Annotated in this window: 95 protein-coding genes; 46 read left to right on the top strand and 49 right to left on the bottom strand. The window is 48.2% G+C overall.

The annotated features are described in order from the left end of the window. Both DEU30_RS12170 and metJ read right to left on the bottom strand, forming a co-directional pair. Positions 1-392, bottom strand: a 392-nt coding sequence (locus DEU30_RS12170) for a transposase (RefSeq protein ID WP_166649038.1), incomplete at its 3' end; no start/stop codon positions are given. A 110-nt stretch (positions 393-502) separates the two neighbouring features. After that, positions 503-826, bottom strand: coding sequence for a met regulon transcriptional regulator MetJ (gene metJ, locus DEU30_RS12165; RefSeq protein WP_011235689.1), 324 nt, complete (start codon positions 824-826; stop codon positions 503-505). 174 nt (positions 827-1,000) lie between these two features. Here metJ and DEU30_RS12160 point away from each other — a divergent pair, with 174 nt between their 5' ends. After that, entirely contained in the window at positions 1,001-3,442 is a 2,442-nt protein-coding gene (locus tag DEU30_RS12160) for a bifunctional aspartate kinase/homoserine dehydrogenase II (protein ID WP_114982342.1), read from the top strand. Positions 3,443-3,480: 38 nt separating this feature from the next. On the opposite strand, the gene DEU30_RS12155 is transcribed toward DEU30_RS12160, so the two are convergent. Then, positions 3,481-5,943 carry a penicillin-binding protein 1A gene (locus tag DEU30_RS12155; RefSeq protein WP_114982341.1) on the bottom strand — a complete coding sequence of 821 codons (2,463 nt, stop codon included), beginning with the start codon at positions 5,941-5,943 and terminating at the stop codon, positions 3,481-3,483. A 178-nt stretch (positions 5,944-6,121) separates the two neighbouring features. Here DEU30_RS12155 and DEU30_RS12150 point away from each other — a divergent pair, with 178 nt between their 5' ends. The 12 genes from DEU30_RS12150 to DEU30_RS12095 all read left to right on the top strand — a co-directional run bounded on the left by DEU30_RS12150 (position 6,122) and on the right by DEU30_RS12095 (position 16,815). After that, the gene (locus tag DEU30_RS12150) at positions 6,122-6,943 is read left to right on the top strand and encodes a hypothetical protein (RefSeq protein WP_114982340.1); all 822 of its coding nucleotides are present in this window, start codon (positions 6,122-6,124) and stop codon (positions 6,941-6,943) included. Next, a complete protein-coding gene (locus DEU30_RS12145; RefSeq protein WP_114982339.1) occupies positions 6,931-7,467 on the top strand; it encodes a hypothetical protein in 537 nt (178 codons plus the stop codon). The genes DEU30_RS12150 and DEU30_RS12145 overlap by 13 nt, the downstream gene beginning before the upstream one ends. Beyond that, complete coding sequence (locus tag DEU30_RS12140; protein ID WP_114982338.1) at positions 7,460-8,287, top strand: hypothetical protein; 828 nt, start codon at positions 7,460-7,462, stop codon at positions 8,285-8,287. The genes DEU30_RS12145 and DEU30_RS12140 overlap by 8 nt, the downstream gene beginning before the upstream one ends. Next, positions 8,284-9,567 carry a type IV pilus secretin PilQ gene (gene pilQ, locus DEU30_RS12135; RefSeq protein WP_114982337.1) on the top strand — a complete coding sequence of 428 codons (1,284 nt, stop codon included), beginning with the start codon at positions 8,284-8,286 and terminating at the stop codon, positions 9,565-9,567. The genes DEU30_RS12140 and pilQ overlap by 4 nt, the downstream gene beginning before the upstream one ends. Before the next feature lie 137 nt (positions 9,568-9,704). Then, positions 9,705-10,238 (top strand): shikimate kinase AroK, encoded by a 534-nt coding sequence (aroK, locus tag DEU30_RS12130; RefSeq protein WP_011235696.1) that lies wholly within the window; start codon positions 9,705-9,707, stop codon positions 10,236-10,238. 18 nt (positions 10,239-10,256) lie between these two features. Further along, positions 10,257-11,330 (top strand): 3-dehydroquinate synthase, encoded by a 1,074-nt coding sequence (gene aroB / locus DEU30_RS12125; RefSeq protein ID WP_114982336.1) that lies wholly within the window; start codon positions 10,257-10,259, stop codon positions 11,328-11,330. A gap of 45 nt (positions 11,331-11,375) precedes the next feature. Continuing rightward, positions 11,376-12,968 (top strand): AAA family ATPase, encoded by a 1,593-nt coding sequence (locus DEU30_RS12120; RefSeq protein ID WP_114982335.1) that lies wholly within the window; start codon positions 11,376-11,378, stop codon positions 12,966-12,968. A gap of 81 nt (positions 12,969-13,049) precedes the next feature. Next, positions 13,050-13,922, top strand: coding sequence for a Dam family site-specific DNA-(adenine-N6)-methyltransferase (locus tag DEU30_RS12115; RefSeq protein WP_114982334.1), 873 nt, complete (start codon positions 13,050-13,052; stop codon positions 13,920-13,922). Beyond that, positions 13,919-14,371: a GNAT family N-acetyltransferase gene (locus DEU30_RS12110; RefSeq protein WP_114982333.1), complete on the top strand. Its 453-nt coding sequence runs from the start codon at positions 13,919-13,921 to the stop codon at positions 14,369-14,371. Before DEU30_RS12115 ends, DEU30_RS12110 begins: the two co-directional genes overlap by 4 nt. Then, entirely contained in the window at positions 14,368-15,159 is a 792-nt protein-coding gene (locus tag DEU30_RS12105) for a class I SAM-dependent methyltransferase (protein ID WP_114982332.1), read from the top strand. Before DEU30_RS12110 ends, DEU30_RS12105 begins: the two co-directional genes overlap by 4 nt. After that, positions 15,143-15,634, top strand: coding sequence for a peroxiredoxin (locus DEU30_RS12100; protein ID WP_114982331.1), 492 nt, complete (start codon positions 15,143-15,145; stop codon positions 15,632-15,634). The genes DEU30_RS12105 and DEU30_RS12100 overlap by 17 nt, the downstream gene beginning before the upstream one ends. Next, the gene (locus DEU30_RS12095; RefSeq protein WP_114982330.1) at positions 15,634-16,815 is read left to right on the top strand and encodes an NAD(P)/FAD-dependent oxidoreductase; all 1,182 of its coding nucleotides are present in this window, start codon (positions 15,634-15,636) and stop codon (positions 16,813-16,815) included. Before DEU30_RS12100 ends, DEU30_RS12095 begins: the two co-directional genes overlap by 1 nt. Before the next feature lie 90 nt (positions 16,816-16,905). On the opposite strand, the gene DEU30_RS12090 is transcribed toward DEU30_RS12095, so the two are convergent. Together DEU30_RS12090 and DEU30_RS12085 are read right to left on the bottom strand one after the other, a co-directional pair. Further along, complete coding sequence (locus DEU30_RS12090; protein ID WP_114982329.1) at positions 16,906-17,772, bottom strand: AraC family transcriptional regulator; 867 nt, start codon at positions 17,770-17,772, stop codon at positions 16,906-16,908. A gap of 300 nt (positions 17,773-18,072) precedes the next feature. Further along, complete coding sequence (locus DEU30_RS12085) at positions 18,073-19,197, bottom strand: hypothetical protein (protein WP_114982328.1); 1,125 nt, start codon at positions 19,195-19,197, stop codon at positions 18,073-18,075. Positions 19,198-19,299: 102 nt separating this feature from the next. On the opposite strand from DEU30_RS12085, the gene DEU30_RS12080 reads away from it, so the two are divergent. The 5 genes from DEU30_RS12080 to DEU30_RS12060 all read left to right on the top strand — a co-directional run bounded on the left by DEU30_RS12080 (position 19,300) and on the right by DEU30_RS12060 (position 24,729). Further along, positions 19,300-20,112, top strand: coding sequence for a helix-turn-helix transcriptional regulator (locus DEU30_RS12080; RefSeq protein WP_114982327.1), 813 nt, complete (start codon positions 19,300-19,302; stop codon positions 20,110-20,112). Between the two features lie 47 nt (positions 20,113-20,159). After that, positions 20,160-20,612 (top strand): carboxymuconolactone decarboxylase family protein, encoded by a 453-nt coding sequence (locus DEU30_RS12075; RefSeq protein WP_114982326.1) that lies wholly within the window; start codon positions 20,160-20,162, stop codon positions 20,610-20,612. 11 nt (positions 20,613-20,623) lie between these two features. Beyond that, complete coding sequence (locus DEU30_RS13740; protein WP_114982325.1) at positions 20,624-20,809, top strand: YrhK family protein; 186 nt, start codon at positions 20,624-20,626, stop codon at positions 20,807-20,809. A gap of 159 nt (positions 20,810-20,968) precedes the next feature. Next, positions 20,969-23,581 carry a TonB-dependent receptor gene (locus tag DEU30_RS12065; RefSeq protein ID WP_114982324.1) on the top strand — a complete coding sequence of 871 codons (2,613 nt, stop codon included), beginning with the start codon at positions 20,969-20,971 and terminating at the stop codon, positions 23,579-23,581. 116 nt (positions 23,582-23,697) lie between these two features. Further along, entirely contained in the window at positions 23,698-24,729 is a 1,032-nt protein-coding gene (locus DEU30_RS12060; protein ID WP_011235713.1) for a phospholipase A, read from the top strand. A gap of 4 nt (positions 24,730-24,733) precedes the next feature. On the opposite strand, the gene DEU30_RS12055 is transcribed toward DEU30_RS12060, so the two are convergent. After that, positions 24,734-26,749, bottom strand: coding sequence for a ligand-gated channel protein (locus DEU30_RS12055; protein WP_181813914.1), 2,016 nt, complete (start codon positions 26,747-26,749; stop codon positions 24,734-24,736). A 107-nt stretch (positions 26,750-26,856) separates the two neighbouring features. Here DEU30_RS12055 and DEU30_RS12050 point away from each other — a divergent pair, with 107 nt between their 5' ends. Then, complete coding sequence (locus tag DEU30_RS12050) at positions 26,857-27,714, top strand: LysR family transcriptional regulator (protein ID WP_114982322.1); 858 nt, start codon at positions 26,857-26,859, stop codon at positions 27,712-27,714. Here the strand turns inward: DEU30_RS12050 and DEU30_RS12045 are convergent. The 4 genes from DEU30_RS12045 to DEU30_RS12030 all read right to left on the bottom strand — a co-directional run bounded on the left by DEU30_RS12045 (position 27,688) and on the right by DEU30_RS12030 (position 30,916). After that, positions 27,688-28,347 (bottom strand): SDR family oxidoreductase, encoded by a 660-nt coding sequence (locus DEU30_RS12045; RefSeq protein WP_227016385.1) that lies wholly within the window; start codon positions 28,345-28,347, stop codon positions 27,688-27,690. The genes DEU30_RS12050 and DEU30_RS12045 overlap by 27 nt on opposite strands. Before the next feature lie 130 nt (positions 28,348-28,477). Continuing rightward, positions 28,478-28,687, bottom strand: coding sequence for a cold-shock protein (locus DEU30_RS12040; RefSeq protein ID WP_011235717.1), 210 nt, complete (start codon positions 28,685-28,687; stop codon positions 28,478-28,480). 215 nt (positions 28,688-28,902) lie between these two features. After that, positions 28,903-30,291: a diguanylate cyclase gene (locus tag DEU30_RS12035; protein WP_114982321.1), complete on the bottom strand. Its 1,389-nt coding sequence runs from the start codon at positions 30,289-30,291 to the stop codon at positions 28,903-28,905. A gap of 85 nt (positions 30,292-30,376) precedes the next feature. Continuing rightward, positions 30,377-30,916, bottom strand: coding sequence for a DUF1415 domain-containing protein (locus tag DEU30_RS12030; RefSeq protein WP_114982320.1), 540 nt, complete (start codon positions 30,914-30,916; stop codon positions 30,377-30,379). 36 nt (positions 30,917-30,952) lie between these two features. Between DEU30_RS12030 and DEU30_RS12025 the strand changes: the two genes are divergently transcribed. Continuing rightward, positions 30,953-31,414, top strand: coding sequence for an isoprenylcysteine carboxylmethyltransferase family protein (locus DEU30_RS12025; protein WP_114982319.1), 462 nt, complete (start codon positions 30,953-30,955; stop codon positions 31,412-31,414). 12 nt (positions 31,415-31,426) lie between these two features. On the opposite strand, the gene DEU30_RS12020 is transcribed toward DEU30_RS12025, so the two are convergent. The 5 genes from DEU30_RS12020 to DEU30_RS12000 form a co-directional block, all read right to left on the bottom strand. After that, positions 31,427-32,095: a PepSY domain-containing protein gene (locus tag DEU30_RS12020; protein WP_227016384.1), complete on the bottom strand. Its 669-nt coding sequence runs from the start codon at positions 32,093-32,095 to the stop codon at positions 31,427-31,429. Positions 32,096-32,100: 5 nt separating this feature from the next. Beyond that, complete coding sequence (locus DEU30_RS12015; RefSeq protein ID WP_114982317.1) at positions 32,101-32,817, bottom strand: PepSY domain-containing protein; 717 nt, start codon at positions 32,815-32,817, stop codon at positions 32,101-32,103. Positions 32,818-32,882: 65 nt separating this feature from the next. Then, a complete protein-coding gene (locus DEU30_RS12010; protein WP_034822851.1) occupies positions 32,883-33,473 on the bottom strand; it encodes a uracil-DNA glycosylase family protein in 591 nt (196 codons plus the stop codon). Next, complete coding sequence (locus DEU30_RS12005) at positions 33,430-34,269, bottom strand: patatin family protein (RefSeq protein ID WP_114982316.1); 840 nt, start codon at positions 34,267-34,269, stop codon at positions 33,430-33,432. Before DEU30_RS12005 ends, DEU30_RS12010 begins: the two co-directional genes overlap by 44 nt. Before the next feature lie 59 nt (positions 34,270-34,328). Then, complete coding sequence (locus DEU30_RS12000; RefSeq protein ID WP_011235725.1) at positions 34,329-35,111, bottom strand: ferredoxin--NADP reductase; 783 nt, start codon at positions 35,109-35,111, stop codon at positions 34,329-34,331. 143 nt (positions 35,112-35,254) lie between these two features. Between DEU30_RS12000 and DEU30_RS11995 the strand changes: the two genes are divergently transcribed. Together DEU30_RS11995 and DEU30_RS11990 are read left to right on the top strand one after the other, a co-directional pair. Beyond that, positions 35,255-36,322 (top strand): PepSY-associated TM helix domain-containing protein, encoded by a 1,068-nt coding sequence (locus DEU30_RS11995; RefSeq protein ID WP_114982315.1) that lies wholly within the window; start codon positions 35,255-35,257, stop codon positions 36,320-36,322. A gap of 2 nt (positions 36,323-36,324) precedes the next feature. After that, positions 36,325-37,155 carry a DUF4198 domain-containing protein gene (locus DEU30_RS11990; protein WP_114982314.1) on the top strand — a complete coding sequence of 277 codons (831 nt, stop codon included), beginning with the start codon at positions 36,325-36,327 and terminating at the stop codon, positions 37,153-37,155. 5 nt (positions 37,156-37,160) lie between these two features. On the opposite strand, the gene DEU30_RS11985 is transcribed toward DEU30_RS11990, so the two are convergent. Then, positions 37,161-38,162, bottom strand: coding sequence for a lyase (locus DEU30_RS11985; protein WP_114982313.1), 1,002 nt, complete (start codon positions 38,160-38,162; stop codon positions 37,161-37,163). A gap of 196 nt (positions 38,163-38,358) precedes the next feature. On the opposite strand from DEU30_RS11985, the gene DEU30_RS11980 reads away from it, so the two are divergent. Beyond that, positions 38,359-40,134, top strand: a complete 1,776-nt coding sequence (locus DEU30_RS11980) for an SLC13 family permease (protein WP_114982312.1) — start codon at positions 38,359-38,361, stop codon at positions 40,132-40,134. Here DEU30_RS11980 and DEU30_RS11975 read toward each other — a convergent pair. The 5 genes from DEU30_RS11975 to DEU30_RS11955 form a co-directional block, all read right to left on the bottom strand. Beyond that, positions 40,131-41,264 carry a GNAT family N-acetyltransferase gene (locus DEU30_RS11975; RefSeq protein ID WP_114982311.1) on the bottom strand — a complete coding sequence of 378 codons (1,134 nt, stop codon included), beginning with the start codon at positions 41,262-41,264 and terminating at the stop codon, positions 40,131-40,133. The two genes, DEU30_RS11980 and DEU30_RS11975, sit on opposite strands and share 4 nt — an antisense overlap. 3 nt (positions 41,265-41,267) lie before the next feature. After that, positions 41,268-41,507 carry a DUF2442 domain-containing protein gene (locus tag DEU30_RS11970; protein WP_114982310.1) on the bottom strand — a complete coding sequence of 80 codons (240 nt, stop codon included), beginning with the start codon at positions 41,505-41,507 and terminating at the stop codon, positions 41,268-41,270. Further along, positions 41,504-42,385 carry a putative RNA methyltransferase gene (locus tag DEU30_RS11965; protein ID WP_114982309.1) on the bottom strand — a complete coding sequence of 294 codons (882 nt, stop codon included), beginning with the start codon at positions 42,383-42,385 and terminating at the stop codon, positions 41,504-41,506. Before DEU30_RS11965 ends, DEU30_RS11970 begins: the two co-directional genes overlap by 4 nt. Before the next feature lie 134 nt (positions 42,386-42,519). Next, complete coding sequence (locus tag DEU30_RS11960) at positions 42,520-44,685, bottom strand: S46 family peptidase (RefSeq protein ID WP_114982308.1); 2,166 nt, start codon at positions 44,683-44,685, stop codon at positions 42,520-42,522. A 180-nt stretch (positions 44,686-44,865) separates the two neighbouring features. Beyond that, a complete protein-coding gene (locus DEU30_RS11955) occupies positions 44,866-47,013 on the bottom strand; it encodes a TonB-dependent siderophore receptor (protein ID WP_114982307.1) in 2,148 nt (715 codons plus the stop codon). A gap of 110 nt (positions 47,014-47,123) precedes the next feature. Here DEU30_RS11955 and DEU30_RS11950 point away from each other — a divergent pair, with 110 nt between their 5' ends. The 3 genes from DEU30_RS11950 to DEU30_RS11940 all read left to right on the top strand — a co-directional run bounded on the left by DEU30_RS11950 (position 47,124) and on the right by DEU30_RS11940 (position 50,950). Beyond that, on the top strand, positions 47,124-48,269 hold the full coding sequence (locus DEU30_RS11950; protein WP_114982306.1) for a PepSY-associated TM helix domain-containing protein: 1,146 nt from the start codon (positions 47,124-47,126) through the stop codon (positions 48,267-48,269). Next, positions 48,269-48,739, top strand: a complete 471-nt coding sequence (locus DEU30_RS11945) for a hypothetical protein (protein ID WP_114982305.1) — start codon at positions 48,269-48,271, stop codon at positions 48,737-48,739. The genes DEU30_RS11950 and DEU30_RS11945 overlap by 1 nt, the downstream gene beginning before the upstream one ends. 72 nt (positions 48,740-48,811) lie before the next feature. Next, positions 48,812-50,950, top strand: a complete 2,139-nt coding sequence (locus tag DEU30_RS11940; RefSeq protein WP_114982304.1) for a TonB-dependent siderophore receptor — start codon at positions 48,812-48,814, stop codon at positions 50,948-50,950. Between the two features lie 77 nt (positions 50,951-51,027). On the opposite strand, the gene DEU30_RS11935 is transcribed toward DEU30_RS11940, so the two are convergent. From DEU30_RS11935 to DEU30_RS11925, 3 genes are all read right to left on the bottom strand, one after another. Then, entirely contained in the window at positions 51,028-51,684 is a 657-nt protein-coding gene (locus DEU30_RS11935; RefSeq protein ID WP_110013507.1) for an epoxyqueuosine reductase QueH, read from the bottom strand. A 112-nt stretch (positions 51,685-51,796) separates the two neighbouring features. Continuing rightward, positions 51,797-52,138 carry a type II toxin-antitoxin system RelE/ParE family toxin gene (locus DEU30_RS11930; protein ID WP_114982303.1) on the bottom strand — a complete coding sequence of 114 codons (342 nt, stop codon included), beginning with the start codon at positions 52,136-52,138 and terminating at the stop codon, positions 51,797-51,799. Next, on the bottom strand, positions 52,125-52,397 hold the full coding sequence (locus DEU30_RS11925; protein WP_114982302.1) for a type II toxin-antitoxin system prevent-host-death family antitoxin: 273 nt from the start codon (positions 52,395-52,397) through the stop codon (positions 52,125-52,127). The genes DEU30_RS11930 and DEU30_RS11925 overlap by 14 nt, the downstream gene beginning before the upstream one ends. 100 nt (positions 52,398-52,497) lie before the next feature. On the opposite strand from DEU30_RS11925, the gene DEU30_RS11920 reads away from it, so the two are divergent. Further along, positions 52,498-52,989 carry a hypothetical protein gene (locus tag DEU30_RS11920; RefSeq protein WP_114982301.1) on the top strand — a complete coding sequence of 164 codons (492 nt, stop codon included), beginning with the start codon at positions 52,498-52,500 and terminating at the stop codon, positions 52,987-52,989. Here the strand turns inward: DEU30_RS11920 and DEU30_RS11915 are convergent. Next, the gene (locus DEU30_RS11915) at positions 52,986-53,693 is read right to left on the bottom strand and encodes a ZIP family metal transporter (RefSeq protein WP_114982300.1); all 708 of its coding nucleotides are present in this window, start codon (positions 53,691-53,693) and stop codon (positions 52,986-52,988) included. The two genes, DEU30_RS11920 and DEU30_RS11915, sit on opposite strands and share 4 nt — an antisense overlap. Positions 53,694-53,695: 2 nt before the next feature. Then, on the bottom strand, positions 53,696-54,976 hold the full coding sequence (locus DEU30_RS11910; RefSeq protein WP_114982299.1) for an anti-phage deoxyguanosine triphosphatase: 1,281 nt from the start codon (positions 54,974-54,976) through the stop codon (positions 53,696-53,698). Between the two features lie 202 nt (positions 54,977-55,178). On the opposite strand from DEU30_RS11910, the gene DEU30_RS11905 reads away from it, so the two are divergent. From DEU30_RS11905 to DEU30_RS11895, 3 genes are all read left to right on the top strand, one after another. Further along, positions 55,179-55,472, top strand: a complete 294-nt coding sequence (locus DEU30_RS11905; RefSeq protein ID WP_114982298.1) for a type II toxin-antitoxin system RelE/ParE family toxin — start codon at positions 55,179-55,181, stop codon at positions 55,470-55,472. Between the two features lie 11 nt (positions 55,473-55,483). Continuing rightward, a complete protein-coding gene (locus DEU30_RS11900) occupies positions 55,484-55,807 on the top strand; it encodes a HigA family addiction module antitoxin (protein WP_011235745.1) in 324 nt (107 codons plus the stop codon). Between the two features lie 126 nt (positions 55,808-55,933). Continuing rightward, positions 55,934-56,581: a hypothetical protein gene (locus tag DEU30_RS11895; RefSeq protein ID WP_114982297.1), complete on the top strand. Its 648-nt coding sequence runs from the start codon at positions 55,934-55,936 to the stop codon at positions 56,579-56,581. A 22-nt stretch (positions 56,582-56,603) separates the two neighbouring features. Here DEU30_RS11895 and DEU30_RS11890 read toward each other — a convergent pair whose 3' ends face one another. Further along, positions 56,604-57,662 (bottom strand): alpha/beta hydrolase-fold protein, encoded by a 1,059-nt coding sequence (locus tag DEU30_RS11890; protein ID WP_227016383.1) that lies wholly within the window; start codon positions 57,660-57,662, stop codon positions 56,604-56,606. Between the two features lie 293 nt (positions 57,663-57,955). Here DEU30_RS11890 and DEU30_RS11885 point away from each other — a divergent pair, with 293 nt between their 5' ends. The 4 genes from DEU30_RS11885 (at position 57,956) to DEU30_RS11870 (ending at position 62,630) form a co-directional block, all read left to right on the top strand. Then, on the top strand, positions 57,956-58,594 hold the full coding sequence (locus DEU30_RS11885; protein WP_114982296.1) for a hypothetical protein: 639 nt from the start codon (positions 57,956-57,958) through the stop codon (positions 58,592-58,594). 125 nt (positions 58,595-58,719) lie between these two features. Beyond that, on the top strand, positions 58,720-59,301 hold the full coding sequence (locus tag DEU30_RS11880) for a GIY-YIG nuclease family protein (RefSeq protein ID WP_114982295.1): 582 nt from the start codon (positions 58,720-58,722) through the stop codon (positions 59,299-59,301). Between the two features lie 3 nt (positions 59,302-59,304). After that, entirely contained in the window at positions 59,305-61,506 is a 2,202-nt protein-coding gene (locus DEU30_RS11875) for a sensor histidine kinase (protein ID WP_114982294.1), read from the top strand. A gap of 8 nt (positions 61,507-61,514) precedes the next feature. Next, complete coding sequence (locus DEU30_RS11870; protein WP_114982293.1) at positions 61,515-62,630, top strand: hypothetical protein; 1,116 nt, start codon at positions 61,515-61,517, stop codon at positions 62,628-62,630. Positions 62,631-62,637: 7 nt separating this feature from the next. Here the strand turns inward: DEU30_RS11870 and DEU30_RS11865 are convergent, their stop codons facing one another. From DEU30_RS11865 to recC, 4 genes are all read right to left on the bottom strand, one after another. After that, on the bottom strand, positions 62,638-64,182 hold the full coding sequence (locus DEU30_RS11865; RefSeq protein WP_114982292.1) for a DNA cytosine methyltransferase: 1,545 nt from the start codon (positions 64,180-64,182) through the stop codon (positions 62,638-62,640). 114 nt (positions 64,183-64,296) lie between these two features. Then, the gene (gene recD, locus DEU30_RS11860; protein ID WP_114982291.1) at positions 64,297-66,237 is read right to left on the bottom strand and encodes an exodeoxyribonuclease V subunit alpha; all 1,941 of its coding nucleotides are present in this window, start codon (positions 66,235-66,237) and stop codon (positions 64,297-64,299) included. Further along, positions 66,234-69,959, bottom strand: a complete 3,726-nt coding sequence (gene recB / locus DEU30_RS11855) for an exodeoxyribonuclease V subunit beta (protein ID WP_114982290.1) — start codon at positions 69,957-69,959, stop codon at positions 66,234-66,236. The genes recD and recB overlap by 4 nt, the downstream gene beginning before the upstream one ends. Beyond that, positions 69,956-73,423: an exodeoxyribonuclease V subunit gamma gene (gene recC, locus DEU30_RS11850; protein ID WP_114982289.1), complete on the bottom strand. Its 3,468-nt coding sequence runs from the start codon at positions 73,421-73,423 to the stop codon at positions 69,956-69,958. Before recC ends, recB begins: the two co-directional genes overlap by 4 nt. 98 nt (positions 73,424-73,521) lie before the next feature. On the opposite strand from recC, the gene DEU30_RS11845 reads away from it, so the two are divergent. Both DEU30_RS11845 and DEU30_RS11840 read left to right on the top strand, forming a co-directional pair. Beyond that, complete coding sequence (locus DEU30_RS11845; RefSeq protein WP_011235758.1) at positions 73,522-74,136, top strand: LysE family translocator; 615 nt, start codon at positions 73,522-73,524, stop codon at positions 74,134-74,136. An 86-nt stretch (positions 74,137-74,222) separates the two neighbouring features. Beyond that, the gene (locus DEU30_RS11840; RefSeq protein ID WP_114982288.1) at positions 74,223-75,332 is read left to right on the top strand and encodes a sensor domain-containing diguanylate cyclase; all 1,110 of its coding nucleotides are present in this window, start codon (positions 74,223-74,225) and stop codon (positions 75,330-75,332) included. Here the strand turns inward: DEU30_RS11840 and DEU30_RS11835 are convergent. Next, positions 75,329-76,195: a hypothetical protein gene (locus DEU30_RS11835; RefSeq protein WP_114982287.1), complete on the bottom strand. Its 867-nt coding sequence runs from the start codon at positions 76,193-76,195 to the stop codon at positions 75,329-75,331. The two genes, DEU30_RS11840 and DEU30_RS11835, sit on opposite strands and share 4 nt — an antisense overlap. 15 nt (positions 76,196-76,210) lie before the next feature. Further along, positions 76,211-78,091, bottom strand: coding sequence for a DUF885 domain-containing protein (locus DEU30_RS11830; protein WP_114982286.1), 1,881 nt, complete (start codon positions 78,089-78,091; stop codon positions 76,211-76,213). A 94-nt stretch (positions 78,092-78,185) separates the two neighbouring features. Here DEU30_RS11830 and DEU30_RS11825 point away from each other — a divergent pair, with 94 nt between their 5' ends. Next, entirely contained in the window at positions 78,186-78,437 is a 252-nt protein-coding gene (locus tag DEU30_RS11825; RefSeq protein WP_011235762.1) for a hypothetical protein, read from the top strand. Positions 78,438-78,444: 7 nt separating this feature from the next. Beyond that, entirely contained in the window at positions 78,445-79,551 is a 1,107-nt protein-coding gene (locus tag DEU30_RS11820; protein WP_114982285.1) for a beta-eliminating lyase-related protein, read from the top strand. A 4-nt stretch (positions 79,552-79,555) separates the two neighbouring features. On the opposite strand, the gene DEU30_RS11815 is transcribed toward DEU30_RS11820, so the two are convergent. Next, the gene (locus DEU30_RS11815) at positions 79,556-79,975 is read right to left on the bottom strand and encodes a DUF6746 family protein (protein WP_034822904.1); all 420 of its coding nucleotides are present in this window, start codon (positions 79,973-79,975) and stop codon (positions 79,556-79,558) included. 115 nt (positions 79,976-80,090) lie between these two features. Here DEU30_RS11815 and DEU30_RS11810 point away from each other — a divergent pair, with 115 nt between their 5' ends. Beyond that, entirely contained in the window at positions 80,091-81,923 is a 1,833-nt protein-coding gene (locus tag DEU30_RS11810) for an ABC transporter ATP-binding protein (RefSeq protein ID WP_114982284.1), read from the top strand. On the opposite strand, the gene DEU30_RS11805 is transcribed toward DEU30_RS11810, so the two are convergent. Together DEU30_RS11805 and DEU30_RS11800 are read right to left on the bottom strand one after the other, a co-directional pair. Then, the gene (locus DEU30_RS11805; protein WP_114982283.1) at positions 81,920-82,744 is read right to left on the bottom strand and encodes a mechanosensitive ion channel domain-containing protein; all 825 of its coding nucleotides are present in this window, start codon (positions 82,742-82,744) and stop codon (positions 81,920-81,922) included. The genes DEU30_RS11810 and DEU30_RS11805 overlap by 4 nt on opposite strands. Before the next feature lie 23 nt (positions 82,745-82,767). Further along, positions 82,768-83,772 (bottom strand): hypothetical protein, encoded by a 1,005-nt coding sequence (locus tag DEU30_RS11800; RefSeq protein ID WP_114982282.1) that lies wholly within the window; start codon positions 83,770-83,772, stop codon positions 82,768-82,770. A 224-nt stretch (positions 83,773-83,996) separates the two neighbouring features. On the opposite strand from DEU30_RS11800, the gene DEU30_RS11795 reads away from it, so the two are divergent. Then, complete coding sequence (locus DEU30_RS11795) at positions 83,997-84,470, top strand: Hsp20 family protein (protein WP_011235768.1); 474 nt, start codon at positions 83,997-83,999, stop codon at positions 84,468-84,470. 42 nt (positions 84,471-84,512) lie between these two features. Here DEU30_RS11795 and DEU30_RS11790 read toward each other — a convergent pair whose 3' ends face one another. From DEU30_RS11790 to recQ, 3 genes are read right to left on the bottom strand one after another with little or no spacing between them, the layout of a single operon-like run. Then, complete coding sequence (locus tag DEU30_RS11790) at positions 84,513-87,290, bottom strand: EAL domain-containing protein (RefSeq protein WP_114982281.1); 2,778 nt, start codon at positions 87,288-87,290, stop codon at positions 84,513-84,515. Then, positions 87,283-87,543: a DUF3630 family protein gene (locus tag DEU30_RS11785; protein WP_114982280.1), complete on the bottom strand. Its 261-nt coding sequence runs from the start codon at positions 87,541-87,543 to the stop codon at positions 87,283-87,285. Before DEU30_RS11785 ends, DEU30_RS11790 begins: the two co-directional genes overlap by 8 nt. A 9-nt stretch (positions 87,544-87,552) precedes the next feature. Beyond that, positions 87,553-89,397 (bottom strand): DNA helicase RecQ, encoded by a 1,845-nt coding sequence (gene recQ, locus DEU30_RS11780; RefSeq protein ID WP_114982279.1) that lies wholly within the window; start codon positions 89,395-89,397, stop codon positions 87,553-87,555. A gap of 69 nt (positions 89,398-89,466) precedes the next feature. On the opposite strand from recQ, the gene DEU30_RS11775 reads away from it, so the two are divergent. Beyond that, positions 89,467-89,922, top strand: coding sequence for a thioesterase family protein (locus DEU30_RS11775; protein ID WP_196803384.1), 456 nt, complete (start codon positions 89,467-89,469; stop codon positions 89,920-89,922). Positions 89,923-89,948: 26 nt separating this feature from the next. Next, on the top strand, positions 89,949-90,884 hold the full coding sequence (gene rarD, locus DEU30_RS11770) for an EamA family transporter RarD (protein WP_011235773.1): 936 nt from the start codon (positions 89,949-89,951) through the stop codon (positions 90,882-90,884). On the opposite strand, the gene DEU30_RS11765 is transcribed toward rarD, so the two are convergent. The 8 genes from DEU30_RS11765 to DEU30_RS11730 form a co-directional block, all read right to left on the bottom strand. Further along, positions 90,861-91,283, bottom strand: coding sequence for an OsmC family protein (locus tag DEU30_RS11765; protein ID WP_011235774.1), 423 nt, complete (start codon positions 91,281-91,283; stop codon positions 90,861-90,863). The two genes, rarD and DEU30_RS11765, sit on opposite strands and share 24 nt — an antisense overlap. Before the next feature lie 75 nt (positions 91,284-91,358). Continuing rightward, positions 91,359-93,530 (bottom strand): DNA helicase II, encoded by a 2,172-nt coding sequence (gene uvrD, locus DEU30_RS11760; protein WP_034822914.1) that lies wholly within the window; start codon positions 93,528-93,530, stop codon positions 91,359-91,361. Between the two features lie 97 nt (positions 93,531-93,627). Further along, complete coding sequence (locus DEU30_RS11755; protein WP_114982278.1) at positions 93,628-94,338, bottom strand: HAD-IA family hydrolase; 711 nt, start codon at positions 94,336-94,338, stop codon at positions 93,628-93,630. 26 nt (positions 94,339-94,364) lie between these two features. Then, entirely contained in the window at positions 94,365-95,267 is a 903-nt protein-coding gene (locus DEU30_RS11750; protein ID WP_011235777.1) for a tyrosine recombinase XerC, read from the bottom strand. Continuing rightward, entirely contained in the window at positions 95,254-95,949 is a 696-nt protein-coding gene (locus tag DEU30_RS11745; RefSeq protein ID WP_114982277.1) for a DUF484 family protein, read from the bottom strand. The genes DEU30_RS11750 and DEU30_RS11745 overlap by 14 nt, the downstream gene beginning before the upstream one ends. Further along, positions 95,946-96,773 (bottom strand): diaminopimelate epimerase, encoded by an 828-nt coding sequence (gene dapF, locus DEU30_RS11740; protein WP_114982276.1) that lies wholly within the window; start codon positions 96,771-96,773, stop codon positions 95,946-95,948. Before dapF ends, DEU30_RS11745 begins: the two co-directional genes overlap by 4 nt. Before the next feature lie 2 nt (positions 96,774-96,775). After that, complete coding sequence (gene lysA, locus DEU30_RS11735) at positions 96,776-98,038, bottom strand: diaminopimelate decarboxylase (protein ID WP_011235780.1); 1,263 nt, start codon at positions 98,036-98,038, stop codon at positions 96,776-96,778. Continuing rightward, the gene (locus DEU30_RS11730; RefSeq protein ID WP_011235781.1) at positions 98,035-98,181 is read right to left on the bottom strand and encodes a lipoprotein; all 147 of its coding nucleotides are present in this window, start codon (positions 98,179-98,181) and stop codon (positions 98,035-98,037) included. Before DEU30_RS11730 ends, lysA begins: the two co-directional genes overlap by 4 nt. 92 nt (positions 98,182-98,273) lie before the next feature. Between DEU30_RS11730 and hemC the strand changes: the two genes are divergently transcribed. The 4 genes from hemC to DEU30_RS11710 are packed head-to-tail and all read left to right on the top strand — an operon-like array spanning position 98,274 to position 102,231. Beyond that, complete coding sequence (gene hemC, locus DEU30_RS11725; RefSeq protein ID WP_114982275.1) at positions 98,274-99,215, top strand: hydroxymethylbilane synthase; 942 nt, start codon at positions 98,274-98,276, stop codon at positions 99,213-99,215. Beyond that, complete coding sequence (locus tag DEU30_RS11720) at positions 99,190-99,951, top strand: uroporphyrinogen-III synthase (RefSeq protein ID WP_114982274.1); 762 nt, start codon at positions 99,190-99,192, stop codon at positions 99,949-99,951. Before hemC ends, DEU30_RS11720 begins: the two co-directional genes overlap by 26 nt. Further along, positions 99,944-101,071 carry a uroporphyrinogen-III C-methyltransferase gene (locus tag DEU30_RS11715; RefSeq protein ID WP_114982273.1) on the top strand — a complete coding sequence of 376 codons (1,128 nt, stop codon included), beginning with the start codon at positions 99,944-99,946 and terminating at the stop codon, positions 101,069-101,071. The genes DEU30_RS11720 and DEU30_RS11715 overlap by 8 nt, the downstream gene beginning before the upstream one ends. Continuing rightward, positions 101,068-102,231, top strand: coding sequence for a heme biosynthesis HemY N-terminal domain-containing protein (locus DEU30_RS11710; protein ID WP_110013538.1), 1,164 nt, complete (start codon positions 101,068-101,070; stop codon positions 102,229-102,231). The genes DEU30_RS11715 and DEU30_RS11710 overlap by 4 nt, the downstream gene beginning before the upstream one ends. Positions 102,232-102,250: 19 nt before the next feature. Here DEU30_RS11710 and DEU30_RS11705 read toward each other — a convergent pair whose 3' ends face one another. Together DEU30_RS11705 and DEU30_RS11700 are read right to left on the bottom strand one after the other, a co-directional pair. Beyond that, positions 102,251-102,832 carry a YceI family protein gene (locus tag DEU30_RS11705; RefSeq protein WP_110013539.1) on the bottom strand — a complete coding sequence of 194 codons (582 nt, stop codon included), beginning with the start codon at positions 102,830-102,832 and terminating at the stop codon, positions 102,251-102,253. After that, positions 102,832-103,383 carry a cytochrome b gene (locus tag DEU30_RS11700; protein ID WP_011235787.1) on the bottom strand — a complete coding sequence of 184 codons (552 nt, stop codon included), beginning with the start codon at positions 103,381-103,383 and terminating at the stop codon, positions 102,832-102,834. The genes DEU30_RS11705 and DEU30_RS11700 overlap by 1 nt, the downstream gene beginning before the upstream one ends. Between the last annotated feature and the right edge of the window lie 376 nt (positions 103,384-103,759).

Raw genomic sequence — 103,759 nt, 5'->3', positions numbered from 1 at the left:
CCTTCCCGCTGATTGACCATCAATGCTAAGTCCTGCTGCTCAATGCTTTTCAGCCTGACCGTCTGACGGTTGGGTCGTGATGCCGCCTCGGCTATTGCCCGGGCGTCATTCGCATCGTTCTTCTCACCCTGCAGGTACGCTTTGACGAAACGCGGTGGCAACGCCACCGTTTTATAACCCAGCTTTTCACATTCGCGGCGCCAGTAATGACTCATGCCGCAGGACTCAACCGCTACTTCACAGTCATCCGTACGGCTCAGCGTCGCCAGCTTCGCTAACACTTTATTGCTGCGCAGTTTTTTATTAAAAACTTCCTGCTCATTTTCATCCAGCGCCAAAACCTGAATAAAATCCTTTGCCAAATCCAGGGCAATTCTGTTTACAATAGCCATTGGTCCTCTCCACTCCGTTCTATAGAATCTTCGAAACTCTATATTGGCACATTGCGATGCCGCTTAGGAGGGAGGGGACCATCTCATCAGGCTACGGCCACACGCACTGTTTAATCGTCCAACTCTTCGTCGGTTGGAATAGGTAATCCCCGGGCTTCCAGCTCTTCACGCACAGCTTTGGGGATTTTATTCGGGTTGGATTTTTGCAAATCTTCATCTTCCGGCAGCGGCTGACCGGTAAAAGCGTGTAAAAACGCCTCACACAGCAGTTCGCTGTTGGTAGCATGGCGCAGATTATTAATTTGGCGACGGGTTCGTTCATCGGTCAATACTTTTAACACGCGCGTGGGTATTGAGACCGTAACTTTTTTCACCTGCTGACTCTTACGACCGTGTTCAGCATAAGGGTAAATATATTCGCCGTTCCATTTCATTGTTATTGTCCCGCTATATAACAAAACCACATAAGTTATAATGAATTGTACCCGAATGAACGACCCCGTCAAATTTTATCCGTCTAGATGGCTAAAAGTTGCTGACATTTGCCTGACAATATTTTAGCCTTAGTAGCAGTAATCTAATTCAAGCGAGTAGTTAAGGAAGGCGGAATGACCACAACTCAGCTCACAGAAGAGCAAAAGCAAGCCGTTGCCGACAGCGTTCAGGTGCATAAGTTTGGCGGCAGCAGTCTTGCCGATGCGTTCTGCTATCGCCGCGTTGCCAGAATTGTAACCGAGTACGCGGGTGCCAGCGACTTAGTCGTTGTTTCCGCAGCCGGAGATACAACCAACCGCATTCTTGCCATTATTAATGCCAAAGCGCAGCCGGGCGACACCGCCAGCATTCTGCTCGATCAATTAGAGAGTTTTCAGCAAGGACTGATCACCGAATTATTAAGCGGCGACTTACAAAAACAGTTGCTACTGCAATCGCAAAAAGACTTCACCCGCTGGCGTCGTTGGTTAGTCGGCGACGAAGCCATTAGCCATAACGCCGAGTTACTGTCGTACGGCGAACTCTGGTCTGCCCGCTTGTTATCAGCTTTACTGCAAAAACAGGGTACCCGCGCCGACCACATTGATGCCCGGGACTTTTTACTCGCGGCAGACGCTCCTGAACCCGTTATTCAGGTAGAACACTCGCGTGAAAAACTATTACAAAGAGTGGCTCCTCACTCGGGCACCCGCTTTATTGTTACCGGCTTTATTGCCCGCGGTTTAAACGGCGAGAGTTTAACTCTGGGGCGTAACGGCAGCGACTATTCAGCAACCTTAGTCGGCAGCCTGCTGGATACACGTCAGGTTACTATCTGGAAAGATGTTGCCGGCGTTTACTCGGCAGACCCGCGCAAAGTTGAGCGCGTGGTGAGCTTACCGACATTAGACTGGACCGAAGCCGAAGAACTGGCGCGTCTTGGCAGTCCGGTTCTGCACCCAAGAACCTTTCAGCCGGTTGACCGTCAACGCATGGTCATTTCCGTTCGCTCCAGTTTAAAAGTAGAAAATCAGCAAACTCGCATTGGTCAGTTCCAGAATACCCAGCCCCGCGGAAAAGTCTTCACTTCTCTGTCTGAGGTGGTGCTGTTTAAGGTTGAGCTGCACGATAAAGCCTTAGTAAAACGTCTGGATGAACTGGAATTAGAGCCGCTGGTCAGCTGGACCGAGCCGGAAAATCATCAGCAGTATCTGGTGTTTCACCAAAACCACTTAGACTACCTGACCGGCTGGTTAGACAGTCTGGGCGCGGGTGATGCCATTACTCAAATTCGCGGCTATTCCATGCTGGCCATTGTCGGTAACCGCATTCAGGAAACCGACCAGTTCTCGACCTTTAAACTGCAACTTTCCGAACAAAAAGTGCGGCGCTTTGCGCTGACGCAAAACGGTGACTCTGCTGTTGCTATTCTGGAGCAAAAGCTTGATAACCGCTTACTTAATCGCTTGCACAGCCAATTATTCAATTACCGTCGCAGCCTGGGCGTTTTAGTCATTGGCCGCGGCAACATTGGTACGGCCTGGCTGGAACTGTTCCGACAGCAGCGCGACCGCATTAACCAAGTGATGGACGTTCGGGTTATGGGCATTGCCAACTCGCGGCGTTTATGGCTGGATTACAATGGCGTCGAGCTCACTCAGTGGGCAGAAGACTTCGATCGTCTGGCGCGGCCTTATGTACTCACGGAACTGTTGCGCGAGTTGCCAAATGCACCATACGACGAGATGGTCGTCATTGACTTGACTGACGCCAAACAAGTCGCGCAACTGTATCCCAGCTTGTTCGCAAACGGCCTGCATATTATCAGCGCCAATAAGCGCGCGGGCTCCGCCGACGAAGCGCTGTACCGCGAAATTCGTACCATTCAGCACGAGTACGAGCGTGAATGGCTATACAACACCACGGTGGGTGCCGGGTTGCCGCTGAATTATGCCATAAACGATTTGCGAAATTCCGGCGACGAAATTCGCAGTATCTCCGGTATTTTCTCGGGTACCATGTCGTGGCTGTTTGAGAATTTTACCAAAGGAGTCACTTTCAGTTCATTGGTAAAAGAAGCCAAAGAGCGGGGTTACAGCGAGCCTGACCCTCGTGAAGACCTGTCCTGTCAGGACTTGGTGCGTAAATTACTGATTCTGGCACGCGAAATTGGCTTAAAACTGGACTGGCAGGACATTGAAGTAAAAAGCCTGGTACCGGAGCATTTACGTGATCTACCACTTAGCGAGTTTATGCAACGCTTATCCGAACTTGATGAGCCCATGGCGGCGATGCTGGACGAAGCGGCTAAAGACGGCAAAGTGCCGCGACTGCTGGCCAGCTTTACCGTCAGTGACGAGCAAAGAGTTACTGCTCAGGTTGGTATTGAATACATTCCGGAAGGGGACATGCTGGCCAACTTAATACCCGGTGAAAACATCTTCGTTATCTACACCGACTGGTATTCAGAAATGCCGTTAGTTATTAGCGGACCTGGTGCGGGTAAACACGTTACCGCCGGCGGCGTGCAATCGGATCTCAATCAGTTACTGAGTAAACTGGCAGTGGGAGCTTAATGCTCCCACTAATTTGTTATTGCACAGATTTTGCCTGACTAGAATAAGTCGTCATCATCTTCTTGAAAGATATCGCCATTAGACTGACCGTTATCGCGACTGTACTCAGTGGGTTCGGTACCACGTATAAAGTATTCAAACCGCGTGGTGTAGTCACTTTTGTGTGATAACTTGCCGCTTTCTAAGTCGATACGGACATTCACCACACCCGGCGGAATACCAAAATCGCGTGACGGAAACAGCGGTAGCGCCTTCTCCATAAACAGGATCCAGCCCGGCAACGCAGTTTTCGCACCCGCTTCACCGCCAGTTATTGCCTGCTGACTGGAGTCGACTTCAGGATGCTTTGACGTGCGTCCTAATTTACGGGAAACATCATCAAACCCAACCCAGACAGTTGTCGCAAGGTCCGAGGTAAAACCTGAGAACCATGTATCACGAACATCGTTGGTGGTACCGGTTTTACCGGCAATGTTGCGACCAACAGCTTCAGTAATGGGTTTAGAGCGCTGAATACGCCAGGACGTACCGTTCCAGCCTGTGCCATTTGCCCAGCTGCCGCCGCCCCAGACCGCTGAGTTCATTGCCTGCTCAACCAGGAACGCATTTTGTTCGCTAATCACCTGCGGAGCCGGGTTGTCACAGTCGAAACAAGCGCGCACCGGGTCGGTTTCTTTAATCACATTACCATCGGCGTCTTCAATACGTTTGATAAAGTAGGGCTCTATCAGAAATCCACCGTTCGAGAACGCCGCATAAGCGCGAGCTACTTGCATGGGTGTCATTGAAAGAGAACCCAGAGAAAGCGATTCGTTCTCGGGAATTTTTGAGCGATCCAGACCAAATTTGGCCAGGTGATCCGCCACTTTTTTAACTCCCAGTTCGCGAATTAAGCGCACCGAGACCACATTCTTTGACTTAGCCAGAGCTTTACGCAAACGGATAGGGCCTTCATAGACTTCCGGCGAGTTCTTCGGTCGCCAGGCGACACCGGAACCCGGGTTCCATTGGTTAATGGGGGCATCATTCACCAAAGTAGCCAGAGTTAAGCCCTCTTCAAATGCGGCTGAGTAAATCAAAGGTTTAATGTTTGAACCGACTTGACGCTCTGCCTGCAAAGCACGGTTGTACTGGCTCAGCTGGAAACTGTATCCACCAACAACAGCGGCAACGGCACCATCGTCGGGTCGTAAAGAGACAATAGCGGAACTGGGTTCGGGAATTTGCGCCAGTCGCCATTCGCTGCCGTCATTTACCCGACGCAACCAAATAACATGACCCGGCTGCATAATGTCAGCTGCGGTTTCCGGAGGCGGGCCCTGACGTTCCTCGTTTAAGTACTCGCGAGCCCAGTGCATAGCTTCCCATGGCAGGGTGAGTTTACCCTCTCCCTTCACTAATACGTCAGCCGACTGCTCTTCGACTGCAGTCACAACCGCCGGCGTTACCGCACCAATAACACGCAGTTGCTCCAGGTACTTGCGTATGGCTGGTTCTTTAACCGGCTCTTCATTCTTCTCTGCTGACCACAATAAACTAACAGGACCGCGATAACCGTGTCGCTCATCATAGCTGTGCAGGTTATCCCATATAGCCTGGCGCGCAGCCAACTGTACGTCGCTTCTAATGGTTGTGTACACCTGATAACCTTCGTTATAGGCTTTATCTTCACCATAGCGATAAACCATTTCCTGACGCACCATTTCTGCCAGGTAAGGCGCGTGCACTGTCACCTCAGCGCCATGGCGTCGAGCTGTGACAGGAGCATTTGCAGCTTCTTCAAACTCAGCACGAGTAATTTTCTTCTCGTCCAGCATGCGCAATAAGACAACGCGTCGACGAGCTTTAGAGGCAGTAGGGTTTGAAATAGGGTTCAGGTTAGACGGTGCTTTAGGCAAACCGGCAATGGTTGCCATTTGCGCCAGCGTCAGTTCGTTTAACGGCTTACCGTAGTACACCTGCGCGGCTGCACCGACACCGTGGGCACGATGACCAAAGGTAATTTTATTCAAATAAAGTTCAAGAATTTCGTCTTTACTCAACAACTGTTCAATGTGGACAGCGATAAAAGACTCTTTCACCTTACGCATCCAGGCACGGTCAAAGCTTAAGAAGAAGTTTCGCGCCAGTTGCATGGTAATGGTACTGGCACCTTCCTGAATTTCACCGGTGGTGAGCAACACGCTAAAAGCCCTGGCAACACCTATTGGATCAACCCCAAAGTGCTGATAAAAACGGCTGTCTTCGGTAGCGAGAAAAGCATCAATAAGCGGTTGAGGTACATCTTCCAGTTTTACCGGAATTCGGCGCTTTTCGCCAAACTGCGAGATCAGTTCACCGTCAGCGCTAAACACCTGCATTGGTGTTTGCAAACGCACGTCCCGCAAGGTTTCCACACTGGGTAACTCGGGCTTAACGTATAAGTAAAGGCTGCCAACCGTTACCCCGCCAAGAATAATACACACCAGCAAGGTGTAGATTAGCCGCTTAAACCACTTCAATTATCTGCTCCATGACTTCATTTTTACTACGTCAGAACTTACGCCAGAAACACGCCAAAGTGTTGAAACCGAAATCACCGACATAAATTAGCTCATAACTCTTACTGACTATTATGGAGGATTTTTGTTCACAACACTACGCTTGCATCTGGCTTTTCTACAATAAGGATATTGTCTAATGTCATTACTTCGGCAACAACCACTTGCTGTGCAAATTAATCGTGAAAATTGTCTGGTTTTACAATTGTCCCGCCGGGGTCGGCATTTTGTTGTCGAACACTTTTCTCAGCAGCACCATAGCAGCTTAACCGGCAAGGGCTTAAAACCAGACAGTATTGTCTCGGCACTGGACTACAGCGCAACCCACTATCAGAAAATTCCGTTAGACAATAACCAGCAGGTTGAAGAGCAATTACTGGAAAAATTACCGCCCCAGCTAAAACGCAATACCGGTATAAGCTACGACTACTGCACCCATAACCACGGGCAAGAAGCAGAAGCGGTTATTGGCCAGCGTTCAGCACTGGAGGAATTGCTGGTCTTACTGGCCCCGCTGAAAATGCCGGTGCAAGTGGTTGAACCCGTTTATCAGTCAGTAGTACGGGCAGCTAATGCGGTTTTGCCTTACCTTTGGCCTGACAATACCAAGTTCGAGACTGACATGGCGTGGATAGTCGTTGATCTCCGTCAGCAACAATCCATTTTGCTTTATTGTAAAAACGGCGTCTTTCAGCGGCTCGACTCTGTCGACACCAACAATTTGGTGGGCTTTTTGCTTAAGGCTCAGCTGTCTCATCAATTCAACTGGGTAATGAGTTTTGGCGATAAAGCCATTCAGTCGCAACTTGAACGGCAACTTTCTAATCAACAACTGAAACACCTGACGCTTTCTACAGCACCCTTTTTCCAGAACAATGTTGCCCCTATTGTTTCGGCCTTAGATAACGAATTAGTGCTGCTGGGGTTAGCTTTGCGGGGGTTCAGTCAATGGCATCGCTAAACCTGTTGCAGTGGCGGGAACAAAGCCTATGGCTACGTTACCGTGCGCTGCATTGTCTGGGGATTCTCCTGCTGCTTATTGTCGGCGTTGTATCCGTGCAATGGGTCATTTCTTATGAGAGTTACCTGAGCAATCTAAAACATCAGCTGGCGGAGCAAAAGCTGGCACTGGAAGAGCAGAATATTCAGCTAAAACGCTGGAAGCTCTACCAAAAACAGCAGCAGTTGCAAAAGGCCTTTATCCACCGAAAGCATACTAGCCACGACATGCTCAACGCATTTTACGCTCTGCTTGAGCGAACACAGCACCAACTCCGGCAGCGCGAGCTTTCCCTTAGCCAGTCACAAATGAAACTCACCGCCATCTACCGGCAGATACAGCAGGTTAATGAACAGTATTTATGGCTGGAAAAGCAGTTAGTGAAACCCGGACTAAAGCAGCAACTATTGCCTCAGCAAGGTGTGGTGTTCTCCTACATTCGTTCTCAGAAAAACGTGAATAGCGGAGCTGAACCTAATGGCTGAGTCACTTAAAAAACCGCTGTGGTTATGGGTCGGTGCTGTTCTGCTTTTCACGACGACGGCTATTGGTGTCAGTTACTTTCTTACCAGTTATCAGGCAAGCCAGCTAAATGAGCTGCTTCGAAAGCAAGAGAAGCAACTGCAGCGGTACGTTCCAGAGGTTCCGGAGCAAGCCGAACCAGTTGTAACGAAGCACGCAGAAACGGATGTCTCCACTTTATTAACGCAGGCGGCAAGGCAACACAATGTCGACCTCTATTATCAACAAAGCCCGGAAAACGCGGAGCAATGGCTGGTTGGTGTTACCGGCGCTTACCAGAACGCGCTACGGCTGGTCGCTTCTATCATGCAGGAGCAGCAGGAAGTGCGACAGCCGTTTCCATTTACGCAAACACTAAATTGGCGCGACATCGGGGAAAACAGCGGCAAATTAAGCTGGCAATTTCTCTGGTTAACGGCTGGCAGCCCAGCGCTCTCAGAACTTAGCGCCCATTCGTTGTTTAAATCAGACTTCCCGGACGTTATCGCAGAGCCTATCGAGTGCTTGGGCAAACCTGAAATGCAAAGCGATATTCACATTAACGACTGGTCTCTGGTGCAGTTAATTGCCACTCAAACCTCTCCGGTTAAAAAAGCCCTGCTGAAAATACCGAACCAACCACTGCTGACACTCGCGGCAAGTAGCTGGATAGCGGCCCCTCTCATGCAGCTACAAAGCGTTAACGGCGAATACGCCGAATTTCAGCTTTGGGAAAAGCAATCCGGATGCTGGTCAGCAAAATCGTTGAAAATCCATTTAACTAAGGACAATTCCTCACAATGATACCAACACGACTCTCTTTTTATGTCTTTTTGCTGCTGGCTATTCTGAGTTTCCAGCCCGTGTCTGCAGTCTATGCAGCCGACAAGAACTGGCAAAGCCTGCTTAGCGAACAACAGCGCTTACAACCGGTATCTCTCAACACCCGTAAAATGCCGCTGCGCGACCTCATACAGCTATTAGCGGATCAGCACCAACTGAACATATTGATGACCGACAACGTGAAGGGTGAGTCCAGTCTGAAGCTGAATGGTGTGGCATGGCAGGACGCATTTGCTACGTTAATCGCCAGCCATGATCTCGCTATTCGTCTGCAGGGCTCTATGCTGCGCATTGATGTTGCCGGTGAACACACCACAGATAGCAACGAGTATCGCTCGATTTTACTCAGCGTTAACTTCGCAAAGGCCAGCGACTTAGCCAAGCTACTAAAAAACGAGCAGCAGAGCTTTCTGTCACCAAACGGTGCGGTAAGCGTCGATGCACGTACCAATACACTTATTCTACGGGATACACCAGAGCAACTGGCAACTATCCGGCAACTGGTTAATGATCTGGACGTGCCGGTTAAACAGGTACTGATTGAAGCCCGCATGGTCACCGTAAAAGCGAATGTTAGTAAAGAACTGGGCATTCGCTGGGGTGTTTCGGAATACGGTCTGGCAATACCCGAAGACGCCGGAAGTTTTGTTAAAGGCATGCAGGTAGACTTGCCTACCGCCGCACCCGCCGGCACTTTTTCTGCTAATTTAGCGCGGCTGAGTGACGATATTCTGCTGGATCTCGAACTAACTGCACTGGAGCAGGAGAACAAAGCAGAAATTATTACCAGCCCAAAAATTTTCACGTCGAACCAACAACCCGCCTACATAGAGCAGGGCACCGAAATACCTTATGTAGAAACCGCCGCACACGGCGCTACTGCAGTGCAGTTTAAAAAAGCGGTAATGGGCTTAAGCGTTACACCGCAAATTACTCCCAACAACCATGTTTTAATGGAGCTGACCATAACTCAAAACACGCGCGGCGATACCATTGCCACCCCAACCGGCCCAGCTGTTGCTATCGACACTCAGGAAATGTCCACCCGTGTGCTGGCAAAAAATGGCGAAACTATCGTTCTGGGCGGAATCTTTCAGGAACATAACTTGAATGATGACAGTCGCGTCCCCATCTTAGGGTCGCTGCCATTAATCGGGAAATTGTTCTCTCATCAGCAGCAACGCGATGAAAAGCGGGAACTTATGATTTTTGTAACACCAACGATATTGCCACAAAGTTAGTCCAAAAGCCGATTACTATTGCTAAAGTGGGCTCAAGTTGCGATAATCGCGCTTCTTTTCGTTGGGTTGGGGGACGTCTCCAGACACTCCGGATTCGTGAGTTACAGCTAATTTTAACCAATGATGTAAGCAGGAATATGGCTGAGAAACGTAATATTTTTCTTGTTGGGCCCATGGGGGCTGGCAAAAGTACGATTGGCCGTCAAATCGCCAGACAATTACATTTAGAGTTCTACGACTCAGATTCTGAAATTGAGCGCCGCACTGGTGCCGAAATCAGTTGGGTGTTCGAGCTTGAAGGTGAAGAAGGCTTTCGTGCACGCGAAGAAAAAGTGATCGAAGAGCTTACCGAAAACATGGGCATCGTCTTAGCGACAGGTGGCGGCTCGGTCATGAGCAAAGAAAGCCGTAACCGGTTATCGGCTCGGGGTGTGGTGGTTTATTTAAAAACCCCTATCGAGAAGCAGTTGGCTCGTACCCAGCGTGATAAACGCCGGCCTCTAATTGCCGAAGCTGAAGACCCACGCAAAGTGCTTGAAGAGCTGGCACAAGAGCGCGATCCTTTGTACGAAGAAATTGCCGACATTACGGTGCAAACCGATGAGCAAAGTGCAAAGTTTGTGGTCAACGACATTATCGAACAGCTTGAGTCCATTAACGGTCTTGGGTAAGTAACAGGAGCTGCGTTCATGGCTGAGGTTAACGTCTCTTTAGGTGAACGCAGCTACACCATCTACATTGGTAACGCCCTGTTACCCAACTATGTAGAGCGCCTTCCGCACAAACTGAATCAACAACTGCTGGTCGTCACTAACCCGACCATTAGTCAGTACTACCTTAAGCCGTTATTAAAAAGCCTTGCCGGTCATCAGGTGAAAGTGTTTGAAATGCGCGACGGCGAGCAGTTCAAAAGTCTGGACAGCTATGCCGAGGCCATGGATATTCTGATAGACGCAGGTTTTAACCGCGACTGTGGCATTATTGCTTTAGGCGGCGGTGTGGTAGGTGATTTAGCCGGCTTTGTGGCGTCAACTTTTCAACGCGGCGTCGATTTTTACCAAATTCCGACCACCTTACTGTCGCAAGTTGACTCTTCCGTGGGCGGTAAAACCGCGGTTAATCATCCTCAGGGCAAAAACCTGATTGGCGCTTTTTATCAGCCTAAATCGGTGGTTATCGACATTGACTGCCTGCAAACGCTCACTGAGCGGGACTACCGCAGCGGTTTAGCCGAAATAGTAAAATACGGCGTTATCTACGACGCCGATTTTTTCCAATGGCTGGAACAACATACCGAAGAATTAAATCAGCAAGACCCGGCCGCACTAACCTACGCTATTCAACGCAGCTGCGAAATTAAAGCCGAAGTTGTGGCGTTAGACGAGCGCGAAAAAGGCCTGCGGGCATTGCTGAATTTAGGCCACACCTTTGGCCATGCCATTGAAGCCGCCACCGAATACGGCGCATGGACACACGGCGAGGCTGTGGCTGCTGGCATTATAATTGCATCTAAGCTGTCAGAAGTGACACAGCGGCTCAATTCGTCAGATTTTCGACGCATTAAAGATTTACTGCTGGCACTTGGCTTGCCAACAAAGGGCCCGCAAATGCCCTGGCAGGACTGGTTAGACTACATGCAGCGCGATAAGAAAGTAAAAGACGGTCAGCTGCATTTTGTTCTTCCGGTTGCTATTGGTCAGGCTGAAGTTGTCAGTACTGTAGAACACAATACCGTTGCTGCTGTGATCACTGAATGTTGCTAACGCCAACGCGTTATCTCTATTCGGCTGACAGACAGGAACAGACAGATGCAAGCACTTGCAAGCCCACAACATATTGTTGCCGCGCCGGTAAAAACCAAACCGAGCCAACAGCAGGTTATTGACCAGCTCCACGAGCAGTGCCAGCAAAGCGTGTCGCTTATTATGCTGCACGGTAAAGAAGGCAGCGGCAAAACCACCATTGCTGAAGTCTTTCTTGAACAGGCATCGGAATACGCTGAAGTCGCTTTTATCAGCGCCAACGAACGCTCGACCAATGACCGCCTCCGCGCCCAAATTCTGAACCAACTGTTCGGTACTATCAGCATTAACGACGAGTCGTTAAGTCGTCAAATTCAACGCCAGCGCCCGCTAAAGCACGCCATTGTTGTTATTGATAACGGCGAACAGCTATCCGAAAGCTTCATGGCCGAGTGCATTTCTACCGTTACCCAACTGAGTGCCATTGGCCAGCGCACCAGCATTATTGTGACCGGCGACAGCCGTTGGGCTCAACAGCAGCGTCCGGCACCACACTTGCGGGTGCAGGGGCCAACCATGATAGAAGTTCAGCCGCTTAACCATGACGAGCAAATTCGCTTTGTGCAGGCTTTATTACCAGAAAAACAGCGCAGCTTCTGGAACCTGGAACGCATTCAGCAATTTTTAAATTCCATTCATGGGTTTCCCGGAGAAATTCAGCAACGTCTGCAATTTACTCTGACAACTCAGGCTGCCCGTTATCGCGATACCACGACAGACGAGAATTCCGACAAGAATGCCGACGGTAAAAACGCCAGCGAACAGAGCACAGCAAAACATAGCCCAGCACAAAACAACCGTCGGAATATGCGCCTTTGGCCCATTATTTTAGTTACAGTGGTTATTAGTCTGGCTTTTGCCGGCTTTTTGAATAAAGAACAGTTAACCGCTTATTGGCAGCAAGTGACTTCTGAATCAGCGACACCGGCAGAAACAACCGCAGGAGACGCTGCAAACAACACGACAGAAAGCGTACCTGAAACAACAGCAGAAGCAACAGAGCAAGCCGCCAGCCTGCCAAGCTTTGAGCCTTTAACCGAGCGCTCTTTAGAACTGGTTCCTGCAGAATTAGCGGCGTCTTACCGGAACGCTCTGGGCACACTGAATACTGTCGCTGCCTCTGAAATATCAGAAGGCGAAATCTCACTTGGCTTCATAAAGCAACAACAGCCACAGGAAGCCGAGCCTGTCGGAGAGTCTAACGAGCAGTCGCCAGCCGAGGCAGGCATTGATACCGTTGTAGCCCAACCAGAACCAGAAGTTAAAGCAGAACAACCTGAGCCGCAACCGCAGCAGCCCCAACGGGCACTACCGTTCCAGACCCAATGGGCGCTGGATCAGAGCTCAGGAAACTATACGCTGCAAATCAGCATTATTAGCGACCCGCAGCTACTGCGCAATTTCCGTAACGACTACGGCATAGCCGGTAATACCCAGGTTTACCAGCGTGCCGACCAACGTTATGTGGTTATCTTTGGCAGCTACCCCAGCATTGAGCAAGCACGTGCAGCCGCCACGCAGTTGCCAGCTGAAGTGCAGCAAATGGAACCCTGGGCTAAGTCGTTTGCCAGTGTACAAAGCGACATTAATAACCAGTAGCGGGACGAATAGCTCAGTCAGCAATTTTCATCCCCCGGCCTTTGGGTTACAATCCGCAAAGGATAAACCAACGGCCGGCGCATGAAGAAGAATCGGGCATTTTTAAAATGGGCAGGCGGTAAGTACTCACTTATCGAGCCGATAACAGCACGCTTGCCGCAAGGTAAAAAGCTCATCGAGCCTTTTGTGGGCGCCGGTTCAGTCTTTCTGAATACCGACTACGACAGCTACCTACTTAACGACATTAATCAGGATCTCATTACCCTGTATCAGTTTGTGAAGCGCCGTCCTAAAACTTTTATTCAGGACGCCCGCAAACTGTTCGTTGACCGCAACAACCAGGCCGACGCCTATTACGCCCTGCGCGCCGCCTTTAATGCCAGCAGCGACCCATACTTTCGTTCATTGCTTTTTTTGTATATGAACCGCCACGGCTACAACGGCTTGTGTCGTTATAACAGCAAAGGCATTTTTAACGTGCCTTTTGGTGACTACCGCAAACCGTACTTCCCGGAAAAAGAACTCGAGCATTTTTCCGAGAAAGCGCGCAAAGCCAAGTTTATTTGCCGTCCATTTGAACAGGTTTTTCGACGTGCACGACAAGGCGATGTGATTTACTGCGACCCACCCTACGCACCGCTGGACCAGACCTCTAACTTTACCAGCTACGCGACCGGAGGCTTCGGCCTGACCGATCAGGACGAGTTAGCTCGCCGCGCGGTACAGGTTGCGAAGAAACGCCATATTCCGGTACTAATAAGCAACCACGACACCGACCTCACCCGCGCCTTGTACAAGCACGCCGATATCAGTAGCTTGTCGGTTTCGCGCAGCATTAGCCAAAAAGGCGACGGCCGCAAACCCGTGGCCGAGCTGCTCGCCTTATATGATAGCGAAGTCAATAAAAGCAACGTGGTTTCTCTTAGCAACTCATTGAAGAAAGTAGGCACATGAACTGGCATTTAAAAGCATTTAACGACCTTTCACTGCGTGATCTTTACGACTTACTGAAACTTAGACAAGAAGTTTTCGTGGTGGAGCAAACCTGTCCTTACCTGGACGCTGACGGCGCCGATGAGCAGGCCTTACATTTGTACGCCCGCAACAATGCCGATGAAATGATCGCCTACGCCCGGCTATACCTGGCCACCGCCGATACCGGCTATTCTCGTATTGGTCGGGTAATAACCCACGAGAAAGTGCGAGGTCAGAAGCTGGGTGTTGAAGTCATGCAACGCAGCATCGACTATCTTGAAGAATATGCCCCCAAAGCCCCAATTCGGGTCGGCGCTCAGGTTTATTTGTTGAAGTTCTACCAAAGCTTTGGTTTTGAAGCCATTAGCGAAGAGTATCTGGAAGACGATATTCCGCACATTGATATGCAACGTAAGGCCGCGCAGTGACAACTACGGCCCGGGTTCCCATTCTTGCAGGCAGCGATGCTGAAACCGTTGCGGCACAAGCCATTGCCGAGCGTTGGGGACTGCCGTCTGAAACTACGGATAATGACGTTTTTCAGCTTTGGCTGACCAACGGCGTACTGGCACTGCACTGGCTGCAAAGCCCGCAGAAAATGTCGCCCTTAATGGTGGACTTTCATCAGGGTAAAGCTGCCTACCGTGCTCAGAACACACAGTTAAAGAACGAAGCTATTGCCAAAGCGGTCGGCGTAACCGGACAGTTTAAGCCATCGGTTGTCGATGGTACCGCTGGCCTTGGGCGAGACGCTTTTGTACTGGCGGGCTTAGGTTGTAACGTACAGCTTATTGAACGACACCCGGTTGTCGCGGCTCTGCTAGATAATGGCCTGCACAGAGCTCAGCAGGAAGCCGACTTTATTGGTGACACCTGCCAGCGCATGCAGTTAATTGGCACCGACAATCTTTTTACCGGTAATGGCTATACTCAAGAGCCCGACGTGGTCTACTTAGACCCCATGTACCCAAAAACCGGCAAGCAAAAAGCGCAAGTAAAAAAAGACATGCAAATGTTCCAGCAGTTGGTGGGCAGTGACGAAGACGCCGATACCCTGCTGGAACCCGCCCTCGCTCTGGCCAAATATCGGGTGGTGGTTAAGCGCCCGAACAGCGCACTTTTTCTGGCCGGGCGTGAACCAAACAGTCAAATTAAGAGTAAAAAGCATCGCTTTGATGTTTACATAAAACGAGGTTTTCATGAGTCAGCAAATTAAAGAAGGCGATAAAATTCCATCAGGTTCACTGACCAGCAAAGGTGATCTTGGCATTCAAAACTACGACCCGGCAGAGATATTTGCTAAAGGCACGCACGTACTGTTTTCAGTGCCTGGCGCGTTTACTCCGACCTGTTCGGAGAAACATCTTCCCGGCTACGTAGAACACGCCGAAGCATTAAAAGAAGCGGGTGTTCTGAGCATTAATTGTGTGGCCGTAAACGACGCCTTTGTTATGAAGGCCTGGGGTGAATCTTTAGGGATCGGAGAAAAGGTTCGGTTATTGTCCGATGGCAACGGCGCTTACAACCAGACAATGGGCCTTAGCATGGACACCGGTAACTTCGGTGGCATACGTTCTAAGCGCTACGCTATGATCATTACCGACGGCCAGGTAAAAGGCGTGTTTGTAGAAGAGGACAAGTCCTTTGAAGTAAGCAAAGCCGAGTACGTACTGGAGCAGTTGCAAAAATAATGTCGAACTGGGATGTGATTATTATTGGTGCCGGCGCGGCAGGGCTGCACTGCGCCGCTCATGCCGCACAGCGTGGTAAGTCGGTACTGGTATTGGATCACGCCAAGCAGGCAGGTAAGAAAATTCTGATTTCCGGCGGCGGCCGCTGCAACTTCACCAATATGTACGCCGGCCCCGAAAACTTTCTGTCTTCCAACCCGCATTTTTGCAAGTCGGCACTCAGCCGTTACACCCAATGGGACTTTATTGGCCTGGTGGCTGAATACGGCATTGCCTACCACGAGAAAACCTTAGGCCAGTTATTCTGCGACGACTCCGCCAAAGACATTGTGCGCATGCTAATGAGCGAATGCGACCGACACGGTGCCAAAGTTCAGCTACGCACCGAGATTGTGTCAGTAGACTACGACGACAACTACCGTATTGAAACCAGCCGTGGCGACTATAGCTGCGAGAAACTGGTTATTGCCTGTGGTGGATTGTCTATGCCCAAATTGGGCGCCACCCCGTTGGGGTATCAAATTGCCGAGCAGTTCGGGCATTCTATTGTGCCGGTACGCGCCGGTTTAGTGCCTTTTACTCTGCAGGACGACGAAAAGGCCCGCTTTGCCGAGCTTTCCGGCGTAGCTGTACCCGTCAGTGCAGAAGCCCACGACGGTTATTTCCGTGAAGCCATGCTGTTTACCCACCGCGGCGTCAGCGGTCCGGCTATTTTGCAGGTTTCCTCCTACTGGCAGCCCGGCGAAGCCGTGACCATTAATCTGCTGCCCGACTTAGACGCTTTTGAGTGGCTGAAAACGCAACAGCAGCAACAACCCAAAACCCAGCTTAATACCGTATTACAGCAACACTTCCCCAAACGAGTGGTGACCGCATTAGCAGAGCGCCACCAATGGCCGCTGAACAACAAACTGGCCGACACCTCTAACGCACAATTTCAGGCCATAGCCGACAACCTTAACCGCTGGCAGCTAAAACCCAACGGCACCGAAGGCTACCGCACCGCCGAAGTCACCTTAGGCGGCGTAAACGTCGACGAAGTCAGCTCTAAAACCATGGAAAGCCAGAAACAACCCGGCCTGTACTTTATTGGCGAAGTGCTGGACGTAACAGGCTGGTTGGGAGGCTTTAATTTCCAATGGGCCTGGAGTAGTGGTTTTGCTTGTGGGTCGGAGGTTTAAGTGATTGCCAGAGCGATCACTTGTGCTGTTTAGTTCCGCTTGGTGCCAGGAGGCGGACCGGGATCAGACTAATTAGCCGACAACTATATTTTATTCAATGGGTAAATAAATATCGGTTATCATTTCGTTCTCTGGCACATCCGGGAAAAAGCTGACTCGCTCGAAGTAAATAGGAAAATCCCGCACTTCAACCTTAGACTTTGGCAGCCATTGGGTATAAAGAAAGCTTACTATCACACCGATAGAGTCGTCGCTACCAATATGCCTAATCACCGCGCATCGTCCCGCAGGAATAACTTTGTTGACTATGCCGTAGTCATTGGCGGCGACAGGCTTATCGACAGAGCAGGCGATATCGAGTCGATAGTCGTCTGGTGCGGTAACATTCGGGTCATCGTAAACCAAGTTAAATGTCTTACTTTTGCTTGGCGGGAGATGATTAAGCTTTCTCCATTCAATAAATTTTTGTAGCGAAGCCCCCAATAAACTTGGCGCCCCGCGATGTTCCATTACCGCGATTAACGTTGCGGGAAACGCTTTAATATCAACGTTAAATTTTGTGCCGTTATCCATAATATTTTTCCTTAGCATTAATATAGGTTCATATTTCTCGTGCCAAGGGGTCCAATTAGCCGCCTTTCTGAATTCGGATGGACTTTTATCAAAGTGCTTTTTAAACACCCGAGAAAAGGCTTCATGACTCTCGTAGCCATTTGCCAGCGCTATATCCAGAACTCTTTCATGATCTCTGTAGGCCAACTGATAAGCAGCCCTTTTGAGCCTAAGCAACCGTACCAGTTTTATTACCGACATTCCCATGAATGCCGAACACTGCCTGTGAAAGTGATACTTGGACAAATGCGCAAGCTTGCACAGCGTATCAATATCAAGATCAGCGTCCAGATTCGCCTCAATGTGACTAATAACTTTCTCAAACCGACCTTGATAGTTCGACATATAAGTAATTCTCCCCTTAGCGGTTTAATACTAAAACTTAATAGAGGGTTAATCTTGACTAAGGTTGCTCAATATCGAGGAAAATTTGTTCTACGCAGCAGCTTTTTAGCAATACCAACACACAGCATCGCCACAGCCGTAACAACAAATAATTGTCCGAACATTTGAAGAGCGAACTTAGGCCAAATGTTAATTTCTTCGATAAAAAGTGAGTGCCATACGTAGATCAACGTTAAGCTCCCGATATCCACATTACGGTGTTACATGTGCAAAATACTGCTCATAGATACAACCTAAAAACTAATTCAACTCTACCCTGTCTTCCCAAATCAGCTCACCGTCGAGACTATGCAAGGTCACTCGGTAATTACCGGAAGGAAGATAAAGTGGTAATTGCTCACCGGCATCGGACTGAATACGGTCGGCAACATAGCCTTTATCAGTATTGTAAGCCTGAAGTATGACGGGTGTATTCTCAGGCCAGTCCGCTTCATTTGGAATATAGGCGTCTCCCAGAGCCTTCCTAAAATAGCCGATGGTTGTTGGTGGTGCTTTAGGTACCCGTATTTGGATATCAACGTTTTGCACGCTTCCGACATTGATGATATCGCCATCCTGCATGTACGCATAACTGGCTAGTGGATTATTTTCGTCGCCGCTGTACGGGCAGGCTGTTGTATCGATAGTCAGCGGGTTAATACCATGGTCGTTTTTCAAAAAGTCACTCATTGTGCGGTACTTGCCACCCGGGTATTTAAGTGGTGCTTCGGCAATGTGCGCCCAACCGGCGAATATCAGGAATCGGGCGTTGTCATCTGCCTGGGTTATTTGTTCTATGATATTCTCAGCTTGCTGCTTATCTCTGAATGCAAAGCCTTCAGCAAAGTCCATGTCGTCCGGAGTGCTCTTTTCTGCCTCGTACCCAAATACCTTAAAACCTAACACTTCAGCCTTTTGGATGAGGTTAGACATAATCGGCTCCTGAAAATAAAACTCTGTGGCTGCTTTCTCACCAGGCCCAAAAGCTTCAAAGCCCACATGTGTAAATCCTTGCTCTTTAAACCAAGGCAACCACTTGGCTACCAGCGCTCTTGAAGCCACGTTGAAGTGATTTTCGTTCACCATAACAACCTGGTGATCCGCAACATGCTTTTTCACTAAAGGCGTTGCTGGCACTTTTTTGGCCGAGCTATCCAGCTTGCAGTGACTCTTCTCAGTATATTTAGTCAGGAACTCATAGACCTTATCGGAGCGACCCAGCATGGTATAAATTTGCGCTTCGTTTTGCGGATTGCTGACGTAATCAAGTAACGTATTAATGCGCCCCTGTTCAAAATAGGGAGCGATATCAGCAAGAGGGTTTTCTTTTGTTTCTGCAGACACCATTAAGGGTACACACAGTAATAGCGCTAGAAAATGACGCATAACACAGACTTTTGTTGTTAAGTTGTTACCCAACGATAGCCTACTGTGTTTTATTAAACAATCGGTTATTATTTACTCACGTACACTTCGAAGGTCATCAGCATGTCACACAGCAAATTTGACGTAATACCTGCTGCCAGCTTCTCTAATATTGGGTTAGAAATGATCTCACCGTTTCCAAGCCTCTCCAGCTGGGTTCAGTGCTTGTGGGTTACTGACGACTCGAAGAACAATTCGCGCCATATTGAAGAAAAACTGTACCCCGATGCGGGGTCCAGTTTAACTTTTGAAATACGTAATACTCGGATCAATGCTCGTTATTTTCACCATACTCGGGTCGTTACTCATCGTTGGGATATATCAACGAGACACATTAGCGTACGGTTCCGCCCGGGAGGCGCGAAAGCACTGCTGGGACTGGATCTCGATGCTTCGCAGAACATCGAAATAGAGTTACTCGACACACCCTTTCCTCAACAACTAAGTTTACAGCCATTAATGGACATACTGTCCACTCTAACGGCAGACCAGCAAGTACAGGCTGTGCAGAACTGGTTACTGACGCTGAGTTATCGCGCTCAAGAACCGAATCGTAAGTGGTCAACTCTATTGGCTCATGCGTCCGCGTCTTTAATACCGCCTCAGCAACTGGCTTTACAGAACGGGTTTAGTCGACGCACACTGGAAAGGCAATTACGCAAATACTTGGGTTTTACCCCAAATCAGCTGCACGGCTTTGCTCAAATTCGAGCCGCCCGACAATATTTGATTATGACGCCAGACAGTCTCAGCGACATTGCTCTTGCCTGCGGCTACTTCGATCAAGCGCATTTTACGAATGCTTTCCGTGAGCGAGCCCTGGAAACGCCACTGCAATACCGCCAAAGAAAAATGTCGCAAATCTCCAATCGATAACTAGCGAATGTTCCTAAAGTATCCGAAGTTATTCTTTGGAGGACATTATGCAACACCGAATTTCACAATCGTCACTTTATAAACAATGCCCGCGCCTGGTGACTCATTTAACCGCCTTAGGTGATGTACCGGAATCAGCAAAGCTCCCCCCGCAACTTCTGCATCTCGTTAGACTGCGCGCATCACAATTAAATCACTGCGGTTTTTGTCAGAAAATGCATGCTGATGAAGCCCGAGCTGATGGTGAACTCCAGTCAAGGCTAGATGTGCTTCCGGCGTGGAAGGAGTTATCGTGTTTTACCGCAGAAGAGCGGGCTGCGTTGGCCTGGACGGAAGCACTAACGCTAATCAACCATGTAGAAATCACAGATGCTGTCTTTCAGTCGGCACTGGACAATTTTGGAGAAAGCGGGTTAATTGAATTGACCGCGGTCATAGTACAAATAAATAGCTGGAATCGTATTGCGGTAAGTTTCCGTTTCCAACCCGACATAAAGTAATAAGGCATAGTATGAAAGCAACATTCTTGCAGCGCCTTCAGAAAAACACGTTAGGAATCTTGGCTAGCTTGTCGTTCTTCTTTGGAAGCATGCTATTTCTACCCACTTTCGCAAGCTATGCAACGGTAGGTGTATGGCTCTTCATGACCGGATCAGCATTGATGTTTATCGATATTATTCGCTCACTACATGATTAGTGGGTGAATATCTATCCGCCGAGTGTTCTTCCATGGCGCTAAATAAACTTTTCCCACCCAAATAACAATTTTCCCTTTACCTCCACCACTCATCTCGCTTATGCTAAATAGCCATTTAGACGTCTAAACGTCTTATTCATTCATTTTGTGAGGTATTTAATGAAATCAAAGTTCTTTACGTTATCAACTGTTGCCGCTGGGCTTATCGCTGCATCGGCATCCCCAGCTCTGTTAGCCAATGATGCTAGCTCCGAGCTGGAACGCATTAGTGTCACGGGTTCCTACATTAAACGAGCCCAGAATGAAGACGCCACGCCGTTGCAGATTATTGATGCCAGCGACATATCGGCCAGCGGTGAAATTACGCTGACAGACTTACTGCGTGACTTAACGGTGAATACCGGTAACAGTTACGACGAGCAATACACCAGCAGCTTTTCGGCGGGGTCGGCGTCGGTTGGTTTGCGCGGCTTAAGCCCCAAAAACACGCTTATTCTGGTGAATGGTCAGCGGGTCTCAAACTACGGGTTTGCGCTGGGCACTCAGGATACCTTTGTCGACTTAAACGCGTTACCTTTAGGCGCGGTTGAGCGCATAGAGGTACTGAAAGACGGTGCTTCCGCAGTGTATGGCTCGGATGCTATTGCCGGGGTTATCAACATTATTTTGCGCAACAACGTGCAAAGCACGCAATTTAGGGCGGGTGTCGGCGGTGCCAGCGAAGGTTCATTAACGCAATACAGTGCGGGCGTTATCAGCGGGTTTGGCGACATAGCAGACGACGGCTATAACCTGACATTCAGCTACGACTACCTGACCCGCGAGCGGCTAAATGCCGACGACCGCGACTTTACCCGTTCCGGTGACTTTCGCGACAAACCCGGCGGTCGCCTGGCTGGCTGGTCGTCGCAGGGCGGTAACTATTTAAGTGATCCGCAGAACCCTCAGGCTTTTGAGAACTGCCCGGGCCTCTCGGAAAAAAGAGACCGAAGCGATTTTACCCCTGGCGCAGACGGCCAGGTGTGCGCCTTTAACGCTCAGCCATACAACACGCTGCAGCCGGAAGTTGAGCGACACCAGTTCTCACTACAGGGCACTTTGCAGCTTACCGAGGACATACAGGCGTACAGTGACTTTCTGTACAGCAATAACCGTTCAAGCCACGTGTTTGGCGCGCCGTTAAGTGTCGGTGCCGGACTGCGGGCTTACAATGAGGAAACCGGCAGTTTAGTCGATATTCCGGTGGAATTACCGGTCGGGCATCCGGATAACCCGGGTTCAGAGGCCTTACCTTTTGAATACACCTTTTTTGATGTAGGCGAGCGCGTAAAAGCCAATAAACAAGACTTTCACCGCTTTCTGGCCGGTGTTAATTACCGGGGCTTAGACTGGGACTGGTCAGTTAACGTGCTGAATTCACAAAGCCGCCAGCGCGAGTACGTTGATAACTTTATTAACCGCTACACTTTTGAAGATATGCTGGCCAGCGGCGAATATGACTTTTTTAACGGCAACAATGACCCGGCAACCATTGAAGCGTTGCGCATTGATACGCGTCGTCCGGGCTTTTACGAGCTAAACAGCATTAACGCTAATGCCAGCACCATTTTAAAAGAGCTAGATAACGGCCCGCTAAGCGTTGCCTTTGGGGTCGACTGGCGTGAAGAAGAAATGGATGCGGGAACTTCACCGGAAGTGTTATCGGGCACCGAGCTGCGCCCGGCTATCAACCTGGTTAAAGGGAAGCGACAAGTTGCGGCAGGCTTTGTTGAGCTGGACGTTCCTGTTGTCGAGAACCTGAACGTAAACCTGGCCGGCCGTTATGACCATTATGATGATTTTGGCTCAGCCTGGTCACCTAAAGTGGCGTTTCACTATGTATTAGGCGACGATTGGCTTCTGCGCGGCTCGTGGTCACGCGGCTTCCGTGCACCATCGCTACCGGAAATTGCAGAAAGCAACACCATCAGTTATGGCTCGGTTATAGACCCTAACGACCCTATTAATCCGGGCGCGAGTCGTGGTTTCACGCAAGTGCGTACAGGTAACTCTGAACTCGATGCCGAACGCTCAACCAACCTCAATGCCGGTATTATCTGGTCTCCGCAAAAAGGTGCCAGCATTGCTGTCGATGTATTCGAAATTGAGCAGGACGATATTATTGCCCCCGACAACGCGCAGTTTATTGTCAATAATGAAGGCCTGTACGCAGACCGCATTCAGCGCGACGACGCCGGGCGACTGCAAATTATCAGCAACCAATACCGCAACCAGGGCACCCGTTCCACCCGCGGCTTCGATATTGATGCGAATTACCAAGTGCAGTTAAACAACTCGACGCTTCAGTTTCAGAGTACCTGGTCACGGCTTTTAGAATACAAGCAGGCCTTAGTTGCCGGTCAGGAACCTACTGACGGCGCTGGCAGTAATATATTAGGCGCATTGCCTAAGTGGAAAGGTAACAACCAACTGCGCTGGCTTATTAGCGACTGGCAATGGGGCGTCAGCCTCAACTACACCAGTAGCTATGAGCAGCAGGTGGCCACGCAAAGCAGTAACCCGGGTTTAGATGAAAAGGTCGACAGCTACTGGCAGGTTGACTCGCAGCTGGTTTATCAGGGTTTTGGTGACACTCAGCTAACCCTGAATATCAGCAACCTGTTCGACGAGCAGCCGCCGTTTGATCCGGCTGGCGGAGCCTACGGATACGATATGACCCAGTACAATCTGCGCGGTCGTACAGCTAACCTATCTATTGTTCACAATTTTTAGCGGAAAATATCAGCAGGGTCAGAAAAATTTCTTCTGACCCTATTTTGTAAACGTGTGATCTAAACACCCTTCTTACGCTATAGTACAAGGAGTCTTAATAAAGGAAGCTTGCGCTTATGAAAAAATGGATCTGGATAATTGCATCGGGAGTTACCGCACTAGCGGCGGTTAATGTCCAGGCGCAAGAACTGTCTGATATGCAGCAATGTCTGCTGGATGAAATGAACAACACTAAGGCTGACGCCACCATTGCGGATATTCGCTCTACCTGCGAAGAACAACTGCGGTCAGCTGAGAATGACGAAGATATAGTGGAAGTCGATGCGGTTGAAGACCCCGGTGCTTTAACCAGCCGCATGAAAAGCGAACAAGTTACCCAGTTTGACCCTTATGTATTAACACCGCACCGTCGTAACTATTTATTACCCGTTATTACCACGAACAACATTAACCGCCTGCAATATGCCGATGTTGAAGGTTACGAGCAGAACCTGGAAGACTATGAAGCAAAGTTCCAATTAAGTTTCAAAGTGCCTTTTAACAAAGAAAGTTTGCTGTTTGAAGACGACCAGTTGTTTTTTGGCTTAACCGTGCAGTCCTGGTGGCAGGTGTATTCCAGTAATATTTCTAAACCATTCCGCGAAACCAACTACATGCCCGAGGTTTTTTATGCCACTTCAACCGGCTGGCACCCTTTTGGTACCAATACCGCGTTAGTTTTCGGTTTAGAGCATTTGTCTAATGGGCGTAGCCAGCCATTGTCACGCAGCTGGAACCGCGGTTACATGCAATTTGTGGTAGAAAAAGGCCGCTTCGTTTTCTCGCTGAAACCCTGGTTACGTTTTCAGGAAGACGCCAAAACAGACCCCATGCAATCGAGTGGTGACGACAACCCGGATATTACCGATTACGTGGGTGACTATGAATTCACCACCGCCTATAACGATGGTGACTTCGAGTACATTCTCAGGCTCCGCCATGCCGTGGATACCGGCAGAGGGTCGGCAGAGCTTAACTGGACATTCCCTATTGGCGGGAAGTTTATTGGCTATACCTCAATTTTCACCGGTTACGGAGAGAGCCTGATTGACTACAATCACAAGCAGACTCGCTTTGGTATCGGTATAGCCTTAAACAACATTCTATAAGGGTTTAGAAACTATAGGCGGCTGACAACCATAAGCGTCGGCCGTCTTCAACATAGCCGTACTCTTCTACACCAATTTCCTTGTCGAATAAGTTGTAAACACCCGCAGCCAGCTTTAAGTCACGCGTAACAAAGTAGTTCACACCAAAATCCGCCAGTGTATAAGACGGCGCGACCAGAGAGCCCTGTGAAGGCCCGGTTGTCGGCTGGCTCTCTTCACCACGATAATGCACACGCAACCAACTGTTCCAGCGCTTACCTGGCTTCCAGTTCAGTGAGGTTTGTACTAAGTGCTTAGGTAGCTGGTTTAATGGCTCACCTTTATATTCACCCGATTTTTGCTCAGAGTCGGTGTAGGTATAGTTACCTTTCAGTGACCACTCCCGGCTGAAATGCGTACTTAAAGTCATTTCAATACCGCGAGTAACGGCTTCATCAATGTTAATTCGGGTGGTTGGCATAGAGCCAAATTGATTAGGCCCTGCATCGCAAATGCTTTCAGGACAGTCTACCCGGGTGATTTTGTCGTCAAACTCATTGTAGAACACGGTAATTGAGGTTGAGCTACGACGTCCCCAGTCTGTGTATAACCCTAACTCGTAGTTGGTCGACGTTTCAGCTTCTAAATCCGGGTTACCGTAAACGTTACCGCCGCGGCTGACTTGTCCCCAGTCAGCGGTTGTTTCACGCAGGCTTGGCGCACGGAACCCGGTAGAAACACCACCTTTAATGGTTGTGGCATCGCTTAGAGTATAAACACCGTACACTCGCGGGCTCCAGTGTCCACCAAAAATGTCGTCATCGTCGTAACGAACACCAGTCGTCAGGTTAAAGTCATTGAATATTGGCCAGGCGGTTTCTGCAAAGGCGGACCATTGCGAGCCTTCAATGCGGTTACGATCACTTATCTGGTTACTGGTTAAATCTTCCAGCTCTTCCTTTTGGTACGCCACGCCAAGATTCATAGAGCTCTCTTCAAGCAGTGGTACGTTCCAGTGACTCTGAAAATCGGTGTTTTTAATGGTCATAATACGCGCTTTGTTTTCATATTCATCGCGCTTTAAATAACTGCGGGCGCCCACCATACCCCACTGACCATTATGGGCAATGGACACGCTGGTATTATCATATTCAGTGGTTGATGACTCCGGGCAGCCACGACGACCGCATTCCTCGCCCGGCGCCAGCGGCTCAATGGTTTTGCCGACAGAAGCGTCAATGCTTTGCTGAGCTGTACCCACTTCAAACAAAATTTCATGGTTGCGGTTTGGTGTGTAAGCCAGTTTTAAGTCGGCGTCTTCTGCGGTTTTATCCCGGTAGCCAGAAACAATTTCATCTTCCAGACGACGCGTATAACCGGCCGACAACTGAATGCCCAAAGTGTCTTTAATTAACGAGCCGGAGGTGAACAAGTTGGTCTGGTAACTGTTGCCTGACTCTGAACGTTCCTGCAAGGTGCCATCAACGCGAATTTCCGAGCGCCATTCTTCCGGTGTTTTACGGGTAATGATATTGATAACACCGCCTATTGCGTCCGAACCGTAGAGAGACGACATAGGTCCGCGAATAACCTCTATGCGATCAATTGCCGCCAGCGGCGGTGTCCAGGCACCTTCAACGCCGGGGCCATCACTGTTTGGACGGGTTTCACGCGAGCTCTGGCGCTGGCCGTCGACCAAAATCAATGTGTAGTCGGCACCCATACCACGCAGGCTAATATCCTGGCGATCACCTCCGCCGGTCACGATAACGCCCGGGGCGTCAGTCATGGCGTCGGTTAAGTCTTTATAAAAACGCTGAGAAAGCTCTCTTCTGTCAATAACGGAGATTGAAGCGGGCGCTTCTTTCAAATGCTGAGCAACACCTGACGCCGTTACCACCATAACTTCCATATCTTTATGTTTATGATGTTTTCTTTTAGGCTTTTCTTGCTCCTGAGCCTGAGCCACGCCTACTGCTGATGCTACAGTTAATGCTAAAATGCTCAATTTTAAGCCGCTGATACTGCAATTCATGTTCATCCCCTAATGAATTATAAATGCGAATTATTTTCATTAGCGATTTTAACTGGTACCATGGAATCAGCAATTTCAAAAATATTGAAAGCTTCTTTAGCAGGACTTAAAACATGAATCCGAAAATGATTCGATCATTAAAAGCTTTTACCCGTACGGTAGAACTCAACAGTATGAGTGCCGCTGCAAATGAACTGCATATGACAGTGTCCGCTATTAGCCAGCAGTTGCAGCGACTGGAAAACGACAACGGAATTTCGCTTTTTCACCGTAATACCCGTTCGCTTTCACTTACCGAAGCTGGTCAGGTTTTTTATCAATCGTGCCTCGACATGTTGTCTATTGCAGCGAAAAACCAAGAGCGCTGGGATCAATTGACGAATCAGCCGCAGGGGCAAATAAAAATTATTGCGCCCGTGGGTTTTGGCGGAGGTTTGCTAAGCGAACCTTTAAAACAGCTGCAGCAAGAGTTTACTAACGTGAGCTTTCAGCTGCATATGACCGATGAGCCTATTGACCTCATTACCTCGGGGGCAGATTTGGCAATTCGCATTGGTCCGCTAGCCGATTCAACCTTATACGCCAGGCATTTGGCTGACTGGCACCTGATCCCTTGTATTGCTGCTGAGCATCCTGCGGCTAAAAACTTGATAAAAAGCTTTAAAGATTTACCCGAAGGTTGTTTTATTGGGCACATACCCAGCTTACCCAACAAGGATTTCCCCAAGCCTAAGGTGCTGCTGAACAACATGCAGACGGTAGTCCAGTTGACGCTAGATGGTGTTGGCTATGCGCTACTTCCGGAGCCGGAAATTAAACATTACATTGAGAGTGGGCGCTTACTGCGTTTGTTGCCAGAGTGGGAAGGCAGTCCGTACAGTGTACACGCCGTGTTGCCTATTAAAGACAACATACCGGCGAAAACTGAACGGACTATTGAGGTGCTAAGCCATTTCTTTCATCGACTGTAACGAATGATCAACTTCGCTTTCGCCAGCCATTAGGTCGAAAGCTCTCATCTCAGTGCCACTTTCATCCAGGCAACGACGTAGCACACTGGCAACATCCTCGCGTGGGATTGACCCCGGTGCCAACGATTCACCAACAACCACTTTACCGGTGGCTTCTTCGTCGGTTAAGGCCCCCGGACGTACAATGGTCCAGTTGAGTTTGGTGCGCATTAATTCGCGGTCAGCGTAATGCTTGGCGGCATAGTAAGGAAGCAGAGCTTCAGCCCAGTTTTCACGGTTGTTCGACTGCCAGGCACTGACCATAACAAAACGTTTTACGCCCACAGATTCCGCTGCTTCCATGGTTTTCACTGCACCGTCCAGGTCGACTAATAAGGTTTTGTCGTCACCAGAGCTTCCACCAGAACCTGCCGTAAATACCACGGCATCAACGCCCTGAAGCAGCTCTTCCAATTTTGCGACGGGGCCTTCTAAATCACCCAATTTGGCCGTTACTCCGCGGCCTTCCCAGGCTTTTTGCTGCTCTTCCTTACGCACTACTGCAATCACTTCATGTTTTTTTGCGTGTTGCATCTGTTCAACTAAATGCTGACCAATTTTTCCATTTGCGCCTATCACTGCTACTTTCATCATCGACCTCCATGAGTGTTTCGTGTCTGAGTTTACGTAACAAAGGCTTAGTTTAGATCGCTCATTTACACCGATTTACAGGCACAAAAAAAGGCAACCCGAGGGTTGCCCTTTTAGACTTCGAGGCGCGTAATTAAAGCGCTACGATGTTTTCAGCCTGAGGACCTTTAGGGCCTTGAGTTACTGCGAACTCAACGCGCTGGCCTTCAGTTAAGGTTTTGAAACCGTCGCTAGAAATAGCGCTGAAATGTGCGAAAACGTCTGCGCCGTTTTCACGTTCGATGAAACCGAAGCCTTTTGCTTCGTTAAACCATTTTACTGAACCAGTAATTTTCTCTGACATAATATATCTTCCTGTAACTTTTAAGTATGTGGTCATTTAGACCGATGGTGCGGGTAATAATAAGAACTTAGAACTACAGGACGATGGTATTAATAATAATAGGTCAACGAAGTGGAGTTTTTTAACTAACTGTCTTTCTATCTATCCGACCCCTCGCAGTCTACGCTTATTACACTGCGAGTCAAACCATTTACCAAGTTATTTTCATAATAAGTTTAAACATCGCTTTCACTGGCCCAGACAACACGGTTACGACCTTCTCGCTTAGCCTTATACAGCGCCTGATCCGCTCTTCTGTAGATACTGGAAACATCATCATCAGCGCAGCTTTCTGACGCACCGATACTGACCGTCGGATTAATGATTTCGCCTGAATCCAGGGTAACTACCGTTTCCTCAACGGTCGCTCGCACCCTTTCCAATACCTGTACGGCACTTTCATGGTCGGCATAAGCAAGTACCACCATAAACTCTTCGCCACCCACTCTAACCACACTGTCACTGCTACGAACCGCCGCTGACATAGCTTCAGAGCCTGCAATTAATACTTTGTCACCAATATCGTGGCCATAGGTATCATTAATGGTTTTAAAGTGGTCAAAGTCGATAACCGAAACGACAAACCCCTGCCCTCCATGTTGCCGAACCAGGCTCTGTTCAAGTATTTCCATACCAGCTGAGCGATTTTTTAATCCGGTTAGCGCATCGGTGTAGGCAATTAGTGCCATATCGTCGCGCTGGCGGATTAAATCGGAGCGAACTTTCTGTTCCGCAATAACAGTCTCCAGTGCGGTGCCCATCATTCGCACCATTTCAATTTCCAGCTCAGTAAAAGGCTCTGCTCTTTTGCTTTTACGGGCGAAACCCAAAATCCCCCATACCTGATCATTAATAATAAGTGGCGTACCTATATAAGTCTCCAAACCATAAGTTTGATAACTCGCGTGCTCTTTAAAGCGTGAGTCTTTTGACGCGTCATTGGTATAAATTAGATGGTTAGCCTCAAGCACAACGGAACAATAGGTGGTTGCCAGCGGCAGCTGCGTTCCGGCCGAAAAGTCCATTTTCGCGGTTTGCACCCACTCAATGGTATAAGTGCCGTTTTGAATGGAGCTGGCAGTTCCTATATCAACACCTAAATATTCAACCCCCACTTTTAACAGCTCATCAATAGAAGCAGGGTCAATGCGCCGTCCACGCTTATGGATAACTTCATGAATCGTGCGCATAACATCAACCGACGCATAATAGTCACTGACATCTTCAATAAGCACATAGATACCAATGACATTGTCTTGCTCATCAATTTCAGGAAGGTAGCGAATATCTAAGAAGCACTTATGTCCGTTGCGAAAAGTGACAGAATCTGAAAACTCCATTTTCTCGCCGGTGGCAAAAATATGATCATGATTGGGCTTTATACGTTGATAAGACTCTTCGCTCAGTACGTCGGTTAACGGCTTGCCAAGCATTTCCTTTGGGGTCAGGTCAAAGAACGCCGCATACGACGTATTTACATAGCGAAAAAGCCTGTCTCTGTCGACATAAGCCACCATAGTTGGTAGCTGTTCAATAATTCTATGAGTAATATGATGTTTTGTCATGACGCCTCATCACTTTATGGTTCGACAGAGCGGTCTGCAATTAACAATTGTTACTATAATTAATAGTGTAGCAAGGACTCAGAAGTTAAACTGGCAAGATTGCTTTAAAAAATCCAGCACCTTTACGTCGGGCAAATTCAATATTGCGCTCAGGAATCGATTCAGGGTCGTCATAATCTCTCAGAGCCTCTTCAATACTGGCCTCACGCAATAAATGTAAAGTTGGATACGGGGCACGGTTGGTATAATTTGCCGGGTCGTCCTGGGGCTCGCCCTCAAAGCAGTAGTCGGGGTGAAAATGCGCCAGCTGGTACACGCCTTCGTAGCCTTCCTCAATAAGCAAAGCATCGGCTACATCAACCAAATTCAGAAATTCGTAAAACCCTTCAAACCCCGACGGCAGAATAAGCAGAGTGGTTTCGGTTTCAGGTGTGGTATCCAGGTGTTTAGCTTCATCCAGCAGCTGCTGTAAAACAGCTTGTGGCTTGCGATTTTCGGCTACACTATAGCGAATACTCTTGCGCTCAACTTCGCGGCGTGCAAAAGGGCAGATGTTGTACTTTACAATCAGCTGTTGCACCCAGTGCCGGGTTTGCTCAATAATCTGATGGGTATCGGTCGTCATATTTCTTGTCTTCGCTAAAAGGGGCGCCACTTTGCCATGAAATCACTTGAACTCAAAATACCACCTTTGCTGGTTGTTGCCATAGTCGCCGGTTTAATGTGGTTAACGGCTCACTATACGCAGGTCTTTAACCAATTTTATGTCGGCCAGCGCGCCGCAGCTATTTTTCTATTGGTATTAGGAGTCTTGCTGCCCTTGTTAGGCGTTATTGGGTTTCGCAGAGCACAAACTACGGTAGACCCCCGCGCTCCGAACAAAAGCACCGAACTTGTCACTACCGGAATATACCAACGAACGCGTAACCCCATGTATTTAGGCTTTTTCTTTTTGCTTATGGCCTGGGGCGTTTTTCTGGGAAGTGTCTTTTCTTTGTGGGGGCTGGCGTTGTATGTCGCCTATATGCACCGCTTTCAAATTCTGCCGGAAGAACGTATGTTAACCGAAACTTTTGGTGAAACTTACAAAAGCTATTGTCGTAGAACCGGGCGCTGGTGGTAACTGGCAGCTTTTTTAAAATAACTGCCGGTGTTTTAAGCTGCGCCCGAGTAAAATTAAGCCTGACAAACTAAACCATAACGCGATGGTAGCGGCAATAATGTTCAGTAAGCTGTTAAAATCGCGTTCGCCACTGTAGTCCATAAAGTGTAAACGAAACATCCAGTCACTTAGCCACCAATTGTTATTGCGGTGATTGACCACTTCACCCGAGGCAGCGTCAACATACACTCGCGTATGAATGTCATCGGTAAAAGTGACTCTATAACCGGGCTTGTTCCAGTCAATAATTTCATCACTGCCCGTTACAGCCTGTACTTCTTTGACCGAGCCTGGTCCGTTATAGCTTTGTCGTGCCAGTTTTGCGACCAGCGGCGCGGAGGTTTGCCAGCGCTCGCCGGTCTGGGCATTCACATAATGTCTGGAGCCATCAACTGTCAGAACCAGGTACTGAGCCGTTTCCGAAATTGAGCGTATTTCCACACTTTTAATGTTATCGAAGCGCTCAATTAGGGCGTTTTCAGGGTAAAAAACAGGCCCGACCGGAGTTGTCGGAATACTTTGGAAGTAGTCATGAGCAGCCAGACTCTGGTGACCCACCCAGCCGAAGTACAGGCCACTGACCAGCCAGATAAGCACCTGTATAAGAATGACCAAACTCAGCCAGCGATGCAGCTTACGCATAAACCTCATGCCGCTTGCCTGCTTCTTCTGCGCGGCCGGAAATGGAAGTAAAGCAGAGCCATGCCTGTTATCACAAAAAGTATATTCGCTATGCTAAACGCCTTTAACCACCAGGTTTCAATATCCACTCGGTCTTGGTAATCCATTATGTGAAGCATCCAGAAAAAGTCGAACAGTCGCCAGAAGTTATGCCGTTTGGTCACCAGCTCCCCGGTTGTCGCCGAGAAGTACAAGGTAGCACCGGCCAAATCATTAAAGTCTACTCGCCATACGGGTAACAAAGCGGGGTTAAGTTCACCCGGCGGCCGGTCTTCGATATAGCTAACCTGGGCTTTTGTCTCTTCGTTACCGGTGTAGTGTTGACGCGCAATATAGCCAATATCCATGCGATCAAGTGTGACCGGCTCCAAAGATTCGGCGTTCAGTAATTGCGTACCGGTTTGGCTTTCAACGCGATAAACCGTCTGCAAAGAGCCCTTTACCCACTGGCGCATAAGACGCACCGAGGTGGCTTGCGGATGTTGCTCTAATACCCAGCTTACCGGCGAAGTTAACGCGTTATCAGCTATAGGTTGTTCAAGCTTTTTCACCAGATGGTCGCCGTGAATGAAGCTTAAATCAAAGAACACCATATAGGCGCCACTAATGCTCCATACCACTAACTGCAGGCCAAAAAGAAGAGATAACCAGCGGTGCCAGATGCGCCATTGTCGTAATTTCATCAGGGTTATCCGTGCCCGCCGCGTTTAAGTTAAGCCCCTAAAATTATCGACTTGCCCTGTAAAAGTCAAAGCAGTTCTTTCACTCTTTGTCTTAATTCCGGAATAACCTCAGTTTCAAACCAGGGGTTACGCTTCATCCAGATATTGTTGCGGGGGCTCGGATGAGGTAATGGTAATAACTGCGGCCAGTAACTTCGCCAGTCTCTGACACGTTCGGTCAGGCTTCGCTTAGGTTCCTGCAAATGCCACTGTTGCGCGTATTGACCAATAGCCAGTGTTAATTCTAAATTGGGTAGCTGTTGCAGTATTTGCTCGCGCCAGGTGGGCGCGCATTCGGGGCGGGGCGGCAAGTCACCGGACTTACCAGTGCCCGGATAACAAAAGCCCATAGGAATAATAGCCAGTTCTTCGGCATTGTAAAAAGTGTCTTTATCAATGCCCATCCACTGACGAAGCCTGTCGCCACTGGGGTCATCGAAAGGCTTACCGGAGGCATGAACGCGCTTTCCGGGGGCTTGTCCGGCAACTAGAATTCTGGCTTTAGGGTGCAACTGAACAACGGGGCGGGCACCAAGCGGCAGCTCTGGTTCACATAAGGCACAGGCACGGACATCACGCAGAATTTGTTGCCAATGCGGCGGCTCTTCCCATTTCATAACCTTGCTCCAGCAGCTTTTTATCCTGAGTGAAACGTCCTACCGGAAAATCCTCCGGCGGAGCCAGAACGGTCATTTTACAGTCCGCAGGAGGGTTATCAATAAAGTTAATAGCGTCATTGTAAACGGCCGAGCGGCGGGCTACTGCGTCAAATAAGGCAGGATGGTGTTTAAAAAAACGCTTAGTAAACTTAGGCAGGGGTCTTATCTTCTTTCGGAAACCTCGCGGCCGGGACAAAATAACGGTTATATCCCGCGCACCCATTTCATAGGCTTTAATTACCGGAATAGAGTCACCCAGCCCGCCATCAGTCATAGGCGCTCCACCAACGGCCGGAAACTCACGATAAGCCAGCGGAATAGCGCAAGAAGCAGGAAATAGTTCGTGTAAGTTATCGGCTGTCACCCGGGTATACACCGGAAACCCTGTATCGACATTAGTCGTTACAACGTATAAAGGCCGGTTCTGCTCCAGGTAATGACGGGTATTCAGTGGTACTTGTTCAAACGAAGCGTGCCAAAGCCAGCTCACATCGCAAAAATGTCCGCCTTTTAAAAAGCGTCGCCAGTTCAAAAACTCGGGCTGTAGCGCATGCTGCAAGAGAATTTTACGGTTACGTCCGTGGTCGCCGGCAAGAAAACCAATCAGGTTGGTTGAACCTGCCGACACCCCAATTGCAAAATCAAAGTTGGTTTGTCCGGTTTCAAGAAAGCCGTCCAGCACACCAGCGGCGAAGATACCGCGCATGGCGCCACCTTCTACCACTAGTGCTTTTTTACTTTGCTCCTGGGTCATACACCTGCTTATTTTTCAATACTCTCTACTTCTCAATACTCTTTATTTTTCAATACTCTCTACTTCTCAATAAAGGCCTGCTCAATCACGTAGCTGCCTTGCTTACGCGATGTTGCTTTACTAAAGCCCCGTTCATTGAGAATAACCATCAGATCTTGAAGCATAGCGTCATTACCGCACAACATAAAGCGATCGTGTTCAGGGTTCAGATCTGGCATACCAATGGTTTTGGTTAAGGTACCAGACTCCAGCAAATCGGTAATACGTTGCTGATGCGCTTCATCACGGAATGGCTCGCGGGTAACTGTCGGGTAATAAATGAGTTTTTCCCGCACCCAGTCACCAAAGTATTCGTTGTTTGGCAGAATCTCAGAAATTTCTTTTTGATATGCCAGCTCAGAAACCCAACGCACACCGTGAACCAACACGACTTTATCGTACTGCTCGTAAATGTCGGGGTCTTTAATAACACTCATAAAAGGCGCTAAACCGGTACCGGTACTGAGCAAGTACAAGTTTTTGCCGGGTAGTAAGTGCCCCGGTACTAACGTGCCTGTAGGGCGTGTCGACAACACCACTTCGTCGCCCACCTTAATATGTTGCAGGCGTGACGTTAAGGCACCGTCCGGCACTTTAATACTAAAGAACTCAAGCTCTTCTTCGTGGTTTGCGCTGGCAATGCTGTAAGCTCTGAGCAGCGGCTTGTCTTCCAGTTGCAGTCCCATCATTACAAACTGACCGTTTTCGAAGGTAAAGCTTGGCTGACGCGTGGTTCTAAAGCTAAACAGGGTATCGTTCCAGTGGCGTACCTGAGTCACTTTTTCCGCAATGATACTTCTCATAACAATTCCTCATTGGCGATTTTGTGCGCATAATAACATAAAAAAACTAAATCTAAATGAGAATTTTTATCATTAACTATTGAAAATGAGAACGGTTTTTATATAAGATACATGCACTGTTGTTTGTAAAGGAAGAAAAGTTAATGGCTCGACGTTCGGGTGGCCGCAGAGGGTGGTCTTTAAAAGACTGGCATTGGATAAGCTCTGCCGTTTGCCTCATTGGCATGTTGTTGTTTTCAGTCACCGGTATAACGCTAAACCATGCTGGCTGGATAGAATCCGCACCCAGCGTCGAAAGCCATGAAAGCTCTCTCCCACAAACGGAATTGGACCGGTTGGCGAATGCTTCAGGGAATGACGCTCTACCAACTTTTTTCCACCGCTGGTACGAAGATAAGACGCAAAACAGCATCAGTTCAAATGCCGAAATCGAATGGAGTGACTACGAATTGTACGTCGCCATGCCTCGCCCTGGCGGGGACAGCTGGTTCAGCGTCGATTTAACCAGTGGTGCTTTTTATTCGGAAACCACCGATCGCGGCTGGATAGCCTATTTCAATGACCTCCACAAAGCCCGCAACACCGGTTTTCTCTGGAGTCTTTTCATTGACGTATTTGCCGTTGCCAGCATTTTATTCACAATTACGGGGTTATTACTTTTGAAAAAATACAGTAAGGGGCGCAAGTCCACCTGGCCACTGGTTCTGGCTGGCTTCATCATTCCTTTGTTCGCCGTTATGGGATCAGCACATGCTGCTGAAAACGAGCTCAACGTCGAAATTCCCCGCCTGTCAGTGGCTGAATATCACGCACCTTACCTGGCGGTATGGCTGGCAAATGAACGTAGCCAACGGGTAGCTGATATTGCAGTCTGGTACGACGTTAACCTAAAAGATAGCGAAGGCGAAAAGTGGCTTAAAGACATACGCCAGTGGTGGCGTCGTAGCGGCCGCATGGCTGACATGCCTATAGACGGTGTATCCGGCGCAACCCGACGTCCCGGCACTCACAAGGTGGATTTAACGCCTTTATTAACCAAATTACCGGAACTTGAGCCCGGCCAGTACTACTTGTATGTAGAAGCCGCGCGCGAAGTCGGCGGTCGCGAAATGCTGCGCCTGCCATTGTCTTTACCTATCGATAGCCCAATATCCATCTCAGAGACCGGCGAGCACGAGCTTGGCCGAGTGTCATTAAAACTGGAGCCTTAATCATGAAATTATCTTCTGTACTTACAACCAGCCTGGCTGTGCTGACCTTATTTGCCAGCACCAGCAGTGAAGCTCACCGGGTCTGGATTAAACCCAGCGCCACCGTCGTTTCCGGCGACTCAGAATGGGTGACTTTTGATGCCGCTATAGCCAATGGCATTTTTTATCCAGATCACTACCCGCTTAGCCTGGATTACGTAAAAGCCATGGCGCCAGACGGCTCCGATGTGACTCTGGAGAATGGTCATAAAGGCAAATACCGCTCGGTATTTGATATTGAACTGGAAAAAGAAGGCACTTACACCATTTATTCAGCCAGTTCAGGGTTATCTGCGCGCTGGATAGATGACGAAGGTGAACGCCAATACTGGCCACCACGTGGTGCGCAAAAAACCAATGAAGACTTCTACAAAGAAGTGCCTCAGGACGCTAAAGAGTTAGAAGTTAGTGAGCGCTCACGTCGAGTTGAAACATTTGTAACTTCTGGTGCACCAACTTATGACACCCTGGGTCCAACAGGTAAAGGTCTGGAACTTGAACCAGTGACCCACCCGAACGATTTATACACTGGTGAAAACATTACCTTTAAGTTCAATATTGACGGTGCCGCAGCAGCGAGAACTGAAATTTTCTTGGTAAAAGGCGGTGAGCGTTACCGAGATCAGGCACAACCAACCAAGTTAACGACCAACGAGAAAGGCGAAGTCACCTTCACTCTGGATGAACCAGGCATGTACTGGTTAGAAGCAGAATACGCTGACGACAACGGCGAAGCCCCGGCTACCAAACGCCAGGGCTCTTACGTTGCCGTATTAGAAGTTCTGCCTATGTAACCTGGCTACTGAAGACGAACCACTCCCAGGGTGTTGGCGTCGGTACCGAACCAAATGGAATCGGTAGCTTCATCATAGAACATATGACGAACAGTACCGCCGCCACTCTCCAGCTCAATTGGCTCTGAAAACTCGTGGGTTTCGGTATCGAAGCCCACCAGCCGGTTTGGCTGCACACCGGTCTCTACAAACCAGACGTCATTACGTTTATCCACCGCCATACCATAAGGCCGTGAATTTTCTTCAGCTGGTGCCCGCCAGTCTTTATTCTCACCGCTAGCCGGGTCGTAGCTACCCACGTAACCTTTATTATAATCGACGTACCAGATGGTACCGTCGTCAGTCATACCAAGCCTGCGTGGCCTATTGTCTTTCCGTTCAAGCTCAATTTCCCGCAGCTTTCCGCTTTCAACAGTCGCCAACTTATTGGTACCAAAGAGCGTTGCCCAGGGTTTGTCGTTTTCAACAATTAAACCGTAAGGCCGGGCCGAATCCGTGGGCACATCCCAAAGTTCTATTTCACCGTCATCTGTTTCCAGAAAGCCTATTTGGTTACCGCCCTGCACCGTAAACCAAATATTGCCATCGCTAGTGAAGTCCATGGTGTGGCTGTCGCGCATTCCATCTCCGGGTAATTCAAACTTTTTAATGTCGCCTGAAACCGGATCAATTAAGCCAATATGGTTCATAAGATTGCCGGTGTACCAAGCGCCACGATCATCGACAATAACAGTATGCGGACCCGCTCCATCGGGTAGATCGTAGCGTTTAAACTCTTCGGTTTCGGGGTTAAATGTTGCCGCGTAATCACTTCCCTGACCCACAAACCAGACAGTGTCATTATGTACCCAGGGATCACGGGGTCGAGAGTCTTCCCAGGGAACCTGCCACTCCTGAATTTCCGCTTTAGCCAGTCCACTGTCTTTGTGGTCATCGCTGTTAGCCGGCGCACTGCTTACTCCCGCCAGGCCAATGATTACCGCACTTGTTAAGCTTAAGTATTTCATTTTATGGCCTCCGTAAATAATTTCGTATCCTGACATTACAGTAGGCTGACGTTTACGTCAGGAACGATATCTCACCTGACATGAATGTCAGGCTACCGCAATGGCATATCCAACTGATTTATCAGTATAGACGCTATTGCTTCAAACCCAACACTGTGCAATCTTCAACCTTTAAACACTAAACGGTACCTGTTACATGCTGGATCAATGGCTTATTGGAATAATCTTAGTCGCCATGTTGGTGCTTTTCGTCATAGATAAATGGCGTTACGACCTGGTTGCCATGATGGCGCTATTGTCCGCGGCTATTCTTGGTCTGGTTCCAACTGCCGAGGTGTTCAGTGGTTTTGGTAACGCTGCTGTCATTACTGTTGCGGCGGTATTGATTATTAGCCAGGCACTTTGGCGCTCCGGCGTTGTCGATGCACTGGCATCGGCTATGAAAAACATAGGCGATAAACGCTGGTTACAGATGATAGCCCTGACCTCAGTCACTACGATCTGCTCAGCTTTTATCAGCAATACAGGCACCATGGCGATAATGATACCAGTCGCCCTTCAACTCGCCCGCAGCAGTGGCAATAACCCCTCCAAAGTGTTAATGCCTATGGCCTTTGGCTCCTTACTGGGGGGCACTATTACTATGGTGGGTACGCCGCCGAACATTATTATTGCCGATATTCGTCGCGAGGCTATGGGTGAGTCTTTCGGTATTTTTGAATTTACTCCGGTTGGTCTCAGCATCGCCATCGCGGGCTTACTCTTTATGTGGCTGCTAAGTCACTGGTTGGTGCCAGAAAAAGCTGGGAAATCCAAATCGCAGTCACTTTACGATGTCAGTAGCTACCTGACCGAACTCTATGTACCTGAAGGCTCTAACTTTGTTGGTGAAACTCTCTATGAGCTGGAAAACCGTAGCGAAGAGGACTTTGTAATTGTTGCACTACAACGTGGCGAAAAGCGCTGGTCTGCACCGGCCCGATACTTGCGATTGAAACCTGAGGATGTATTAATAGTTGAAGCCAACGCGGAGACCATTCAGCAAGTTATTGACGGAACAGGGCTTGAGCTTAACGCCGAGGAAGAAATTGACGAGCGCTTTTTAAAGTCCGACGACATTACCGTTATTGAAGGGATTGTCGGGCACGATTCACGCCTTATCGGCCGCTCGGCTGGCGACATAAAATTACGCAGCCGCTACGGTATTAATGTACTGGGCGTTGCCCGCGAGGGCCAAAAGCTGGGAACAAAACTGGCGAATATTCGCTTTAAGCCGGGTGATGTTTTATTACTGCAGGGCGACGCTGAAGTGCTTAATGACGTATTTCAGCGCTTTGGCTGCTTCCCTCTAGCTCAACGTAGCTTGCGACTGGGCTCACCAAAACAGCTGATCCTGCCATTGGGGATATTCTCGGCAGCAATTCTGGCAGCAGCACTCGGCCTTATCTCGGTGCCGGTTGCTTTCTCACTGGCAGCAGGCCTTATGGTTATTACCAATATTTTGCCTCTGCGAGAGCTCTACGACGCCATAGACTGGCCTATTATTGTTCTGCTGGGCGCAACCATTCCACTGGGTTCCGCGCTGGAGCGCAGCGGTGCCGCCGACACCATTGCTAATGCAGTGCTTTACATCAGCCAGGGGTCGCCCGACTTTGTTGCGGTGGGTTTACTGCTAATAGTGACTATGCTGCTGTCCAACATTGTCAATAATGCGGCGGCAGCAGTACTTATGGCACCTATTGGCATTAGTATGGCGAGCAGCTTTGGTGCCAGTATGGATCCGTTTTTAATGGCCGTTGCTATTGGCGCCGCGGTGCCTTTCTTAACTCCTATAGGCCATCAGTCGAATATATTGGTTATGGGCCCGGGCGGTTACAGCTTTAGCGACTACTGGCGGCTTGGCCTGCCGTTGTCTCTGCTGGTGTCGGCGGTTGCGCTGGTCATGATACTGCTGGTATGGCCGTTATATTAATTGCTAATTTTATAAGGCAAATAGGTTTGCAGTGTTTTCAGGTGTTCGCGTAACGCACTGCGTTCATCCTGACAATACTGCTCAATGGCGTCGCTAAGAGGCGCCTCCATAAAACGGTAAAAGCCTTCGCGCAGAACAGGCTCAAAACCACGATGCAATTTGTGCTCACCCTGAGCGCCCGCGTCAAAATACTGTAGCCCGTGGTTTATGCAAAACTCAATTCCCTGATAATAACAGGCTTCAAAGTGCAGAAATTCAAGCTCTTCCCGGCAGCCCCAGTAGCGTCCGTAAAGTGTATCTTCTCCTTTAAAACACAAAGAAGCAGCCAGCAGGTTGTCGTCTTTGTAGGCAGCGAATACCACAATATAATCGGCTAAATGTTCAGCCCAGAGCTTGAAGGTAGCAGGGGTTAAATAGCCGCCATGCCCCGAACGTTTTAAATAAGTACGCTGGTAGAACAGAGTAAATTGCTGCCAAAACTCCGCAGTTAACTCATTACCCTGCAGGGTTCGCATTTGCACATTTTGTTCTGATACTTTCTGCCGCTCTTTGCGAATCGTCTTACGCTTACGCGACACCAGAGCCGCTAAAAAATCATCAAAGCTGCCGTAGTCCCGGTTCTGCCAGAGAAACTGGATATCAAAACGCTGCCACCAACCTTCGTCGGCGAAAGCATGGCTCAAGTCAGGTTCAACGTACAAACTCTGCAAGTTACTGACGTCATGTTGCTTTAACAACTCCGACTCAATAATGGACAACATTTCGCCGCGGTTAACACCCTCGCTAATAGCCAAACGCGGTCCCTGACATGGGGTAAAAGGTATGGCGTTAATCAGCTTGGGGTAATATTGAAAACCATAGCGCTCAAAGGCTTCGGCGAAGGCCCAGTCGAACAGATACTCACCATAGGAATGCGTTTTCTTAAACCACGGCATAGCCGCAACCATGGTGTCATTATCATCATAAACAACAGCATATTGCGGCAACCAGCCGCGCTGCAGCCCAAGACTGCCACCCTGTTCAAGTGCCAGCAGAAAATCGTAACAAGTAAAAGGGTAATCACTCCCAAATAAAGAGTTCCATTCAGCCTTAGATATTGTGATTATTGTCGAATGGATAACTGCTCGCATGTTTTAGGCGCTTAAAAGCCCTCGCACACTAATATCTTCATCCAGTTGCGGCCAATGGATGCCCTGACCATTTCCCAATAGTTGCCAATCGCTACGCTCTTCTTCTGAGGCGGCTTCCAAACGGGGAAACCAGACTATAGGTGCAGAAATTTTACGCCCATCAGCCAACTCGACTTCAAGCGTTGCCTCGGTAACAGATACATTCACTGCAACAGGATGGCGATCAATTTCTAAAGTATTCATACCACGCCTCCAGTAGTTCTTCTCTTTGTAGTTATCGGATACTCGTTTGAGTAGCTAAAAACACGTATCCAAATATCCGCCGTCAAATCAAGAGCTTCGAGCCTCTTCGCTTCTTCACGCCCTTCAGCGTTACTTCGGTATAGGTGCGGAGTCATAGTCAGTAAATCTTTTATGGCTTCATTCGATGTCAGTGATACCGGAAAAGTCTCTCGTTGTTCGGAAATCAGTTCAAATTCGGAGGCGGTTATCGGTAAGGTCTCATTTTTACTTTTTATCTCAGAATAAATAATGGCTTTTAGCTCTTTTAGGTGATCACCAGCCGGGTCTACCATAATTAGCCGCCCGCCGGGCTTTAGAACTCGCTTAAATTCAGCTTCGACAGGGAAGCCAAACACGCACAAAATGGTATCGACACTGTTATCGTCCAGTGGAATAGAGTTATTGGAAGCGACCATCCAGCTCAGGCGTTTATCGCGTTTTGCCGCAGCCTGCACTGCCCATTTTGAAATATCCAGAGCGGCCATGCATAAATCAGTACCGTTTTGTTCCGCCTGCTCAACCAGGTAACGTAGGTAGTAGCCTTCACCGCAACCAGCATCGAGCACCGCCTGCTCGCCCTGTGCGAACACTGTATCGGCCAGAACCTGAGCCAGGGGTTGGTAGTACCCCTGATCCAGAAACTCCCGCCGTGCCTGCACCATAGCTTTGCTGTCGCCCGGGTCTTTCGAGCGCTTATTCTGCACCGGCAACAAATTCACGTAGCCCTGTTTAGCCACATCATAGCTATGACCATTTTCACAACGCCAGCTGCCACCCACCAACTGCAAAGGTGAGTGCTCTATCGGGCAACGTAAGGCGGATATTTTTGTTATTGGCATACCATCTACTTTTACAACGCTATTTTGCGACCATCTTATTCTTCCTGCTCGCCTTCTGCCAGCACAACAAAAAAACCACCACCGCTAAAAATTAACGATGGTGGTTTTGCTATAGCTAATACGTTAAATAATAACTACCGGCTTGCACTGACACCCAGCTCTTTCAGCAGATTATCCGCATGGTCAACGTATTCCATCTGCCACAGCATGTAGCGAGTATCCACCTGAATAGAACGGGTGTTCTCCAGGTTGAAATCCCAATCGGAAATAATGGAATCCAGCGTGCCGTCGAAAGCTAAACCGACGAACTCGCCTTTATGGTTCAGAACCGCAGAACCTGAATTACCACCAGTAATGTCCAAAGTCGCCAGGTAGTTCACCGGCACAGAATTTAAATCCGCCTTTTCATAAGGACCGAAGTCACCTGCTTCAATCGCCTTCAGTTGTTCTTCCGGCGCATTAAATTCCCCTTCACCAGTGGCTTTTTCTGTTACACCACGCAAGGTGGTAAAAGGTGCCCAGGCATTACCGTCTTCGGTACCATGGTCGCGGCCTGCAACGTTGCCGTAAGTAATTCTCAACGTGCTGTTCGCATCAGGGTACACGGCCTCTCCTTTACTTTGCATAAAGGCAATTTTTGCACGCATGTAGTCAGCGTAGGCTTGCTGAATTTTACCGGAAAGTTCTTCGCTCTTTTTCTCATCTTCTAAATCGGAAGGATAAAGTGCGACAGCAGCTTTAACGAACGGGTCTTCGCTTTGCTCAAACTGTTCCGGGCCAAATTCCAGCAACGCCATACGGTTATCCCGGTCAAGTAAGCTAGTGCTTTCATACCAACCATCAATTAACGCGCTTAACTCGTCCTTGCTCATGCCATCACGCAGACCCATAGCTTTATCAAACGCGGCATCGCGCTCTGACTTAGGCTGCGCCATGTAGCTACTCAGATTGTGCAGATCTAATGCCTTCTCAACCTTAGCGTCAAAATTGCGATCCATACCTGCTAAATATGACTCAAAGCGCGGAATATCGCGTTCCTGGTAACCGGCTTTGCGTTCGGCGTCGGGCTTGGTGCCTTCCTGAGCCAAACGGTGCACAGCGCGGGCAACAGAAAGCAAACGCGGCGTTGCATTATTCAGTTGGTAATCAGCACGACTTTTCTTATGGCGCTGCTGTAGCAACGTATCAATGGTATTAAGCCCATCGGCATACAAAGCCTTTTTCGTGCGGTCGCTGTTTACCCACTCAGTCAGCTCTTTATGTTCCTGTTGCTTACGTTCCAGCAAGTCGCTGTTCGCAAAGCTGTCCAGCATACCCTGACGGTTTTTCAGGTAATTGTTCAGACCGGCAACACGGCTGGCATACTTGAGCTCCGCATCTTTATCGTCGGCTGTTTCCCGGGCAATAATGTCCAGTGAATCCTGAAACTGCTCAACTGTTTTAGGATAGCTCCATTCAAAGGTTTCTTTTACTTCAGACGGCAGACGATGACGGTTAGTGCGGCCCGGATAACCCAGCGCCATAACAAAGTCACCTTCTTCCAGGCCTTCACTGGCTATCGTTAAGTGGTAATCCGGCTTATAAGGTACGTTGTCTTCGCTGTAATCCGCTGACTCACCTTCCGGGCTGACATAAGCGCGTAAAAAGCTGTAGTCGCCAGTATGACGTGGCCACATCCAGTTATCGGTGTCGCCGCCAAATTTGCCAACACCGCTTGCCGGTGCATGGACTAAGCGAACGTCCTTAATTTCCAGTTGCTTAATAAGGTAATACTCGAGGCTGCCGTAGTATGCAGCTACCGTACAACGATGCCCTTCGTCCTCTTCACACTCTGCTACCAAAGCTTTCTGATTATCTTCTATTGCGTCCAGACGCGCTTTGCCCGTTAACTCGGTTACCTTGGCATCAATCACCTTATTAGTGACGTCATCGACCGCTTTGGTCACAAAAATGCGGCTGCCCGGTGCCGCAGGCACTTCTGCATCTAAACCCTTGGCTAAAAAGCCATTAGCGAGCAAATCGTTCTCTGGTGTCGAGTTATGAGCAATGCTGTTGTAAGCACAATGATGGTTCGTTGCCACTAATCCGTCTGGTGACACAAACGAGGCCGAACATCCGCCCAGGCTGACAATGGCAGCAGCGGGGAACTCGGTTAATTTAGAAATATCATTAGGGTCAATAGTCAGACCTGCCGCCTTCAGCTTATCGGAAATTTCCGGTAACTGTTTGGGCATCCACATACCTTCATCGGCTGCCGCAAAACAGCTAACTACAGACAAAGCAATCAATAACTTTTTCATAGTGTCTCTTCTGTTAATTGTTAGGGAGGGAACAATAACCTCTGATAAAAGCTATAGTCATAGTCTTGCCGAAACTTGTCAATAAACAGACAAGTAATGTTACAAAATAACAGTGTCAAAATTTACGCACAAAAAAAGCCGTGCAAAAGCACAGCCTCTTACAAGTAAAGCTTGCTGTTTTTACCAAGCGTATTTAACACTCAGTTCCACATTGCGCGGAGCGCCGAAGAATCCTTGGTTATAAAAGTCGATGCTGGAATAGTACTTTTTATCAAACAGGTTGTTGACGTTAAAGCTCAGATCCCAGTTTTGGCTTAACTTATAGTTAGCCATGGCATTCACGACGGTATAGCTGTCCTGAATAAAGGTTTCGCCATTTGGGCCTATATTTGGGTTAGACGATATTTTGCTCTGCCAGTTGGCGTTCACACCGACTTTGAGTGCATCTGTGGCAGTATAAAGTACGCTGGCTTTCACCATGTCTTCGGGTAAATAAGGCGCATAGTCTGAACCATCACGATCTTCCGACTCGTTGTGCGTATAACTGAAGAAAATATTCAGTGAATCGGTTGGCTTACCATTTAACTCAAACTCATAACCTTCACTCTCGGCACCATCGACTCCAATAGAAGGGCGAATAGTCGTACCTGGCAGGAAGTCCGCATTATTGGGGTCACTAATTGCAAGGTTATCTTCTTTCACTTTAAAGACGGCAACACTGGCTGTTAAAGCTTCATTAAAGAAGTCGCCTTTAACGCCCAATTCTGCGTTTGACCCTTCCACCGGACCAATGAGCTCATTGTCTGCATTTCGTGCGCTTTGAGGTTTAAAAATTTCCGTGTAGCTGGCATAGGTTGAAATAACGTCTGTGACATCGTAAACAAGCCCGAAATAAGGCGTGTTAACACCCGAGTTTTTATAATCGCTTGGCGACCAGGGTGATTGTACAAAAGTGTCATAGGTTGTAATTCTATTGCCTAGAATAGCAGTTAAGTCATCCGTTAAACTCAATTGAGCTGCAGCATATACCCCTTTTTGTTTATATGATTCATAAGTTCCATAAGCGGGAGTGTCGCTAAAGTTAATGGGATCGACCCCATTCCCCCAGTCAAACAAACTAGGAACGTCTATGGCATCAGCACTGCTATAAGAAACGGAATCAACATTTTGTTCAGAACTCAAAGCACCGGCTGTTAATTGGTGTTCACGACCAAATAGCTCGAAAGGACCTGACGCCAAAAAGCGATAGGAAGTTTGCTCACGTTCAGCAACATAATGATTTGGCGATGTTCCTAAGCCTTGTCCGGTATCTTTGTTTGGAAAACCGGAGAAATACAGCAGATACCCGTCCATATCATCTTCACGACGCTCAACATCCAGTTGGATATCCCAGCCGTTATCAAAAGCATGCTCTAACTGAACGAATACACTAGTACTTTCTCTATCCCATCGATTCCAGGTCGATGCTGTCGTTGTACTAACTGGCAAATCATCAGCCTGTGTACCGTCGTCATAAAACAGAGGCAGTGCGCCCCACATACTTCCTTTGGGATTACGCTCGCTGTAATCAGCCCCCATGGTTAAACGTGTTTGAGTCGTTAAATCAGCAGTTACAACGGCATAGATTTGCGCGTTTTCTTTTTCGGACAAATTGACGTAACTGTCACCTTCTTCATAGGCAAGCGCAACACGTCCTTTTACGTTTCCGTCCTCCGACAAAGTTTGAGAGTGGTCAGCTTCTACTCTGTAGTTACTCCATGAGCCAATCCCCAGGCTCGCATTACCACCATCTTCCGCTTTAGGGCGCTTACGAATAAGGTTAATGGCAGCAGAAGGTTCACCGGCACCGGTTAACAAGCCTGTCGCGCCACGCACAATTTCAACGCGTTCAAAAATAACGGAGTCTGCTAAAGCTTCACTAAAGAAACTGTTGTACGCAATAGGCACACCGTCAAACTGGAAGTTAGTCACGTCGCGGCCACGGGCACGGAAGAAAAACCGGTCAGTTTCGGCCTGTTGCGCCTGAATACCCGGTGCAAACTGCATAACATCGGCAACCGTATCGAGCGAAAAACTGTCTATAAAGGTGCGGTCAATAATTGAAATCGACTGTGGCGTCTGACGCAATGTTAACGGCAGGCCGGTTGCGGTGGTTGCCTGATCTAAAGAACTGCCGGTAACTTTAATGTGTTCAAAAATCTTTTCCTGAGCTTCTGCTTGTTGTTCTTTTTTTTCAGCAGAATCTTCGCTTTGTGCCGCTACAGCAGCGGAGCTCAGCAGTACGGATGCTACCGCTGTTGCTATTAAATTTCTGGCAAATGCCTTCATGAATTGTCTCCCGACCAAACTTTGTAAATGAGAATTGTTATCGACACATTGTATTTGATAATTGTTCGTATTTACAATATCATTTCGGAAAATTTCTCGGGGGAGTTCGAATGACACAAAGGCAATGGTTCAAATTACATGGGTGGTGCTCGCTGCCAATATGGATCCTGTTTTGCTTTATCTGCATTACCGGTACCATCGCCGTATTCAGTCACGAGCTAACCTGGCTGTTCAACGAAAATGCGCGCGCGGTTAATCCTGACAATTTGCCAGCTCAGCCAATTTCCGAGCTAGTTGCTACCGTTAAAGACCAGTTTCCAACGGCCAACGTTACGACGGTAATGACTTTTGAGCCTTATATTATTAACTCCGTACTCTTCTCTGATGAAAACATCCCGATGGGCATTGCCTATGTAAACCAGTACACCGGAGAAATTCAGGAAGTTAATCAGGGCATCACTTTTATTAACTTTATGCGCTCACTGCATAGCTGGTTGCTATTCCCCTGGCAAGACGGCTACAGCGTTGGTTATTACCTGGTTTCGGCCATGTCCTTTGTCATGATTGGCGCTCTGGTTACCGGCCTGGTCATTTATAAAAGGTTCTGGCGCGCTTACTCGCAACCTAAAATTCGTGCCAAGCAAGGCAAAAAAACCCTTTTAACCGACTTACACAAGCACGGCGGCGCCTGGTCCATCTGGTTCCTCATTGTTATGAGTTTAACTGGCCTCTGGTACTTTACTCAGCAAGTGCTCTGGCACGCAGACATTGATATTGAAGAACACGCTCCGCTGGTTGAAGTATCTGACATTCCTATGGGAGAAAAAGCACAGGCTCCGGTGTCTTTTGAAGACGCTTTGCTTATAGCGGAGCAGCGCTTCCCTGATATCCGCCCCAGCTTCATTATGATGCCTGAGCATAACCGTGACATGTTCAAAATTATGGGCGGCGGCGACTTCATTTTCTACGACCAATACTCTTACCGGCTGGATATTAACCCGTGGAATGGTGAGATAGCCCGGGCCGTTTCGCCCGACAATATGAATACCCTGCAGACCATTCAGCATATTGTTGATCCGCTGCACTACGGCACTATTGGCGGTATCTGGACTAAAGCCATCTGGTTTATTTTTGGACTTATTTTGTCGGCCATGTCCATTACCGGATTTTTGATTTGGGGTTCTCGCACAGTGAAAGCGGCAAAAGCCAAACGCACACCGCTGCAAGAGTCGTTACAGAATGAAGGAGCTAACTAATGGCACGCCGTAAAAATACCTTCTGGAACCGGAATAAATTTAAGCTCAGTGGCTTAATTCTTATTCTGCCCTTTTACTTTTTATATGAGCAGTTGCAGCCACCTGAATTCCCTCCTGTCTGGGATGAAAAAGCCGCAGGCCCATTTAAAGTGGCCTTGCAACCAGCCAATAATGACGCGCCTTACGCACATCATGAAGACTGGGTAAAAGACTTTTCAGCGTACGTTAACGAAGGAAAAGTCAGTGATATTCGTCAGGGTTACGTGAACATTGGCGAGGAGCCAATTGCTATTGAAGAACTGCAACAAGATGATGTCGGCATTTTGCATGGCAGCGAGTTATTGCAGCACGTACATGCTATAGCGCCACAAAAACTCAATTCACAACAGCGCGTTTGGGTCACTTTGCAAACCTGGAATGGTGACGTTCATCAAGCTCATTGGGAACTTCCCGAAACTTGGGTGAAATAACACTTTAAACGCGAATCATTTTCATTTAGAATCTCCGCCAATTTAGATCGCATCTAATATTTGAGGGGAATAATGAAAATTCAAAAGACTGTTCTGGCGGCTAGCATTCTGGCCGCTTTAGCTTCCACCAGCAGTTACGCACAAGAAGAAAAACAAGAGAAAACTCAAGAAGAGATGATGGAAACCATCAATGTCAGCTCTCGCGGACTTATCTCTTACGTTAGTGCTACTGGCTCCAAATCTGACACACCGATTATTGAAACGCCTTTATCGGTTTCTGTGCTTACCGAAGCTCGTATTCAGGACTTAGGTGCTGTTACCGTGCAAGATGCTATCGGCTACGTTGCAGGCTTGTACAACGGCCCATACGGCGTTGACACTCGTGGCGACTGGGCTCAGATTCGTGGCGTTGCTCCAGTTCAGTACCTTGATGGCCTTAAATCTCTGTTCGGTAACTACAACAACGTTCGCGTTAACCCTTATTCTCTTGGCCAAATTGAAGTTTTAAAAGGTCCTAGCTCGGTTCTATATGGCCAAGGCTCTACCGGCGGCATTATTAACTTAGTGAGTAAACGTCCGAAGGCAGAAACTGAAGGTCAGTTCTGGGCTCAATTGGGTAACTACTCCCGTAAGCAAGTTGCCGGCGATATTACTGGTGCATTGAACGATGATGCTTCGTTAACCGGCCGTTTTGTAGGCTTATACCGCGACAGCGATACGCAAACCGATTACGTTCCGGATAACAGCCTAGTGCTAAATCCGTCATTGAGCTGGCATGCCTCTGAAGATACAAAAATTACCTTAATTGGCAACATTCAGCGCAATGAGTCAGGCTCGAGCACACAATTTTTCCCCTGGCAGGGAACCTTGTTGCCGAACGAGTTTGGCCAAATTGACAGCTCTACTTTTGTGTCAGAGCCGGGTTTCGACAAATACGATACGGAGCAAGACGCGCTAACAGCCATTGTTGAACACGACATTAATCTGAACTGGAGTCTGCGTTTAGCAAGCCGGTACAGCGACAGTCATGCAGACTACAACACAATGTACGGTTGGCCGCCGGTATTTGCGGAAGACAATCGCACAGTAAGTCGTGTAGCTACTTTATATCGCTCTGACTCAAGAAGCTGGACAAGTGACTTACAACTGCATGGCTCGGTAATAACCGGTCCTGTCGAACATGACCTTGTATTCGGCATAGATTTTCAAGACGCATATACAGATTCCGACTCTGCTAGCGCGGCAGTGCTTAACGAACTCGACTTGTACAATCCGGTGTATGGTCAGGCAACAGACTTACCTACAGAAGAAGACATAACCGATGCCGCTTCTTTAACAACTCATCAATTAGGATTTTATGTACAAGACAACATGCGCATCGCAGAGAAATGGTTAGTTTCGGCCGCCTTGCGTCGTGATAGAGCGACCAATAACCCTGAGGGTGGCGTGGCAACAGATCAATATGCCACTACTGGTCGACTGGGTTTTATGTACTTAATGGATGGCGGTGTCTCACCATACATTAGTTACAGTGAATCGTTCTCTCCACTCATTGGCCGAGATGCTTATGACAATCCATACGTCCCATTAGAAGGTAAACAGTGGGAAGCTGGTGTTAAATACCAGCCGGAAGGTACAGAACACTTACTGACCGCTTCCGTTTATAAAATTACAGAAGAAAACAGAACTACCACCTCTAATGATGGCGATGCTCCATTCCCTGACCGTCAGGTTCAAGTGGGCGAAGTCGAGATAGAAGGTGTTGAATTAGAAGCTCAGCTAGCCTGGGATTCTCTGGACGTTTACGCCAGTTACGCGTACACCGATGCTATAGTCAGCGAAAGTAATACCGTCGGAGAAGAAGGGGCAACGCTCTCAGCTACTCCAGATCAGCAAGCTTCTGTCTGGGCAACTTATCGTCCGGATAATTGGAACGGCTTTAAAATTGGTGCTGGCGTTCGCTACGTGGGTAATACTTCCGATGGCAGTGCTTACGTTGAGCAAAACGGTGTGGTAGTCAATGACCCACTAGAAACTCCAAGCTATACCGTATTCGATGCAATGATCGGTTACGACTGGGATAACTACAGTTTGAGCCTGGACGTGGACAACCTGACCGACAAAACCGTTCTTACTTCGTGCCTGGCTCGCGGTGACTGTTTCTATGGCCAGCAACGCACTATTATGGCGAACTTTCGTTATAACTTCTAAGGCTTATTAAGTTTAGCTTTCACGTGCAGCCCCGGGCGTCTTTCTTCCCAGCGTCCGGGGCTTTTTTTAGGTGTGATTTATTCGTTGGTGTAGTACTGAACGCCTATCTCTATGCGATCACGACCATTTTTCAGGCGCCAGCGGTTCATGTCTCGTAATGAGTAAACGCAGCCGCAGTATTCCTGTTGGTAAAAACGCTCACGCTTGGCAATTTCCACCATACGCGCCGCGCCGCCTTGCTTACGCCAGTTAAAAGTCCAGTAGTGCAGGCCAGGGTATGGTGCTACCGCACGCTTACCACAGTCGTTAATCTGGTCCATGTTTTTCCAGCGTGAAATACCTAAGCAACTGGTAATGGTGTCAAAACCGTTTTCGTGGGCATACAACGCTGTACGCTCAAAGCGCATATCAAAACATTCGGTGCAACGTTCACCGCGCTCCGGCTCCCACTCCAGGCCTTTAACCCGTTCGAACCAGTTTTTAGAGTCGTAATCGCAGTCAATAAAGTCCACACCCAGCTTCTCGGCAAAGCGGATGTTCTCTTCTTTACGCAGCAGATACTCTTTTTCCGGATGAATATTCGGGTTATAGAAGAAAATGGTAAATTTAATGCCAGCTTCCGCCATGCGCTCCATAACCTCGCCTGAACATGGCGCGCAGCAAGAGTGCAGCAACACATGATCAGACCCCGTCGGAGTCTCCAAAACAATGGATTCTTTCTTGTTTCTAGCCATAATTCTCTCTTCGCGGCTGAAATTTGTGCGAATTATAACTCAAACAGGCGGGGGTGATCACCTTCTTGGTTAGAAGAGCTTATAGTTGAATGAAACCGATCGAGCCATTTCATTACTCAACCCGCAAACAATATTGTAGGAGCGCCTCTCTAATACTCTGGCGAGATTTTAGAAAAAGCATCATATATGCTTTCTCTTCTTCAAGTCGATAAATGGCTCTAAACTGCTGATCAGGGAGAATAAAGTCACGATAATTCGTAAAGCCTAAGTCGGCCGCTTCTTCACAAAGCGGGCTGCTTTCGGGATAGCGTATTACCCTCTGCTCAAGCATATCTATAAAATTAAATATCAGACCCCTTGCCTGCGATTGACCAATATACCTCGCCAGATATTGGCTACATGCACTAACTTGACGTTCAAATGTTTCGGTATATTCAATACTAATTGCCGTCATTCGTCAGCACTTCCTCAAGATTAGAACGAAGCTGATTTGAAGATAAGGTGCGTCCAGCTTTTAAATCTTTTTCCGCGAATGACATTAGCTTCATAAAAGCCATTTGTTCTTGCTGCATTTCATACTGGGCTGGATCCTGAACCACATAGAGTGGCTCCCCATTTTGGGTAACAACAACAGGCTCCTCAACATTCATTGAAGACAGTTCTTTCTTAAATGCTGAAACCGTTGTGATGCGTGACTGTTTAGTTTGATACATTGTCTGCCCCTAGACTAGGTTACTTTTAAAATTATAGATGAAAACCAACAGAAGTCCAAATAAAGACCAAATTTAGTCTACAAACACTTTAGAGGTAAATATGAAAAGGATTTTATTAGTATGCGCATTTGTTTTGGTTGCTGCTTTCTCTTTTTGGGCAGGCCACCAAGCATCGGAAGTAAATACGCCAAAAACTACCGATACTTCAAATGAAGAAGAGCTCAAACGCGAGCAACTTATTGCAGAGAATCCCAGCTTTTTTGAGGGACAGAACAAGTATTTTTCTGACGACGGCAACTACCTTTATGGCGTTGAGAGATTTGTACCGCAGAATGGCATCAGTTCGTGGGGAATAAGCCGCGAGAAAGAGCTATCCAACCTGCTGTCCGATCAAGATGGGCTGTTACACGCGGAGTCCGAATGTCGGCTGACCATGTGCATTACGACAGGCGCATTCATGAGCCAGCAAGAGTTTCGCTCTTTCTCGATAGACTACAATAACCTGCAATTTTACGGTCAGCGTTATGGAACGAAGTCTTTAACTGATGGCCTACTGGTTTTTTATGTTATTACCTATAAGCAGACCGACTAACCCATAAGCTGCTTACTAAGCATACCAATAATGAAACCAAATACAGCCCCGAGTGCGGGCATCCAGTGGCGGCGCATTTTCGCCTGTGGGGCAATGTCCTGAAACACCAGGTAGAGAATGCCGCCCGCGGCAAAACTCATGATCATCGCTGTAATTTGTGGTGCATCACTCAACCACCAGTAACCCATAATTGCCGCCAGGGGGCCGAAAAAGGAAACACCTAAAAGCCCGATTAAAGCGGTTTTAGTGGTTAATTTTGCCGATTTCAGTTCACGATAGGCATTAAACCCTTCCGGGAAATTTTGCGCGGCAATGAAAATGGCCAGCAAAATGCCCATTTTTGGGTTAACGGCAAACACAGCTCCCAGAGAAACCGCTTCAGGCACAAAGTCGAGCACCATCGCCATAAATTGTGAAACATTGCCCTCATGCTTTTGCAACCAAGCATCAACGAGGCAAAAAGTAACACCGCCAGCGGCAAATAACCCTGTCAGTTGCCAGGCATTTAACTCTTTCATTCCCTCTGGCACTAATGCAAAAGCCACGGCGGCCATTAAAATGCCACCACCAAATGCCGTAACACCGTGTACGAATTCTTTCTTAACTGTCGTATTGGCTTTGCCTTCAACGTGCGCTAAAAAGCCACCGAAAACCGCCATTAAGCCAGCTCCCCAGGCTATGAGCAGCATGATATAAACGTTCATGATTAAACCTTGTCAAAAACAGAGCCGATGTCCGGGCTGAACAGTTTACTGTAAAGCTTGGTCGCGTAGTTGTCCGTCATGCCCGAAATATAGTCGCAAATAACGCGCTTGGGGTTTTCTGCGTTTTTATACTTTTGCAAAGTAGAGCCAGGCAGCAGTTGCTCAGGGTTTTCGCTCAGTACCTGAAACAGCTTCAAGATCATCATCTGGCCTTTGTACTCCAAAACCTGCACCGAAGAGCTCCGAATAACATGCTTAAACACAAAGTCCTTCAACACTTGCAGAGTATGTTCAATATGCTCCGGAAGGCTCGCCTGCAGATCCAGCCAGGGAGATTCAAACAGGTTCTGTTCTGCAACTTCGATGGCATCGACAAAATGCCCGACAAGCTTACTAATTGCGTGCTTACGCGCACGGCTTTGGCCTGAAAAAAGCGCCTCGGTATAAAACCGCTCTTCCAGCATAATAACGCTGTTGTCGTCCAAAACAGCGAGTACGTCTTCGCGCCACTGCTTTTCAGTTACCAGGTTCAGTGCCAGCGAGTCTTCCAAATCGTGCACGCCGTACGATATGTCGTCGGCCAGCTCCATAATGGAGGTATCAAAAGCTTTGTACTGTGCTTTGGTTTTACCCTCTTTCATTTTAGTGGAGCGAAAGGTCGCTTTGTCGTTGGGAATCAGCGGTTCCAGTATCCAGTCCAGCACATCCTGTTCGTCGTCATGAATGGATTTAGGCGGTTTAAAAGCACTTAAGTGGTCTTCGGCAGATAGTGAGCAAGCACTAACTTCGCTATGCAACACCGGATACTTAAGCACGCCAAGTAAAGTACGCCGGGTTAAATCCAAACCGTCGTGGTCGGAATACTCACCCAGCTTTGAAATAATACGCAGCGTCTGCCCGTTACCCTCAAAACCACCGCTGCTGTGCATGTGATAGTTCAGCGCCACTTCACCACCGTGCCCGAACGGCGGGTGACCAATATCATGCGCCAGACAAATGGCTTCAATTTGGAAATAGGACGGGATATGCATCGAAATAGCGTCGTTGTTGGCATACTTTTGCTTTAACTTCTCACAAATGCCCGAGCCAATCTGCGCCACTTCCATAGAGTGCGTTAAGCGCGTACGGTAAAAGTCACTCTCGCCCACACCCAGCACCTGAGTTTTTGCCTGCAAACGGCGAAACGCCGACGAATGAATAATACGCGCCCGGTCACGCTGAGCATCGCTGTCCGGCGTAGCGGCATTAAAGGTCGTAGTTTTTCCTGAGCGGCGTTGGTGCATATCAGTCCATTCGTTTTTGGTTTCCTATAACCACAGCAAAACAAATTTTTGCGGGTTTGCCCAGTTTTAATACCGCCAATGTAAGACATTTATATCAATGCCTTACCAATTGATAGTTTAAGAACTCAAATTTAGTATAAATACACCAACTTGACGCACAACACTGTTGTGCATAGAATAAATACAAAGTGATCAGTAAACCATGGCCGTTAAATTCAGGGACGATTGGCTAGAACGATTCTACGAAGATGATATCAGCCACAAGAAAATACCAAAGATCATCAAAGGAGCGCTCTTCAGGAAGCTCGAAATTTTGGATGCTGCAACGCAGGAGTCAGATTTAAGGGTTCCCCCAGGTAATCGCTTCGAATATTTAAAAGGAAAACTTTCGGGGTGTTGTTCTATCCGGGTTAACAAACAGTATCGACTTATTTTCCACTGGGAAGACGGTATCGCCCAAGATACATACCTGGATCCACACGTTTACCAAAGTTAAAAAGGATAATTATGAGAGATACAAAACGTCGCCCGGTATCCGTTGGCCAGATGCTAATAACCGAGTTTCTTGAACCGATGAACATTGAAATAAAAGAGCTCGCTGATGCCATGAGAGTACACAGAAACACGCTCAGCCGAATTGTTCATGACAAAGGAGCCTTGACCGCACCTATGGCTATTAAATTAGCTGCCGCTTTGGGTAACACCCCGGAGTTCTGGTTGAATATTCAGCACGCCGTCGAAATCTGGGACGTACGCCACCGAGCATACGAACAAGAAGCTGAAAACGTGAAACGCTTGAAGCCTCACGCTAAACCTTATCAGCAGGCCTGAGGGAGCGGCCGTTGTATAGCCTCTATTGGCACACCTCTTGCTGTTTCCTATCCATAAACGCGAATAACGCACTAAACAGGCAAAACATTGCCACCCGGAAATGCCAATTTTGGATAAGGAAAAGCCATGAACATGAACCCTGTGAGTAATAACGCGAGTTATCCGACGACAACAACGACGCAAAGTAATAAAACTGAGGAACCTGGCAATAGGGACATTGCCCCGGAACAAGACCGTGAGTCGCTGATAGACAATGCCTACCGCAGTATATTGCTGAATCGTATGGGTGTTGATACCGGGCATCTGGAAGAAATTGAGCAAAAGATAGAAGAGCTTGAGAGTAAATCCAGCCTTACCAAAGAAGAAAAAGACGAACTTAACAGTCTGATGGAAGCGCGCGATCAGCTATTCGAAGATGCGATGCGTCGTCAGGCGGAAGAAGGCAATAACGGCAAACAGTCCAATATTCCCATATCAATAACTGAAAACTTTAATGCGCGTAAGATTTCGCCTAACGACATGAGCGAACTGGCCAGCCAGTTGTTTGATGCTGGCGTTATTACTCGTGAGCAGCGTAGCGCAATGAGTTTTCAAATCTCCAAAACCAGCCTACACAAAACCTTTACGCCAGAGTCTCAGCAGATAGACCCGGATAAGCCCATGGATTTTGTGAAGTTTTGGGAAGATAGGGTAAAAGCCAACGACTATTTTGACGTATCAGCAAAAGAAAAAGCGAAAGACCAGGGTATTTTAGATGTGTTGCGGCAAGTCTGAATATCACTTGCCGCAGGCTTCATCATTTATTGCGTGACTTCAAATCACTATTCTGCGCTTCAATTTCACTGATGTACTTTGACTGATGCTCGCGTGCGAGTTTCACCGCTTTGTTCGAGGCCTTTAGCGCACTCTCGTTGTTGTCATTCATTGAATAAACCGTTGCCAGGCTGTCCCATAAAACTTCGGACTGGTCGAATACCTCAACGCCTTTCTCCAGAATAGCCTGTCCCCAGTCAACTTTGCCTTCATAAGCGGCCTTTAAGCCATACACGTTGTATTGCTGAACCGACATAGGAAAGTCGTAACCCACCGTCTTTTCGTAATCAGCGTAGAACGCCTGCAACTGTTCCAGCGACTTAATCTCAATGTTTGGCATCGCATTAAACCCACGAAAAACCGATTTAAGCCCCTCGACATTGCCAATTAACGGCGTGCTGTCATGGGTTTCGTTGGGGAACTGCTTTGACTCCCAGTTAAAAGCCGATTCCGGCTTCGCTTCCAGCACGTTCAATAAACGCTCATAGCCCCCAGCCATTTCATTGGGCTCATTCGCCATACTAACGAACCAACGTACCGACGGCTTTTCTGCCTCTTGCTCTGCCACTTTTATGTCGTTGATAAGCGCAAAGTCATCCCACCAAAGGCTTGGACTCACCGATATTGCGGCATTGATAAAATCTGAGTGGTGAGTCGCCAGATAACTGGTATAGAGCCCCGACAACGAGTGCCCGGTAACCACAGTGTAAGGCGATACTCTGTACTTTTTCTGCAACGCTGGCATAAGCTCATCTTGCAAAAACTGGGTGTACTGCTCAGCACCGCCAGAGCGGTCAGCGTAGGCTTCCATTTTTGTGTGAGTAAAACGCTTTAAGCGGTTCCTCGCACTGACCCCGACAACAATCATTTCCGGCACAATAGAAAACGTACTTAAAAAATTAATGTTACCCGCTATGTGCTCAAACTGCGTTGAACCGTCCATAACCAGTAGCACCGGATACTGAAAGCTGTCTGAATGCTCATAGCTTTCCGGCAACGCAACCCGCGCCGTTATCCCTTCATCAAGGAGCTTAGATTCCATTGTGAAGATTTCGGACGCATACACGCTGGCAGCGGTTAATAGAACGAACAGACAGGCAAATGAACGGGTTAGGCTTTTAAAGGAAAGAGGCATGAGATCAGTAAGTTACTGGGTAGTGGGGGTATGTTAGAACTATTTGGGGGCGGGGGCAATTTATACCTTTATGATTGGTTTTCATAAATTATTTAAATTATGCTGTGCTCTAAGTGGGTGCTCGCTAAATTTTATCTACGTTCTCATGAAAAGGTAGATTAATCACTTTTAAGCAGTACCCAGACCATAACGGGAAAATTATGAGTGATAATATTAATAAACAGCAAAGAAATAATTCCGCCGAATTTTCAGGAACTATTACTAACTCAACGATTTCTGTAAACCAAAACCAAGACGGCAACCAATCTATTAACGAAAAGGAAATTGAGTATGCAGTTGACAAAGGCAGTTATAGAGAGATTACCAGTGAAGAGTACAAAACGCGCTCTTCTGTTTTCTATATTTCTTTAGCGGTCTTCGCTCTCGGAGTCCTAGCTGATATGTTAGGACTTCTTACTTATTTAGGGTTTAGTCACGGGATCATAATTCTGATTCTAGCTCCAATTTGTTGGTTGATTTCTGTTGTAACAAAAAATGATCGCTGGATGAATGGTTTATACCACAATAATAAGTCTTACTATCGTGATGGCCGATGGTACGAAAAACTGCCAAATAACGACGTTGCTGTATATTATAAACGAGCAGGGTGTATTTATCCTCGATGCGATGGGGTTGTAAATATAGTTCCAGCACCGCCTAGAGAACACCCAAATCATACCCTCGTCGGTAAATGCAGCGTTGGTGGCCTTCAGCATACATATACTGTAGATTTCAATTCTATTGGTTATCCTCATAAATTTGACTGGAGACCTTTAACCCAAGAAAATCATGACGTTTAGCGAAGGCTGCCTATCCAACTATGAAAGTATTCTATTGACTAGAGATGCTTCAATCTTTATAGCTCCCTGACTACATGCAGGCTCTATACTCGAGTATATAAAGATAACGAATATGGGTATAAACTATGTCGAATACATACTACGTCTACTCTCTAAAAGACCCTCGTTCGAAACCTGCGAAAATATTTTATATCGGGAAAGGAACAGGAAGTCGAGCAACAGCTCATTTGAAAAGAGCTGATAATACTAGAAAAGGTCAATTCATCCGAGAGATTCTTGACTCGGATTATCTCCCTATTGTATCTAAAATTGTAACCAACTTAACGGAAGAACAGGCACTTCAAATAGAGCTTGAGTTAATTTCCAGTTTTGGAACCATTGATAGTGGGGGCCCATTATGCAATACAGTTATACCAAAAAAAATAAAGCGCAAAGTTGATGAAAGAGTTACAGTTCCACAAGGAGCAATCGAAAAAGCTCAGTTAGCATTAGATCTCCTAAAAGATTCTATTATGTCACTTGCCGAAGAAAACCAATCAGGAATAAGCAACTCTGATTGCGCGCACTATCTAGGATTGCAATCCGACAATAACGGGAATCAACAAGATTATCTTACATACAGTATCCTTGGGATTCTGTTAAAAGAAGGCTTCCTAGAAAGTATAAAAGTTGGTAACCGAAGAATTTATAAAAAGCTTCAAGGATAAATAATGGCAAAACTAAAACCGAGAGCTCGACTTATACGCACAATTGGTGACAAGCTTATCAGTGGTCCAGAAGCTGCTATTATTGAGTTAGTAAAAAACTCTTACGATGCCGACTCTCCATCTGTCAATATAAAGCTCACTCCTCCTTCAAATAACCATCTTGGAAAAATAGTTGTTCAGGATGCCGGACATGGCATGACATATGAGAACATTCTAAATGATTGGCTTGAGCCAGCAACCGATACGAAAAGTAAGCATCAAAAGTCCAAGTCTGGCAAACGAACAGTTCTTGGTGCCAAAGGTGTCGGCCGTTTTGCTTCCGCAAGCTTAGGCAAAACAATAAAACTAACATCTGTGGCTCAAATAAATGGGAAGTATCAAACTAGCTCACTTAAATTAAATTGGGACATTTTTGAGACGAATAAGTACCTAGATGATATTGATATTAATATTGAGGAATCTACTTCTAGTGCACCAGCTCAAACAGGAGTGCTAATAGAAATACTTAATCTCTCTAATGTCTGGAATCAGAAAAAAGTACGAAACTTAATAAGAGAGCTACGCAGATTGGCAACCCCTCAAAGTGAACTGGACACACAATTCAATATTTACTTAGATCTTGAGAGCTTCAGTGAAAACCTTCAATATCCATATAATTATGACGGTCCACAATTACTTTTCGAAACAAATAGACTAGCGGAGGTACTTGAAAACTCCGCTGAGAAAACAACAAGCTCAAATCTTATAAAACCTTACCGTATTAGCAAAGAATCGGACTACCGTTTAACCGGTTCGTTTGATGAAATCGGAAATTTCACAGGTACATTTACAATAGTCAGAGGTGATAATAAACCGATCGAGTTGGCACTCAACGCTCCTAAACTTGAATTTGGTGAACTTTCGTGTGGTCCAATCGAAGTCGACTTAAGACTTTACGATTTGGAGAAAGACTCAGTTGAAAAGTTATTCGAAAGGATGGGGCTTAACTTTTCCGACTTCGGTTTAAGGAATGCTAGGGCTATGATTGCAGAAAATACAGGTATCGGAATTTATAGAACGGGATTTAGAATACGACCATATGGCGAACCAGATAATGATTGGCTTAAACTAGAAAACCGGCGTGTTCAGAACCCTTCTAAACGAATAGGCCATGGCCAAGTATCTGGTTCAATTAGTGTGGGGGCAGAAGATAATTCACACTTAGTTGAACGAAGTAGTCGAGAAGGCTTAGAAACTAACAGTGCATACGAACGTCTTGTTACTCTTATTACGAACCTCCTGGTAAAAGTAGAGCAAAAACGCTTTGATTTTAGAGCAAAAGCGGGCATTAGTAGGAAGCCTGCAAAAAATATAGGTAAAGCAAGAGAGATAGCCTCATTAGAATCTTTAAGCAAAGCCGTCAGCGAGCTTCCTGAGGAAGCGCAAAGACCTTTACTACTCAAAATCGAAAGTGAATCTAAAGCCCTCACCAAAACACTTGATGAGATAGAGGCTTACCAGAAACTCTTAGAGTCAAGAGCAGCCTTGGGTATGGTCGTTGCTCAAGTGGTTCACGATGGCCGCACTTACTTAGAACCTATAAGTTCGTCATCCAAGTCAATAATCAGCAATGCTCCGTTTCTTCTAGAGGATAGTAAAAAAGGCGAAATCGTTCGTAAGTACTATCCTACCTACGGTGAAAAAATCTTACACGCATCAACAGGTTTAAGGTCTTTGTTCAAATCTTTGGATCCTATTTCCGGTAGACGTCGCGGGCGGCCTGTTAAGTTCTCTGCTCTTGATACAGTAAAAAACGCACTTAACCTCCTAGAAGAGGAGGTTTTTGACTCGAACATTACTGTAAATATTTCAGTAGATTCCACTTTAAATCTCTATGGATATTCAGGCGACCTCCAATCTGCATTGATGAATATCTTACAAAATGCCATTCACTGGCTCTCAACTATTCAGAGAGAGAGAGTTATTTCTATCTCAGCTAAAGTTGAAGACGTTTATATGATGTTATCTGTCCGCAATAACGGGCCGCTAATTGATGAAGCCGATGCAGATACCATTTTTGAAGCTGGCTTCTCCCTTAAGTCCGAAGGTCATGGCTTGGGATTAGCTATAGCTCGAGAAGCCTGCAGATACAATCAAGGGGACTTGTTCCTTTCAACAATTTCTGAAGAAACAAATTTCACAGTAAAATTTCCAATTTATCAATAGGTTATAAAATGAAATTGAATTTATTAATCGTAGAAGATGAAGATGTCATCTTATCTAATTGGCGGGAGAAGTTGGAATTTTATAGCGCCGAAGATGGGCCAACCTACTCTATAAATCCAGTTTTTGTCAAAGATCTTGTAGAGGCCGAAGCAGCGTTGGCTTTATCGTCTTTTGACGCCGCAGTAATAGACATACGTTTAAAAACTGACGATGGTCAAGCTAATAAAAACAAAGATGGAAATAAAATCATTGAAACGCTGACTAATTATAGCCTTACTGTTATTGCTGTGTACACAGGCGAACTAGGCATTGTCGAATTGGAAGATAGCCAGAAAGATTTTGTCGGACGTTTTGAAAAAGGTGAAGGTGTTATTGACGAAATACTAACATGGCTTGACGATAAGTCAGCTATGATTCTAGCGATACAAGAGATGCAGTTATCCATGAGGGAGGCTATGGCTAAAGCATTCTCTAAATCAATATGGCCTAGATGGAATCATTGGATGAATCAAGATAATCAAGGTAAAACACATATAGCTTTAACAAGACACATGGCGACTCATTTACATGCCTCATTTTTGAACAATGAAGGCTTGGGCTCTCATCCTGAAGAATATTTTTTTATTCCTCCTCTCCAGGAGAGTCTAGATACTGGAGATATTATTCATCATGAAGGAAAGCTAGAGATAATTGTTACGCCGCGCTGTGACATGGTTCGCTCTAAATCAGAACGCCCAACTTATCAACTAGTTACTTTATCAGACAAAGCCGAAAAATGGGACCAGTTAGTCACTAAGTTAGACCAACAAAAGCAAGCCCAAGATAGAAAGAAAACCGAGAAAGCCGAAAAAGAGTTAATTAAATTCACAAACCACAATGGTGAAACCTCTAGCCATTTCATACAGCGTTTTCGCAAGGACATAGATGGTGAAGAGAGAGTCTTTGGGCCATTTTATGCTCAATTCAATCTCTTACGTTCCATCGACAGAACCAATGAGAATATAGAGTTCCTTATGAAACATCGAGTTGCTAGTTTGTCGAATGAGTTTGTTCCATCATTGGTAGAAAGACTCGGGGCATATTTTAGCAGAATTGGGACTCCAGACTATTCACACCCAGACTAAGTAACATTTAATTATAAAGTAACCCTAAAACAATTTTGCCAATCTGCCGCGCTAAATAAGGCGGCACAGCATTACCCACCTGAACGTATTGCTGAGTTCGGCTACCCTCGAAGAAATAGTTGTCAGGAAACGTCTGTAGGCGCGCAGCTTCTCGGACAGTAAGGCTACGGCATTGTTTAGGATCGTAGTGAATAAAGTAGTGACCATCTTTTGATATATGACTTGTGATTGTTGTAGAACACTTATTAGCTGATTGAACACGAAATCGATCAGCATATGTTCCAGTTTTCCAGTTTGCATGATCAGGAGCAAGGCTTGCCGGAAAGTCCTTGGATTTAGGAGATGCTCCATTATTCAATTGAGCATGAGCGGCACAGAAGGCATACCGTAGCAGATCTGTCTCAATGTGCCCTCGAGTTTCATGGTTTAAAACTGCACCTAAGTTCATGTCAACCAACCACGAACTCAGTGGTTCTGGAATTTTAGGAACACCGAGATCGCTACACAGCATGTTTTTTCGTGATAAGCCAGAGTGTGGTTTTAAATCTAGAGATCCAATCTGCTTTTTCGTATAGCCAGCTTCAAGCAATATATTTTCTAACTTTTCTGCATTCCTATGTACCGTTTTTTCCCATTCTTCATGCGAATCTAATTTTCTAGAGAGTCCACTTCTTACTAGTGGCAAATCAGATAATATATTCTCTATGTAAAGATTTGAGTTGTCAGTTTTTTTGAGCGTACTAGGTATTGATTTAATATCTTCTCGAACACCCAGCAATATAACCCTTTGCCGCGCTTGGGGGACTCCAAAATCCTCAGTATTAATTATAAAATCTGAAGACTTAGGATATTGTGGATTTAGTGGATTATCAGCCTCGGTGACAAGAGAATAGATTCTATAACGCTTTGTAGTTTTATCCTTTACAACCTTGCCCGGGTTTCGAAGATCTTTCAAAATTGAGGGAAACATAACCTTGCCATTGATTTTGGCTGACAATATTCCTTTTACGTTCTCCATCAAAAAAACTTCAGGTTGAGCTATAGCAAGTATCTTAAGGTACTCCATGTATAGAAAATGTCTTTTGTCTTTCTCAGCTGTATATTCCTTTATACCAGCATTACGCGAACGGCCAGCGAGTGAATAAGCTTGGCACGGAGGACCACCAATCAAAACTTTGGGGCCCTTATGTGCAGAAACTAAATCTTTTATCCTTGAGTAAATCAAAGTGTTATCTTTACCCAACTCCTTTGGGCCTTCTAACGTTTCTTGAAGCGCTGCTGACGACTCTCGGTGATATAGTGAAAATAAGTCTTCTCTGGTTATTTTTCCTTTAACATAATCGTAGTAATCATTTAGTGCACTATCTTTGTGACGGATTTTTCGAAAAAATGCTCGTGTAGTTAATGTCTTGTGAGCGCAGTTTTCTTTTTCCACTGATAAGGCAGTTTTAAAAGGGTAAATGCCTTTTGAAGCTTCAACGGAAGATATGCCTTCACCAAGCCCACCCGGCCCTGCAAAAAGGTCTATTACTAATACTTCATCAGATTTCATTAACATCACCCATTTTAAATTGCCGAGCAATCATACCAGGCTAATTCCGTAGAGCAAGAAGCTAATTAAGATAGTTCATTTCTAACCACAGCAATTTATAGCAAGTGATAAAAGCTAGATATTTTTGCCATCTAAACTTAGCAACTTCATCCCCACCAAACTCAACCGCTCTTTAGCCCGCGTAATTCCGGTATAAAGCAGCTCTTTGCTTAACACAGGGCTGTCGTGGTCGGGCAGAACCATGACGGTATTCTTGAATTCTGAGCCTTGAGACTTATGCACCGTCATGGCGTACACGGTTTCTATGTGCGTCAGGCGGCTGGGCAGTACCCATCGCACGCCGTTATTTTCAGACTTGCTGGTCTGGTCGGGAAAGGCGACGCGCAGGTGGCCGTGTTCCGGGTCTTTAAAGGTTAGGCCAATATCGCCGTTGTTCAGTTTGAGTCCGTAGTCGTTTTTGGTGACCATAACGGGGCGGCCTTCGTACCAGGTGTTGGCGTTTACGCCGAGTATGTCGCCGACTTTTTGGTTAACGGCTTTTACGCCCCAGGGGCCTTCGCGCAGGGCGGTCAGGATTTGGAAGTTGCTTAGGTTTTGCAGGGCTTCCTGGGCGAGTTTGTTGATGTCCTCGGTGTTGGTGGTTGTAGCGGCATTATTGTTGGTGTCAGTATTGCTCCTGACGTGTAACGTCAGGCTACGGCGCACTAAGCTCTCAAATTTCGCATCATCTAAGCTGCTGATTTCGTACAGGTTAACCGGGTAGTCTCCATCGGCGTTTTTGGCTTTTTCCAGTTCCTGTTTTGTTGCGGCGTTGTCTTGCTGGTTAATGGCGTTAGCCAAGTCGGCAATAGGGCCTTTGAAGCGGTAGCTTTTGCGGAATTTCACGACGTGTTGCAGACGTTGCTCGCCGCTTTCGTCAATTAAGTCGCTTGGGAACACGGGTGTACCGGCTACTTGCTGCAACCACTTGGCGGTTTCTGTGTGGTAGCGACCTTGGTCCGCGCCTTCACACAGGTTGCCGAGTACGGCGCCGGCTTCTACTGAGGCCAACTGGTCTTTATCGCCAATAAGCACCAGCCGTGCATTTTTGGGTGTAGCTTTTAGCAGCGCGGTCATCATTTCAATGTCTATCATTGAGGCTTCGTCGACTATTACAACGTCGGTGCGCAGCGGGTTGTCGGCGTGATGTTTAAAGGCGCGCGAATTCGGTTTTACACCCAGCAGTCGGTGTAGGGTTTTACCTTCGGGCTTTATGGAGTCTAAGGCGTCTTTTAAGGTGGCGAGCTTTGTATCACCCCGCAGCCTATTCAGCTCGCTTTCTATCGATTCGGTCAGCCGCGCGGCTGCCTTACCGGTAGGCGCTGCCAGCGATACGCGCAACGGAGGTAAACCGAGGAATAAGGTTTGATGCTGCAAAGCCGTTAGCAAGCGCACTACGGTGTAGGTTTTACCGGTGCCAGGCCCGCCGGTTATGACGCTAAAGCGATTACGCACGGTGTTAGCGCAGGCCACGCGCTGCCAGTTAATCTCATCCGTCTTTTCACCACCTGCTTGAGCAAACAGCTTTGCCAAAGTGCTTTTCAGTAAGTCGTCATTGGTCACAGGTCGGTCGCTCATGCGCGCCTGCAGGTCTTTCTCTATAAAGGCTTCGTATTGCCAGTAGCGGCGCAAATACAGTTTGCCGCCACTTAATACCAATGGCTGATTGCCTTTGCCGTCGGCGTCTACGCAATGGCTTTGGGTTAAAGCGGTTTCCACATCGGTACCAAACTGGCGAAACAACTCACTAGGAGTATCGCAGTTGGGTGAATAGCGGTTTTCGGGTGGTAAATTCAGTACGCTTTCGGGCTCATTCTGCAGCGCGTTGATCTCAATGTTGGTATGCCCGCGCCCGGCTTCGTGCGAGGCACACAGGGCTGCCAGTAAAACCTCACTGCGCGTTTCTCCGGCTTGCTGCAAAAACTCGACAAAGGCTAGGTCTATTGAGCGTATCCAGCCGGCGTCGCGCCACTCAAGCAGGGCGTCAAATAAGGTGTTCGAGGTTACTTCTGTCATACCGACTCCTTATCGGACAAGTTCTTACCCGCAAAAAGCGCGTCCAGCTGCTCTATTAACGCCCGTGGCGGCCTGTCGCAGAAAGCACCACCAGTCTCCGCCCGGTGCCCGCGTAAAAACAGGTACACAGCACCGCCTACATGGGTGTCATAGTCGTAGTCACTGCCTAACCGTGCTTTTAACAGGCGATGCAAAGCCAGCGTGTAAATGACGTATTGCAGGTCATAGCGGCTGTGCAGTATTTTCTCGCGCATGGCTTGTTCGGTGTAGGCGTGGTCGTCTTCGCCCAGCCAGTTGGACTTATAATCTGCCACGTAGTATTTGCCGTTGTGCTCAAACACCAAGTCGATAAAGCCTTTTAGCATGCCGTTCAGCACATTAGGTTCCAGTGCAGGGCGTTCGTGCCCCGGCAGAATGTGTTCACGAACCAGAGCATCCAGTCTTTGTGCGTTAACCTCGCTGGCACCAAACCAGAATTCCGGCTCAGCTTTGTATTGCTCCAGTGCGCTTAAGCTCACGCTTTCACCACTGTCATTAATGGGGAATTCGTTGTGCAAATAGGCGTCCAGCCAGTGCTCCAGGCTGTTCTGATGTTCCTGCCAATAAGGGCTGACACAAAAGCCTTGTACCAGCTCGGTACGCTCGGCAGCGTCACCCGCTATTTGCGCAAAGCCGATATTGGCCGACTCTTCCAGTAGGTTATGCAGGAACGTACCCGGCCCCGCGCCTTTGGGTAAGTGATGAATGCTGTCCGGACTTGGCTCCGCGGCACTGGCGACTTCCGCTTCGTCATCGTCGCGCTCGTCCAACAGGTTCATTTCGTCTGGCGACTGCGGTGCCTGCACGCTTTTTGTCACGGCACCTTCGTACTTCAGCGCGCTGTAACTGGCTACCCACCAGCGTTCCAGCTTGCGGTCTGCGGGCATGCTGCGTGGTGTCAGCTTCGGCGTTGTTTGTTCCTGCTCCAGCGCACGAACTAAAGGCTCGTCGTCTTCCAACCGAGTTAATTGTGTGTGCGGTGCCTGTTGCCAACGCTCGTTGACTTCGGTGTAAAGCTCATCGGTTAGTGACTCACCGCCGTTCAACAAATAAAACAACGGGTTGTTGCGATGCTCTTTCACCGCTTCCAGCGCGATAAAGGTGGCGTATTGCGCACGGGTCACCGCCACATACATTTTACGTAAGTCTTCCGCGAGGATCTCATTACTCAAACGCTGTTTGTTGTCGTCGTCTTTTGACCACAATACCTGTAGCTCACCGTTTTCGTCGTGGTACACCGCCGGCGGTTTTATCCGGTAGGCTTCTGCCTGGGTGTACGCCACAAAAGGCATAAACACCAGCGGGTACTGCAGGCCTTTTGACTTGTGAATGGTGATGATTTTTATCAGTTCGTCGTCGCTTTCTAAGCGCAGCTGCTGCTCGTCGCTCTGGGTGCGGCTGTTGCTACCAAAGCCATGGCGTTCGTTCACCTGCTCGGCAAAATGGTTCACCAGCGCCGGAATACCATCCAGTACCAGACTCTGTTGTTGTAGCAGCTCGGCAATGTGCAGTACGTCGGACAATTGGCGTTCGCCGTGAATGCGGTCTTCCAGTAACTTCGCAGGCACCTGATGGTCATGCAGCAAGCTGTGCAACATGGCCAGTACGCCCTGTCGCTGCCACTGGTCGTGATAACTTAAAAACTGCTCTACCCGCTGTTCCCACTCGCGTTCGTGGCTGTGAATATGCTCCAGCTCACTCAGCGGCAGGCCAAGTATCTGAGTGGCCAGAGCACTGCGTATCAGCGACGGGTCGCGCGGCTCGGCGCAGGCACTCACCAGCGCCAGCAGGTCTTTAGCAACGCGCTGCGCAAATACCGATTCCCGGTCCGATAAGTAAACGCTTTTCAGCTCGCGGTCGCTCAGCGCCTTTTTAATGGCGTTGGCTTCATTAAAGTTGTTCACCAGCACCGCAATATCACTGGTTTTTACGCGTTGTTCGAGTTTGTCATCGCTGTTGTAATAGCCCGCCTGCGGGTCATTAAGCAGGGAGGCTATTAAATTCGCGTGATGGTTCGCAGCAGCGCGGAAAAACCTGTCTTTATTGCGCCTCTCTTCACCGGACACCGACCACAAAAGTGCCGGTGCAGTTTTTAAATTGCTGGATAATAAGCAATGCTTGAAAGTGCGCTTCAGCCCATTTGCACCCACCGGGTTAAAGGGCAGCTGGTTTTCTGCTTCGGTTTTAAACAGAAAAGCGCCGCGCGGCAGCTCTTCGGCGCGCTCAAACAGTGCATTAACGCCATCCACCATGGCCTGCGACGAGCGAAAGTTCCGCGCCAGATTATAATGCCGGCCTTCGGTATCGCGCCGGGCTTTTAAATAGGTATAAATATCGGCGTTACGGAAGCTGTAAATGGCCTGCTTCGGGTCACCAATCAGGAAAATACCGGTACCCGGGTGCGGCTCTGCCAGGTTATAAATGCGGTTAAAAATCTCGTACTGCACCGGGTCGGTGTCCTGAAACTCGTCCACCATAGCCACCGGATACTGCTTGCGAATAGCCGCAGCTAAGGCTTCACCGCTGGGTCCTTTCAACGCGTCACGTAAACGCGTCAGCATGTCGTCGTGGCCCATTTCGGCGCGCTGGTTTTGCAACTCGGCAAAGCGGTTGCTCACCCAGAAAGCCGCGTGTTGTTTTACTTTAGCTAGCTCTTCCTGCTGCTGTACTTTGCTGCGCTTAATGCGTTCCTGCAGCTCGCCTAACACCGCCCAGCTTTGGGGCATACCGCCAAGTTTGGCCTCGGCGAACTTCTGTAACTCGTCGGTGCTAATGTTTTTCCAGTTTGCCGCGGTGGCTTCGGGCTCAACCAGGTCAGGGTCGCCGCACCAGTCCGCAAATTTCTGAAACTGCTTAAGTTTGGTTGCCGCGCCTTTAGCTTGTGAGGTTTTATCAACCAGTTCCTGCACAATGGGCGCAACTTCCTGTTTTATGGCAGCCATTCGCTGCTTATGAGCGCTTTCGGCTTCTTTCAGCAGGCTGTGCAAGTCACCATTGACCGGTGCCTGCCCGCTTTTACTTAAGCTGTAAGTGAGCCCTAACAAGGTTTCCGGTGACTTAAAGTCTTCCAGCAACCGGGCACTGAGTTCAGCATCGGCGGGGTAAATAAAGCGGCGGAAGTAGTCTTCGGCAGCCTGCAGGCGCAGCTCTTCGTTGTCGGTTTCAACGTCCTGGCTGAACAAACTGCCGCTGGCAAAAGCGTGCTCTTTTAGCATGGACTGGCACCAACCATGAATGGTTTTCACTGCCGCTTCGTCCATTGACTGCGAGGCTAAATCCAACAGCCGCGCCAGATGCATCAGGTTTTGCCCCTGCGCTGCACAGTCTTCCCGCAGACTGGCTAAGAAGGGGTCACCTTCTACGGCTTCCGGGTCACGGAAGTAAGCTGCGGCTTCAGCTAAGCGTGCGCGAATACGATCACTCAGCTCTTCGGTGGCGGCTTTGGTAAAAGTCATGACCAGAATGTTTTTCGGCACCAGTTCGCGGTCAAACGCGGTTTCGTCCGTACCATTATGCGAACCGTGACCGATAACCAAACGCACATAAAGCGCAGCAATAGTGTAGGTTTTTCCGGTACCGGCACTGGCCTCAATTAAGCGACTGCTGTTCAGCGGAAAGTCGAGCGGATTATCTAACTTATGCCCTAACGTATGCCCTGAGTTATGTGACGACAACTGGCTCATGACTTGTCCTCCGGCACCAGGGTTAAGCGCATGGGGTCATAAAGTTCGTCCATAAAGCGGCGGAAATGCGGTGATGCCTGAATAGCTTCGTAACTTTCGGCTACGCGCCCGCAATAATCACTTTTGGTGACCAGCGCCGGGTCTTGAAAGCCGTCTTCTTCGTATTTTTGCCGCGCCGCTTCATGCGCCAGCGCTTCGTCCTGACTGTTCTTGCCCATTGCGCTTAGCCAGGTCATGCCCACATCCAGATGCATGGGCTGCGGTTGCTGTGCTGACAATGCTACCAGTTCCAATATTTGCTCCAGTTGTTGTACTGCAAGCTCAGCCGGCACCGGCGCCACCTGCAGCTGACAGCCACCTTTGGACACAATTAAAAGCCGAGTGGGTTGCTTCAAATTCAACAACAACAGGCCAAGGTAATACGCGCTGGCATGTTTCCAGCCACCGCTGTTAACACCCTTACCATTTTTAGCCGCAATGTTGCTGGCAGAGGTGACAACCCATAGGCGATCACCATTTTCATTGCTGTGCAGCCCGGTTACTGTGTCATCAATAGTCAGCCCGCTGTGCTCAAAAAGCACCGTTTCCGGAAACTCATTCACACCCGAATAACCGGCAATGCTCTGCTGATAGGTTTCCAGTATCTCCTGCGACTGCTCCAGCAACTGAAACCCATTTTGCTCAGCTATTGCGCCAATACCTAAAGCCCCTTCACGCTTTATACGGTTCAGCTCTTTCAGTAGCGAGGCTTCAATGCCAGCGCCATTCAGCAATGCTTTTTTTCCCGCATCTACCAAACGTGTAGTCAGTGACCAGCTTTGCAGGTTATCCATAACAAAGGCTTCGCTGTCGTCCAGGTCTTCACTGCTGCGGCTAAAGTAAGTATCCAGTCGCCAGTTAAAGTATAGGCGCGCGGGCTCTTCAATAAAGCGTTTAATGTCGTTAATGCTCAGGGTGCGTTCAAGCTCGTAGTCGGCGACCGTTCCCGAAGCCATGCGACTCTTAGAAGCCACCGTGCCCTGATGCGCCTGTGCCCATTCACTGGCATAGGTGAAATATTCCGAGTCTTCCTGATTAAAATAATACGGGTTAAACGGCTGTAATTTGTGCTCAACCGTCAGGGCGTCAATGTCCACTTCCCAACCCTGTTGCAGGTGATCACGCAGCTGCGCCACCAAAACCGAGGGCGTGCGCTCGCTGTTGTCTTTGGCGCTGTAACCTACCCAGCTTAGGTAAAAGCAGTCACGGGCTGAGAGCATGGCCTCCAGGAATAGATAGCGGTCATCATCACGACGGGAGCGGTCACCCGGACGGTAGCGGTCGGTCATTAAATCAAAGTCCACACGCGGCGTTGAACGTGGGTAATCACTTTCGTTCATGCCTAGCACACACACGTATTTAAACGGAATGGCCCGCATGGGCATTAAGGTGGCAAAGTTTACCGCCCCCGCTAAAAAGCGCTGGTTCAGGTTCTGCTGGTCCACGCGCTCCAGCCAGGCGTCTTTAAATATGGGCAGGCGCAGCTGTGATTCGTTATCCGCCTCTACGCAAATATCCCGTAGCTGATACAACTCGTCACTCAGTTTAGCTAAAAGTAAGCGGTCACTGTCTTCTTCAGCCTCAAAAAACTGTTCCAGCAGCCACTCGCCCTGAGTGACCCACTCCGGTAAGCTGTGTTCACCCTGCGCGTGCTGCCACCATTGTTCCAGCGTGCGCACCACATCCGCCAGGCACCCCACCAGCGCAGCACTTAGCCCGGCCACTTCGGTATAAGGTTCTACGTTAGCCCAGGGAGAGTCATTTTCTGCACCAACGTCGGCCAAATCACCCATGGCGTAGCCGGCTATCATGCGTTTTAAGCCAAACCACCAGCTGTTGGTTTCTTCCGCTGCCGGCATATAAAACTGCCCGCGCTGCTCGGCATTAAGTCCCCACCGTGCGCCGGCTTCTTTTACCCAGCGCTTTAACTGCGGCAGGTCATCGTCACTCATGCCAAAACGTTGTTGCATCGCAGGTACCGACAGCAAGTTGAATAAATCGGTCTGAGTAAAACGCAGTTGGTCAACTTGCAGCAATAGTTCCAGCGCTATCATTAACGGTCGCTGATGACGCTCACCCTGGTCGGCAATGGTATAAGGAATAGCACGCGAGTCACGTTCACCAAAACGATTGTGATACCGGCCAAATACCGCATCAATGTATGGCGCGTAGATATTCACATCGGGCAGCATCACCATAACATCACGCGGTTTGAGTTCCGGGTCTTTGGCGAAAGCGTCCAGTAACTGATCATGCAGCACTTCCAGTTCCCGCTGCGGGCTGTGGCAAACATGAAATTGCAGTGACTTATCGGCGGTATTCGGCGTAGGCCAAAGCTCGCGGGTTTCCTGAACCGGGCGCAGATTTAGAATGTCGTCCTGCACCTGGGCGAGTAAATGATCCGTGTTATGCGGCTCAAACAGTTCCAGCTTAATGGTGTTAAAAGCTTCCTGTTTGGCCAGGGTTTCGTCGTATAAGTCCAGCAGCCGAATGTAGTCACGACCCTGCTTACCCCAGGACGCCAGCAACGGATGCGCCAGCTGGTGCAGTTCGTCGTCGTTCGGCTCGTCGGGCAGCTCGGGTTTGTGTTTTAAGCGCGAAGAGGCTTTGACCGCCTGCCGCAGAGCTTCTTTGCCGTCGACAATATCGGCCCAGTGGTATTGCGACGGGTTATGCACACACAACAGAATTTGCGTGTAGCCTTTTATGGCATCCAGCACCTGCAGCATTTGCTGCGGCAGCGAGGAAATACCAAACACCACCACCCGTGGCGGCAGACCTGCCGGGCGCTGTGTCAGCTCCCGCGCGGTATCTATAAAGCGCTGATGCAGCTCGGCACGGTTGTTCCAGTAGTCGTCTATGCCAATGTCGTTGCTAACTGCGCGCCACAATTCTGGCTGCCACAACTGTTCGTCTTCAACCGGCTGTTCCTGCTCCAGCATATCCTGACCGCGCACCCAGTTATCCAGCCAGTCGGCACGGTACACCGCGTACTGATCAAACAAATCGGCCAACCGCCCGCTTAGCTGATACAGCTTGCGACCGTCGTTGTCGTCGGAGGTATAGTGCTTAAGCGGTGCAAAGTGCGGGTTGTGCTCAATAAGCTCAGGCAGAAGTCGCATTAACCGCCAGGTTAAGCGGTCTTTATCAAAGGGAGAAGTTTTAGGAATGTTGTTGCCGAGCACCGAACGATACGCTTTCCACTGAAACCGCGCCGGCAAGGTGACATCTATCATGGCGGCAATGCCACTGGCCTGGGCTAAATTAATTTTCAGCCACTGGGCAATACCGTTGCTTTGCACCAGTACGGTTTCCTGCTCCAGCGGCGCCAGCGGGTAGTTTTGGGTGAATGTAACCGCCACATCGGTTAGGTCTTCCAGCCGATGTCCATGCGCGACAATAAAGCCGGGGGTCAATTCACTCACTCGCTGCTCTCCCTAAATGTGGTTTCATACAAAGCCATGGTATCGTATCTTTTAAACGAAACCAGCATTAAACAATTCTGTTGCAATAAGGCAAGTTCATGGAAATCTTTATCGCTGTATTTTTCTTCGCTTTCTCAACCACCATAACGCCGGGTCCTAATAACATTATGATCATGTCGTCGGGGGTAAACTACGGAGTTAAAGCCAGCCTGCCGCACTTCCTGGGCATTTGTTTTGGTTTTCCGGCGATGGTGCTGGTGGTTGGTATGGGTTTCGGTTCCATATTGGAACAGTTTCCACTGCTGCACCAACTGATAAAGATTGCCGGCACGCTTTATTTGCTCTGGCTGGCCTGGGTTATTGGCTCACAAACACCGAAAACCATTGAAAAAGGCGACCGCAATCCCCTGACTTTCTGGCAGGCGGTGCTGTTTCAATGGGTTAACGGTAAAGCCTGGGTTATGGCGACCGGCGCGGTTGCAGCATTTACCACCGTAGCTGGCACACTTTGGTCCGAGGTAATAGAGATAACAGCCGCCTTTTTGGCTGTAGCTTTCCCTTGTGTGGGAATTTGGCTCATTGCAGGCGCCGGACTGCGTCAATTGCTAACTAACCACACCGCGCAAAGAATTTTTAATATTTCCATGGCCTTACTACTGGTCTTTTCTGTGCTTCCTGTCGTAGAGGATATATTACAATTTTATTTTGCTTAAACCTTTATTGAGTTAACATAAAAATAACAACCTAGACTAAACTCGTTAATGGTTACCTAAAGGTTAAAACAGCACAGGGGTGAGCTATGGATCTAAAAACTGAGCAAATATCTTTTGATCAGCTTATCTCTGAACTATCAACCCGCCTTATTAACAGCGAGCCGGCTGAAACTTACGACTGCATAGAAGAAGTTATTGCTGCCATAGGTAACTATACCGAAGCGGATCGCTGTTACGTATTTGAGTTTGATGACCATATCGAGAATATGAGCAACACTCACGAATGGATCCGGGACGGCAATAAAGCACATATCACCGAGTTACAGTCTGTAGCTTTACAAGACTTACCCTGGTTTTTTAAAGAAATTAAAGCACACCACAAATTTATTGCTAACGATGTTGAACAGTTACCCGCGGAAGCAGCCGCTGAAAAAGCCGAATTTGACCGCGAAGAAATTCAATCCGTCATCTGTGTTGGTTTGGTAGCTAATCAGAATCTGCTAGGGTTTGTCGGTTGTGACATGGTGCAGCATAAACGTCATTGGGAGGCTGTTGACATACGACGCCTTAGTCTGGTCGCGGACATGATAGCAAATACCCTTGAGCGGCAACGCACCTACGCTGAACTCATTCATACCCAACGCCAACTAGAAAAGGCCAACCGACTTTTGCAGGCACAAGTTGCGCAAGACGGCTTAACCGGCATAGCTAACCGCCGCGCTTTCGATGAGCGTATTACTAACGAAATACAGCGAGCCTCGCGTCATAAAACACCATTAGCTTTGCTTATTATTGATATTGACCAGTTCAAACCATATAACGACCACTATGGGCATTTGCAGGGTGACCAGGCTCTGAAGTCTGTTGCTGACGCCATGTTTGATCAGTTACAGCGGAATACCGATTTTCTGGCTCGTTATGGTGGCGAGGAGTTCGTTGCGGTTATTTCGGCTACCGATGAAGAAAAAACGAAAGAAAGTATGAACCAGCTGTTAGAAGCTGTACGGAAGTTGAAGATAAAACATAAGCCCTCGGAAGTTGAAGATTATCTAACCATAAGCATTGGGGGCTATATCCATAGCCCAAGAGCTGACGAGGATACAGAAAAATTAATTACCCGCATGATATCTAAAGCAGACTCAGCGCTGTATCGCGCTAAGTCTGATGGTCGCAACCGGGCTTACTTAGACACTTAGTTCCAGCTGGACAGTTGCTTCTGAAGCTCTTTATCGTCAACCTTTTTCAGGCTGGCGATAAGCTGCTGAGATTCCTCGTCATTGCCTTTCAGGGCAAGCAATTGAGCTAAGCGAAAGTTTGCCCAGTGAGCTTTTGGCGCGCTGTCCGGTAACTCAGCGTCCAAATACTGTTGCAGTGCTACAATGCCTTTATCCAGATGTTCTTCCGCCAAAACAGAGGTTTTACCAAATTGGTATAAAGCCATTACCGGAGCTTCGCCTTTTCTCGATTCACCCTCAGCTGCCTGTTCAAAAAGCGAGAACGCCTTTTCATAATTCCCGTCTTTTTGTTCCTGAAAGCCAAGATAAACCAGAACGTCGGCATTATTCGGATGCTCAGCTAAAATTTCATTCACTAGTGTCCGCGCCTGCTCTTCTTTTTCATGATGTTGCAGGTATTTAACTCGGGCAAATGCTCCTTCCACCGCATCTATTTCCTTAATGGCCTCAATTTGCGCCAGTGCTTTTTCATCATCGCCACCAGCTATTGAAGGTGCCATCATATAAAACTGCAGTAACGCAGTGCGATATTCCAGCGAACCAGGTTCAAGCTCTACGGCTTTTTCAAAAGAGTCGACAGACTTGCCAGCATAACTGAGCGCACTGAAAAAAGAGTCCTGTGCCTGCTGGGCCATAACAATGCCGCGTATATGCCAGGCTTCAGCATTTTCCGGTTCATTCTTGACCCAGTCTTCCACGGTATCTTCGGCGTCATCCAGCCGCTGTTCGGACAAATGATTTTGAATGATTTGCTTAGTTGACTCCCCGGCATAAGCGCCGGGGAGAAATAAAGCAGCAGTTAGTATCAATACTAGCCATTTCACAATAACTCTCCTTAGTTAGGCTTTTTTCTGCTCTTTAACCCACTGTTCAACACGGCGCTCCAGGATGTGCAGTGGTAGTGCACCACCACCCAGAACGGTGTCGTGGAAGCCGCGAATATCGAACTTGTCACCCAGAGCATCTCTGGCTTCTTCACGCAGTTCCAAAATGCGGATCATGCCAATTTTATAAGCAGTTGCCTGACCCGGCATAACCAGATAGCGACGAACCTCTGAACGCACAGCACCTTCAGCAATCGGCGTATGTTCCTGGAAGTATTTAACCGCTTCCTCTTCGGTCCAGCCCTTGGCGTGCATACCGGTATCCACAACCAGACGTACCGCACGCCACATTTCCGTGGTTAAGCGACCAAAATCAGAATAAGGGTCTTCATAGGCACCCATTTCCTTGGCTAACTGCTCTGCATATAAGCCCCAACCTTCGGTGTAAACCGTAAAGCCGGCCTGAGTACGGAATTCCGGTACGGACTCCAGTTCCTGCGCAATGGAAATTTGCATGTGGTGACCCGGGTTACCTTCATGATAGGCAATGGCTTCCATCTCATTTTTTGGCATAGAGCTCATGTCCGACAAATGCGCATAGTAAATACCTGGACGCTCACCGTCAGGCGAACCGGGGTAATAGTGCTGGGCTGCACCGTCTTGTTCACGGAAGGCTTCAACGCGTTTCACAACTAAGTCGGCTTTTGGCAAAATTCCAAAATATTCCGGCAGCTTTTCGTTGATGTAAGCCAGATACTCACGCGAGTCTTCCAGATACATCTCCGCACCTTCATCATTGTTCGGGTAGAAGAAACGCTCATCGGTACGGATATAATCAAAGAAGTCCTGCAAATCGCCATCAAATTCAACTTTCTCTTTAATGGCAATCATCTCGTTGGTCAGGCGTTCGACTTCATCAAGGCCTATCTGATGAATTTCATCGGCCGTTAAGTCTGTGGTGGTATAATTTTCCAGCAGGGCATTGTAGTAGGCGTCGCCGTTTTCCAGACGATGCACACCCGTTGCTACTTCATCGGTATTCTCAATGTCGTTTTCCAGAAAGCTAATTAATGCTTCATAACTTGGACGGAAACGTTCCAACAGGACTTTACGGACTTCTTTTTCGTACTTGTCAGCTTGTTCGGCGGAGATCTCGTCATTTTCCTGAAGCGAACTCAGCTTGCTTTTGGCATCTTCAAGCAGGCTTGAATCACCTTCTTCATCAAAAGGCGCACCAGAGGTCAGCCCTTTGGCTTCTTTGATAATTTGCTCGTAGGCAAAACGCGGTGCGCGAACACCGTTCTCGACTTGCTGCTTAGCGCGCTGCAATAACTGTTCAATAGCCGTTGCGCCGCCCTCCAGACGCGAAATATAGGCGTCCATATCCTCCGCGCTGTCCACCCGGTGGAAGTTGATTATAAACTGCGGCAAGAAGGTATGCGCACCGCGCATCTGGTCAAAAACATAATCCATGCCACGGAATTCAGCGTTACGCTTAGCTTGTTCATATTGGTAAACCCAAACGTCGTAAGACGTTTGTGCTTCAAGGCTCAGCTTGTCATAATCGAAATTCGCCTTAAGCTCTTCAACGGTTCCCTCCAGCCAGTCGAGCTGCTTTTTCTCAGCGGCGACGGTCATGTCGTCAATGTCACCGTAGCGATCTTTGCGCCCCAGGAAGGTCATTTGCATTGGGCTTTGTTGAAGTTGTTCTTCGTATTTCTCTTCAAACCACTGATTCAGACGTTCGGTTTCAGATTTCGCAGACTGCTCAGTTTGCGTATTTTGCTTAGTTTGCTCAGCAGCCGTTTGAGAGTTTTGTTCAGAGTTGCTCTGTTGCGGTTGTCCGCAGGCCGTTAGTAAGCCCAAAACAGCCAGGGCGACAATTGAATAACGCATAGCAATGTCCTTTATTCTTCTTTTGATACAGGAAGAAAAACTATAGCGTGCTTGTTACACTAATGGAAATGCTTAAATTATAACCGAAGAGTTTATGGCGAAACCGAACAAGAAAGGGCCGGTACGCACCGTGCAGATTTCTTGTCTGCAGTGCAAAACGCCCATATTTAAATACAGAAAAGGTGGCAAAGGCGCTTTAGTAAAATGCTTTATTGAGCGGATTGTTGAAGACCATACGACCACACCATGTCACTGCCCGGGCTGTGGCCAGGAGTTTGCGCGCGAAACCATGATACGCGGCACTCCTGCTTACAAAATTATTGGCGGTAAAGTCCACTCAAAATAGGTGCAGCATGTCAGTCTCAATTAGTGAAAAAACCAAACAGGCTTACCAACACGCCGCTGAACAGGCCAACGCGTCGCTTTTGCGGCAACCACAGAACTCAATGGCAGATGAACTGAAGCTGCTTGCGGAACAACTGCAACCGACTGAGAAAAGAGACGTTTATGGCAGCGGCTCGCTTATTAATAATTTTGAAGACGAAATGGCAGAGTTATTAGGCAAACCGGCGGCTTTGTTTTTGCCAACCGGAACTCTGGCGCAGTCTTTGGCGTTACGCGTGCATGCCGATGAGCGCCAGCGCAACGGCGTGGCATTGCACCCAACCTCGCATTTAATGTTGCATGAACACATGGGGTTTGAAGCTTTATGGAAGCTCAACGGCACTACCACAGGTTTTGCCGATAACCCCATAACACTTAACGACCTTAAGTCGGTGCAAACGGATGATTTAGCGAGCGTACTACTGGAACTGCCCATGCGCGAAATTGGCGGGCAACTGCCGGATTGGGACGACTTAGTCATGCAGTCAGAGTGGGCCAGACAACACAATATTGCGATGCATCTGGACGGCGCGCGCCTATGGCAGGTGCCGAGCGCTTATGACTGTTCACTACCCGAGGTTTGTGAGCTATTTGACTCGGTTTATGTCAGTTTTTATAAAGATTTAGGCGGTATTTCAGGAGCGATACTTGCGGGCTCAGAGGGCTTTATTGAGCAAGCGAAAATCTGGGCTCGCCGCGCTGGGGGTAATATTATTACTCAATATCCGCAAGTACTGTCTGCCCGCCACGGCCTGAAGGAAAACCTGCAAATTATGCCGGAAGCCGTAAATTACGCCCGCGCACTAGGAGAGGCGCTGAGCACGCTAGATGGCGTACGAGTTAATCCAGAAACACCGCAAGTAGCCATGTTTCATCTTCATTTTGCTTTAAAAGCCAATGAACTCAGTGAAAAAATAACGGATTATGCCAGCAATACCGGGGTCGTATTATTACCACTGCCAAGAGCTGAAATAAACGACGAAGCTATTTGCGAAGTTTCAATTGGCAGAAACGCCATGTCGCAGCCACAAAGCTTTTGGCTACGACACTTTAAGGCGTTTTTGGAAACACTCTAAGTTATTAATGCTGCTTTTTTCGGTCGCCCTTATGGTGTTTGCGGTGCTCGCCCAACACATGGTTCAGCGTGTCTAAGTAGCTTTTACCAAAGCCTTTAACACGCTGTTTATTCATTTGCTCAGAGCCCAGATGAACTTCTTCCAGTGAGTTCGCTGCAATGTCCAGCTCTTTGCTTAAACGCGCCAGCGCCACTTCCAGTGTGTACGTCAGTTCATGAACTTTAGCCATGTCCTGAGAGGTTAAATCACCCTTCACAATTTCCTGTAGTTTCGCGTTATACTCGTTCAGGTTCATAATAGCCTGTTCCAGATTCTCGGCTGGCTCTGGTTTAAAATGTTCGTATCGCTGCTCATCGTCGTCGGCCATGGCCGCTACGTTAAAAAGCAGTGCCGCGCCTGCGGCCATCATGGACAAAAGTTTCATAAAAACCTCATTTTTTGTTAATAGTTATCATTATTGTTCGTGTGTCCGTTTTTTACAAGATGAACGGCGGTGAACCTGATATCCTTTAGCTTGATGTATCTCAAGGAGTGAAGCAATGTTTTCCTGGTTTGAGCGCCGATTAAACCCTTTTCCTACGGAGGAACCCACTCAGGCTCCTACCGGATTTTTTGCATTCTGCTGGCATTTCACCAAAGGGGCGACCCCTTTTATTGCGGTAACCGCGCTGCTTATGGCCGCTATTGCCATTGCCGAAGTCTGGTTATTTGGCTTTTTAGGGCAAATTGTTGACTGGCTGTCAGCACAGGACAAAGAAACCTTATTAAACGATCAGTTCTGGCCATTGCTTGGAATGAGCGCGATGGTTTTAATCGGTCTTCCGTTACTGGTCTGGTTTCATTCTATGCTAACCCACCAGACGTTGCTGGGTAACTTCCCAATGCGCATTCGCTGGCTGGGACATCGCTACCTGATGAAACAGTCCATGAGTTACTATCAGGATGAGTTTGCCGGCCGGGTCGCCACCAAATTAATGCAAACCTCACTCGCGCTGCGGCAATGCATCATGACCTTTATTGAGGTTGTGAACTACGTCGCTGTCTACTTCCTGGGGATGTTTGTCATTATTGGTAGTGCCGACTGGCGAATGATGCTGCCGCTGGCTTGCTGGCTTATTCTGTACGCTCTGTTGTTACGCTTCTTTGTGCCTAAACTGGGTAAAATATCAGCTGAACAGGCCGACGCCCGCTCTAATATGACCGGACGCATTGTCGACTCCTATACCAACATTCAAACCGTTAAGTTGTTTTCACACTCGCTGCGCGAGGCTGAGTTTGCGCACGAGGGTATGGACACCTTTTTGGGGACAGTGCATAAGCAAATGCGCCTGGTTACCCAGCTTTACGGCTTTCTCTACTTTATAAACTGCGCACTGTTGTTCGGCTCTGCCGCCACCGCCATTGTGCTGTGGATGGATAATGCTGTGACTTTAGGCGCTGTTGCTGTCGTTATTGGTCTGGTTCTGCGCTTGTTTGGTATGTCGCAAATGGTTATGTGGCAAATGTCGACGCTGTTTGAAAGCATTGGTACGGTTCAGGACGGTATTGGCTCAATTGCTGTACCACAGCGCATTGTCGATGAACCCAATGCGCCCGCTTTGAATGTGACTTCCGGCGACATTAATTTTGACCATGTTCGCTTCCATTATGGTAAAGGTCATGGCGTTATGGATGACTTTAATCTGCACATTAAGCCGGGCGAAAAAGTCGGTATTGTCGGACGCTCAGGTGCAGGTAAGTCCACGCTGGTGAATTTGTTGTTACGCTTCTACGACGTTGAGGGCGGTGAAGTACGTATTGATGGTAACCCCATTAATAAAGTGCAGCAGGACAGTTTGCGCGCGAACATTGGCATGGTGACTCAGGACACCTCTTTGCTGCACCGCTCAGTACGCGACAACATTTTGTATGGGCGCCCCGATGCCAGTGAAGAGGATTTAATGAAGGCGATACGCGAAGCGCATTGTGAAGAATTTATTGCGGACTTAAGCGACAGCAAAGGTCGTACCGGTCTGGATGCCCATGTCGGCGAACGCGGCGTGAAACTCTCAGGTGGTCAACGCCAGCGAATTGCTATTGCCCGTGTCATGTTAAAAGATGCGCCCATTCTGATTCTGGACGAAGCAACTTCAGCGCTGGATTCGGAAGTAGAAAACGCCATTCAGGAAAACCTGTATAAACTCATGCAGGGCAAAACGGTTATTGCTATTGCCCACCGCTTATCCACTATTGCGGCTATGGACAAGCTGGTGGTAATGGATCAGGGGGAGATTATTGAGCAGGGCAGCCACGAACAGCTGCTTGCTCAGGACGGACTCTACGCCAAGTTATGGCGTCACCAGTCCGGCGGCTTTTTAGCGGAAGAAGCTTAATGAGTGAACTCGTACGCTTCGTCCGATTCAACCTTGGCGAAGCGTACGCCCAATTCGATTAGACGCTTTTTACCCCGGGCGGTCATATCGGTAATAAACTGAAACTGTTGTCTGGGGTCAATGGGGTAGGCTTTTAATCGGTACTTTGTGCCCCAGGGTTGTTCTGCTGCAGTAACCGCTATTGGCTTACCCAGTTGCAGATAAGGGCTGGTCAGCGCTACTTCCTCCAGCGCGTCGCGAATTTGATAGGCGTCGGCTTCCGGCTGAGTATAAAACTCAGCAATGCACATTAAGCTGGGCCCACCGTTGTTGGCATTATGTATTAAGTTATCCCAGAGTTTTAAATGTGGTACCCAAATAACGGTGTCATCATTAGTAACCAGTTCAACCGTGCGCATGCCAATATGGGTGACTTCGCCATAACTTCCATCCACTTCTATCCAGTCACCCGGACGGTAGGGCATTTCGTGAATGGCTACCACTCCGGCAATTAAGCTGCTGACATAATCTTTTAACGCAAAACCAATAGCCAGACCGGCAGCACCGAGTGTCGCCACCATATTTTGTAAAGTGGGTTCAATAATACGCGGAATAATTAAAACCAGCGCAATGACCAGAACCACTATGCGGATCATTGGCACCATTGCCAGAATGTATAATCGCCTTTTACCGTGCAAATGCGAGGCTACCCAGGGTAAAACACGCTGAGTAAGCCAAACGACGGCCAGTGCCAGAGCAAAAATCACGACGATTTCAAAAATGGCAAAGCCGTCCAGTGACTTAAATAGCCCGGCAACGTCTTTTACTGAACCTGTTTCCATTCCTGTCTCCTGAGCCTGTAGCGTTAAAACCGATCTAACCAAAAACCACGGGACATAAGTAACTCCCGGACAACCGGGTAGCCTCGCGGGGTGACGTACCAAAGCTCTTGCTCAAGCTCAATCAAGCCACGTTGTTTAAGTACCTGTAACTGGATTTCAAGCTGGCTACCGGAAACTATCGGCAACACCTGCACTAACTGTGTTTTAGTCATACCTCGATGCAGCAGCAGGGCATAACAAACAAAAGCAGTGGCATCGTTTATTTCTGAGGGCAGCGCCGGTGTGTCAAAGGCCTTTTCACTGTCACGTTGATAACGGTCAGAATAGGCCGCAGCAACACCGGCATTTCCCCGGCTTAATGCGGCTAAAGCCCGTAAACGGCCATCTCCGCGAGCCAGTCCCAACTGCTCAAGGGCGTTTTGATCCAACCCCTGCAACGTCCATAACTGATTTACCGGCACCGGCCAGACTTTTTCCAGGAAAGCCCAGGCCCAGCTGTCGCAAACAATAATGCCTTTACCAGCCTCCCCGGAAAGCACCTGTGAAAAAAACTCGCGCACCCAGCGCAGACCATTGGTTTGGCGGAGAAAACCATGAGCCAATTGCGGCATCACCCAGGGTCCGGTTTTATCAGTTTCGGTCGGAAATTCCGGCAAAGAATCCTCATCAGGATCGCAAAGCGACATTCTGTCGGGTAAACACAACTCAGTTATTTCGTGTTTTTTCACCCATTTTTGAACTGCTTCAGTAACACCTGAATGAGGCGGCGCTATAATCCAGCGTAAGCTGTTATCTTCGTCGTCTTCCAACCACTCAGAAAAACACTGCTCCAAAGCATCTGCTGCGTCATCAAAACTGAGCTCAAGCGCCTCAGGCTGATCCTCTTCAACTTCTTGTTCCGGGTCAGGTGTTACCCAGCGAATTATTTTTTGCCACCATTTTTTTACCTTAATGACGGTAGGAACGGCTGGCTTTTTATATTCATCAACAGTAACCCATTGCCACGTTTTTTCTGGCTCTTCGGCCATCCTGAGAGTCCTTTTCACAAATAAATAAAGTATTGCTTAGCCCCGATAATAGAGTGCCTTGAAGCAGAGTCCAATGAAAATTTTGCAACCCGACTCTTGAAACCAAATTGCGCAGTACACATATAGAAGTTAAGGCTGGTGTCTCTGAGAGAGCCGCCTTAACCGACACATGGTGTGTCACTTAATTAAACATTTTAAAGTTATTGCTTCAAAGGAGAATGACTATGGCAACTATCGACTTAAGCCCTCTATATCGTAGCAGTGTAGGTTTTGACCGCATGGCATCTTTGCTGGATTCGGCACTACGCTCAGATACTGGTGCAACCGGATATCCTCCCTACAACATTGAACTGGTAGCAGAAAACCAGTACGCCGTTACACTGGCGGTTGCAGGTTTTGAAGAGGATGATCTGGAAATTGAAGTAGAGAACGGCGTGCTTCGTGTGACCGGCAAAAAAGCCGAAGAAAACGAAAAACGCGAATATCTGCACCGCGGCATTGCAAACCGTGCCTTCGAACGTAAGTTCAGCCTGGCTGAGCACATTGAAGTCACCGGCGCAGCCTTAAAGAACGGTCTGTTAACGGTCGGCTTGGTGAAGAATATTCCTGAAGCCAAGAAACCGAAACGTATCGACATTAGCAGTTCAACTAAAGACCTGCTGCAAGATCGTTCCAAAAGTAAGGAAAGTGCTGCTTAAACTTAAGCACTGGATGAGGGGCGGCAATTAGCCGCCCTGTTTTTACTGACGTTGCCACTCTACTGGGTGCCCACAGACGAACCCCTGGATATAGTCTACGCCCAGCTGAGAGAGCTTAATACGCGCTTCATCACTTTCCACACCTACTGCACATACCTCAATATCAAGAACCTTAGCAATGCGCACACAGCTGGCGACCAGTTCCGCATCAACCGCATCTACCAGCATGTCCTGCACCCAAAATCTATTAACCTTAATTTGCGTTAACGGTAACTGCCGCATAAGCCGGAACGAATTGAAGCCGGTACCAAACTGATCTAAAGCAGTACCTATGCCTAAATCCCTAAGCTCTCTGAACAGACGGTAAGTTTCATCAAAGTACTTGTCGGCATCAGGCTCAGACACCTCAAAGACCAACTGCTCCGGCTGTAATATAGAATGCTTCAGGCTTTGCTCTATAAAACGAATAAAGTCGACATCTTCGAGGCTTTGCGCGGACAAATTGATGTGGCAGCGCCAGGTACGATTAGCTTCAAAGGGCTGTTCATTAAAATGCTCAATAACTTCCCTGACCAACCAGCGGTCAGCTTTACCCATAACGCCGGCACTCAGAGCGGCTCGTAAAAACTGCTGCGGAGCAATAGCCTCGTCACTCTCGTTACCCGGCAGTCGCAATAACAACTCGAAGCAATGCTTATCTTCGCTTTTTGCGGCACTGACCAGTGGTTGCGCAAACAACTGCCAGTTTTCTTCCCGTAGTGCTTTTTTCAGCCGCGCTTCCCACTCTTCCTCAGCTTGCCCAATTAAGCGTTTCTGATCGGCTTCGCTGTGCGAATGAACTCGATAGTCACCCTGCTGCATTGCCAGCTGAACGGCCTCCCGAGCTTGCCGCATGACGGTGCTGGCCGCCAGACTTTCGCCAAGACTGTAAGCAATACCAGCGTGACCTGTCAGCTGAAAAATACGTTTTTCACTACTAAAACGAAACTCTCTGCAAACTTGCAGTAAACGATGCGCCTGAGCAAACGCCGCTTGTTCATCTTCGTTCGTCAGCAGCGCAATTTCTGCTTCACTTATGCGTGCGACACGTGCGCTTTTAGGTGCTTTTTGCTGTAAGGATAATGTCAGCTGTAGTATGGCCTGATCACGACCATCAGCGCCGGCTTGATCCGCAATAACCTGCAAACCATTAAGACGAATAATGGTAACGCTGGTTGTCTTTTTTCTATCCAGACGGGATTGCAGCAGGCGCCGAAACTCGCGCACATTTAATAAGCCCGTTACGGCATCGTGATGAGCCAGAAAGTTAAGATGAACTTCTGCTTCCATACGTTTAGTGACATCGGCCATACGCCCGGTATTGTCAGGAAACAATTCAATATCGAGCCACACTTTACGACCATCAAGCCGCTCAATAGAAACCAGTTGGCGCTGCCCTTCAATGCTAAAACCTTTTGGCCAGTGCATCTGAATTTGTTTCAGGGAATGAGCGGCCAGAATTTTTATCATTTGCCGGTTAACCTGTTTAATACTGCCGTCGGGGTTAACTCTGAACCAACCTTCTCCGGTTCGTTTTAAAATACGCCATAAACGCCGTCTTAAAATTTTGCGGTTACGTTTTAAATTACTAATGCGCTGTACCAGGCGACTAAATCGGTAACGCTCAAGCGCCAGCAAAAACATAGTTGTGACTAAAGTCAGGCCGCTGTACAACAATAACCCGGAAAGCCCTTCCCCTATTGGGTTATAGCGCGGTGAAACCAGCAGCCAGGCGGATATAATGGTCAGAACCATCAATACCGTTTGCCACTTATGACCTGCCACAGGTTGTTTCTGCAAGCTACGGCCAATAACCACTCCGCCCCAGAGCAATAGCGCATTAATTTGCCAGGATACGGAAGCCAACCGCCAGGGCTCCGATAGCCACGGCAGCAAAATGGTCAGCGCAATTGCCGCCATCATTACCGCATAACCAATACGGTTGAAGCGGGAGAATTTGAAGCGAAAACGCGACCATTCCCATATAAACCAACTAAGAGCCAGGATCAGGAGCTGGCTGATATACACCTTCAGCTCCGCAGCAATGTCCGGCGAGTATGGTGTGAAGTAAGTAATCCAGATACCACTGTGTGATAACAGTGCGAGGGTAAAGGTTAATGTCAGGCCGCCAAAGGAAATTAACAGACGACTACCGAACAACCGCGCTGAAACTGCCGCAGCTAAAGCCAGCAGAATAAGAATACCGGCGTTAACCCCCAAAGCCGTTTGTTGCTGCTGGAGGCGTAACTGTAAGTCGCCCGGCTGCCAAAGGCCTATAGATGGCATTTGTTCCGGCCATTGCTGCACCGACACAGCCAACCAGACAATTTTGTTAGCGGGTAAGGTTACCGGCAAAATTTGCTCATGAGATAAATAATTTCGCTGTAATAGCGGGGTGGAAAACCGACTGATGTTACTGCTTTCTATTTGCCCATTTTTATCCAGTAAATAAACCCCAACTTGTTCCAGATAAGGGTCGCTGAAATGCAGATGAAGAGTAAGTGGCCCATTGCTACGATTAAATAAAGGAACCACGCCCCAGACATTGGGTCGTTCACCGGCGTAGTTATGATCCTGTAACTGCTCAGGGCTTAACCAGCGCTGCGGCTCATTAATAGCAATGCTCTCAACTTGCAGGTCGGCGTTGACCACCCGGTAATTGAAATGCTCATTCAACCTTAAGCGCGAGCTTTGCGGGGAGACGGTTAGAGGGTCCTGAGCAAAAGCCGGTGGTATCAGAGTTAACGCTAACAGCAGTGCGGCAAACCAATAGTTAAACATAACCATACTCCACCAGGAGTGCTTTTACTGTAGCTTCGGGTTCTTCCAGAGCTTGTAACCAGACGGCATCACAAATTTCCGAGTAGAACAGCAGCCAGTGCCGCTGGTTAATACTCAAACGCCAGCAAAACTGGTCCGCAGCCCATTCTTTTTCACGGATGGTAGCACCAATACGCTCACAAAGTTCGTTCACCCAAAGCTCATGGTCAGCTTCCGGTGGCGTACTTTTTAGCGTAATGACGTTGTCTTCCATTGTTACTCTTTACCCGTTAAATAATTGCCGCTCGCTGGCTCCGGACAAGAAAGCTTCCACGGCCTGCATAAACTCATTGCCATAACGTGCCAGTTTAACTTCTCCAACACCATTGATTTCTAACATATCTTTGGCTGTTGTGGGATAGTGTACGCACATTTCCACCAGTGCCGCATCACTGAACACCACAAAAGGCGGCACTTGATCACGGTCAGCAATGTCTTTACGCAATTTGCGCAAACGCCGGAACAAAATTTTATTATAGTCACCCCGGTCGGTAATTCGGGTTTTGGTTGCAGTTAATTCTATTCGCGGCTTAGCCAGTTCCAGCGGAACTTCGCCTTTTAAAACTGGACGCGCAGCATCGGTAAGCTGCAACGCCGCAAAACGTCGAATGTCCTGCAGAATAAGCCCCCGGTGAATCAGCTGCCGTAACACCGAAAACCAGTGCTCCTGGGTTTCCGACTTACCTAAGCCGTACGTGCTCAACTGGTCGTGTCCCAGCTCGAGAACACGCTGGGCTTTTGAACCACGCAAAACCTCAACTACATGGTTAATACCAAACTGCTGACCGACTCGGTACACACAGCTCAGTGCCTTTTGGGCATCTTCCAGACCATCGTAGCGCTGGGGCGGGTCCAGACACAAATCGCAGTTTCCACACTCTTTATCCGAGTATTCATTAAAATAATTCAACACCACCAGCCGCCGGCAGGTCTGCGCTTCTGCCATAGCCTGCATAGCTGAAAACTTTTGCGCCTCGACCAAGCGCCGCTGCTCATTCTCCTGATCTTCTATCATGCGTCGTATCCACTGCGCGTCGCGCGGGTCATAAAGCATGACGGCCTCGGCTGGAAGGCCATCGCGCCCGGCGCGGCCGGTTTCCTGATAGTAAGATTCAACGCTGCGGGGAATATCAAAATGAATGACAAAACGAATGTTGGGCTTATTAATACCCATACCAAAGGCCACCGTCGCAACAACAACATCTATGTCGTCACGCAGAAACTGGCGCAAGGTGCTTTCCTTTATCTGGTGCTCAATACCGGCATGGTAGGGTGCAGCGCGCACCCCGGCTTGCTGTAGACTTTCAGACAGCTCTTCGGTTTTTTTGCGACTGCCGCAGTAAATAATACCGGCGGCGCCTTTTTGCTTTTTAACGTAGTCACGAACCTGCTTCAGCGGCTTGTACTTTTCCTGCACCACGTAACGAATATTGGGGCGGTCGAACGAGCTGCGATGCACCAGAGGGTCGCGCAGACACAACCGTTCAATAATGTCGTGTTGAGTGGCAGAGTCGGCGGTTGCCGTTAATGCCATAAAGGGTACATTGGGCAGGTAATTACGCAGTACTCCAAGTTTGCCGTATTCAGGCCGGAAGTCATGTCCCCACTGGCTGATACAGTGGGCTTCATCCACCGCAATAAAATTCAGCTTTAAGGTTTGCAGGCGTTCAATAAAGGTTGGTTGTAAAACCCGCTCTGGACTTACATAAAGCAGCTTAATGTCACCGCTCTGAAGCCCTTGCATGGTTGCCATAGACTCTTGCGATGACACCCCGGAATGCAGCGTCGCCGCGGAAATATCCAGAGCTTTGAGTGCCTCGACCTGATCCTGCATTAACGACAGTAACGGCGAAATAACCAGGGTAAGGCCGTCACCACAAATAGCCGGCAACTGGTAGCACAGCGACTTACCGCCGCCGGTTGGCATCAGCACCAGAGAGTCACGCCCTTGCATAGCGGCCTGCATAATATCCTCTTGGCCATCACGAAACTGATGATAGCCAAAGGTAGATTCAAGCTGCTGCTTAAGCGGATCAAATTGTGCTTTTTCGGCGGTACTGCTGTGCATGGTTATATTGACTTCCCGAGTAACATGCTCTTATTGTAAGCGTCCTGTCCGCTAATCACCATGCCGAAAATGAATACACAAACAATACTGACAAAAGTTTCCGAGTTTATGAACACTCAGGTTCCGTTCCAGGCACTGCTTGGCCTGGAAATTACGGAGTTTAACCCTGCGCGTGGTGAAATTCGATTTAAATGGCAGGAACAACTTATGGGTAATGTGCCACAGCGTATGCTGCACGGCGGGGTTACCGCAACAGCCCTGGACACCGCCGGAGGACTGGTCGCTATTGCCGGCATGGTCGACAGACTGGAGTCTCCTACTGAAGCTTATTTAATGGAGCGTCTGAGCCGTTGTGGTACTATTGACCTTCGGGTTGATTATCTTCGTCCGGGACGCGGTACCGAGTTCATAGCCAGCGCAACCATTATCCGCTCAGGTAATAAAGTAGCGGTGGCACGGATGGAGTTGCACAACGAAGAAGGCACGCACATAGCGTTCGGAACCGGGACTTATCTGGTCGGCTAACGCTGATAAAAAAGGATTCTATCGACATGTCCGATGACGCTGTTCGGGCGCGGCAAGGCGTTTTTTTCGCACTTGCAGCCTATACTTTTTGGGGCATAGCACCGGTTTACTTCAAGCTGGTGAAACAAGTACCTGCACTAGAAATACTCTCCCATAGAATTATCTGGGCATTTTTGATGGTGTTTGTGCTGATAGTTGCCATGAAGCGACTGGATCGCATTCGCCCTATTCTGAAAAGCCGCAAATTAGTACTACGCTTAACCCTGGCAACCTGCCTGCTGGGTGGTAACTGGTTTTTATTTATTTGGGCCGTCAACAGTAACCACATGTTAGATGCCAGCCTCGGCTACTACATTAACCCATTATTGAATGTGGCTATCGGAATGGTGTTTTTTGCCGAACGTATGCGCCGCTTGCAGTTAGTTGCCATTGCTATGGCCGTGGTGGGCGTTACCATCCAAATTGTTACCTTTGGCTCGGTACCCTGGGTGGCTCTGGCTTTAGCCTCTAGTTTTGCCATTTACGGCGCCATTCGCAAACGTCTGCCGGTCGATTCTATTAGCGGACTTTGGCTGGAAACCGCGATTCTATTCCCGGTAATGCTTATTTATCTATTTGTGTTTGCCGAATCAGCCAGTAGTGATTTAACCGCTAACCCGTGGACGTTAAACCTGTTGCTCGTTGCCGCCGGGCTGGTCACAACCATTCCACTACTGTGTTTTACCGCAGCAGCACAGCGCCTGCGTTATGCGACACTGGGTTTTTTCCAGTATATAGCTCCAACATTAATGTTTGCTTTGGCGGTAGTGGTTTACGGTGAGCCTTTAGAAGAAAGTAAGCTGGTCACTTTCATTATTATCTGGAGTGCGCTGGCACTGTACAGTTTCGATTCTATTATACAGCGCCAGCGTGATCGTAAAGCGAAGAAGAAGTTAGCTTCAGCTGAGGCTGGCATCCATTGAGATTTCAGCCTTCAGCACTTTGCTGACAGGACAGCCTTCTTTCGCTTTTTCAGCCAGTTTCTGGAATTTGTCTTCGTCAATATCCGGAATACTGGCTTTCACCTTCAGATGAATTTTAGCGATACTGAAGCCGTCACCATCTTCTTCTAACGACACTTCGGCTTTAGCATCAATACTGTCCGGCTCATAGCCAGATTCACCCAGCATTAACGAAAACGCCATGGCATAACAGCCTGCGTGCGCCGCACCCAGAAGTTCTTCCGGGTTGGTGCCTTTGCCTTCTTCAAAGCGGCTCTTAAATGAGTACTGGGTACTGTCTAAAACACCACTTTGCGTTGAAACAACGCCTGAACCTTCTTTTATACTACCTTTCCACTGTGCATTTGCAGAGCGTTTCATAAAATGCCTCCGACATTGTATGTATGTACCTTAAAGGTAGTCGAAGAATGCGGTTTTTGATCACCTCTTTACACTTTAGAAAACCGGATCCAGTCGTGCATAAGCAACAACCAGCCACTTGCTGCCGACATTGTCGAAGTTAATCTGAATTCTGGATTGCGGACCGGTACCTTCATAATTCAGCACCGTACCCTCGCCAAACTTAGGATGACGTACCCGCTGGCCTAATGAATACCCCGTTTGCTCAAAGCTTTCGTGGCTGGCTGCGTTATTGAATCGGCCATAACTGGCGGGCTTTTCTACCCGGGTTTGCAGCCGCACTTCATGCAGAGTATCCGCCGGTATTTCACTGATAAAGCGACTGACTTTATGGAACAACTCCTGACCGTAAATACGGCGCTGCTCAGCATAAGTAAGCACTAACTTTTCCATTGCACGGGTCATACCGACGTAGCAAAGACGGCGCTCTTCTTCCAGCCTTCCGGGCTCATCCATCGACTGCTGAGACGGGAACAGGCCTTCTTCCACACCGGTCATAAACACTAAAGGAAATTCCAGACCTTTAGCACTGTGCAGTGTCATGAGCTGTACGGCATCCTGATATTCATCGGCCTGCTCTTCGCCAGCTTCAAGCGAGGCGTGTGCCAGAAACGCATTCAGCGGGGTCATGTCTTCTTCGGCGTCATCCAGAGTGAAGTTTTCACAGGCAGTCACCAGCTCTTTTAAGTTTTCGACCCGGGTTTCCGCTTTTTCGCCTTTTTCGGCCTCGTACATGGCCATCAGACCGCTTTTCTTAATGACTTCGTCACTCAGGCGGCCTAATGAAAACTCTTCGGTTTCGTCGTCTAAGTTCTCGATAAAATCCAGAAACGAACCCACCGCGTTACGCGCACGCCCGGCCAACTGCTTTTCATTGACCATATATTTTGCCGCCTGCCATAAAGACTCTTCACGTTCTCGGGCAGCCTGGCGGATCATATCCATAGTACGGTTACCAATGCCCCGCGTCGGCGTATTGATCACCCGCTCGATAGCGGCGTCATCGTCGCGGTTGCCGAGAATTCGCAAGTACGCTAGTGCGTCTTTTATTTCCTGGCGGTCGAAGAAACGCAAGCCGCCATAAATACGATACGGGACGCGCGCATGCAGCAACGCTTCCTCTAAAATACGTGATTGTGCGTTACTTCGGTATAAAATGGCGGAGTCTTGCAGCGAACCGCCCTGATCACGCCATTCTTCAATTCGTGCCACAATATAGCGGGCTTCGTCCATTTCATTGAAGCCGGCATACAGACTTATCGGCTCGCCGTCGTTGCCATCGGTCCATAAGTCTTTACCCAGACGCCCCGAGTTATTGGAAATAACTGAGTTTGCGGCGCGCAAAATGGTGCTTGTAGAGCGATAGTTCTGCTCCAGCCGGATAGTCTCAGAGCCTTCAAAATCCGATAGAAACTGATGAATATTCTCGACTTTGGCACCACGCCAGCCATAAATGGACTGGTCATCGTCACCAACAATGGTGACGCTGTTCTGACTGCCCGCTAATAAACGGATCCAAGCGTACTGAATGGAGTTGGTGTCCTGAAACTCGTCGACCAGAATATGGCGGAAGCGGTTTTGATAATGCTCGCGGACAATGCGGTTATTGCGCAGTAACTCGTGCGCGCGCAGAAGCAATTCGGCAAAATCCACCAGGCCTGCACGGTCACAGCTCTCCTGATACAAGGTGTAGATTTCTTTTAAGGTTTGCTCTGTAGGATCGTAGGTTTCTATGTGCTGCGGGCGCAGACCTTCGTCTTTTTTACCATTGATGTACCACTGCGCCTGCTTTGCCGGCCAGCGTTTATCATCCAGGTTTAAGCTTTTAATTAAACGTTTAATTAACCGTTGCTGGTCATCACTGTCAATTATCTGAAAGTTTTGCGGCAGACCTACGTCCATATAATGCGCACGCAATAAGCGATGCGCCAGACCATGGAAGGTACCAATCCACATACCACGTACCGAGCTGCCTACCAGTTGCTCAACCCGTCCGCGCATTTCGGCTGCCGCTTTATTGGTAAAGGTAACAGCCAGAATACTAAAGGGCGAATACTGCCGCTCCTGAATAAGCCAGGCAATGCGGTGCACCAGCACACGGGTTTTACCACTACCGGCTCCGGCCAGAACCAGCATGTGACCGTCGGTTGCAGATACGGCCTGCTGCTGTCGTTCGTTTAAATCTGCCAGAAGCGGGTGTGTACTCATTAGCGGTCACCTAAATCATTATTGAGAACTGTATTACGTTATGCCGTCAGTGTAATAGTGCATCACTGTATAAGCAACCAGTAGTTGTTCGCCGGCTTTAATCCAATAAAAGCCGTTGTAGCTGATTCAGGTTATGCAAAGTAAGGGTTGGCAACACCGATAAGTGCGCAGTGGTTCCCAGCCCCGAGGTTAGCCAGGCCGACTGCCAACCATGACGCTGCGCGCCAAGAATATCGGAATATGGATGATCTCCCACATGTAAGAACTCATGCGGTTGCAACTCAGGTAACTTTCGTTCAGCGGCGGCGAACATATCGGGCAAGGGTTTGCCGCGAATGCCGTCTCCGGGCTGAATCACCAGCTCGAAGTACTTAGCCAGACCAATTTTATCCGCATTAACATTGCCATTACTCAGCGCAATTAATTTGTAACGCTGCGACAGAGCCTCCAATAATTTTATACTGTCTTGTGGCACTTCAAAGTTACTGCGCTCGGACAGAAACACATCCATAATGGTATTCGCGGCCCGTGCCGAATCATCAACACCGAACTTCTCTAACCCCAGTTCCAGGGTCTTCAGGCGCAGTTTGGTCATATCGCTGGCAAGAGTTTCATCAGTACGGCTAACCTCATCACGGAAGCGGCGCCAGTGGTGCATGTCCCACTCAGCAGTTTGCGGGTATTGTTCCGCAATATAGCTGTGAGCGACTTCTTCCGTACGCTGCATAACCGGCACGTTGTCATAAAGCGTGTCGTCTAAATCAAAACTGATAACTTTGGGTAAATGCCAACGGCGGTGGAACTGCATAACGCGTTACTCTTATTTGATAAAAGTTAAGTCGATTTTTTCCGGGCGCGCGGGTGGGCGCTGTCATAAACACTGGCTAAACGTTTAAAGTCCAGATGAGTATACACCTGAGTTGTGGATAAGTTAGCGTGTCCAAGCATTTCCTGCACAGCGCGCAAATCACCACTGGATTCCAGCATATGAGAGGCAAACGAATGCCGTAACTTATGCGGGTGCAAGTCACCCACCACACCTTGTTGTTTGCCCCAGTAATTCAGCCGCTGCTGCACAGTACGGGGGCTAATACGCTGTAGCCTTTTGCTCACAAAGAGCGCCAGCTCAGGCTTTTGATTTAACCAGGCCTGACGCACTGACAACCATTTTTTTAAGGCTTTTTCAGCACAACGACCAAAGGGCACAATACGCGTTTTGCTGCCTTTACCGGTCACCCGTAATTGCATCATACGGTGGTCAATGTGGTCTAGATCAAGACTCACCAGCTCCGCCAGACGAATACCACTGGCATAGAGCAGCTCCATCATGGCGGCATCGCGAATGGCTAAATCATCATCTGTGGGTAAATCCAGTAAATGAGAAATACTATCCACATCGAGGTTTTTAGGTAACCGTTTGGGAATTTTAGGTGCCGATACTGACATCGCCGGGTTGTCATCCATAGCGTTAGATTCCACCATGAACTGACAGAAAGTGCGCCATGCCGATAGTTTTAAAGCGATACTGCGTTCACCCAGCCCATTGCGCCGCCAACCGACTAAAAGCCGTTCAATAACAGGGACACGCAGCGCTTTAGGTTCCGTTATTTTTTGCAGTTCAAGAGCAGTCAGATCAGCGGCGATAAGGCGCTGGTAATTCTTTAGCGTTAGCTCCGCTAAGCCCCGCTCTCCCTGCAGTTGTTGCATCCATTTTTGCTGCCAGTCATGCAGCTTCATGGTTTTGCAGTAGCCCCGGTAACAATGCGCTGAGCAAGGCCTGTAGCTGATTGATCAGTAACTTGTCCATGGCCGGCTCAAAGTAACTGGCGTTAGTATTACCAACCGCCAGCATGCCCAATTCGCCGTTGTCACCGAGTAAAAGCAATGCCACGGAAGCAATCTCTTCATCCTGGAACAACAACTTATGCTCTTGCTCCGTTAAGCGGCCAAGATAGATAGAGCTTTCATTAAAACGTTTGCTTAGTAGCTTCTTGTGAGTGTCGGAAGCAAAGCTGTACTGCTCGCCTAAATCGACCGGGCTGTCGAAAAACTTCAAGGACAAGGCCGGCATTTCCAGCTCATTCTCAAAGGTGTTTTGCAGTTCATCCAGAACCTGACTCAGGCTCTGACAGCGCAACAGACTGACGTATAAATTGCTGTAAGCCGAGAAAATAGCTTCATTGCGGCGAGCGTTTATCATCAGCTCGGTAATTTCTTCTTCCAGTTGCTGTACGCGCAAACGCAGCTTCTGTTGCTGCCGTTCAATTAACGAGACGGCGCCTTTTTCACTGTGTTGAAACTGTAACTGAGCCAGCAAGTCATCATTTCTCGTGAAAAAGTCAGGATTCTCTTGTAAGTATTCTCTGATCAGGCTGTCGTCTAAACGTTCATTTGCAATCATGTTCGATTCGCTATTCATAACACCATTTGTCCATCGTAAACTAATTCTGCGGGGCCGGTCATTTTTACAGGCTGCCCCTGCTGCCAACGGATAATTAAGTCCCCGCCAGGCAAACTGACTTTTACTCGTTCATTTAATAAGCCTTGCTGAATACCGGCTACAGCTGCCGCACAGGCGCCACTGCCGCACGCCCGAGTTTCACCAACACCACGCTCAAACACGCGCAGTTTAATTTCATCAGCCGATACTTTCTGCATAAAACCGACATTCACGCTTTCGGGGAAGCGCTCATGCGCTGCCAGAGCCGCTCCAAGGGTTTCCACGGGTGCCGTGTCAACGTCATCCACAGCGATAACACAATGCGGATTGCCCAGACCCAGAACACCACAAAGAACTGTTTCTTCTTTTACTCTTAAAACGTAAGTCTGCTCTGCTTTTTGCGCTTTAAAAGGCACCGCCGCCGGTTCGAATAAGGGTTCGCCCATATCCACCGTAACCTGACCGTCTTTCTCTAAGTGCAGAACCATTTTTCCGGCCTTGGTGCTCACTTTAAGGTGATTTTTATTGCTTAAGTTTTTAGCTTTTACAAACTTCGCAAAGCAGCGGGCACCGTTGCCACATTGAGCAACTTCGCTGCCATCGGCATTAAAAATGCGGTAGTGAAAATCCAGATCAGGGTCATAGGGTGGCTCAACTAACAGCATCTGATCAAAACCAATGCCTGTGTGCCGGTCTGCCCAGCGACGTATTTGGTCTGGGTTCACATATAAATTCTGAGTGACGTTATCCACCACCATAAAGTCGTTGCCGAGCCCGTGCATTTTTGAAAAATGTAATAACATTTTTATTGGCCTTCCTGATGTAACAAGTGCTCGCCCCGGACGAGATCGTTAAAGCTTTCACGTTCGCGGATCAGTGTAGCATTATCACCTGAGACCAAAACCTCGGGCGGGCGGCCACGACTGTTATAGTTAGACGCCATAGTAAAACCATAGGCACCGGCATGTTTAATGGCCAGTACGTCGCCCTGTTGCACATTTAAATGCCGTGCGTGTCCGAAAAAGTCGCCGGTTTCACACACCGGGCCGACAATATCATTCAACTGGTCGCCGCCGCGCTTATTTTCGTGCGCGGGTAAAATGTCGTGCCAGGCCTGGTACAAAGACGGACGTATTAAATCGTTCATGCCGGCGTCAACCAACACAAAGTTCTTATCTTCTGAGGGTTTAATGTATTCCACTGTGGTCAGCAAAACACCCGCGTCTGCGGTAATAGCACGACCAGGTTCCAGTACCAAAGTAATTTGCGGGTAATTCTCGGCTAACTTGACCAGTTCCTTTAAATAAAAGGACTTATCCAACGGCTCTTCCGGCTGATACGCCACACCAAAACCGCCACCTAAATCCAGGTGTGTCAGCTGGACACCGTCTTTTTCCAGTTCCGAAACCAGGTTAAACATGCGCTGCGCGGCATCGAGGAAAGGCTCAGCTGTCATTATTTGTGAGCCAATATGGCAGTCCGCACCAATTAAATTAATATTAGGTAGGCTATGCGCCTTCAGAAAAACCGGCTTGGCCAGTGACATGCTAATGCCAAACTTGTTGGCTTTCATGCCTGTGGCAATGTACGGATGCGTTTTGGCATCAACGTCGGGGTTCACTCTTAACGACACCGGAGCCTGTTTGTCCATGGCGGCAGCAATGTCCTGAATACGCTCAAGCTCCGCCTCAGACTCTACGTTAAAGCAGCCAATGCCCGCTTCCAGCGCCATAATGATTTCGTCTTTTGACTTCGCTACACCGGAAAAGACCACGTCGCCAGCTTTACCACCAGCCATGAGTACGCGCTGAAGCTCGCCACCGGAAACAATATCGAAACCTGCGCCATGCTCAGCCAGTAACTGCAAAATAGCTAAATTGCTATTGGCTTTTACTGCATAACACAGCTTATGAGGTGCGGGCCAGTATTGCTGAAACTCACGCCAGTTTTTTAGAATCTGACCTTTGGAATAAACATACAAAGGCGAACTAAAACGCTCAATAAGACTCTCGACGTCGCAGTTTTCAATATGAAACTGACCATTTTTATAGTCAATTAATTCGCTCATTTGGTGTCTTCCGCTGGCGGCTCTGCAGGTGTATTTTGCTCTGGCATAGGCTCAGGCGTCAGTGGTCCTTTCTGACCACAACCGACTAAAGTCATTAAAATGGCTGATAGCACCAGCGTCTTGATTACAATTCGACTAAACATCGCTAAACTATAGGTATTCCGTTTGGGTTTCTATGATGCCTATCATCGCACCAGATACCTAAAAAGTCATTAATCGTCGTAAAGGAAAACGAATGACCCAACGCGTTAGAATTGCAACACGCAAAAGCAAGCTGGCTTTATGGCAGGCTGAACACATTCAACAACGCCTTGAAAAGCTGCATCCGGGCCTGTCGGTAGAGCTGGTTCCTATGTCTACCAAGGGCGATGTCATTCTGGATACTCCGCTGGCAAAAATTGGCGGTAAAGGCTTGTTCGTAAAAGAACTGGAAGTGGCGATGCTGGAAGGCCGTGCTGATATTGCCGTACACAGCATGAAAGACTTACCGGTTGAGTTCCCGCCGGGGCTGGAGCTTCACACCATTTGCGAACGCGAAGATCCGCGCGATGCTTTTGTATCCAACAACTACAAAAACCTTAATGAGCTGCCGGAAGGCGCAGTCGTCGGAACCTGTAGTTTACGTCGCCGCTGCCAGGTAAAAGAGCAGTTTCCACATTTAGTCATAAAAGATTTACGCGGCAACGTTCAAACACGTTTACGCAAACTGGATGAAGGTGAATTTGATGCCATTATCCTGGCGGCATCGGGTCTCATTCGACTGGAGCTGGGCGACCGCATTACCTCCTTTATTCCGGTGGAGCAGTCATTACCGGCTAATGGACAAGGCGCACTGGGTATTGAGTGCCGCAGCGATGACGACGAAATGAAAGCCTTACTTGCACCGCTGCAATGTCAGGAAACCCGTACCCGGGTGTTAGCTGAACGGGCAATGAACCGCGGGCTGGATGGCGGCTGTCAGGTGCCTATTGGTGCTTATGCAGAGCTGGAAGGTGATGAAGTCTATTTACGCGGCCTGGTTGGTGAACCTGATGGCGGAAAAGTGCTTCGTGATGAAGTGCGCGGCCCGGCGTCTAAAGCCGAAGAGTTAGGTTCAGAGCTTGCTGAGCGGTTACTTAAACAAGGTGCAGCTGAAATTCTGAGCGCAGTCTATGACAGTGAATCCAGTCACTCATAAAGCGGTTTTACTGCTGCGTCCGGGCAAGAGTCCGGACGACTTTACCCAACAGCTGCGCAAAACTGGCAGAGAATGCTTTGTTCACAGTTTTATTGAGATAGAGCCTTTACCTGTGAATAAAGAGCAGCTGACCCAGATTAAACAAAAGCATTGGGACGGCATTGTTATTGTCAGTAAAAATGCAGCTCATTATGCCGCTCTGGCAGGCTTTACCGGAGTTCCTTCTAAATATTATGCAGTAGGTCCGGGAACCGCTTCTTTTGCGTGCAAACATTTAAACACTGCCGTGAGCTGTCCGGCCTTCATACATCAGTCGGAAGGGTTGCTGGAGTTGTCTGAATTACAAAAACTGCAGCAACAGAACTGGTTGATCATTCGCGGAGAAGGCGGTCGTGAATTATTGGCGGATGCCATACGAGCTCGCGGAGCTTCTGTCGATTACTGGGAAGTGTATCGCCGAAAACAACTCACATTGAACGACCCTGAACTGATTCAGCAGTGGATAAGCTCAGTTGGTACTATTGTTGTTACCAGCGCTGAACAACTGGGATACTTTTTGTCGTCTATGCCAAACTCTGCCCAAAGCTGGCTGGATAGCTGTCAGTGGATAGTTCCAAGTCATCGCCTGAAAGGTTTGATTCCTTTCGGACAATCAGACAATATCAAAGTGACAGGCAGTGCAGCGGACGCCATATTAATGAATGCGCTAATAGCGGATGGAAAAACTCATGACTGAAGAGAATAAAATTGAGAACGAAGAAGTTCAGAATAATGAACAAAGTAGCGAGAAGAGCACAGAAGAAGAAACTATAACCGCCGAGAAAAGTAGCGGGCGTTTCTTCAAACGCTTAGTCTGGCTTATTGTTTTAATCGCTATTGTCGCCGCCGCATACTGGGGCTATACGCGTTTCCCTGGTTTATTTAAGACAGACTCTGAACAGGTTAGTGAGCAACCGCAGGAAGATCCGGTTGAAACGCGCTTTAAACAACTGGAACGTTCCGTTGGAAATCTGGAACAACAACTACAGAACACCGTGCAGTCCCGCGAACTGGATAGGTTGAGTAACACCGACCAACAACTGCAGCGGGAACTGACGAGTTTGCGTCAGAGCCTCGAAGATCTTCGTGACGACATGCGCAAAACGCCTGCCGAAAAAGCGGCTTACTGGCGCCTACTGGAGATAAAACAAACCTTATCAGCGGCTGCACGAATGATGTGGAGCCAGGACGACTACAAAGCGGCGCTGCAACTTTTGAAGTTAGCCGACCAGCAGCTGTCGGGTATCGACAGTCGTAACGCAATTCGTACCCGCGAGAAGCTGGCGGGTGATATTGAACGAGTGAATGCCGCAGTTAAAGCAGACAATACTGACCTGGCGCTGCAACTCGTGGGTCTGCAACAACGCGTGTCAGACCTGCCCGACGAAGTAAACAGTAATCAACAGCGCTTAAGTTCCAATACTCAAAATGTCAGTGGCGATGTTAATGACTGGCAAACGAACCTGAGCGCTAACTGGCAGTCATTCCTTGATAACTTTATCCGCATTCAACCCGTGGACAGCGATCCTAAACCTCTGCTGAGTGCGACCCAGCGCACAGCAATAAACGAACGCATTCAACTACTCTTTACTCTGGCTCAACAGGCGGCTGTACAGAACAATGATGAATTGTGGCAGCGCTACCTGGACCAATTATCTAAACTAATTGCGCAGGTAAAAGGCGATGGTGCAGCTTCACAGGATATTATTTCGCGTATTCAGTCACTAGGCCAGGAAGACTTTGAACAGCTGAGTATAGAGCAGCTTGAATCGCTGGACTTCATCGCTCAGGCTATTGAGCAGGGAGATGCCTCATGAAATGGATCATCGCTCTGGTTGTCATCATTATATTGGGGGCCATTATTGGACCACTCGCGTCGGGTAACGCGGGCTATGTTTTAGTTCAGTTTGCCGGAGTAGCGATTGAGACAACCGTAGTCGGCCTGTTTGTCGTTACTATTGTGGCAATTGCCGTACTCAGTGTTGTGGTGTCATTACTGCGCCGGCTGCTTAGCAAAACCCGCCAGGGTCGGAAGTGGTTGGCAAATCGAAGCGAACGTAAAGCTCAGAACATTTTTCAGCAGGGCATACGCGAGCTGCTGGATGACAATCCCGAAAAAGCAACTGAGAGCCTGTCTAAGGCTTACAAAAAATCTCCTGATAACAACATTGCCGCGTTAACTGCAATTGCCGCCTGTCTCAATAAAGACGCCGGAAAGGCAACTTACTGGCACGATGAAGCAGGGGCATTTTATGATAATGCAGATACACTGCTTCAGCTTGTTTCCATTGAACAGTTGGTAAAAAAAGACCCGGCAGAAGCGGATAAAGAGATGCGAAGCTTATTAGAAGCTAAGCCACACTCTGCCAATGTACTTAAGTTAGCGTACCGGGTCTTTAAAGCGTCTGGAAACTGGCAGCAACTGAAAGAGCTATTACCTGAGTTACGCCGTGTAACTGACCTTGCTCCGGCGGAGTTTGACCGTCTTGAATATCAAGTCTATTTTGAACGCTTTGTTGCTGAGGGTCGCAAAAGTAACGAGATGCTGTACAACGAGTGGCGCAGCCTTCCCAGTAAACAACGCAGCGACGCAACCATCAGGTTGAGTTATGCCGCCGCGTTAAAACATTTAGGTGATTACGAAGTCTCTGCCAGAGTGATTTTAAAAGGATTAAAAAGAGGGGAGTTGCAACCAGCTGCCGTTAACTCTTTGCATTTATTTAATGCGAAATCGGAAAAGTTGCTGGAGTTTGTTCAAGCTCAGTTGAAACAAGATCCGGAAAATAGAGATTACCTCTATGCTCTTGCACAAATCGCTATGGATAATCAGGACTTTTCGTTAGCGCAACGTGCTTTGAAAAAGTTAGTAGAAATTGAACCCAGCAGTCACGTCTACCGCTTATTGGGCAATGCTTATCATGCTCTTGGTGATAGTCAGCTAGCTGCTAACGCCTATAAAGAGGCGTTAGCTCACTAGTTAAACGTTGGCGCTGTAATTATTGACGTATACCTTCAATTGACAGCGTCAGCTCAACTTCTTTAGCCGTTGGGCCTAAGTTATAGTCAATTCCGTAATCAGCCAAGGTTAGGTCTACTTCACCTTCGAAGCCACGACGGAATCCGCCCCATGGATCTTTACCTGCACCAACATGCTCAACTTCGATTGCTATCTCTTTGGTTACACCATTAAGAGTGAATTCACCATACATAGTGCCTTCACCTTCGTCGTCATCGTCCGGAACATATTTAGTACTTTTGAACGTAGCAGTAGGGTGATCAGAAACACTCAAGAAGTCATCGCCACGTAAGTGTTTGTCACGCTCAGCGTGGTTAGTATCAACGCTGGAGGTATCGATTGTGACGTTAACAGAGGCATTCTCCGGTGCATTCTCGTCATAGCTAAAGGAGCCTTCGAAGTCGTTAAAACGGCCGTATAACCAACTGTAGCCTAAGTGACTAATTTTAAACTCAATAAAGGCGTGTTGACCTTCAGTATCAATTTTATAGTCTTCAGCTATAGCTGCCGACGTAAATAACGCACTACCCGCTACAGCGGCTGCAATTAATGTCTTTTTCATTATGATTTCCTCTTAGTTTTTCCAAACATTCGAATAAGTGTGCTGTCTCTATTAATAAAATGATGTTTCAGCGCTGCTAACCCATGCCCACCAGCCAGGATCACTAAAGACAACGCTGAATACCAATGTATGTCACCAGCAATATCTTCTTGCTTTGGTAAATCGGTTATTACTGCTGGTACCGAGAACCAGTCAAATACGCTGATAGAACTACCATCTGCTGTTGAAATCAAAAAACCGCTAATCATTACTGTGAATAGCAGTAAATAAAGTAAAAAGTGGCCTGCTTTTGCTCCTAACCGCTCGAACTTGCTACCTAAAGGTTTAGGCTTAGTATTGGTTAAAGTCCAGAACACTCGTAAAACCGTTACAATAAGTAAGGTAATGCCAAACGATTTATGCCACCAGGGACCCAGACGATACCACTCGTCGTAGTAGGTCAGAGTTAGCATCCACCAGCCTAAAGCAAATAAACCAAATATTATTAAGGCCGACAGCCAGTGAATTAATACTGCTGTCAAACCGTATTTATCTGATGTGTTTTTCCACATAAAGTTTTCCTGATTTGTCTAAGTTTTATATTAGTTCATATTTATAGAATGAAAATACGTATTATTAGTAGATTAACATCTAATTAATAGAATGTAGTAGCCTGATGCTCTTGCATCAGGTGGGGTGGTTGGGGTGGACGCTCGGGATAGAGTAATCGAAAGGCCGGTTGGTGAGCTGGGTACCGGGGTAAATGCGCTGCGGCTTCAGCTTTAAAAGGAGTTAAGGAGTACAGCCTCAGGGATCTCACCTGACGTGAACGTCAGGCTACCCAGCAGGCATAAAAAAACCCCAGCCGATTGGGCTGGGGTTATTTATTTGTAGTCTGGCGGTGACCTACTCTCGCATGGGGAGACCCCACACTACCATCGGCGCTGG

The sequence above is a fragment of the Idiomarina sp. 017G genome (genome assembly GCF_004362265.1).
Classification (GTDB): Bacteria; Pseudomonadota; Gammaproteobacteria; order Enterobacterales; family Alteromonadaceae; genus Idiomarina; species Idiomarina loihiensis.
The sequence above is the reverse complement of the archived record's forward strand: the minus strand, read 5'-3'. Positions and strand labels throughout refer to the sequence as shown.

What these genes read in the sequence shown, in the direction of transcription:
- metJ (WP_011235689.1), bottom strand. Translation starts at nt 826, where the DNA reads ATGAAATGGAACGGCGAATATATTTACCCTTATGCTGAACACGGTCGT.
- DEU30_RS12160 (WP_114982342.1), top strand. Translation starts at nt 1,001, where the DNA reads ATGACCACAACTCAGCTCACAGAAGAGCAAAAGCAAGCCGTTGCCGAC.
- DEU30_RS12150 (WP_114982340.1), top strand. Translation starts at nt 6,122, where the DNA reads ATGTCATTACTTCGGCAACAACCACTTGCTGTGCAAATTAATCGTGAA.
- DEU30_RS12145 (WP_114982339.1), top strand. Translation starts at nt 6,931, where the DNA reads ATGGCATCGCTAAACCTGTTGCAGTGGCGGGAACAAAGCCTATGGCTA.
- DEU30_RS12140 (WP_114982338.1), top strand. Translation starts at nt 7,460, where the DNA reads ATGGCTGAGTCACTTAAAAAACCGCTGTGGTTATGGGTCGGTGCTGTT.
- pilQ (WP_114982337.1), top strand. Translation starts at nt 8,284, where the DNA reads ATGATACCAACACGACTCTCTTTTTATGTCTTTTTGCTGCTGGCTATT.
- aroK (WP_011235696.1), top strand. Translation starts at nt 9,705, where the DNA reads ATGGCTGAGAAACGTAATATTTTTCTTGTTGGGCCCATGGGGGCTGGC.
- aroB (WP_114982336.1), top strand. Translation starts at nt 10,257, where the DNA reads ATGGCTGAGGTTAACGTCTCTTTAGGTGAACGCAGCTACACCATCTAC.
- DEU30_RS12120 (WP_114982335.1), top strand. Translation starts at nt 11,376, where the DNA reads ATGCAAGCACTTGCAAGCCCACAACATATTGTTGCCGCGCCGGTAAAA.
- DEU30_RS12115 (WP_114982334.1), top strand. Translation starts at nt 13,050, where the DNA reads ATGAAGAAGAATCGGGCATTTTTAAAATGGGCAGGCGGTAAGTACTCA.
- DEU30_RS12110 (WP_114982333.1), top strand. Translation starts at nt 13,919, where the DNA reads ATGAACTGGCATTTAAAAGCATTTAACGACCTTTCACTGCGTGATCTT.
- DEU30_RS12100 (WP_114982331.1), top strand. Translation starts at nt 15,143, where the DNA reads ATGAGTCAGCAAATTAAAGAAGGCGATAAAATTCCATCAGGTTCACTG.
- DEU30_RS12095 (WP_114982330.1), top strand. Translation starts at nt 15,634, where the DNA reads ATGTCGAACTGGGATGTGATTATTATTGGTGCCGGCGCGGCAGGGCTG.
- DEU30_RS12090 (WP_114982329.1), bottom strand. Translation starts at nt 17,772, where the DNA reads ATGTCGAACTATCAAGGTCGGTTTGAGAAAGTTATTAGTCACATTGAG.
- DEU30_RS12085 (WP_114982328.1), bottom strand. Translation starts at nt 19,197, where the DNA reads ATGCGTCATTTTCTAGCGCTATTACTGTGTGTACCCTTAATGGTGTCT.
- DEU30_RS12080 (WP_114982327.1), top strand. Translation starts at nt 19,300, where the DNA reads ATGTCACACAGCAAATTTGACGTAATACCTGCTGCCAGCTTCTCTAAT.
- DEU30_RS12075 (WP_114982326.1), top strand. Translation starts at nt 20,160, where the DNA reads ATGCAACACCGAATTTCACAATCGTCACTTTATAAACAATGCCCGCGC.
- DEU30_RS13740 (WP_114982325.1), top strand. Translation starts at nt 20,624, where the DNA reads ATGAAAGCAACATTCTTGCAGCGCCTTCAGAAAAACACGTTAGGAATC.
- DEU30_RS12065 (WP_114982324.1), top strand. Translation starts at nt 20,969, where the DNA reads ATGAAATCAAAGTTCTTTACGTTATCAACTGTTGCCGCTGGGCTTATC.
- DEU30_RS12060 (WP_011235713.1), top strand. Translation starts at nt 23,698, where the DNA reads ATGAAAAAATGGATCTGGATAATTGCATCGGGAGTTACCGCACTAGCG.
- DEU30_RS12055 (WP_181813914.1), bottom strand. Translation starts at nt 26,749, where the DNA reads ATGAACATGAATTGCAGTATCAGCGGCTTAAAATTGAGCATTTTAGCA.
- DEU30_RS12050 (WP_114982322.1), top strand. Translation starts at nt 26,857, where the DNA reads ATGAATCCGAAAATGATTCGATCATTAAAAGCTTTTACCCGTACGGTA.
- DEU30_RS12045 (WP_227016385.1), bottom strand. Translation starts at nt 28,347, where the DNA reads ATGATGAAAGTAGCAGTGATAGGCGCAAATGGAAAAATTGGTCAGCAT.
- DEU30_RS12040 (WP_011235717.1), bottom strand. Translation starts at nt 28,687, where the DNA reads ATGTCAGAGAAAATTACTGGTTCAGTAAAATGGTTTAACGAAGCAAAA.
- DEU30_RS12035 (WP_114982321.1), bottom strand. Translation starts at nt 30,291, where the DNA reads ATGACAAAACATCATATTACTCATAGAATTATTGAACAGCTACCAACT.
- DEU30_RS12030 (WP_114982320.1), bottom strand. Translation starts at nt 30,916, where the DNA reads ATGACGACCGATACCCATCAGATTATTGAGCAAACCCGGCACTGGGTG.
- DEU30_RS12025 (WP_114982319.1), top strand. Translation starts at nt 30,953, where the DNA reads ATGAAATCACTTGAACTCAAAATACCACCTTTGCTGGTTGTTGCCATA.
- DEU30_RS12020 (WP_227016384.1), bottom strand. Translation starts at nt 32,095, where the DNA reads ATGCGTAAGCTGCATCGCTGGCTGAGTTTGGTCATTCTTATACAGGTG.
- DEU30_RS12015 (WP_114982317.1), bottom strand. Translation starts at nt 32,817, where the DNA reads ATGAAATTACGACAATGGCGCATCTGGCACCGCTGGTTATCTCTTCTT.
- DEU30_RS12010 (WP_034822851.1), bottom strand. Translation starts at nt 33,473, where the DNA reads ATGAAATGGGAAGAGCCGCCGCATTGGCAACAAATTCTGCGTGATGTC.
- DEU30_RS12005 (WP_114982316.1), bottom strand. Translation starts at nt 34,269, where the DNA reads ATGACCCAGGAGCAAAGTAAAAAAGCACTAGTGGTAGAAGGTGGCGCC.
- DEU30_RS12000 (WP_011235725.1), bottom strand. Translation starts at nt 35,111, where the DNA reads ATGAGAAGTATCATTGCGGAAAAAGTGACTCAGGTACGCCACTGGAAC.
- DEU30_RS11995 (WP_114982315.1), top strand. Translation starts at nt 35,255, where the DNA reads ATGGCTCGACGTTCGGGTGGCCGCAGAGGGTGGTCTTTAAAAGACTGG.
- DEU30_RS11990 (WP_114982314.1), top strand. Translation starts at nt 36,325, where the DNA reads ATGAAATTATCTTCTGTACTTACAACCAGCCTGGCTGTGCTGACCTTA.
- DEU30_RS11985 (WP_114982313.1), bottom strand. Translation starts at nt 38,162, where the DNA reads ATGAAATACTTAAGCTTAACAAGTGCGGTAATCATTGGCCTGGCGGGA.
- DEU30_RS11980 (WP_114982312.1), top strand. Translation starts at nt 38,359, where the DNA reads ATGCTGGATCAATGGCTTATTGGAATAATCTTAGTCGCCATGTTGGTG.
- DEU30_RS11975 (WP_114982311.1), bottom strand. Translation starts at nt 41,264, where the DNA reads ATGCGAGCAGTTATCCATTCGACAATAATCACAATATCTAAGGCTGAA.
- DEU30_RS11970 (WP_114982310.1), bottom strand. Translation starts at nt 41,507, where the DNA reads ATGAATACTTTAGAAATTGATCGCCATCCTGTTGCAGTGAATGTATCT.
- DEU30_RS11965 (WP_114982309.1), bottom strand. Translation starts at nt 42,385, where the DNA reads ATGCCAATAACAAAAATATCCGCCTTACGTTGCCCGATAGAGCACTCA.
- DEU30_RS11960 (WP_114982308.1), bottom strand. Translation starts at nt 44,685, where the DNA reads ATGAAAAAGTTATTGATTGCTTTGTCTGTAGTTAGCTGTTTTGCGGCA.
- DEU30_RS11955 (WP_114982307.1), bottom strand. Translation starts at nt 47,013, where the DNA reads ATGAAGGCATTTGCCAGAAATTTAATAGCAACAGCGGTAGCATCCGTA.
- DEU30_RS11950 (WP_114982306.1), top strand. Translation starts at nt 47,124, where the DNA reads ATGACACAAAGGCAATGGTTCAAATTACATGGGTGGTGCTCGCTGCCA.
- DEU30_RS11945 (WP_114982305.1), top strand. Translation starts at nt 48,269, where the DNA reads ATGGCACGCCGTAAAAATACCTTCTGGAACCGGAATAAATTTAAGCTC.
- DEU30_RS11940 (WP_114982304.1), top strand. Translation starts at nt 48,812, where the DNA reads ATGAAAATTCAAAAGACTGTTCTGGCGGCTAGCATTCTGGCCGCTTTA.
- DEU30_RS11935 (WP_110013507.1), bottom strand. Translation starts at nt 51,684, where the DNA reads ATGGCTAGAAACAAGAAAGAATCCATTGTTTTGGAGACTCCGACGGGG.
- DEU30_RS11930 (WP_114982303.1), bottom strand. Translation starts at nt 52,138, where the DNA reads ATGACGGCAATTAGTATTGAATATACCGAAACATTTGAACGTCAAGTT.
- DEU30_RS11925 (WP_114982302.1), bottom strand. Translation starts at nt 52,397, where the DNA reads ATGTATCAAACTAAACAGTCACGCATCACAACGGTTTCAGCATTTAAG.
- DEU30_RS11920 (WP_114982301.1), top strand. Translation starts at nt 52,498, where the DNA reads ATGAAAAGGATTTTATTAGTATGCGCATTTGTTTTGGTTGCTGCTTTC.
- DEU30_RS11915 (WP_114982300.1), bottom strand. Translation starts at nt 53,693, where the DNA reads ATGAACGTTTATATCATGCTGCTCATAGCCTGGGGAGCTGGCTTAATG.
- DEU30_RS11910 (WP_114982299.1), bottom strand. Translation starts at nt 54,976, where the DNA reads ATGCACCAACGCCGCTCAGGAAAAACTACGACCTTTAATGCCGCTACG.
- DEU30_RS11905 (WP_114982298.1), top strand. Translation starts at nt 55,179, where the DNA reads ATGGCCGTTAAATTCAGGGACGATTGGCTAGAACGATTCTACGAAGAT.
- DEU30_RS11900 (WP_011235745.1), top strand. Translation starts at nt 55,484, where the DNA reads ATGAGAGATACAAAACGTCGCCCGGTATCCGTTGGCCAGATGCTAATA.
- DEU30_RS11895 (WP_114982297.1), top strand. Translation starts at nt 55,934, where the DNA reads ATGAACATGAACCCTGTGAGTAATAACGCGAGTTATCCGACGACAACA.
- DEU30_RS11890 (WP_227016383.1), bottom strand. Translation starts at nt 57,662, where the DNA reads ATGGAATCTAAGCTCCTTGATGAAGGGATAACGGCGCGGGTTGCGTTG.
- DEU30_RS11885 (WP_114982296.1), top strand. Translation starts at nt 57,956, where the DNA reads ATGAGTGATAATATTAATAAACAGCAAAGAAATAATTCCGCCGAATTT.
- DEU30_RS11880 (WP_114982295.1), top strand. Translation starts at nt 58,720, where the DNA reads ATGTCGAATACATACTACGTCTACTCTCTAAAAGACCCTCGTTCGAAA.
- DEU30_RS11875 (WP_114982294.1), top strand. Translation starts at nt 59,305, where the DNA reads ATGGCAAAACTAAAACCGAGAGCTCGACTTATACGCACAATTGGTGAC.
- DEU30_RS11870 (WP_114982293.1), top strand. Translation starts at nt 61,515, where the DNA reads ATGAAATTGAATTTATTAATCGTAGAAGATGAAGATGTCATCTTATCT.
- DEU30_RS11865 (WP_114982292.1), bottom strand. Translation starts at nt 64,182, where the DNA reads ATGAAATCTGATGAAGTATTAGTAATAGACCTTTTTGCAGGGCCGGGT.
- recD (WP_114982291.1), bottom strand. Translation starts at nt 66,237, where the DNA reads ATGACAGAAGTAACCTCGAACACCTTATTTGACGCCCTGCTTGAGTGG.
- recB (WP_114982290.1), bottom strand. Translation starts at nt 69,959, where the DNA reads ATGAGCCAGTTGTCGTCACATAACTCAGGGCATACGTTAGGGCATAAG.
- DEU30_RS11845 (WP_011235758.1), top strand. Translation starts at nt 73,522, where the DNA reads ATGGAAATCTTTATCGCTGTATTTTTCTTCGCTTTCTCAACCACCATA.
- DEU30_RS11840 (WP_114982288.1), top strand. Translation starts at nt 74,223, where the DNA reads ATGGATCTAAAAACTGAGCAAATATCTTTTGATCAGCTTATCTCTGAA.
- DEU30_RS11830 (WP_114982286.1), bottom strand. Translation starts at nt 78,091, where the DNA reads ATGCGTTATTCAATTGTCGCCCTGGCTGTTTTGGGCTTACTAACGGCC.
- DEU30_RS11825 (WP_011235762.1), top strand. Translation starts at nt 78,186, where the DNA reads ATGGCGAAACCGAACAAGAAAGGGCCGGTACGCACCGTGCAGATTTCT.
- DEU30_RS11820 (WP_114982285.1), top strand. Translation starts at nt 78,445, where the DNA reads ATGTCAGTCTCAATTAGTGAAAAAACCAAACAGGCTTACCAACACGCC.
- DEU30_RS11815 (WP_034822904.1), bottom strand. Translation starts at nt 79,975, where the DNA reads ATGAAACTTTTGTCCATGATGGCCGCAGGCGCGGCACTGCTTTTTAAC.
- DEU30_RS11810 (WP_114982284.1), top strand. Translation starts at nt 80,091, where the DNA reads ATGTTTTCCTGGTTTGAGCGCCGATTAAACCCTTTTCCTACGGAGGAA.
- DEU30_RS11805 (WP_114982283.1), bottom strand. Translation starts at nt 82,744, where the DNA reads ATGGAAACAGGTTCAGTAAAAGACGTTGCCGGGCTATTTAAGTCACTG.
- DEU30_RS11800 (WP_114982282.1), bottom strand. Translation starts at nt 83,772, where the DNA reads ATGGCCGAAGAGCCAGAAAAAACGTGGCAATGGGTTACTGTTGATGAA.
- DEU30_RS11795 (WP_011235768.1), top strand. Translation starts at nt 83,997, where the DNA reads ATGGCAACTATCGACTTAAGCCCTCTATATCGTAGCAGTGTAGGTTTT.
- DEU30_RS11790 (WP_114982281.1), bottom strand. Translation starts at nt 87,290, where the DNA reads ATGTTTAACTATTGGTTTGCCGCACTGCTGTTAGCGTTAACTCTGATA.
- DEU30_RS11785 (WP_114982280.1), bottom strand. Translation starts at nt 87,543, where the DNA reads ATGGAAGACAACGTCATTACGCTAAAAAGTACGCCACCGGAAGCTGAC.
- recQ (WP_114982279.1), bottom strand. Translation starts at nt 89,397, where the DNA reads ATGCACAGCAGTACCGCCGAAAAAGCACAATTTGATCCGCTTAAGCAG.
- DEU30_RS11775 (WP_196803384.1), top strand. Translation starts at nt 89,467, where the DNA reads ATGAATACACAAACAATACTGACAAAAGTTTCCGAGTTTATGAACACT.
- rarD (WP_011235773.1), top strand. Translation starts at nt 89,949, where the DNA reads ATGTCCGATGACGCTGTTCGGGCGCGGCAAGGCGTTTTTTTCGCACTT.
- DEU30_RS11765 (WP_011235774.1), bottom strand. Translation starts at nt 91,283, where the DNA reads ATGAAACGCTCTGCAAATGCACAGTGGAAAGGTAGTATAAAAGAAGGT.
- uvrD (WP_034822914.1), bottom strand. Translation starts at nt 93,530, where the DNA reads ATGAGTACACACCCGCTTCTGGCAGATTTAAACGAACGACAGCAGCAG.
- DEU30_RS11755 (WP_114982278.1), bottom strand. Translation starts at nt 94,338, where the DNA reads ATGCAGTTCCACCGCCGTTGGCATTTACCCAAAGTTATCAGTTTTGAT.
- DEU30_RS11750 (WP_011235777.1), bottom strand. Translation starts at nt 95,267, where the DNA reads ATGAAGCTGCATGACTGGCAGCAAAAATGGATGCAACAACTGCAGGGA.
- DEU30_RS11745 (WP_114982277.1), bottom strand. Translation starts at nt 95,949, where the DNA reads ATGAATAGCGAATCGAACATGATTGCAAATGAACGTTTAGACGACAGC.
- dapF (WP_114982276.1), bottom strand. Translation starts at nt 96,773, where the DNA reads ATGTTATTACATTTTTCAAAAATGCACGGGCTCGGCAACGACTTTATG.
- lysA (WP_011235780.1), bottom strand. Translation starts at nt 98,038, where the DNA reads ATGAGCGAATTAATTGACTATAAAAATGGTCAGTTTCATATTGAAAAC.
- DEU30_RS11730 (WP_011235781.1), bottom strand. Translation starts at nt 98,181, where the DNA reads ATGTTTAGTCGAATTGTAATCAAGACGCTGGTGCTATCAGCCATTTTA.
- hemC (WP_114982275.1), top strand. Translation starts at nt 98,274, where the DNA reads ATGACCCAACGCGTTAGAATTGCAACACGCAAAAGCAAGCTGGCTTTA.
- DEU30_RS11720 (WP_114982274.1), top strand. Translation starts at nt 99,190, where the DNA reads ATGACAGTGAATCCAGTCACTCATAAAGCGGTTTTACTGCTGCGTCCG.
- DEU30_RS11715 (WP_114982273.1), top strand. Translation starts at nt 99,944, where the DNA reads ATGACTGAAGAGAATAAAATTGAGAACGAAGAAGTTCAGAATAATGAA.
- DEU30_RS11710 (WP_110013538.1), top strand. Translation starts at nt 101,068, where the DNA reads ATGAAATGGATCATCGCTCTGGTTGTCATCATTATATTGGGGGCCATT.
- DEU30_RS11705 (WP_110013539.1), bottom strand. Translation starts at nt 102,832, where the DNA reads ATGAAAAAGACATTAATTGCAGCCGCTGTAGCGGGTAGTGCGTTATTT.
- DEU30_RS11700 (WP_011235787.1), bottom strand. Translation starts at nt 103,383, where the DNA reads ATGTGGAAAAACACATCAGATAAATACGGTTTGACAGCAGTATTAATT.